The organism is Bacillus cereus group sp. MYBK14-1 (assembly GCF_051916885.1).
Taxonomy (GTDB): domain Bacteria; phylum Bacillota; class Bacilli; order Bacillales; family Bacillaceae_G; genus Bacillus_A; species Bacillus_A cereus.
Map to the genome: position 1 here is coordinate 115,343 of NZ_JBQAHM010000011.1, position 85,269 is coordinate 200,611.

Here is an 85,269-nt window from a genome sequence, read left to right on the forward strand (position 1 = left end):
TTTCAATAAAGTTGAATCTCGAGGGAATGCTAATTTAAATAATAGCATATAAAATAGGATGTTTTTTACTATAAAAATTACTTTTTTGAAAAAATGGTGCAAAGTTACAATTTACCACTGTAACATTGCACCACCTATTCTTTTAATTCCTCTTATAGCAGAAAGTTCATCTATTAATTGGAATAGTGCTAAGTCTTTTTGTTTACTTTCAATCATAATATCGAAATTATGATTGTGTTTTTTTGCAATGTGTAAGAAAGGCTTAATAAACTCTAAATCGATATATTCAGCATGAGCCCTAAATTCTTTTTCCGATCTCGGGGAGGAAATGTGAACTTTAGGAGAGATATTTGTATGTGACCAAGTTTCAAAAATTGCAGGAAGCAACTCTTCTAGTGGTTCCTCGCAAAGATTGGCCATATGATGATGATAATCAAATACAAATGGAATATTTTCTTTTTGGCAAATTGATAAAGTTTCAGCGGTTGTATAGGTTTTATCATCATTTTCAAGAGTCATTTGTTTTTTTATATGTGTAGGAAGTTTTTTTATGTTTTCATGGAAGCGCTCAATTGCCTTTTCTTTATTTCCATAGGCTCCACCTACATGAATATTAATGTAAGAAGAATCTGCAATGCCTATAGCATCCAATATTTTATAATGATAAGTCATATCCGTAATAGCGTTAGTAGTAATATGTGGCTTGTCGCTTGTAAATAGCGTAAATTGATTTGGATGAAAACTTATTCGTAAATTGTGTTCTTTAATTAAAGCCCCTATTTTACGCCAAAGTGGTGTGAATACCCCAATATAGTCAAACTCGACTTCGGGATGTGTTGCAAGTGGGACGATGGAAGACGATAGGCGATATAGTGGGATTTCATGCGCTATATTGTAATGAAGGATACGTATTGTGTGCTCTAAATTTTGCCTTATAACATGGTACAGTTTGTCTTCTCGCTCTTGCTTGCTGAGTTTCTTAAAGCTTGTAAACGTCATTGTTTTGGCAGGAGAACAGTCCCAGAGTGCCATTGCATGTGAGACATATCCAAACCGTATAAGCATATGAGATACACCTCTTTTATTCATTGTCTTTCCTATAAAAAGAAAGCAAACATTGTTCCAATCCATTCCTTTCCTCTATCGATAAGAGAAGGCGGGTTTACATCGCTATAGGAAAGTACAGATGCATTCTCTAGATCTTCATGGAATTTCTTTTTTACTGTTTGAATGAAATGTTTATTATATAACAGGCAGTTTATTTCATGGTTAATATATAAACTTCTCATATCAAAGTTTGCTGTTCCGATATCGCAAATATCATCGTCTACTATAATAATTTTGGCGTGAAAAAAACCTTGTTGAAATGCATAAATATTGCAACCAGCCTGTATTAATTTTCGGCAGTACGGAAATTTGGCTTCTCGAACAAGAGGGTGATCAGCTTTTTCTGGAACAAGAATTGTGATTTGAACCCCTCTTTCTCTTGCTTTTAATAAGGCATTCATAATTTTTTTTCCAGGAATGAAATATGGTGTACCGATACAGATTTCTTTTTTTGCCGCGTTAATTAAATGTAAAAAAGTATGCTGTAAATAAGCCCCATCAGTCGGAATAAATTGATGCAGGATGGTACCTGGGTTTTGTTTTGGAAAATAAAGAGAAGCATCTAATAAATTTTGTTTCGTATCATCAAACCAGTCATGCAAAAATTGCTTTTGTAAATCTTGAACCCCTTCTCCTGTAAGACGTAAATGGTAGTCTCGCCATAATCCTAAATATTCATTATGCCCTAGATACTCTTCACCGATATTAAATCCCCCGATATAGCCGGTTTTCCCATCAATCACTGTAATTTTCCTATGATTTCGTTGATTGGCAGAAAAGAAAGGCAGAGGAAATTTTACCTTATGACAAAATGAAAAAGATACACCATGTTTTTGCAGGGAGCGAATAGCTTCGTTTGATAAAGAATGGCTGCCAAATCGATCAAGTAAAAGTCGTACTTCAATTCCTTCCTGAGCCTTATCAGTCAGCAATTTTAAAAATTCACGACTGATTTTATCGTTTTTTACAATGAAGAATAAAATATGAATGTGATGCTGTGCTTGTTTTATATCAGTAAATAAAGCGTCATACAAATCTTTCCCGTATGTATAAAGGTGAAAATCACTTTGACGTAAAGGGAAAGTGCGAGAGCTTACTCGTTTTAAATGAAGAAGTCTCCCGTATGAAAGGTCAATTGTAATCCAAAGAGCAACGGATATTAACAAAAGAGATAAGTAGAGCATTAGTGAATTCCCTCCTTCGCATTCTTTTCACCTTCAGTGTGTTACAAATGATACGGGTAGCACGGCTGTTATTATAAATTTCTTTAGAGGATAGATCTTGTACTGATTAAAGGTTCACTTTATCCCGCTTTAACGGGCAGTAAGCTTCCTATTTCAAAAATTGATGAATAAGCAGAAGCTAGTTTGGAAATCAACTGCCCGTAAAAGCCCGATTGGTTCAACTAATAATCAGCGGGGGATGAACCACCCCTGCTGATTAAAGTTTCACTTTATAGTTTCACCGAAATAAACAGCTTTATGAAAAAATGTGTTGTTCTATAACAAAAAACTGTTGACTGAATGCTCACTCATTATATAATGGGGATAGGGGATATAATTCAGAAAATTATATATTTTTGAAGATTCAAAAAAGAAAGAGGGCTTACAAAGAGAGGGGTAGCATAAAAATGAATAGCTTACTGATCATTAATTGGCTGGCTGCCATTGCTGTTATTGCTTATGCAGGATATTTGTTTGTATATCTTATACGGACGAGAATGGCCTACATACAATTAGGAAAAAAAATTGAATTTGACCGTCGTTTTAAAGAGCGTTGGGATCTCCTTAAGGTCAATGTTTTCGGTCAAAAAAAGCTGCTGAAAGATAAGAAAAGCGGCATCATTCACGTTATGTTCTTTTACGGATTTATTCTTGTCCAATTTGGAGCAATTGACTTCGTTTGGAAAGGACTCGCACCAGGATCACATCTTCCACTTGGACCACTATACCCTGCATTTACATTCTTCCAGGAAATTGTCACACTTGTTATTTTAATTGCAGTATTTTGGGCTTTTCATAGACGTTATGTAGAAAAGCTTGTTCGTTTAAAACGTAACTTCAAATCAGGTCTTGTTCTTATCTTTATCGGTGGCTTAATGATTTCTGTGCTACTTGGTAACGGTATGGGACTTATATGGCATGGCGAGGAGCTTTCATGGAGTGAACCAATTGCTTCTGCAATCGCTTACGTTTTTGGCGGGATAAATGAAACCGTAGCCATTTCAGTGTTCTATTTTTCTTGGTGGGTGCATTTACTAATTTTGTTAACGTTTTTAGTGTATGTTCCACAATCAAAACATGCGCATTTAATTGCAGGACCAGCTAATGTATTCTTCGGTCGTCTTTCAAACCCAGGGAAGCTTGAAAAGATTGATTTTGAAGATGAAACGCAAGAAACATTTGGTGTTGGTAAAATTGAAGACTTTAGACAAAATCAACTTATTGACTTATACGCTTGTGTAGAGTGTGGCCGTTGTACAAATATGTGTCCGGCGACAGGAACAGGAAAAATGTTATCGCCGATGGACTTAATTTTAAAACTTCGCGATCATTTAACTGATAAAGGAGCTGCGGTAACATCAAAAGCACCGTGGGTTCCAGTAGTTGCCTTCAATAATACACAAGGAAATCAGTTAGCGATGATGGCAGCTGGAAAAGGACAACAAGAATCAGCGTCTACAACGCTCGCTTACGATCCGAGTTTAATCGGAGATGTTATTACAGAAGAAGAGATTTGGGCATGTACAACGTGTCGTAACTGTGAAGATCAATGCCCAGTTATGAATGAGCATGTTGACAAAATTATTGATTTACGTCGATATCTCGTTTTAACAGAAGGAAAAATGGACGCGGAAGCACAACGCGCGATGACAAATATCGAGCGTCAAGGGAATCCGTGGGGTCTGAACCGTAAAGAGCGTGAAACATGGCGCCAAGGTGATGACGAAGTAACAGTTCCAACTGTAAAAGAAAAATCAAAAGCTGGGGAGGAATTCGAGTATTTATTCTGGGTTGGTTCAATGGGATCATACGACAATCGTAGTCAGAAGATTGCGATATCGTTTGCGAAGTTAATGAACGAAGCAGGTATTTCATTCGCAATTCTCGGTAATAAAGAAAAGAATTCTGGAGATACACCACGCCGCCTCGGAAATGAATTTGTATTCCAAGAGATGGCGACAAAGAATATCGAAGAATTTGAAAAGGCAGGAGTGAAGAAAATCGTTACGATTGATCCTCATGCTTATAACACATTTAAAAATGAGTATCCGGACTTTGGCTTGCAAGCAGAAGTCTATCATCATACAGAATTGTTAGCTCAGTGGGTGAAAGAAGGGCGCTTAAAGCCTGTTCACGCTATTGAAGAAACAGTTACGTACCATGATTCCTGTTACTTAGGAAGATACAACGAAGTGTACGAAGCGCCACGTGACATTTTGAAAGCGATTCCTGGAGTGAATCTTGTAGAAATGGCACGTAACCGTGAAACTGGAATGTGCTGTGGCGCAGGTGGTGGCTTAATGTGGATGGAAGAAACAACAGGTTCTCGTATTAACGTTGCTCGTACAGAACAAGCATTAGCTGTACAGCCATCCATTATCGGTACAGGTTGTCCATATTGCTTAACGATGATCAGTGATGGAACGAAAGCGAAAGAGGTAGAAGAGAAAGTTCAAACTCTTGATGTGACAGAGATTTTAGAACGATCTGTTATCGGACAGAAAAAAGAAGCAATGTAGTTTGTAAGAATGTATACAACTTTAGAAAGAGGTGCAATGATTGCACCTCTTCTCAACGTAGGGATACCGAGCGAGCGCTCAGTGTTAAAAAATGAAATGGGGGAAAGAAACATGAGTAAAACAGTTATTTTAAGTGCCGCAAGAACACCAGTTGGAAAATTTGGAGGATCTTTAAAGGATGTAAAAGCGACGGAACTTGGAGGAATTGCAATTAAAGCAGCACTTGAAAGAGCAAATGTTGCGGCTAGTGATGTTGAAGAAGTTATATTTGGAACGGTTATTCAAGGTGGGCAGGGACAAATTCCATCGCGCCAAGCTGCGAGGGCTGCTGGAATCCCTTGGGAAGTGCAGACGGAAACAGTGAATAAAGTTTGTGCATCAGGGCTTCGTGCGGTTACGTTAGCGGATCAGATTATTCGTACTGGCGATCAATCACTGATTGTAGCTGGCGGTATGGAGTCGATGAGTAACAGTCCTTACATTTTACGTGGAGCAAGATGGGGATACAGAATGGGCAACAACGAAGTTATTGATTTAAACGTTGCTGACGGTTTAACATGCGCATTTTCAGGTACACACATGGGCGTTTATGGCGGAGAAGTTGCAAAGGAAGATGGAATTTCTCGTGAAGCGCAAGATGAATGGGCATATCGTAGCCATCAGCGTGCGGTTTCAGCGCATAAAGAAGGGCGTTTTGAAGAGGAAATCGTGCCAGTAACGATTCCGCAAAGAAAAGGCGATCCTATTGTCGTTGCAAAGGATGAGGCGCCACGTGAAGATACAACGATTGAAAAGTTAGCAAAGTTAAAACCTGTATTTGATAAGACAGCGACGGTGACAGCTGGTAATGCGCCGGGACTAAACGATGGTGGTGCCGCACTTGTATTAATGAGCGAAGACAGAGCGAAGCAAGAAGGAAGAAAGCCATTAGCGACAATTTTGGCGCATACAGCAATTGCAGTGGAATCTAAAGATTTCCCAAGAACTCCAGGTTATGCAATTAACGCATTGCTTGAAAAAACAGGAAAGACAATTGAAGACATTGATTTATTCGAGATTAATGAAGCCTTTGCAGCGGTAGCAATTGCAAGTACAGAAATCGCAGGAATTGATCCGGAAAAATTGAATGTAAATGGCGGCGCGGTAGCGATGGGACATCCAATTGGAGCAAGCGGAGCGCGCATTATCGTTACACTAATCCATGCACTTAAGCAGCGCGGCGGTGGAATTGGAATTGCTTCGATTTGTAGCGGTGGCGGTCAAGGGGACGCAGTGATGATTGAAGTTCACTAATTAAAGTTCGAGGGTATAAAATTTATTAACAATTAAGGGGGAAGAAAAATGGGTGTACAAAACATTGTTGTAATTGGTGCAGGGCAAATGGGATCAGGAATTGCACAAGTATGTGCAATGGCAGGATATGACGTGAAGGTACAAGATTTAAAGCAAGAGCAATTAGATAGAGGATTGGCTATCATTACGAAAAACTTAGCACGCCAAGTAGAAAAAGGACGTATGAAGGAAGAAGAGAAGGAAGCCACATTAAATCGTCTTACAGTAACGCTTGATTTAGATTGTGTGAAAGAAGCGGATCTTATTATTGAAGCAGCTGTTGAGAAAATGGATATTAAAAAGAAAATCTTTGCGAATCTAGATGAAATTGCTCCAGAACACGCAATTTTAGCAACGAATACGTCATCTCTGCCAATTACAGAAATTGCAGCGGTAACGAAGCGTCCGGAAAAAGTAATCGGTATGCACTTTATGAATCCAGTTCCAGTTATGAAGCTTGTTGAGATTATTCGTGGTTTGGCTACCGATGATGCGGTATATGAAGCAATTGAAGATATTACGAAAAAAATTGGGAAAGTACCAGTTGAAGTGAATGATTTCCCAGGTTTTGTATCAAATCGTATTTTGCTACCGATGATTAACGAAGCAATTTATACGTTATATGAAGGTGTAGCGACGAAAGAAGCAATTGATGAAGTCATGAAGCTTGGTATGAACCATCCGATGGGGCCTTTGACACTCGCCGATTTTATCGGTTTAGATACGTGTTTATACATTATGGAAGTGTTGCATGAAGGATTAGGAGATAGTAAATATCGCCCATGTCCGTTATTACGTAAGTATGTGAATGCAGGATGGTTAGGGCGTAAAACAGGTCGTGGATTCTACGTTTACGAATAAATGCCCCCTTTGTTACAACATAGTGGTCTTACCAAATTATTTAAAGGATATATAGCAAATGGAGGCGGAATATATGAACTTTCGTTTTAATGAAGAGCAGCAAATGATGAGGAAAATGGTTCGGGATTTTGCACAGAAGGAAATAGCTCCCTTTGTTCCTAGTATGGAACAAGGGGTGTTCCCGAAAGAGATTTTGCAAAAGATGGGTGAGCTTGGATTAATGGGTATTCCAGCGCCTGCAAAATACGGTGGGGCAGAAATGGACTTTATATCTTACATTCTAGCAATTGAGGAAATCTCAAAGGTAAGTGCAACAGTTGGTGTAATTTTAGCTGTACATACGTCAGTTGGAATGAATCCGATTTTATATTTCGGAACAGAAGAACAGAAGAAAAAATATGTTTCTAAACTTGCAACTGGGGAATATTTAGGTGCATTTGCTTTAACAGAGCCAAATGCAGGATCAGATGCAGGGAGTTTGAAATCAAGAGCTGTGAAAAAAGGTGATCATTATATTATTAATGGATCGAAAGTGTTTATTACAAATGGTGGTGAAGCAAGTACATACATTGTATTCGCTTCTACAAATCCAGAGGCAGGAAAAAGTGGTATTTCTGCATTTATAGTAGAGAAAGATACACCTGGTTTAATCATCGGAAAAGATGAACATAAGATGGGACTTCTCGGTTCTCGTACAGTACAACTTACTTTTGAAGATATGAAAGTGCCAGCTGAGAATTTACTTGGGGAAGAAGGACAAGGATTTAAGGTGGCGATGGCGAATTTAGATGTTGGGCGAATTGGAATCGGTGCGCAGGCGTTAGGAATTGCTGAAGCGGCGCTTGGCTGTGCAATTGATTATGCAAAAGAAAGAGAGCAATTCGGGAAGCCAATTGCGGCGCAGCAAGGGATTGGCTTCAAGCTTGCAGATATGGCAACAAGTGTCGAGGCAGCAAGGTTACTCGTATATAGAGCGGCATCTCTTAGGGCACAAGGATTACCATGCGGTAAAGAAGCATCTATTGCGAAATTATTTGCTTCTAAGACAGCGGTTGAAGTCGCGATTGAGGCGGTGCAAGTATTTGGTGGTTACGGTTATACGAAAGACTATCCAGTAGAACGATTTTTCCGTGATGCGAAAATTACGCAAATATATGAAGGAACAAGTGAAATACAGAAACTTGTTATTAGCCGTGCTTTATAAAAGGGCGAGGGGGAGACGGAGATGCATTTTAAACTATCAGAAGAACATGAAATGATAAGAAAAATGGTTCGAGATTTTGCTAAAAATGAAGTGGCACCAACAGCAGCTGAGCGTGATGAAGAAGAGCGATTTGATCGAGAGTTATTTGATCAAATGGCAGAGCTTGGTTTAACTGGTATTCCATGGCCTGAAGAGTACGGTGGAATTGGAAGCGATTACTTAGCATACGTAATCGCTATTGAAGAATTATCTCGCGTTTGTGCTTCAACAGGTGTAACACTGTCTGCGCATACTTCACTTGCGGGATGGCCAATTTTTAAATTTGGGACGGAAGAGCAAAAGCAAAAGTTTTTACGGCCGATGGCTGAAGGGAAGAAAATTGGTGCATACGGCTTAACGGAACCAGGATCTGGATCGGATGCTGGTGGAATGAAGACAATCGCAAAGAGAGATGGCGATCATTATATTTTAAATGGATCAAAAATTTTCATTACAAATGGCGGTATTGCTGATATTTATGTTGTTTTTGCGCTAACTGATCCTGAATCGAAGCAGCGCGGTACGAGTGCATTTATTGTAGAAAGTGATACACCGGGATTTTCAGTTGGGAAGAAGGAGAGCAAGCTAGGGATTCGCTCTTCACCAACGACTGAAATTATGTTTGAAGATTGCCGTATTCCTGTAGAGAATCTACTTGGAGGAGAGGGGCAAGGGTTTAAAGTTGCGATGCAAACATTAGATGGAGGTCGTAACGGTATTGCGGCGCAAGCTGTTGGGATTGCACAAGGAGCTTTAGATGCTTCTGTAGAATATGCAAGGGAGCGCCATCAGTTTGGAAAACCAATTGCGGCGCAGCAAGGGATTGGCTTTAAACTTGCGGATATGGCAACAGATGTAGAAGCAGCACGCCTTTTAACATATCAAGCGGCTTGGCTTGAATCAGAAGGGCTTCCGTATGGAAAAGAATCAGCGATGTCAAAAGTATTTGCAGGCGATGCAGCGATGAAGGTGACGACTGAAGCGGTGCAAGTATTTGGTGGTTACGGTTATACGAAAGATTATCCAGTAGAGCGTTATATGCGAGATGCAAAGATTACACAAATATATGAAGGAACACAAGAGATTCAGAGGCTTGTAATTTCTCGTATGTTAACGAAGTAGGAACGAAAGCGTAGGTATTTTCCTACGCTTTTTCCTTCCAAAAAATAATAGAGAGAGGTGAAGGGAATGGTTAAACATAATGTGCATGCATCGGTGAAAGATGAAAAATTAGTTGCGTTAAGACGTGAACAAATGATTAAAGGTGCGGTGCAACTGTTTAAACAAAAAGGATTTCCGCGTACAACAACGAGAGAGATTGCAAAAGCGGCTGGGTTTAGTATAGGGACACTTTATGAGTACATTCGTACCAAAGATGATGTTTTATATTTAGTTTGTGATAGTATATATGAACATGTAAAAGAAAGATTAGAGGAAGTAGTGTGTACAGAAAAAGGGAGTATAGAAAGTTTAAAGATAGCAATAACGAATTACTTTAAAGTGATGGACGAATTACAGGAAGAAGTATTGATAATGTATCAAGAGGTACGCTTTTTACCGAAAGAATCACTTCCGTATGTATTAGAAAAGGAGTTTCAAATGGTAGGAATGTTCGAGAATATTTTAGAACAGTGTACGGAAAATGGAACATTTACATTAAATAAAAAAGAAATACAGCTTCTTGCGCATAATATTTTTATACAAGGACAGATGTGGGGATTTAGACGCTGGGCGCTGCAAAAACTGTATACGCTCGAAGAATATACAGAAATGCAAATTAGGTATGTATTGCAAGGGGCCCATATGCTTCCGAAATAAGGAACAGACAAATTATAATTTTACTACCCTATAAAAGTTTCCCGTTTTTTTTGTAGCATATTTGTGCGACTTTTGTTTATAATGAATAGTATGGATTTTTTTAAGCAGGCCGTTATATATAAGGTTATATTTGATGAAAGGAAGTGCCGCATAAGTGGATTTTAAGCAATATTCACCAGAAGAGCTAAAAGAATGTTCAATGATTGAAGTTGTACATAGCGTTTTAGGGGATAAAAAACAAGCAACGACATTCAACGAGTTGGTTCAAGAAATCGCTCAAGTGCTGGGACTATCTCAAGAGCAAGTTAATGCGAAAATCGCACAATTTTATACAGACTTAAACATCGATGGACGTTTCATTAATTTAGGAGAAAATCGTTGGGGACTACGCAGCTGGTACCCATATGAGCAAATTGATGAAGAAATCTTGCCTCAACCAAAACCGAAGAAGAAACGTAAAGTTGAAGAAGACGGTTTTGACGACTACATTGAAGAAGACGAAGATGACTTCGACGATGCAGACGTAAGTGAAGATGAAGACGATGTAGAAGATTTGGACAAGGTTCTTGAAGAAGAAGACGGAGATGACGACGATCTTGATGATTTAGACGAAGATGACGACGACTTCGCTGAAGAAGAACTTGAGTATGATGAAACTGAAGAAGAAGAAGAGGAAGAACTGTAGTTCTTGACTTTTCATTATCGTCCATGTAGAATCATTTTTGGGCTCTTTAAAAAAGGACGATAATACTTTTAAAGTGTAAATATAAAAGAAAATTGCTCCCTACTTATTACTTTTTGTGATGAGGGGAGCAATTTTCTTTTTTGTTTTTTGTTTAGAAAATAAAAAGAGTCTAACAATAAGATGGATACAGTGTTATCTACATACGTTGCGCTTTGCAACGGTGATTATATAACAGCAAAATAGAAGGGAGCTTTTTCATGACTAAGTATATTTTTGTAACAGGCGGTGTAGTATCGTCTTTAGGAAAAGGTATTACAGCAGCATCTCTTGGAAGACTTTTAAAAAATCGTGGTTTAAACGTAACGATTCAAAAGTTTGATCCATACATTAACGTAGACCCAGGGACTATGAGCCCATACCAACACGGTGAGGTATTCGTAACAGATGATGGCGCTGAAACTGACTTAGACCTTGGTCACTATGAGCGTTTCATCGACATTAACTTAAACAAATACAGCAACGTAACAACAGGTAAAATTTACTCTTCAGTTCTTCAAAAAGAGCGTCGCGGTGAATATTTAGGAGGAACAGTTCAAGTTATTCCTCACATTACTAACGAAATTAAAGAGCGCGTATATCGTTCTGGCCGTGAAACAAATGCGGATGTTGTTATTACAGAAATCGGTGGAACTGTTGGTGATATCGAGTCTCTACCATTCTTAGAAGCAATCCGTCAAATTAAGAGCGACATCGGTCGTGACAATGTAATGTACATTCACTGTACGTTAATCCCGTACTTAAAAGCAGCGGGTGAAATGAAGACAAAACCAACACAACATAGTGTTAAAGAACTTCGTAGCTTAGGTATTCAACCAAACATTATCGTTGTTCGTACAGAAATGCCTGTTTCTCAAGATATGAAAGACAAGCTTGCATTATTCTGTGACATCGATACAAAAGCAGTTATCGAAGCTCGCGATGCAGATACTTTATATGCGGTTCCATTATCTCTTCAAGAACAAAACATGGACCAAATCGTTTGTGATCACTTAAAATTAGACAATCCAGCTGCAGATATGACAGAGTGGACTGCGCTAGTTAACAAAGTGCGTAATCTTTCTAAGAAAACAAAAATCGCTCTTGTTGGTAAATATGTAGAACTTCAAGATGCTTATATTTCTGTTGTAGAAGCACTTCGTCATGCTGGTTACTCATTCGACACAGATGTAGAAGTAAAATGGGTAAATGCTGAGCATGTAACAGCAGAAAACGTAAAAGAATTAGTTGGCGATACAGATGGTATCCTTGTACCAGGTGGCTTCGGCGATCGTGGTGTAGAAGGTAAAATCGTTGCGATTCAATATGCTCGTGAAAACAAAGTTCCATTCTTAGGAATTTGCTTAGGTATGCAACTTGCATCAATCGAATTCGCACGTAATGTATTAGGTTTAGAAGGTGCTAACTCTTCTGAAATCAACCCTGACACACCATATGCAATCATCGACTTATTACCAGAACAAAAAGATGTAGAGGACCTAGGTGGTACACTTCGTCTTGGTCTATACCCATGTAAGCTTGCTGAAGAAACAAATGCTTACAATGCTTATAATGAGCCGGTTGTATATGAGCGTCATCGTCATCGTTATGAGTTCAACAACCAGTTCCGTCCTGATATGGAAAAAGAAGGATTTGTATTCTCTGGTACAAGCCCAGACGGCCGTCTAGTTGAAATCATTGAATTAAAAGACCACCCTTGGTTCGTGGCAGCACAGTTCCACCCAGAACTTGTTTCTCGTCCAAACCGTCCACAACCATTGTTCCATGACTTCGTAAGAGCTTCTATTACGAATAAAGAGAGCAAGTAATAAAAAAAGCGCCTGAAATAAGGCGCTTTTTTTAATATTCATTTAACATTTCATCGATTGTAAATTTGATTCCGTGATAAGCAAATAAAGCTACTATTAAACTTGGGAATCCGTAGCGATTACCTTCATCGTCTGGAATAAGACCTTTTAACAGTTTTGTATCAATATGTACGTCTGTATATCGTTCGAGTGATTCCGTACCTTCTTGAAGAGCAGAAATGCCGACAATAGAGTGTCCCTCTTCTTGTAGTTTTTTTGCAATTTCTACAACCGCTTCATCTGTTGAAAAACGGCTAATAAGAAGTACACGATCTGCAGAAGTTACTTCTACTTCTTTACCATTTTCAAATAAGCGTTTTGCTTGCTTCATTGGTTCAGCACCGAATAGTGCCTCGGCAACAACGCCCTCCATTTCATTTGTACCATGTAAATAAATGAAACCATCGCCAACTAGTGCTTGAGCAAGTAAACGAGCGCTATCTTCTATATTCATTTCTTCTTTTTGAGAAACTCTGGAGAAATAACCACTTAATTGAGTTGAAAAAATTTTTAACATAATGTTACTCCCTTCGTACGTGTTTGCCGGCTTTCATTATAATTTATTTTTTTAGAAAGGTGAAATCGTAGGGTAGCATAACAAAATAGGAAACGGTAAAATAAGAAAGAATAGGAAGGAATTTGCCAAAGAATAGCGAAAATAAATCGTTAAGATATAAGAAGCTTTAAATCTTGTACTTACACAGAAAGGTTGGGAATTATGGAAGGTAAAATTTTAATCGTTGATGATCAATATGGGATTCGTGTGTTATTACATGAAGTGTTCCAAAAAGAAGGTTATCAGACATTCCAAGCAGCGAATGGATTTCAAGCTTTAGATATCGTGAAAAAAGATAATCCAGATTTAGTAGTGTTAGATATGAAAATTCCAGGCATGGATGGTATAGAGATTTTAAAGCATGTAAAAGAAATTGATGAGAGTATTAAAGTAATTTTAATGACTGCTTATGGAGAGCTTGATATGATCCAAGAAGCAAAAGATTTAGGAGCTTTAATGCATTTTGCTAAACCATTTGATATTGATGAAATTCGTCAAGCTGTGAGAAATGAGCTCGCTGTAGAGGCGTAAAAATGAATTTTTTATAAAAAATATGGAAAAAAGCGTTTACATGGACTATTGTGCAGGTGAATACGGTTGAGTTTTTGAGTACAAGTTGTTATCCTATTGAGTGTAGAAAAAAGTCCGGTATGTAGATATACATATTTTACCTTATTCTGGTCATACTACCAGCGATAAGAACTTATCGGATACAAAAAACGTTTTTTAGGAGGATTCACCATGCCTTTAGTTTCTATGAAAGAAATGCTAAACAAAGCACTAGAAGGAAAATACGCAGTTGGTCAATTCAACATGAACAACTTAGAGTGGACTCAAGCTATCTTAGCTGCTGCGGAAGAAGAAAAATCTCCTGTAATCCTAGGTGTATCTGAGGGTGCAGCTCGTCATATGACTGGTTTCAAAACAGTTGTAGCTATGGTTAAAGCTTTAATCGAAGAAATGAACATCACTGTTCCTGTAGCGATTCACCTTGACCATGGTTCAAGCTTCGAAAAATGTAAAGAAGCAATTGATGCAGGTTTCACATCTGTAATGATCGACGCTTCTCACCACCCATTCGAAGAAAACGTTGAAACTACTAAACAAGTAGTAGAATACGCACACGCTCGTAACGTATCTGTTGAAGCTGAGCTTGGAACAGTTGGCGGACAAGAAGACGACGTAATCGCTGAAGGCGTAATTTACGCTGACCCAGCAGAGTGTAAGCACCTTGTTGAAGCAACAGGTATCGATTGCCTAGCTCCAGCTTTAGGTTCTGTACACGGTCCTTACAAAGGTGAGCCTAACTTAGGATTCGCTGAAATGGAACAAGTTCGTGACTTCACTGGCGTACCTTTAGTATTACATGGTGGTACTGGTATCCCAACTGCTGATATCGAAAAAGCTATCTCTTTAGGTACTTCAAAAATCAACGTAAACACTGAGAACCAAATCGAGTTTACAAAAGCTGTTCGTGAAGTATTAAACAAAGACCAAGAAGTTTACGATCCTCGTAAATTTATCGGACCTGGCCGCGACGCTATCAAAGCAACTGTTATTGGTAAAATTCGCGAATTCGGTTCTAACGGTAAAGCGTAAGAATAAAATTCCGTTTTGGAAACCGTCTAGTCTTTTAGACGGTTTCCTTTCGTTGTATAATGAAAGCGTGAACAAGTCTAAAGATTTTATCATTTTTGGTTTTTAAATAGAAAATAATGTGCATAGTCCTATTAATAAATGTGATAACGTATCTAAATTGATAAAGTGAATTCGATGAATAGTTGATCTTTATCTATTCGTGCTACAGGAGAAATGAAGATAATGGTTTCCTATTTATTGAGTTTTGGGATGGAAAGAGTAATTGAGATTCTTAAGGGGAGCTTTCTATAAAAAGATAGAAAGTAAATACATTCACAAGAAGGGAGCTCAATATGGAAAAATTGCTAATTGAAGGCGGAAGAGCTTTAAATGGAACAATTCGAGTAAGTGGTGCAAAGAACAGTGCCGTTGCATTAATTCCAGCGACAATTTTAGCAGATACTCCAGTAACTATTGGTGGTGTCCCTAATATTTCGGACGTGAAAATGTTAGGAGACTTACTAGAGGAAATTGGAGGGAAAGTAACTTATGGACAGGAGGAAGAGATGGTAGTCGATCCTTCTAACATGGTTGCAATGCCTTTGCCAAATGGAAAAGTGAAAAAATTGCGCGCTTCTTATTATTTAATGGGTGCAATGCTTGGCCGTTTTAAAAAAGCTGTTATTGGGCTTCCGGGTGGATGTCATTTAGGACCGAGGCCGATTGATCAGCATATTAAAGGGTTTGAAGCGCTAGGTGCACATGTTACGAATGAACAAGGTGCCATCTATTTAAGAGCAGATGAGCTACGCGGGGCACGTATTTATTTAGATGTTGTTAGTGTAGGAGCTACGATTAATATTATGCTAGCAGCTGTACGAGCGAAAGGTAGAACTGTTATTGAAAATGCAGCGAAAGAGCCTGAGATCATTGATGTAGCTACATTGTTAACAAGCATGGGAGCACGTATTAAAGGTGCTGGTACTGATGTAATCCGAATAGATGGTGTTGACTCTTTACATGGTTGTCACCATACTATCATTCCAGATCGTATTGAAGCTGGTACGTATATGATTCTAGGAGCTGCATCAGGAGGAGAAGTAACGGTTGATAACGTTATTCCTCAGCATTTAGAATCAGTTACTGCAAAGCTAAGAGAAGCTGGTGTTCAAGTTGAAACGAACGATGATCAAATTACGGTGAACGGTAATAGAAAGTTAAAAGTAGTTGATATCAAAACGCTTGTATATCCAGGTTTTCCAACGGATTTACAACAGCCGTTTACGACGCTTTTAACAAAGGCACACGGGACGGGAGTTGTAACAGATACAATTTACGGTGCCCGTTTCAAACACATTGATGAATTACGTCGTATGAATGCTCAAATTAAAGTAGAAGGTCGTTCGGCAATTGTAACTGGTCCTGTGTTACTGCAAGGTGCAAAAGTGAAGGCGAGTGATTTACGAGCAGGAGCGGCACTTGTTATTGCAGGGTTAATGGCAGATGGAATTACAGAAGTAACAGGACTTGAGCATATTGATCGAGGTTATGAGAATATAGTGGACAAGCTTAAAGGGCTTGGTGCAAACATTTGGCGAGAACAAATGACAAAGCAAGAAATTGAAGAAATGAAGAACGCATAAGTGATACTTCCGCAAGGGGGAAGCGAAGCATCACTACTTGCGGAAGTACACTTTATAGAAAAACACGGTTCACAAAATACGGCAGAAATATAAAGGCTTAAAGGAGAGGGATTATCGTGGAAAGAAGTTTATCTATGGAGTTAGTACGTGTAACAGAGGCTGCAGCTTTATCATCAGCGCGTTGGATGGGGCGCGGGAAAAAGGATGAGGCAGACGGTGCAGCAACATCAGCTATGCGTGATGTATTTGATACAATTCCGATGAAAGGTACAGTTGTAATTGGTGAAGGTGAGATGGATGAAGCACCAATGCTATATATCGGAGAGAAATTAGGTACAGGATATGGACCACGTGTAGACGTTGCGGTTGATCCTTTAGAAGGGACAAACATCGTAGCAGCTGGTGGCTGGAATGCTCTTGCTGTCATTGCAATTGCAGACCACGGTAATTTGTTACATGCCCCTGACATGTACATGGATAAAATCGCGGTTGGCCCAGAAGCAGTTGGGGCGGTCGACATTGATGCGCCTATTATTGATAACTTACGTGCAGTTGCGAAAGCGAAAAATAAAGATATTGAAGATGTTGTAGCGACAGTTTTAAATCGTCCACGTCATCAAGAAATTATTGAAGAAATTCGTAAAGCTGGTGCGCGCATTAAATTGATTAATGATGGAGATGTAGCTGGAGCGATTAATACAGCGTTTGATCGTACAGGTGTAGATATTTTATTTGGATCTGGTGGAGCACCTGAAGGTGTATTAGCAGCAGTTGCTTTAAAATGTTTAGGTGGAGAAATTCACGGAAAACTATTGCCACAAAACGAAGCTGAATTAGCACGTTGTAAAAAAATGGGCATAGAAGACATTAATCGTATCCTTCGCATGGAGGACTTAGTAAAAGGTGACGATGCAATCTTTGCAGCAACAGGCGTAACAGATGGAGAACTATTACGCGGTGTTCAATTTAAAGGTAGCGTAGGAACAACGCAATCCCTTGTTATGCGCGCAAAATCAGGCACAGTTCGCTTCGTAGATGGTCGTCATAGCTTAAATAAAAAACCGAACTTGGTTATTAAGTAAAAAGCAGAGGTGGCTTGCTCAGAAGGGGAAGGCATTGGAACTCCTGACGAAGAGGCGTTTTGTGCCTCGCAGGAAGGGGTGAAATGACTGACCCTTCTAGCCACCGGAGCTGGATTTAAGTAAAAAGCGTAAGCAGCTTGTTCAGAATGGGAGGTGGATGGAGCTTCTGACGTAGAGGTGCTTTTTGCCTCGCAGGAAGAAGTGAAGCCACTGACCATTCTAGCTGCTGAAGCTAGATTAAATAAAAAGCGTAAGCAGCTCCTTCAGAAAGGTTAAAATGGTCGATCTTTCTAACTATCGGAGCTGGAACTAAATTAAATAAGAAGCGAAGACAAATTTTCTTGTCTTCGCTTCTTGTATTTGTGTTCCAACGTATTGATTAAAACTAGATAAAAGGGTTACAATAGTGGATATTACCCTACTTGAACTTATTGCCTTTCATTATTAATTATTTGCCTTCCGTATTTTTTCCCTTTACCCATGAAAAAAGAGAATAACGTTAAAGTGTGGTGTCTGAATGAATTTGTCAATTGCAGCATTAGAAAACATGAAATTAAAAGAGTTATACGAGCTTGCGAAAGAATTTAAGATTTCGTATTATAGCAAGTTAACGAAAAAAGAGCTGATTTTTTCTATTTTGAAAGCTCGAGCAGAAAAAGAAGGTTTCTTTTTCATGGAAGGCGTATTAGAAATTATTCAATCAGAAGGATTTGGATTCCTACGTCCTATCAACTATTCTCCAAGCTCAGAAGATATTTATATCTCAGCTTCGCAAATTCGTCGTTTCGATTTACGTAATGGAGATAAGGTTTCTGGTAAAGTACGACCTCCGAAAGAAAATGAACGCTATTTTGGGTTATTACAAGTTGAAGCTGTAAACGGAGATGATCCAGATTCAGCAAAAGAGCGTGTGCATTTCCCTGCATTAACACCATTATACCCAGATCGCCAAATGAAATTGGAAACGGAACCGAAAAAGTTACCGACACGCATCATGGATTTAATCGCACCAGTTGGATTTGGACAACGTGGTTTAATTGTTGCGCCTCCAAAGGCTGGTAAAACAAGTCTATTAAAAGAAATCGCGCACAGTGTTACAACAAATCATCCGGAAGCAGAACTAATTGTACTTTTAATTGATGAGCGTCCAGAGGAAGTAACAGACATTGAACGTTCTGTTAAAGGAGATGTTGTAAGTTCTACTTTTGATGAAGTACCAGAAAATCATATTAAAGTAGCTGAGCTTGTGTTAGAACGTGCGATGCGTCTTGTAGAGCACAAGAAAGATGTTATCATTTTAATGGATAGTATTACCCGTTTAGCTCGAGCTTACAACCTCGTTATTCCACCAAGTGGTAGAACATTATCAGGTGGTATCGATCCAGCTGCCTTCCATAGACCGAAGCGTTTCTTTGGAGCTGCACGTAATATTGAAGAAGGCGGTAGCTTAACAATTTTAGCAACAGCCCTTGTTGATACAGGATCACGTATGGACGATGTTATTTACGAGGAATTTAAAGGAACTGGAAATATGGAACTTCACTTAGATCGTTCATTAGCTGAACGTCGTATCTTCCCAGCGATTGATATTCGTCGTTCTGGTACACGTAAAGAAGATCTATTAATTCCAAAAGAACATTTAGACAAGTTATGGGGCATTCGTAAGACAATGCGTGATACACCAGACTTTGTTGAAAGTTTCTTACGTAAGCTTCGTCAAACGAAGACAAATGAAGAGTTTTTACAAAACATTGTTGCAGACTCGAAAAGGTATGTAACAACTAAGTAAAGGGAAAAAATCAAGACTCGCTTATTTTATAGTAAGCGAGTTTTTTATGCTGTTTAGGTGATATTAAAGAGAGAAATAAGTGAAAGAACCTGAGTTAGTCAGAGCTGGATGAGCTCCCTCCAGTGGCTAGAATGGTCGGTGGCTTCGCGTCTTCCTACAAGGTAAAAAGCACCTCTACGTCAGAAGCTCCATCCCCCTCCCATTCTGAACGAGCCGCTTCTGCTTTTAAATTGTATCTAGTTCCGACGGCTAGCTCTTCGTGTCTAAGAACCTCCCGCACTAAAGGTAAAAAGCACCTTTTGTGCGAGAGAACCTTAGCCGGTCAGAGCTAAACGAGCCGTCTACACTTTTAATTTCAAAAGACAAAAACAGGTAGTTGCAAAATGAAGTTAGCCTTGTTATAATTTCATCATATGTGTTTCATCAATATAGTTGTGTATGCAGCTGAAGATGAAAAACTCTGTTTCGAAAATGATTCAGGGCGGAAGGAGATGAAAAGAATGAAAGCAGGAATTCACCCAGATTACAAGAAAGTTGTATTCATGGACACAAACACAGGCTTCAAATTCTTAAGCGGATCTACTAAAGGATCTAACGAAACTGTTGAGTGGGAAGATGGTAACACTTATCCATTACTAAAAGTTGAGATCAGTTCTGATTCTCACCCATTCTACACTGGACGTCAGAAGTTTGCTACTGCAGACGGACGCGTTGACCGCTTCAATAAGAAATACGGTCTTAAGTAATAAAAACATAAAACAGGCAAGTGTATGTATTCGCTTGTCTGTTTTTTTTGCGAAAATATTATACCTTTACCCTACTTTTAACTGAAAAGTAGATGAAAGGAGAGCTTCATGTACTTAATAAATCAAAATGGCTGGATTGAAGTGATTTGCGGTAGTATGTTTTCTGGCAAGTCAGAAGAGCTAATCCGCCGTGTGCGCCGTACGCAATTTGCAAAACAACATGCAATTGTATTTAAACCATGTATTGATAATCGATATAGTGAAGAAGATGTTGTATCACATAACGGATTAAAGGTAAAAGCAGTTCCTGTTTCAGCTTCAAAGGATATATTTGAACATATTACAGAAGAGCTGGATGTTATTGCAATCGATGAGGTGCAATTTTTTGATGGGGACATTGTGGAAGTGGTGCAAGTATTGGCAAATCGTGGCTATCGTGTCATTGTAGCTGGTTTAGACCAAGATTTCCGTGGTCTACCATTTGGACAAGTTCCTCAGCTGATGGCGATTGCTGAACATGTGACAAAACTACAAGCAGTATGTTCTGTATGTGGATCTCCAGCAAGTCGTACACAACGATTAATTGATGGAGAACCAGCGGCATTTGATGATCCAATTATTTTAGTTGGAGCTTCAGAATCGTATGAACCACGTTGTCGTCATTGTCATGCAGTACCTGCAAACAAAGATAAGTAAAACTCGCTGCGCAAGGCGGGTTTTTTTCAAAATAGAGAGAATGAGCGGTGTGAGCCGCTTACGCTTTTAAATATATCTAGTTCCGGTGGCTAGCTCTTCGCATCTAAGAACCTTCCGCCCGAAAGGTAAAAAGCACCTTTAGGTCGAAAGAACCTTAGTTGGTCAGAGCTGAAAGAGCCACTGCCACTTTTAAATATATTATCTAGCTCCAGCGGCTAGAATCTCCGGCCATTTCGCTCTCTCGCTCGAAGCAAAAAGCGCTTCAAGGTCGAGAGCTCCAATGGCCTGCAATTCTGAGCGAGCCGCTTGCGCTTTTAAATATATCTAGTTCTGGTGGCTAGCTCTTCGCATCTAAGAACCTTCCGCCCGAAAGGTAAAAAGCACCTTTAGGTCGAAAGAACCTTAGCTGGTCAGAGCTGAACAAGCCACCACCACTTTTAAATATAATTTGCGTTTTTTTGAGTAAGTACCATATACTATTTGTATTAGATACTAGGATGTAGAGGTGAATGATGTGTTAGATCGTTTGCAAGCTGTAGAAAATCGTTATGAGAAGTTAAATGAATTGTTAAGTGATCCAGCGATTATTAGTGATTCAAATAAGCTTCGTGAATATTCAAAGGAACAGTCTGATATACAGGAAACGGTAGAGGTGTATCGTGAGTATAAGGATGTTCGTGAGCAATTAAAAGATGCGAAAGCAATGTTAGAAGATAAGTTAGACGCAGAAATGCGTGAAATGGTAAAAGAAGAAGTTTCTGAGTTAGAATCACAAGATAAAACATTATCAGAGCGTCTGAAAATTTTACTTGTTCCAAAAGACCCTAATGATGATAAGAACGTTATCGTTGAGGTTCGTGGAGCTGCTGGTGGAGACGAGGCAGCTTTATTTGCTGGTGACTTATACCGTATGTATAGCCGTTACGCTGAGGTACAGGGCTGGAAAACGGAGATTATTGAGGCTAGCTATACAGAGTTAGGTGGATATAAAGAGATTATCTTTATGATTAATGGTAAAGGTGCTTTCGCGAAGCTGAAATTCGAGAATGGTGCTCACCGTGTACAACGTGTTCCTGAAACGGAATCTGGTGGACGTATTCATACATCTACAGCAACTGTAGCTGTATTACCAGAGGCAGAAGAAGTAGAAATTGATATTCATGAGAAAGATGTTCGTGTTGATACATTCGCTTCTAGTGGACCTGGTGGACAGAGCGTTAATACAACGATGTCAGCGGTGCGTTTAACGCATTTACCGACTGGTGTAGTCGTATCTTGTCAGGATGAGAAATCACAGATCAAGAATAAAGAAAAAGCGATGAAAGTATTACGCGCACGTGTTTATGATAAGTTTAGACAAGAAGCGCAAGCTGAGTATGATCAAAACCGTAAACAAGCTGTTGGTACGGGAGATCGTTCAGAGCGTATTCGTACGTATAACTTCCCGCAAAACCGTGTTACAGACCATCGAATCGGTTTAACGATTCAAAAGCTAGATCAAATCTTACAAGGTAAGTTAGATGATTTCATCAATGCCTTAGTGATGGAAGATCAGGCTCAAAAGATGGAGGCAGCGGAGTAATGCGTGTCTATGAAGCCCTGAAATGGGCTTCTTCTTTTTTACAGGAAAATGGACGAGATGAAAATGCGGGAGAAATTGTCCTTTGTCATGTATTAAAGGTGAACAGAACAGGATTACTTATGAATATGCGTGAAGAAATAACTGAGGAACAAGAGAAAAGCTTTACGGAGTTTATCCATAAGCATGTAGAAGGTATTCCTATTCAATATATGATTGGTTATGAAATGTTTTATGGACGGTCTTTCTTTGTGAATGAAGAAGTATTAATACCAAGGCCGGAAACAGAAGAGCTTATAGTGGGAGTATTAGAAAGAATCGAGCGCCATTTTGGTGATGAGAAACTACATGTAGCAGATATAGGTACAGGTAGTGGAGCGATTTCTATTACGCTTGCTTTAGAAAATAAAAATCTTCATGTGTATACAGTAGATATTGCACAAGAGTCGATTGAAGTTGCAAAAGAAAATGCAAAAGCTTTAGGTGCAGAAGTAACGTTCTATCACGGTGATTTATTGTCACCATTTCATAAAACGGGTCAAAAGCTAGATGTTGTTGTTTCAAATCCTCCATATATACCGGAAGAGGATTGGCGTGGTCTTTCTCCTGTTGTGAAAGAGCATGAGCCGAAGAGAGCACTTGTTGGTGGTGAAGACGGATTAGATTTCTATCGCCGTTTTATGGAAGAATTGCCGAATGTGTTGCAGAAGAAAGCGATTGTGGCGTTTGAAATTGGAGTAGGACAAGGTGAGGATGTAAAAAGATTGTTACAACAAGCTTTTCCACATGCTCATGTTGAGGTTGTTTTCGATATTAACGGAAAAGATCGTATGGTATTTGCAGAGATGGAGTAAGGTTCACACCTTACTCTATTTTTTTGTGGAAAAATTCATATAGATTTTGAATTTAATAGTTTAGAAAGATGAAAGTCTGTCCACACTGTTTGTAGAAGGGACGGTGGAGGAAATGAAAAAACAAGTTATTGCTTATCTTCTTATACTATTAATTGGTGCACAGTTACTTGTGCAGTTTGGATATATGAAAGCTGATGCGAAAGGGCCTTCAGTTATTCCGAAAGAGGCCGTTCGATTACGAATTTTAGCAAATAGTGATTCAGATAAAGACCAGGCATTAAAGCGTAAAGTGCGTGATGAAGTAAAAGCACAAATTGATGGATGGGTAGCGGATTTAACTTCATTTGAAGAGGCGCGCAAAGTAATTCAAAGTCATATTCCAGAAATCGAGAAAACGGTGGAAAATACGTTAAAAAGAGAAGGAAGTAAAGAATCATTTCAAGTGAAATTTAGTAAGAATGTAAAGTTTCCGACAAAGGTATATGGGAATTTTATTTATCCGGCAGGGGAATATGAAGCAGTCTTAATTACAATTGGGGAAGGTGAAGGGGCAAACTGGTGGTGTGTATTATTTCCACCGATGTGTTTCTTAGATTTTTCAAGTGGTACAGCTGTAAGGAAAGAAGAACATGTTGTGAAGGCTGAATCTCCTGAAGAGGAGCAAGTAAAACAAATAGATAATGAAGAAGTAGTAAATGTAGAAGAGAAAAAAGAGGATGAGGTAAAAGAAACGAAAGTTGTAAAGCGGGAAGCAGTAAAAAAAGTAACAGCTTCTGAAAAGAAAGTAGTGAAAAATGAAACAAAAGTCGAAGAGCAGCCTGTAAGTAAAGAAGAAACAAAAAATGTGGAAAAAGTGGAGAAATCTGTGGAGAAAAAACAAGAACAGCAAAATGAGTATGTAAAAGTAGAAGAGGAAGAAGAAAAGCCAGAAGTTAAATTGTTTATTGTAGAAGCTTTTACATCTTTATTCTCTAAATAGTACTATTAATAAATCCCTCCTCATATATAAAAATGAGGAGGGATTTATTATGAAGAAAGTGTATTTTGCTACGAAAGCAGATGTGGAAAGATTACATTCTTTTTTCGGACAAGCTAATAAAAAAGATGATAAAATAAATGAGTTGTACGCACAATTTATGATTTTGGAAGAGGCGGAAGAAATACGAGCTGTAATTGGTTATGAACAAAGTGGGGAAGATGTACTTATTCGTTCTTGTTTATTCACACCTCATGTGGATAAACAGACTTTCTTATATTTTTTTGAAATGTTTTTGCAGTATATGAAAGAAAAAAGTGTTCAACAATTGTACTTACTAACAAATCATCCACAATCTGTACCGATCTTTCAGTTCTTTGACTTTTTTACTATAGAAAAGGATGAGGTTCCAGAGGGAATTCAACAGCTAGAACATTTTTGTAAAAATATAAAAGAGCAGAATGCAATAATACTAAATTGTCAGCTATTCACAAAGTTATCCACGGATTAATTAGGTTTATCCACATTTTGTGGATAAACCTTGTTTGTCTTTTGGATAAATCTCATAGTAAACTAAAAATAGACAAGTATTTAAGGCTAGAAAAGGACGTGGAAAAAAATGCATACAAATATGTGGGTTGTGGATAATGTTGTGGAAAGAAAAAAATATTATCCACAGTTACAAGAAGCAGCAAAATTATTAAGAGAAAATGAGGCGGTTGCTTTCCCTACGGAAACAGTATATGGGTTAGGGGCAAACGCGATGGATGATGAAGCAATCGCGAAAATTTTCGAAGCGAAAGGAAGACCGAGTGATAATCCACTCATTGTCCACATAGGTACAAAATCTCAGTTAGATGGGATTGTGAAAGAAATTCCACCAGTTGCAGAGAAGTTAATGGCGCATTTTTGGCCAGGACCATTAACAATTATTTTGCCGAGAAAAGAAGGAATTTCAGAGAAGGTGACGGCAGGACTTAATACGGTTGGAGTAAGAATGCCTGATCATCCAATTGCACTTGCTCTTATTGAAGAGGCGAATGTACCTGTTGCGGCACCAAGTGCGAATCGTTCAGGGCGTCCAAGTCCAACATTAGCTTCTCACGTATATGAAGATTTGAATGGGAAGATTGCAGGTATTGTTGATGGTGGTGCAACTGGAGTAGGCGTTGAATCAACTGTAATTGATTGTACAAGCACGGTTCCAACAATATTACGTCCAGGTGGGATTACGAAAGAACAATTAGAAGCGGTGATAGGTACTGTTTCTTTAGATCCAGCTTTAAAGGATGAGAAGGAAAAACCGAAATCGCCTGGAATGAAATACACACATTATGCGCCGAAAGCACCACTTAGTATTGTCGAGGGCTCACGTGAGTTTATTCAGCATCTTGTGGATGAGAAAAAGAAAGAAGGATTTAAAGTAGGCGTATTAACGACAGAAGAGTATCAGCATGTATATAGTGCAGATGTTATATTATCTTGTGGTGTTAGAAGTGACTTAGCTAGCGTTGCGACTAAATTATATGATGTACTTAGAACATTTGATGCAAGTGAAGTGGATGTTATTTTTAGTGAGTCATTCCCTAATGAAGGAATAGGGAATGCAATTATGAATCGTTTAACGAAAGCGGCAGGACATCATATTATTATTGAATGATAAGGTAAGATTAGCAAACAGAATATTTCTCCTTGGATAAGCATATTGTGAAGTAGCACGTCCAAGGAGGGGCATGAATGACGTTTGAACAGCTAATACCTTTAATAATTATGGCATTCGCCTTAGGGATGGATGCGTTCTCGGTGAGTCTTGGTATGGGGATGATGCCCCTAAAGTTAAGACAAATCCTGTATATTGGTATGACGATAGGGATATTTCATATTATTATGCCGTTTATAGGAATGGTACTAGGTCGTTTTTTATCAGAGAAATATGGAGATATCGCACATTTTGCGGGTGCTATTTTATTAATCGGACTAGGGTTTTATATCGTATATTCGACCATTTTACAAAATGAAGAGACTAGAACTGCTCCTATTGGAATTAGTTTATTCGTATTTGCATTTGGCGTCAGTATAGATAGTTTCTCAGTAGGGCTTAGTCTTGGTATTTATGGGGCACAGACAATTATTACGATTTTACTTTTTGGATTTGTTAGCATGTTATTAGCGTGGATTGGTTTATTAATTGGGAGACATGCGAAAGATATGCTCGGTACATACGGTGAGATAGTAGGTGGTATCATTTTGGTTGGGTTTGGATTATATATCCTTTTTCCTATATAATTTTATGTAGGAGGGAATTATGAACAAGCTATTGGAATGGTATGTTAAGTTTTTAACCTTCTTTCCTCGATGGCTAAGAAAACTTATAATTTGGGGTATTATTTTGCAAATTTCGATGTTAGGTTGGATTAAGTTAATTCGTGAATGGTGAGATAGTTCCTTTCTGTGAATATTTTGTTTGTACTATATTTATTACGCTAAAAATTACAGATATAGAAAGGATGAGATGAATGACGAGATTGAAGCAAGTTTTTGGTATTATTATTAGTTTTTTTGTTTTTTGGTTTAGTATGCTCGGTGTACAAATGTTTGCTGAGTTTTTAGATATTGAGTCATTGAAATTTGTTGCGGGAAAGACTGAGGCGGCGCGTGCCTTTTACTCTCCGTACCCGTTTTTAATTGTTTTTCTTATTACATTGCTTTCCCTATACTTCTTCGTAATTAAGCTAGGGAAGCCGAAAAAAGAGAAAATGCCTACTTTAGAGGAAAAGAAGGAAGAATTACAATGATAAAATCCCCTGCTAAAAAGCAGGGGATTTTATATTTGAGTGATGGGAGGAATCTAGCTGCCTCCGCTTTTAGATGTTATCCAGCTCCAGCTGCTAGAATGGTCGGTGGCTTCGCGTCTTCCTGTGAGGCAAAAAGCGCCTCTACGTCAGAAGCTCCATCCTCCTCCCATTCTGAACGAGCCGCTTCCGCTTTTAGATATTATCCAGTTCCAGTGGCCAGCTCTTCGCATCTAAGAACCTCCCGCACGAAAGGTAAAAAGCACCTTTTGTGCGAGAGAACCTTAGCTGGTCAGAGCTAAACGGGCCACTTCCACTTTTAAACTGGCCTAACTAATTCAAATTGTTCTCCTAATTTTGCATAGTTGTGTCCTGCTAGGCGGCTTATTGGTTTGAGTCCTTCTGCGTGAATGCGCCCTTTTTCATATAGATGTTCGGCAACGTGGAAACGAACGACGCGTCCAATTAGTAGATCACAAGCTGGTGAGTCTTCCGTTCCGCCAAGTGGAATTGCACGTTCTAATACGCATTCCATTCGAATATTTGCTTCTTTTACACCTGGAACAGAGATGACTTCACTTTCGATTGGTGTTAATTTTGCTAGTTCAATTTCACTTTCATTTGGCGGGAGGTTAGCTGCTGTTTCGTTAATTGCTGCTACATATGATTCGTCAGAAATATGTACGACAAATTCTCCTTTTTCAATTGCGTTTCGGGAAGTGTCCTTTCTTTCTCCTGCTTTTCGTTGTACAGATACTGAGATAAGTGGTGGATTAGCAGCGACAATATTGAAATAACTATATGGTGCTCCGTTTAGTACACCTTCTTTTGTTACAGAAGTAACGAATGCGACAGGACGAGGGATGATACTTCCGGTAAGTAATTTGTAATTATCTTTTTCAGTTTGTTCATTTGGATTAATGGATAACATGCTTGTAATCCCCTTTCTAAATATGAATACTTATTGTTTGTTTACAAGATAACGATGAGAAAATCCTGCTGGAAATAATATTTTGTTTCATAAAAAGAACTTACTTCAATTGTAATGAAGTAAGTTCTTTTTCAAGAATCTCAAATTTGAGATAAAAATTAAAGTAAAACGTATGCCCCAGGCCCGATTAAAGCTACACCAACAGCGACAGCGATTAACATTAAGTTATATTCATATCCGTTTTGTGTTACCCAGTAACCATTTTTTCCGTGAACAGTGAAGATAGCCATTAACATTGTTCCAACGATAAATAATGAACCAACTACAATGAAAATACCTGATGCGAATAAGAAACCACCTAGTAATTCAGTTGCGCCAGCCATAAATGCCATAAATACACCAGGACGTAAACCGATTGACTCCATCCAGCCACCTGTTCCTTTTAAACCGTAACCGCCGAACCAACCAAATAATTTTTGAGCGCCATGACCCATGAATGTAATTCCTATAATAAGACGAATAATAAGTAGACCGAAATCCATCATTTTAAAAAACCTCCTAAAAGTTATTAACTTACCTTACGTAAGTAATAATAAAATAGTTACTTACTATAGTCAAGTGGATTTTGAAAAAAGTTTGAATTAAATTTTACAAATTAACAACAAAAAATAAAATGTAGTAAAGACCTCTAGACAAGTTGAGCAAAAAAAGAGAAAATATAAATAGAAGTTAACTTCTAATTGTTATTCAGACAATCAGAATTGACTGGAATTTTGTGAAGCGCTACAATAAGAGTCTATTAGTAATGACATAATTTATTTCGAAAGCGTTTTTACAGTATAATATTCGAAGTATGAAGTCTTACATGTATCCCGAGTTTTACTAGGGATTGCCCTATAAACTTTTAGGTAAATTATAAGGAGGACTATCCTATGTTTAAAAAATTATTCGGTCTTGGTTCAAAAACAAATGAAGAAACAATCGTAGCTCCATTAACTGGAGCAGTGAAAAATATTGAAGAAGTACCAGATCCAGTATTTGCTGGTCGTATGATGGGTGACGGTGTTGCAATTGATCCTACTGAAGGTGTAGTTGTATCTCCAGTTGATGGTGAAATCGTACAATTATTCCACACAAAACATGCTATCGGAATTAAAGCGAAAAACGGTACAGAAATTTTAATCCACGTTGGATTAGAAACTGTAAAAATGGAAGGTGAAGGTTTCGAAGCTCACGTTTCTGAAGGCCAAGCTGTGAAAGCTGGAGATAAATTAATCTCATTCGACTTAGAATTAATCCGTGAAAAAGCGAAAAGTACAATTACTCCAATTGTTATTACAAACACAGATGCAGCTGAGTCTATTAAGACAACTGTAGGCGTAGCAGCTACAAAAGGTTCAACAGAAGTAATGAAAGTTACAATGAAATAATTGCAATATAAGAGGAATCCGTTTCGTATGAAATGGATTCCTTATTTTTGTTGCGTGTTCAGTATGTATGTTAAAATACTCTAGGCACTTGGAAATAGGGTTTCACATATATGTGGATAAGGCGCATTTTTCTTAGAAAAAATATAAGAGAAATGCGCCTTTTGTATATTCACATTTCTTTTGTTCTATTCTAATGTAAGTTATGATGAATGATAAGAAATCGAATATAGGGGTGGGTTTGAATGAAACGAGTGTTATTTGTTTGTACTGGCAATACATGTCGTAGTCCAATGGCTGAGGCGTTGCTTCGTCATCACGGAGGAGATAAGTTTGAAGTGCAATCTGCTGGTGTTTTCGCCTATCCTGGGAGCGATGCATCGGTACATGCGAAGGAAGCTTTAGCTGAAAAAGGAATTTCAATTGATCATGCGGCGCAGCAAGTAAATGAAACTTTGCTTGATTGGGCTGATATTGTCGTAACGATGACAGAAAACCATAAGCAAATTGTACTTGGGCATTATCCGAGCGTTGAAAAGAAATTAAATACGTTATATGGATTAACTGAAGGTATAGGCAAGGACATTTCAGATCCATTTGGAGGCTCGCTTTCTATTTATAAAGAAACGTTAGATGAGATGGAAAAACTTGTACAAACTTTACTGAAAAAACATTCAGTAGGTTGATGTTTCGTGTATAATACGATATTGGAGATCACTTCTTCCTATATGAGGTAGCGAGTGTGAAATGAAGATAATTGATTGAAACTTTGGAGGGGTAAAAATGAAAGTAGTAATAGCATCTGATCACGGCGGTATGAATATCCGCAAAGAACTTGTAAATTTATTAGAAGAGTTAAATATTGAATATATTGATTTAGGTTGTGAATGTGAAGCTGGTTCTGTTGATTACCCTGACTTTGCGTTTCCAGCAGCTGAAATGGTAGCGAATGGTGAAGTAGATCGTGGTATTTTAGTTTGTGGGACAGGCATTGGTATGTCAATCGCAGCAAACAAAGTAAATGGTATCCGTTGTGCGTTAGTTCATGATACTTTCAGCGCGAAAGCGACGAGAGAGCATAATGACACTAACATGCTAGCAATGGGCGAGCGTGTAATTGGTGCTGGTCTAGCGCGTGATATCGCGAAAATTTGGTTAACAACTGATTATGAAGGTGGTCGTCACGAAAACCGCGTAGGAAAAATTAAAACATACGAAACAAAGTAATAGATTCTAACTATCAGTAGTGTGAAATATAATTTGGTGAACCAACCTGTGAAAGGAAGAGGCGTAATGACAGAAATCGTAAAGGTAAGAGAACAGCTACAAATGTCGCTTTCTGATTTCCAAGAACAAGCTTCATTACAAAGCGGTCAAATTTTTGTAGTGGGTTGTAGCACGAGCGAAGTGCTAGGCGAAAGAATTGGAACATCAGGAACGATGGAAGTAGCAGAGGCGATTTTCTCTGAGTTAAAACAATTTCAAGAGCAAACAGGTATTGAATTAGCGTTTCAATGTTGTGAGCATTTAAACCGTGCTTTAGTAGTTGAGAGAGAAGTAGCGATAAAATATCAATTTGAAATTGTAACAGTTACGCCTGTTAGATCAGCAGGTGGTGCATTGGGGACATACGCGTATCACAATTTGAAAGATCCGGTAGTAGTTGAGTTTATTAAAGCTGATGCAGGAATGGATATTGGTGATACATTTATCGGTATGCATTTAAAGCATGTAGCTGTTCCGGTTCGTACAAGTGTGAAGGAAATTGGAAGTGCGCATGTAACGATGGCCAAAACACGTGGAAAACTAATTGGTGGAGCACGTGCTGTCTATGCGGCAGTGGAAGAGACTACCACTTGCCGTTAAATATGAGAAATTAGGAAGTCATATAGTACCTGTTTATCATAAGATAAAAGGTATGTTGTCTGACTTTATAATAGAAGAAAGAAAAGACCGATTTTCGGTCTTTTTTTTCTTTTATGATATAGAAAGTCATGTTAGAATGTAGTTGAAAACATGAAGGTTCGAAAGAATTACAACCTGAATTTTCGTTTTTTCTGAATAAATAAGAAAAAACTGTTGGGAATCGATGTAATTCGTTCAGAAAAGGGGGATTTTGGTGGATCATTTAAAACGTCAAGATGAAAAGGTATTTGCTGCAATTGAGGCAGAACTAGGAAGACAGCGTTCAAAGATTGAGTTAATTGCTTCGGAAAACTTTGTAAGTGAAGCAGTAATGGAGGCACAAGGTTCTGTTTTAACGAATAAGTATGCTGAAGGATATCCTGGAAAACGTTACTATGGTGGCTGTGAACACGTAGACGTAGTAGAAGATATCGCACGTGATCGCGTGAAAGAAATTTTCGGCGCAGAGCACGTAAATGTTCAACCACACTCTGGTGCACAAGCGAACATGGCAGTATACTTCACGATTTTAGAGCAAGGCGATACAGTACTTGGTATGAACTTATCTCATGGTGGTCACTTAACACACGGAAGCCCTGTTAACTTCAGTGGAGTACAATATAATTTCGTAGAATATGGCGTGGATGCTGAATCTCACCGTATTAATTACGATGATGTATTAGCAAAAGCGAAAGAACATAAACCAAAATTAATCGTTGCAGGTGCAAGTGCATACCCTCGTGTTATCGATTTCAAGCGATTCCGTGAGATTGCAGATGAAGTGGGCGCTTATTTAATGGTTGATATGGCACATATCGCAGGTTTAGTAGCTGCTGGTTTACATCCAAATCCAGTACCACATGCACATTTCGTTACAACGACAACACATAAAACGTTACGTGGTCCGCGTGGTGGTATGATTTTATGTGAAGAGCAATTTGCAAAACAAATTGATAAATCAATCTTCCCTGGTATTCAAGGTGGTCCACTTATGCACGTAATCGCTGCAAAAGCTGTTGCATTTGGTGAAGCACTTCAAGATGATTTCAAAACATATGCACAAAATATCATTAACAATGCGAACCGCTTAGCTGAAGGTCTTCAAAAAGAAGGACTTACACTTGTTTCTGGCGGAACAGACAATCACTTAATCTTGATTGATGTTCGTAACTTAGAAATCACAGGTAAAGTAGCAGAGCACGTATTAGATGAAGTTGGTATTACAGTGAACAAAAATACAATTCCATTTGAAACAGCAAGCCCATTTGTAACAAGTGGTGTACGTATCGGTACAGCAGCTGTAACATCTCGTGGTTTCGGTTTAGAAGAAATGGATGAAATTGCGTCACTTATTGCTTATACATTAAAAAATCATGAAAATGAAGCTGCGTTAGAAGAAGTACGTAAGCGTGTAGAAGCGTTAACTAGCAAATTCCCAATGTATCCAAATCTATAATAGATTGAAGAAGACTGCCGAGACTTAATTGTTTTGGCGGTCTTTTTTTTGGACATATATTATTTTTAAAGTATGTATACAAATGATGAATAAATTTTGGCGATATAATGAAGGATACAGCTCCCATAATTGGTAAAGATACTAGATAGATTCATTGTAAAATCATGATTTTGCCAAATTTGCCCTTGAATATTAGTAGCGTTTTCTTTACAATCGTAAATAGTGTAAAAAAGCGTGCAAACGCATGAATATCATCTAAAGGAGAGATTCACATGGGAAAACTGTATGTATTTGATCACCCGTTAATTCAACATAAGATTACATATATTCGCGATAAGAATACAGGTACGAAAGATTTTCGTGAATTAGTGGACGAAGTAGCAAGCTTAATGGCTTTCGAAATTACTCGCGACCTTCCACTTAAGGACATTGAAATTGAAACACCTGTAAGCAAAGCGACAACAAAAGTGATCGCTGGTAAAAAACTTGGTTTAATTCCGATTTTACGTGCAGGTTTAGGAATGGTTGATGGAATTCTGAAATTAATTCCAGCAGCAAAAGTAGGACACGTTGGTTTATACCGTGACCCTAAAACATTGCAACCGGTAGAATACTATGTGAAACTTCCAACGGATGTAGAAGAGCGTGACTTTATCGTACTAGATCCGATGCTAGCAACAGGTGGTTCTGCGGCTGAAGCAATTAACTCTCTGAAAAAGCGCGGTGCGAAACAAATTAAATTAATGTGTATCGTTGCAGCTCCAGAAGGGGTAAAAGTAGTACAAGAAGAACATCCTGATGTTGATATTTATGTAGCAGCATTAGATGAGAAATTAAATGACCACGGATATGTAGTACCAGGTCTTGGTGATGCTGGTGACCGTTTATTCGGAACGAAGTAAGACAACTGACGAGCAGGGGAGATTCCCCAGCTCGTCTTTTTTGCTGTAAGCAAGTAGGGGAGGGGGAGAGGATAAATATACATCGTATATACAACATAAGTTGCATACACCTCACATATAATATAGAAGTCTTACGTCTGAGGAACACTATATTATGGAAGAAAAGCGTTATATCTCGAAAATATAATAGTGACAAACTTGTGAACATTTCCTTCTATTATAAAGAGAAAACTGTTAGAAATTGCATATATGTAACCAGTATTTAGAAGGGGAACGTTTTCATTTTTGGGAGGAAATGCCTAATACTCAAATTTTTAGATTTTTTACGATTTCTCGTTGACACTGTTAATACCCTATTGTATGCTAACAACGGGGATAGATGGTAGGGCTTTCAGTGACAAAATTACATCTATTCCGTGACGAAAATGTAAACTTTTTGTTTTGTATAGGATTTATGCAAAAAAATGAGTTATTATTAACACATCGTGAATGAGGGTTACATATTGGAGGGATGAATCCTTGCAAAAAAACGATCGCAGCCATATAAAAGCTTATGCTTTAATGTCAGGTATTCTTGCTCAATTAGTCGGTTCTATTCTTGTTGGAATCTTTGGTGGGCAGTGGATTGATAATAAGGTTGGAACGTTTCCGTTGTTTCTTATTATAGGGTTATTACTCGGACTAGGAACAGGGGTATACGCAATGATTCGACTCATTCGACATTACTATTCGGGAGAGCAATGATGATAGACGTACATGGACTTGTCCAAAGACAAAAGAAATATATGTACTACTTGCTTGCGCTTCTAGTGCTAGGATGGGGATTTACCTCTTACAAGGATGTATTTCTTGGACTGATTATCGGGACGATTTTCAGTTTTCTTAGTTTGCGCATCATTGCACGTAGAACAGACAAGCTGCTAGATCGCGTAACAAATGGAGAAAACGTGAAGTTCAAGGCAACAGCGGTAAGTACATATTCAAGATTCGCCACGATTGGGTTATTAATTTTATTTGCAGCCAAATATCAAGAGTTAATCGCGATGTGGGGCCTAGGTGTAGGATTGCTGACAGGATACCTTGTCATGATCATAGATTTTCTTTATTTAGAGTATAAGAGCAGGGAAGAGAGGTGAATTACTAGTGGAACACGGTAAATTAGTTGAATTTCTAGGTTTAACGTTCGATTTGTCATCAGTTATGATGGTTACTGTAGCAGCAGTTATTGTTTTCTTAATCGCTGTTATCGGAACTCGCAGCTTAGCTCTTCGCCCAACCGGGATGCAAAACTTCATGGAATGGGTGTTTGACTTCGTGAAAGGGATTATCAATAGTACGATGGACTGGAAAACAGGTGGACGTTTCTTAACGCTTGGCGTTACGCTTATCATGTTTATCATCGTATCGAACTTCCTTGGTTTACCATTCATGTATTCAGCAACTGAAGCTGGCGAACATATTGCATGGTGGAGATCACCAACGTCTGATCCAGCAGTTACATTAACATTAGCCGTGATGGTAGTTACCCTCACCCATTATTATGGAATTAAGATGAAGGGTACGAAAGAGTACGTAAAAGGTTATTTCCAACCTATGAAATTCTTATTCCCATTAAAGGTTATTGAGGAGTTTGCTAACACATTAACGTTAGGTCTTCGTTTATTTGGTAACATTTATGCAGGTGAGATCTTATTAGGATTACTTGCTAAGTTGGGCGGAGCATCAGTCCTTGGGGCATTAGGTGCGCTTGTACCAATGTTAGCATGGATGGGATTCAGTGTATTCGTTGGATCAATCCAAGCATTTATTTTCGTTATGTTAACGATGGTTTATATGGCTCATAAAGTAAGCCATGACCATTAATATAATTTAAGTAAGAAAAAATTTATTTTTTTATAATACAAAGGAGGACAAATTAAATGAGTTTAGGTGTAATCGCAGCTGCAATTGCAATTGGTTTATCAGCATTAGGTGCAGGTATTGGTAACGGTCTTATCGTATCACGTACAATCGAAGGTGTTGCTCGTCAACCAGAATTAAAAGGCGCACTTCAAACAATTATGTTCATCGGGGTTGCTTTAGTTGAGGCACTTCCAATCATCGGTGTAGTTATTGCATTCATCGTAATGAACAAATAAGGGAGACTCCCCTTACATAGATGGCGAAGAGTGTTTTTCCGAACTTTCTTCGCCATTGCTTTATGAATGAAACGTATGTCTTTTTTTTTCATATGATCAATTTAGATATTTTGAAGGGAGTGAATCCTTGTGCCAACTTTATTATTAGGTGCTGCCATTCCATTTGGAACGATTGCTTATACATTGTTCATTTTCTTACTTCTATTAGTAATGCTACGCAAATTTGCGTGGGGTCCTTTAATGGGAATTATGAAAGAACGTGAAGAGCATGTTACTAATGAAATCGACGCTGCAGAAAGAAGTAATGCTGAGGCGAAGAAATTAGTAGAAGAACAACGTGAAATGTTAAAACAATCACGTGTTGAAGCACAAGAGTTAATCGAAAGAGCGAAAAAGCAAGCTGTAGATCAAAAAGATGTTATTGTTGCTGCTGCGAAAGAAGAAGCAGAATCAATTAAAGCATCTGCTGTACAAGAAATTCAACGCGAAAAAGAGCAAGCAATTGCTGCTTTACAAGAACAAGTTGCTTCTTTATCTGTTCAAATTGCTTCTAAAGTAATTGAAAAAGAGTTAAAAGAAGAAGATCAAGTGAAGTTAATTCGCGATTATATTAAAGAAGTAGGAGAAGCGCGATGAGCAATGGGATTGTAGCAAAACGTTATGCTGTCGCTCTTTTTAAAATTGCTAAAGAAAAACACGTATTAGAAATGTTTGAAGAGGAATTACGCCTTGTACAAAACGTTTATGTAAAGAACGGAGAACTACATAGCTTTTTAACGCAACCGAACATTTCAAAGGAACAAAAGAAAACGTTTCTTGCAAACGTATTCGGATCTGTTTCTGAATCTATTTTAAATACGTTATATATTTTAATTGATAACAAACGCATTGATATCTTACCTGAAATTGCAGATGAATATGTTGTTCTTGCTAATGAAGAACGTAACGTAGCGGACGCAACTGTATATTCTACTCGTCTTCTATCAGAAGAAGAGAAGCTTAACATTGCAGAAGCATTTGCGAAGAGAACAGGAAAAGATGCAATTCGCGTGAAAAATGTTGTAGATGAAGATTTACTAGGCGGCATTAAAGTACGTATTGGAAATCGCATTTATGATGGAAGTTTACAAGGAAAATTAGCACGTATTCAGCGTGAATTAATGAAGAATAGATAGGGGTGAAGCACATGAGCATCAGAGCTGAAGAAATTAGCGCACTGATAAAGCAACAAATCGAGAACTATCAGTCTGAAATCGAAGTTAGTGATGTTGGTACAGTTATCCAAGTTGGTGACGGTATCGCGCGTGCTCATGGTCTTGATAACGTTATGGCTGGTGAACTTGTAGAGTTCTCTAACGGCGTTATGGGACTAGCACAAAACTTAGAGGAAAACAACGTAGGTATTATCATTTTAGGACCTTACACAGAAATTCGTGAAGGTGACGAAGTTCGTCGTACTGGTCGCATCATGCAAGTACCGGTAGGAAAAGAACTAATTGGTCGTGTTGTAAACCCATTAGGTCAACCAGTTGATGGTTTAGGCCCAATCAATACAACAAACACTCGTCCAATTGAAAGTCCAGCACCAGGTGTAATGGATCGTAAATCTGTTCATGAGCCACTTCAAACAGGTATTAAAGCGATCGATGCTCTTGTACCAATTGGCCGTGGTCAACGTGAGTTAATCATCGGTGACCGTCAAACTGGTAAAACAGCGGTTGCACTTGATACAATCATTAACCAAAAAGATGAAGATATGATTTGTATCTATGTAGCAATTGGACAAAAAGAATCAACTGTACGTAACGTAGTAGAAACACTACGTAAGCACGGTGCATTAGAGTACACAATCGTTGTAACTGCATCTGCTTCTCAACCAGCTCCATTATTATACCTAGCTCCTTACGCTGGTGTAACAATGGGTGAAGAGTTCATGTACAATGGTAAACACGTATTAGTAGTATATGATGACTTATCAAAACAAGCAGCGGCTTACCGTGAGCTGTCATTATTATTACGTCGTCCTCCAGGTCGTGAAGCTTACCCAGGGGATGTATTCTACTTACATTCTCGCTTATTAGAGCGTGCAGCAAAATTAAGTGATGCAAAAGGCGGCGGTTCTTTAACTGCACTACCTTTCATCGAAACACAAGCAGGGGACGTATCAGCATACATCCCAACAAACGTAATTTCTATTACGGATGGACAAATCTTCTTACAATCTGACCTATTCTTCTCTGGCGTACGTCCAGCGATCGATGCGGGTACTTCTGTATCTCGTGTAGGTGGATCTGCTCAGATTAAAGCAATGAGTAAAGTATCAGGTACACTTCGTCTTGACCTTGCATCTTACCGTGAGTTAGAAGCGTTCGCTCAGTTCGGTTCTGACCTTGATAAAGCAACTCAAGCGAAATTAAACCGTGGTGCTCGTACTGTTGAGGTATTAAAACAAGGATTACACAAACCATTACGTGTAGAGAAACAAGTTATCATTCTTTACGCTTTAACACGTGGATTCCTAGATGATATCCCAGTAGTAGATATCACTCGTTTTGAAGAAGAATTCCATGCTTGGTTAGATTCTAATGCGACTGACTTATTAGAAGAAATCCGCACAACTAAGAAACTTGCGGATGACGACAAATTTGCAGCAGCAATCAATGGATTTAAAAAAGTATTCGTAGCTTCTGAATAATAATAAAAAGTGAAGCCGACTGTTCAGCCCCATCGGCTAAGGTTCTTTCTCACAGAAGGTGCTTTTTACCTTCTTGTGGGGAAGGTTCTTAGACGAAAGGGGCTAGGAGGCGGAACTAGATTAATAAAAGCGGAAGCGGCTCGTTCTGAATGTGAGGGGGATGGAGCTTCTGACGAAGAGGCGGTGTTTGCCTCGTAGGAAGAAGTGAAGCCACCGAGCATTCAAGCCGCTGGAGCTAGATAGTATATATAAAAGGCATCTCGGGCTCTGAGATTGCTAAAGGTCATGTAAAGGAAAAGAGTAGGTGCACCTATTCTTTTCCTTCAATCATGAGCAAGAATATCTTGCAACGTAGATTAGGAAGAGGATTCTTACTAATCGTGCCAACTTCCGGAAAAAAGGTGGTGAAAACCTGTGGCATCTTTACGCGATATAAAAGCGAAGATTAACTCGACAAAGAAAACGAGTCAAATTACGAAAGCGATGGAGATGGTATCTGCATCTAAGTTAAACCGTGCAGAGCAAAATGCTAAATCTTTCGTTCCGTATATGGAAAAGATTCAAGAAGTAGTAGCGAGCATTGCGCAAGGAAGCAAAGGGATTAATCATCCAATGCTAAATGCGCGTCCTGTAAAGCGTACAGGATACATCGTTATTACGTCTGATCGCGGACTAGCAGGTGGTTATAACAGTAACGTATTACGTACAGTAAGTAACGTAATTCGTGAACGTCATAATATGGATTCAAACCAATATTCTATTATTGTGCTTGGACGACTAGGACGTGATTATTTAAAACGTCGCGGCTTTAACATTATTGATGAAGTAGTTGGATTATCTGACCACCCATCATTTACTGATATTAAAGACCTTGCTTCTCGAGCAATTGCGATGTTTGCAGATGGTGCTTATGATGAGCTGTACATTTACTACAACCATTACGTAAGTAAAATTTCACAAGAGGTAACGGAAAATAAAATTTTACCGCTTACTGATGTGGCGTCTGACAAACCGACGACAGCTTATGAATTCGAACCTTCTGAAGAAGAAATTTTAAAAGTACTATTGCCACAATACGCAGAAAGCTTAGTGTACGGTGCATTACTAGACGGTAAAGCAAGTGAACACGCAGCGCGTATGACAGCAATGAAGAGTGCTACAGACAACGCAATGGAAGTTATCGATTCACTTACACTTTCATTCAACCGTGCGCGTCAGGCAGCGATTACGCAAGAAATTACGGAAATCGTTGGTGGAGCAGCAGCGTTAGAATAGTATTAAAAAGCGGAAGCGGCTCTGTCAAAAGAGTCGCGTAAGCTATAAACCAATAAAAAATTAAAAGCTAGCTGCTCGTAGAAAGTTGGCTAATTAAAAGAAAGCTAGGAGGGAACCCGATGAATAAAGGGCGCGTTACGCAAATCATGGGTCCGGTTGTAGACGTTAAGTTTGATGGCGGAAAGCTACCAGAAATCTACAACGCCCTTACGGTAAAACAAAGCAACGAAAACGGAAGTATTAACTTAACATTTGAAGTTGCACTTCATTTAGGTGATGATACAGTTCGTACAGTTGCAATGTCTTCCACAGATGGACTTGTTCGTGGCACAGAAGTAGAAGATACTGGTAAACCAATCTCTGTACCAGTTGGTGATGTAACACTTGGTCGCGTATTTAACGTATTAGGTGATGCAATTGACTTAGATGGTGAGGTTCCTGCAGATGTACATCGTGATCCAATTCACCGTCAAGCACCTGCATTCGAAGAATTATCTACTAAAGTAGAAATTCTTGAAACTGGTATTAAAGTAGTAGACTTACTTGCTCCTTACATTAAGGGTGGTAAGATCGGCCTATTCGGTGGTGCCGGCGTAGGTAAAACAGTATTAATTCAGGAATTAATTAACAACATCGCACAAGAGCACGGTGGTATCTCTGTATTCGCTGGTGTAGGTGAGCGTACTCGTGAGGGTAATGACTTATACCACGAAATGAGCGATTCTGGCGTAATCAAGAAAACTGCGATGGTATTCGGACAAATGAACGAGCCACCTGGAGCACGTCAACGTGTTGCATTAACAGGCTTAACAATGGCTGAGCATTTCCGTGATGAGCAAGGACAAGACGTACTTCTGTTCATCGATAACATCTTCCGTTTCACGCAAGCGGGTTCTGAAGTATCTGCCCTTCTTGGTCGTATGCCATCTGCGGTAGGTTACCAACCAACACTTGCAACAGAAATGGGTCAATTACAAGAGCGTATTACATCTACAAATAAAGGGTCTATCACGTCTATCCAAGCGGTATATGTACCAGCCGATGACTATACTGACCCAGCACCAGCTACAACGTTCGCTCACTTAGATGCAACAACAAACTTAGAGCGTCGTTTAACGCAAATGGGTATTTACCCAGCCGTAGATCCATTAGCATCTACATCTCGTGCACTTTCTCCAGAAATCGTAGGAGAAGAACATTATGAAGTAGCTCGTCAAGTACAGCAAACTTTACAACGTTATAAAGAGCTTCAAGATATCATCGCTATCTTAGGTATGGATGAGTTATCTGAAGAAGATAAGTTAGTTGTACATCGTGCTCGTCGTATTCAATTCTTCTTATCTCAAAACTTCCACGTAGCTGAGCAGTTTACAGGTCAAAAAGGTTCTTACGTACCTGTAAAGAATACAGTTAGTGGTTTCAAAGAAATTCTAGAAGGAAAATATGATGACCTTCCAGAAGATGCATTCCGCTTAGTAGGTGGCATTGAAGAAGTTATTGAAAACGCGAAGAAAATGATGGCGTAAGGCCTTAGGAGGGACGAAGTATGAAGACATTTCCAGTCAGTATTGTAACTCCTGATGGACCGGTTTACGAAAAAGAGGTAGAAATGGTAAGTGTAAAAGCAGAGAGTGGGGAAATGGGGATCTTACCAGGCCACATTCCAACTGTTGCACCATTAAAAATTAGTGCAGTTCGTCTGAAAAATGGTGGACACACTGATTATGTAGCAGTAAGCGGTGGCTTTATCGAAGTTCGTCCAGATAAAGTGACTGTATTATCATCATCTGCTGAAGAAGCAAACCATATCGATATCCATCGCGCAAATGAAGCGAAGCGTCGCGCTGAGCAACGTCTGCAAGATAAACAAGCACATGTTGACTTTAAACGTGCAGAAATGGCATTACAACGTGCTGTGAACCGTTTGAACGTTTCCGATATGAAGTAAAAAAATCCGTAAGGGCTTTGCCTTTACGGATTTTTTTTTGTGTATTTTATGGATAATTTTACAAAACTGGTATAATTATATTGATGCTTGTATAAGTAGAAGTGTACAACAATTTATATTTCATAAAGGGGATGGATCAATGATTGGTGAAATGAAGCGAGAAGCATTGTACTCTTTAAAGGGAAAATGGGGACTAGGTGTTGGATCAACAATTTTATATTTTATTTTAAGTTATGTTGTTTCGCTGGCTGCAATGCTTATACTATTAATTCCAGGAATTATTATATTTCTCTCAGTTGTAAGCTTAACTGGATCATTTGAAGAGGAAACGATGTCAATTGGAGCAGGTATTACCTTTGGAATTTTTTATTGCATTATGATAATTTTGAGTAACGCATCGTATGGGATTACGTCATATGGTTATACAAATGTATTTTTACAGATTAGTAAACGAGAAGATGCTAAAGTAGATTACTTATTCGAAGGATTTCGTGGCTTTAAAAGAATGATGAAAACAATGTGGGCAATGCTTGCGATTTTGTTATATACAGGTACATGGATTCCGATGCTGTTAATAGGCTTATTTGCATTGTTAGGTGAAGAAGGGAATACGTCATTTGCAATAGCTTTCTTCGTACTATTAGCAATTTCAATTGTTGGTATGATTGTGATGTATTTTTCTTATGCACTGACGTACTATGTGATGATTGAAAATCCAGAATATAGTGTTTCGCAGGCGATGAAGGAAAGTAAGAATCTTATGAAGGGTCATAAGTTAGATTTGTTTCTTTTATGGCTGAGCTTCATAGGATGGGCTATTTTAGCGCTGCTTACTTTTGGAATAGGATTTCTTTGGCTTAGTCCGTATATGAGTACGACGACAGCACACTTTTATCGCTACATTTCAAAAGGTGAATTTCAATAGGAACATGCTATACTAATAGAATTATTGTGTATAGGAGGCGAGGCTACGCATGATTAGTGATTTAAAAGGAGAAGCACTAGATTCATTAGAAGGGAAATGGGGATTAGCTGTTGGAGCTACACTACTCATTTCAATTCTTATCACGGCTTTTAGTTTTAGTGTTGATTGGGGATTTTCTTTAATTTTCGGTTGGCAAAAAACAAATGGTTCACTTTCAACGAATATTCTTTCATTTTTTGTTACTGGACCGTTAACTTTAGGTGGATATTACCTTGGTTTAAATATCCTTCGTGAAAAGCAAGCTAGTATTGGTAATGTATTCATTTGGTTTTCAGAGGGAAAGAGATTTCTAAAATCATTTTTATTATATTTATTAGTAAATCTTTATCTTTTCTTATGGACGTTATTGTTCATTATTCCAGGTATTATTAAATCATTTTCTTATGCGATGACATACTTTATTATAAACGATCATCCTGAGTATTCACTGAACCAAGCTATTACAGAAAGTCGTCGTATGATGGATGGACATAAGATGGAGTATTTCATTTTATGTTTAAGTTTTATTGGCTGGTTTATATTAAGTTGTATTACGTTAGGGATTGGATTCTTATGGTTAATTCCATATTTCTATACGACATCTGCAGCTTTTTACGAAGAGATTGCAGAAGAATATTATGAGAAAAAAATTTAGCACTATAAAACCCCCAGTATGAATTATTTGTTCATACTGGGGGTTTTTTGTAGAAATTTTATAAATTGATTACTAGTAAGTGGTTTACTGAAATAGTAACCTTGCATATATTTACAGTTATGTTTTTGCAGAAACTTAAGCTGTTTTTCAGTTTCAATTCCTTCGGCAACGACTGAAAGATTTAAAGTATTTGCGAGGGAAAGTATTGTAGAAACGATGGCTCGTTCTTCAGGACGATGATCAGCTAATTGTGTAAATTCTCTCGGTACTTTTAATGTGTCGATTGGAAAAATTGATAAATAAGCAAGAGAAGAATACCCAGTACCGAAGTCATCAATGGAAGTTTGGATACCGTACTCTTTTAATTGCTTCAGTCTCAATAACGTTTCTTTCTCGTCAATCATTGCAATTCTTTCTGTTAACTCAAGTGTTACATATTTTGGGTTGACTTGCACGTCGTTTAATATTTGTGAAATGTTTTCGATTAATTGATCTTGCCGGAATTCTTTTGCGGATAAATTAACACTTATTTTTAAATTTTGGTAGCCAAAGGTATGCCATATTTTTAATTGGAGACAAGCTTCTTGTAATACCCAATGTCCAAGTGGGACTACTTGTGGCGTCTCTTCTACAATTGGAATAAACTCACATGGTGAAATGTCACCTAATAGCGGGTGTTTCCATCGTATTAAAGCTTCAGCACCGATAATTTTATTTGTTGTCGTATCAATTTGTGGTTGATAAACGAGATAAAATTCTTTGTTTACTAAAGCGATTGGCAAATCTTTTTCAATTCGAGCTTTTCGTTCCATTTTTTTATATAGTTCTTTCGTGTAAAGAGAGCTACCGTTTTTTCCTTTATTCTTTGCCTCGTACATGGCCATATCAGCATGCTGCAAAATGGATAGCGCATCTTCACCTGCTTCAGGATATATTGCAATTCCGATGCTCGGTGAGATTTGTAAATGTTGATTTTCGATTTCAAATGGCTCATTCATGGCCGCTACAATCCTATCAGCTATTTTTTGGACATCTGGCTTTTTTTTGTAATTCTCGATAAGGATTGTGAACTCATCCCCAGCTAGCCGCGCGAGTTTCATATTTGATGTTGCTATTCTTTCGAGCCTTTTTGCTACTGCGATGAGCAATAGGTCTCCTACTCGATGACCGAGGGTATCATTAATAACTTTAAAACGGTCTAGGTCGAGAAACATAACAGCAAAAGGCTTTTTCGATATTTTTGCTCGTGCAATTGCCTGTTCTAAATGTTGATGAAATGCACGTCGATTTGCAAGCTCTGTTAAAGTATCATGGTATGCTAGGAAGTTGATTTGTTCTTGTTGTTGTTTGCTTTCTGTAATATCTTTAATCATTAAATAAACCCCAGAAATTTTCTCCTTTAAAAAGATCGGTACGGCGGTAACGTGCAAGTAGTAAATATCTCTGTTTTTATGGTAAGCCCGTATTTCTAAAGAAATAGAATATCCCTTTTTCACGCGATGAAAGGCGTTAATCATTTCTTCTAAATCTTCTTCGTATATGAGTGAATAGTAAGGCTGGTTTAATAATTCATTCGTTTGATAACCGAGTAAAGTAGTACCAGCGTTATTTACTTTGAGAAAATTACCGTACAAATCTAATGTAAAAATTGGATCTGGATGATGCTCGTATAAAGATTTAAACATTTGTTGATTATGATAGAGTTCATTTTTCTGTTCTACTAAATCTTCTGTACGTAGTTTAATTTGTTTCTCGAGTTCTGAGTTGAATTGCATTTGAGCGATCAATAATATTTTATTTTGTTTTCGAACTAAACTATGACGTATGAGAACGAAAGAAAAAGTTATTATAAGTCCGATTACTATAATAGGCGCAAAAACGTATTCAACTAATATAAAAACAATAAGCATTACTACCGAAATATACGGTAATGATAATCGGATTGATTCGCCAATTTTAGGTGTTAATAGTACTTGTTCTTGTTTTTCAGGCTTTTTTGTATGGAGAATACAGGCGATTGCTACTAGTACTAAGGTTACTTGATAGAAAGGAGTAACTGTAAACATAGAATACTCTGGTATGAAGTATTTTATATAAGCATAAATCGCATCTGTAGTAGCATATAAAATTAAAGCACTGCCAAGAAGTGCACCGACCTTTTTAGGTAATAAGGATAGTGGTTTGAATAAAAGGTTGATTCCTATTAAGAGAAAGAGTAAATCAGCCATTGGATAGGTAAGTTGAACAAATATGTCGATATAGGATGTTGTAAAGATATGAATAGTTCGTTCAATAAGTAAGTAGTAACTTAAAGTAAATTGGGCTGTAACGATAATACAAATATCACATAGCATAAAAAGTTTTTCTAATAAATCTCGGTTATAAATGATTTCGTATAGAAAGGCAAACGTAAAGCTAACTAAAAAAAGTAAGTAAAAAAAGTCAGATGGATCAACGAACGTATAGAAGTCCTTTACAATTAAACGCTGATAGGCAACGACTATATCACCGATAAAATAAGAGAGAGCTCCAACAGATAATATGATCCAAAATAAACGAGATAGCCCTTCTTTCATGTTTGAAAAATAAAGTATATAACTACAAGCGATAATATCAATTAATAGGGTGCTCGTTCCGATTAATAGCTGAAAAGGAAATGAGTATTCATATACAAAAGGCATTGCTACATAGTGAAGCGTTATAGACAGCAATACAATGCTTATAAGAATACTTACATGTGTTTGTTTTTTCATTTATATCACCTACGGTTTCTTGAAAAGCATATATAAGTTTTATATTTATTTTGCACAATTATAGCAAGTTGTAAAGATAGATTTTAATAATTCTTGTTTCTGTCTCCCAACATATCGACATAGGAATTTGAAGTTTGCTATAATGATTAGAATAGTTGCATTATTTAGAAAAATTTAAAAATAATAATTACTGCAACTAGGACATATTGTTTACTATGTGAACTTGTTCTTAATTTAGGGGGGAGGGTTTCACAATGGCAAGTGTATATGAAAATAGTTATATGATCGTTTTGATTTTCTTGCTATTAGGTATATTGCTGCCGGTAGTGGCTCTTACATTAGGAAGGATGCTGCGCCCAAATAAACCAAGTGCAGCAAAGGCGACGACGTATGAGAGTGGAATTGAGCCTTTTCATGATGCAAATATTCGGTTTCATGCTCGTTATTATATTTTCGCTTTATTATTTGTGATCTTTGATGTAGAAACTTTATTTTTATATCCTTGGGCTGTTGCGTATGACAAGCTAGGTTTATTTGCATTAATTGAAATGCTCATCTTTGTTGTAATGTTGCTAGTTGGATTAGCGTATGCTTGGAAAAAGAAGGTGTTACAATGGTTATAAATTTTGAGGAATTACATCCAAATGAGCGAGCAGAATTAGAACGAAATATCTTTTTTTCTACATTGGAACAGTTGAAAGGATGGGCGAGGAGCAACTCTTTATGGCCGATGACATTCGGACTGGCATGCTGTGCAATTGAAATGATGGGGGTAGGCTCATCACATTACGATTTAGATCGATTTGGGTCATTTTTTCGAACTTCACCAAGGCAATCGGACGTCATGATTGTATCGGGAACAGTAACGAAGAAGATGGCTCCTATTGTTCGGCGTTTATATGATCAAATGCCCGAACCGAAATGGGTTATTGCGATGGGATCTTGTGCGACAGCAGGTGGTCCGTATGTAAATTCATATGCTGTTGTGAAAGGTGTAGACCAAATCGTACCAGTTGATGTGTATATTCCTGGTTGTCCCCCAAATCCAGCTGCTTTAATCTATGGAATTAATAAATTAAAAGAGAAAATTCGTTACGAGGCAAAGACCGGAAAGCAGGTGACGAATAAATGAGTAATCCAAATAAAGATTTAGAGGATCTGAAAAAAGAAGCAGCTAGGCGTGCGAAAGAAGAAGCGAGAAAACGCCTTGTAGCGAAACACGAGGCGGAAATAAGTGAACTTGAGGAGGAAGATCGAGAAAAAGAGAAAGCGCTGCCAAAAAATGATGATATTACTATAGAAGAAGCAAAGCGACGTGCAGCAGCCGCAAAAGCAAAAGCGGCGGCGTTAGCGAAACAGAAAAGAGAAGGAACCGAAGAAGTAACGGAAGAAGAAAAAGCGAAAGCCAAGGCGAAGGCAGCAGCAGCCGCAAAAGCAAAAGCGGCGGCGTTAGCGAAACAGAAAAGAGAAGGGACAGAAGAAGTAACGGAAGAAGAAAAAGCGAAAGCCAAGGCGAAAGCAGCAGCAGCCGCAAAAGCAAAAGCGGCGGCGTTAGCGAAACAGAAAAGAGAAGGAACCAAAGAAGTAACGGAAGAAGAAAAAGCGAAAGCCAAGGCGAAGGCAGCAGCAGCTGCAAAGGCAAAAGCGGCGGCGTTAGCGAAACAGAAAAGAGAAGGAACCGAAGAAGTAACGGAAGAAGAAAAAGCGAAAGCCAAGGCAAAGGCAGCAGCAGCCGCAAAAGCAAAAGCGGCGGCATTAGCGAAGCAGAAAAGAGAAGGGACAGAAGAAGTAACGGAAGAAGAAAAAGCAAAAGCGGTGGCGGCGGCAAAGGCGAAAGCGGCAGCATTGGCGAAGCAGAAAGCCTCGCAAGGTGATGGGGATTCGGGAAATGAAAAGGCAAAGGCAATTGCAGCGGCAAAAGCGAAAGCAGCAGCGGCTGCAAGAGCGAAGACAAAGGGAGCTGAAGGTAAGAAAGAGGATGAGCTGAAGCAGGAAGAACCGTCCGTAAATCAGCCGTATTTAAATCAGTATGTTGAGGCTATTAGGGAGAAGTTAGGAGAGGGTGCATTAGTAGATTCCTACATTAATAAACTGTCAAAGGATGTGCCAACTCTTGTGGTGGATCCCGAAAAGTATTATGAAGTGATGGAGTCACTGCGATTCCATGAGGGACTTGCTTTTGATTATATGTCAGAGCTACATGCGACGGATTTTGTGACACATATGGAAGTGTATGTTCATTTGTTTTCATATGGCAAGAAACAATCGGTAGCAGTGAAGGTAAAGCTAGACCGGGAAGCGCCGCAAGTCGAATCTGTGACAGCGCTTTGGAAAGGAGCTGACTGGCCGGAGCGAGAAGCATACGATTTGCTCGGCATTGTATTTAAAGGGCATCCGAATTTAACGCGTATTTTAATGCCAGATGATTGGGTAGGATATCCGCTTAGAAAAGACTATGAACCGTATGATGTGGAGGTGTAGCTATGATCCGCACGGAAGAGATGCTTTTGAATGTAGGACCTCAGCATCCGAGTACACATGGTGTGTTCAGGCTCGTAATTAAGATTGACGGGGAAATTATTAAAGAAGCTACACCTGTTATTGGATATTTGCATCGCGGGACGGAAAAGATCGCTGAGAGCTTACAGTATACGCAAATTATCCCTTATACAGATCGAATGGACTATTTATCAGCCATGACGAATAATTACGTCATTTGCCATGCTGTAGAGACGATGATGGGGCTTGAAATTCCAGAGCGTGCCGAATACTTGCGAGTACTTGCGATGGAACTAGGAAGAATTGCGAGCCATCTCGTTTGGTGGGGGACGAATCTTCTTGATATAGGAGCGGTCAGCCCGTTTTTGTACGCGTTTCGTGAACGAGAGATGATTATAAATTTATTAAATGAATTATGCGGGGCACGGCTTACTTTTAACTATATGAGAGTTGGCGGTGTGAAGTGGGATGCGCCAGATGGTTGGATTGAAAAGGTGGAAGAGTTTGTTCCGTATATGAGGGAGCAATTAGCAGGTTATCATGATCTTGTTAGCGGTAATGAGATTTTCTTAAATCGTGTGAAAGGCGTTGGTATATATAGCGCGGAAGAAGCGATCTCGTATTCTTTAAGCGGAGCAAATCTGCGGTGCACTGGAGTAAACTGGGATCTTCGCAAAGATGAGCCGTATTCGATTTATGATCGTTTTGATTTTGATATTCCTGTTGGAAGCGTGGGAGATGCTTGGGATCGCTACGTTTGCCGAATGCAAGAAATCGAGGAGTCTTTAAAGATTGTTGAGCAAGCGGTTCAGCAGTTCCCGAAAGATGGAGCTGTGCTGGCAAAAGTACCGAAAATTATTAAGGCACCTAAGGGAGAAGCATTTGTACGTATCGAATCGCCGCGCGGAGAGATTGGTTGTTATATCGCAAGTGACGGAAAGAAAGAGCCGTACCGTTTGAAGTTTCGTAGGCCATCTTTTTATAACTTGCAAATTTTACCGAAGTTATTGAAAGGTGAAAACATCGCTAATTTAATTACGATTTTAGGTGGAGTTGATATTGTACTTGGGGAGGTTGATGGCTAATGATTGAGACGCTCTTACAATCACCTTCAAGCTGGACGAATTTCTTCATTTTTTTCGGATTAGCGGTACTTCTACTATTTGCAGTCCTTGGCTTCGTTACATATGGAATCTTGGCAGAACGGAAAGTGATGGGATTTATGCAAGGGCGGATTGGACCAAACCAGGTTGGAGGCCGATTCGGTTTACTGCAAACGGTAGCTGATGTTTTAAAACTATTATTGAAAGAAGATAGTATTCCGAAAGCAGCAGATAAACCGCTGTTTATATTAGCGCCTGTCATTGCATTTGCACCAGCATTTATGGTGCTTGCGGTTATCCCGTTCACTGATAAATTTCAATTTGCAGATATTGGAGTCGGGCTACTTTATTATATTGCTGTTTCCGGTATTACGACGATAGGTGTTGTAACTGGGGGATGGGCATCGAATAATAAATATTCCCTTTTAGGAGGGATGCGTGCGGCGGCGCAAATGATTTCTTATGAGATTCCGCTCGTAATGAGTGTAATTGGTATCGTTTTGCTAGCTGGTAGTCTGAATTTAAATGAGATTGTAGCGGCGCAGGAGAAGGTCTGGTACATTTTCGTACAGCCAATTGGCTTCGTCGTTTTCTTAATCGCAGCAGTTGCAGAGTTAAATAGGACGCCATTCGATTTGCCGGAAGCGGAGTCAGAACTTGTTTCTGGATATCATACGGAATACTCAGGTTTTCGCTGGGCGTTTTTCATGCTTTCAGAGTACGTATATTTCTTCGGGATGGCATCGTTAATTACAGTGCTCTTTTTAGGCGGATGGAATCCAGTCATGTTTCTTGGATTTATCCCAGGTGCCGTATGGTTTGCTTTGAAATTTAGCAGTGTAGTCTTTCTATTAATTTGGTTCCGCGTTACGTTCCCGCGTATAAGAGGTGACCAGTTAATGGAGTTTGGATGGAAAGTATTATTGCCGATTGCACTTGCAAATATTTTCTTAACGGCATTGATTAAGGAGTTATTCTTCTAATCTATGAGGGGGGTGCCAGTAAGAGATGAAAGGACTATTTAAAGGGTTAAAATATACATTAAGTAATTTGAGCAAGAAGAAGGTAACGTATGATTATCCAAATCAACCGTTGCCGTTGCCAGACCGTTTTCGGGGGATTCAAAAATTTTATCCGGAGAAATGTATTGTTTGTAATCAGTGCTCTAACATTTGTCCGACAGACTGTATTCAGTTAACAGGAAAGAAACATCCGGATCCTACGAAAAAAGGAAAAATTATCGACACGTATGATATTAATTTTGAAATTTGTATTCTTTGTGATTTATGTACAGAAGTTTGTCCGACAGAGGCAATTGTCATGACAAATAACTTTGAACTCGCGGAATATTCACGTGATGACTTATTTAAAAATTTGCAGTGGCTTGACGAAAACGACGAAAACGTCAGGAAGGAGAATAAGGCATGAATGGCGAGTTTGTAGCATTCTTTATACTATCCTTGTCTGCAATTATCGGCGGTGTTCTTATGTTGAACTTAACGAAAGTTATGCACATGATGCTAGCTCTCATTCTGACATTTCTCAGCATTGCAGGTTTGTATTTTCTTTTGTCAGCCGAATTTATAGGCGTTGCACAAATTTTACTTTACTCTGGTGCAATCACAATTATTATGATTTTCGGCATTATGTTAACGAAACATAACGCGGAAAATGAATCGCGTCTTACTCTTCGAAAATGGATTATCTTCTTTGCAGTTGTAGCATTTGGAGCGGTTATGTATTTCGCTGTTAATAATGTTGATTTTGCAAATGAAAGCACACAAGGAAGTTTACCTCTCCATGAAAACAACACACTTCAAATCGGTACGCTTCTCTATTCAAAATATATTATTCCATTTGAACTAACTTCAGTTATTTTACTTGTAGCACTCGTTGGCGCAATTATACTTGCGAAAAAGGACGAGAAAGAGGAGGATTCCAATGAGTAGCGTTCCAGCTTCTGCATATTTAACACTTGCGATTATTTTGTTTTGCATCGGTCTATTTGGAGCTTTAACAAAGCGGAATACAGTAATCGTATTAGTTTGTATCGAATTAATGCTGAATGCTGCCAATTTAAACTTAGTGGCGTTTAGTAAATTAGGCTTATTTCCGAATTTAACAGGTCAAATTTTCTCACTGTTTACGATGGCTGTAGCGGCAGCGGAAGCGGCGGTAGGACTCGCTATTTTAATTGCTTTATATCGTAATCGTACGACAGTACAGGTGGATGAAATGGATACGCTCAAAGGATAGCATTGTGACCGAAAAAGGGGGAAGGAAACAATGATCGATTATGCATGGCTCATACCGCTTTTCCCACTCGTTTCGTTTTTGTTACTTATTATATTCGGGAAGAAAATTAGAGAAGGAAGCAGCGTACTTAGTATTTTTTTCGTCTTTCTCTCCTTTATACTTGCGGTACTTGTGTTAATAGAAAGGTTTTCAGAAGCAAGCGTGAAGCATAAGTGGGTGTGGCTTAGAGCTGGAGATGTGGATATATCATTCGGCTTTGAAGTGACTGCATTAGGAGCTTTAATGTTATTTATCGTGACGCTTGTGAGTCTACTTGTACATGTGTATTCGAAAGGTTATATGAAAGGTGATGAACGATTACCGACCTTTTACGCATATTTAGGACTCTTTACATTTGCGATGTTAGGGCTTGTTATATCAACGAATTTATTACAACTTTATATATTTTGGGAATTAGTTGGCCTTGGCTCATTTTTACTTATCGGTTTTTATTTCTTTAAAGAAGAAGCGAAGGCTGCTGCAAAAAAGGCTTTTATTATGACCCGTATTGGGGATGTTGGTTTATTTATCGGGATGATTTTAATTTTTTGGTACGCAGGTAGTTTTGAATATGACGCAATATTTAGGGCGATTTATACAGGGGATCTACCTCCTTACATGATTACAATAACAGCGATATTAATTTTTATCGGGGCGATGGGGAAATCAGGTCAGTTCCCGCTTCATACGTGGTTGCCAGATGCAATGGAGGGGCCAACGCCCGTTTCGGCACTTATTCACGCGGCGACGATGGTCGCAGCTGGCGTATATTTAGTAGCGACGATGTTTCCTCTATTTTCAGCAAGTACAGTGGCGATGCAGACAGTGGCAATCGTTGGAGCTTTCACTGCAATCTTTGCGGCCTCTATCGGTCTTGTGCAAACAGATATAAAGAGGGTGCTTGCTTATTCTACAGTTAGCCAGCTCGGGTATATGATGCTCGCGTTAGGTTCTGCCGGTTATGTAGCTGGTATATTCCATTTAACGACACATGCTTTTTTTAAAGCACTACTATTTTTGGCGGCAGGAAGTGTAATTCATGCTGTGCATACGCAAAACATTAATAAAATGGGCGGTTTACAGAAGAAGATGAAAGTAACTGGTACGCTATTTTTAATAGGTACCCTTGCCATTAGCGGTGTTCCGCTGCTTTCCGGTTTTTTCAGCAAAGATGAAATTTTAGCGGCGACGTGGATGAATGGCAATTACGTTTTATTTACTTTAGCGGTAATTGCGGCGTTTTTAACAGCGTTCTATATGTTCCGCCTATACTTTCTTGTCTTTACTGGAGAAACGAAGAAGAAGGAAGAAGTGCATGAATCGCCTCGCGTTATGACGTATCCAATGATTGTTCTCGGCGTTCTCGCAGTAGTGGCAGGATATATAAATACACCATGGTTTGGGACGTTTCTTGGAGATTGGTTGACGAAAGATGTAGGATTTAAGGTTGAAGAAGCGCATGGACCAGTTTGGATTATGATTGTTGCGACACTCGTTTCATTTGCGGGAATCGCTCTTGCATATTTCATATATGGCAAGAAATCAATTTCTAGAGATTGGGCTGGGGGTACGGAAACATCGCTTTATAATCTTTTGAAAGAAAAATATTATGTGGATGAACTATACAACATGACGGTGATCCCTATTACGAAAGGAATCGCTCATGTGCTTCGCTTATTTGAATTGTATGTAGTCGAAGGAATTGCAGTTTTAATTGCAAGTGTAGTGAAAGGCACAAGTAACCTTGGATCGAAACTTCAAAACGGGAATGTACAAGTGTACGGTACTGTAACGGCGGTTTCGCTCGCTGTACTCGTCATTATTTTGCTCTATACGGGAGGGGATTTACGATGAATGATTTGTTGTTAACGTTCTTCATTTTTTCCCCGCTTTTAGGAATTTTATTGCTTGTATTAACACCGAAAAAGGAATTGCGTACAGTGCGAGCGCTTGGCTTATTTGGGACGGCACTTCCATTTGGAATCGCTATCGTCCTCGCTTGTACATATGCTTCTGGAAAGAATTTGTCACTATTCGATGAAAAGATGAAATGGATTAAGTTCGGCGATTTTACAGCGGTAGATAAAAGGTGGTTTTCTATTTATTACGAGCTCGGTATTGATGGTTTGTCGCTTGTCATGATGGTACTGACGGCTCTTCTAGCAACGCTTGCAGCAATTGCAGCCTTTTCTATTAAAAGAAATTTAAAAGCATTTTATATGCTGTTACTCATGCTAGAAATAGGAATGCTCGGCGTCTTTGCTGCTCAAAACTTAATGTTGTTTTTTATCTTCTTTGAAATTACGTTGCCACCAATGTTCTTATTAATTGGAAAGTGGGGAAAATTGTCGAGTGAAAAGGCTGCGTATAGTTATTTAATATATAACGGTATTGGCTCAGCTATTTTGCTCATTGTTTTCTCAATTTTGTTCGCGAAAACAGGTACAACAAATATTGTGGAGCTGAAAGAGATATTAAGAAGCGTAAACGCAGAGGGAGCACTCGTCATCCCAAGTAGTTTGCAGCTTAGTGTATTTATTGCCATAATGATTGCTTTTGCAATTAAACTATCTGTTTTTCCGTTGCACCGCTGGATGGTCAATGTACACATAGAAGCGCATCCAGCTGTAGTTATGCTTCATGCGGGTGTTTTGCTGAAGATTGGAGCGTACGGTATTATTCGCTTCGGGAAAGGGCTATTCCCGGAATATTTTCACGATGTTGCAACACTAATTGCGATATTAGGCGTAATTAATTTATTATACGGTGCCTTTTTAGCGCTCATCCAAACAGACTTTAGGAAAGTACTGGCTTACTCTAGTATTTCGCATATGGGAATTGTGTTAATGGGACTTGCGTCACTTAATGCACCTGGTACACAAGGAGCGTTATTCCAGGTTGTATCGCACGGTTTAATTGCAGCCTTGCTGTTTTTCTTACTCGGTGTTATAGAACAACGTTTCGGAACATCAGACATTACAGCGCTTGGTGGACTCGCAAAAAGTGTCCCAGTACTTAGCGGCTTCTTCTTAGCAGGAGGAATGGCATCGCTCGGATTACCAGGGATGTCTGGGTTTGTTAGTGAATTTCTTGCCTTTCTCGGTTTATTTCAAGGAGAGCCCGTCATTGCTGGAGTCGGTGTGATTGGCATCATTTTAACCGCTGTATATGTATTAAGGGCGACACTTCAAGTGACATTTGGAAAGAAAGAGTGGGAAGCAAAATCTGATATACACGGATGGGAGTATGTCCCTGTTTTACTACTTATCTTTTGTATTATTGCAATTGGAGTTATGCCAGAAATACTAGGAGATCCGCTTCAAAATACATTGAAAACATTGGGGGTGAAGTAGGATGGATATGAATACGTTACTTAGCTTATCGTGGCATCTAATGGTGCCAGAATTTATTATTCTCGGCGCCGCCATCCTCCTTTCCATATGTGATTTGTTTTTTAAGCTGAACCATAGATATGTAGCTCTTGGTGCGATTGCTGCCATCGTATTAGCAATCGTGTCATTAATTACTCTATATAGCGAACCGGCAGGAGATATTTTAAATGGATCGTTTGTGTTAGATGGATTTTCAAAAGGGTTTAAAACGTTGCTATTAGGTGCCTCAGCTCTCATTTTATGCACCGCAATGAGCGATGATAAGAAGAATCCAATTGAAGATAAAGGTGAATATTATTACTTATTTTTAATGGCACTTCTTGGCACGATGTTCATGGCTTCTAGTGTTGATTTTATTACCCTTTTCGTTGGTTTGGAGTTACTTTCACTTTCTTCCTATATCTTAGTAGGAATACGAAAAAAGAGCCGTGCATCAAATGAAGCGGCAATGAAATACGTCATTAGCGGAGGAATTGGAACGGCGATTACGCTCTTCGGAATGAGTTATTTATACGGTATTACAGGTTCAACTAACATTGTAGATATGCAAAAGGTACTCACTGGGGAACTCGCTAGTGGTATTCAGTTATTGTTAGCTCTCGCATTTCTTTTATTGCTAGTTGGTCTCTCATTTAAAATTGCCACAGTGCCGTTTCATATGTGGGCACCTGATGTGTATGAAGGAGCGGCTACACCAGTTACTGCTTTTCTTGGAACGATTTCTAAAATTGCCGGGTTCCTACTCATTATTCGTTTGTTCCTTATGATCTTTGCAAGTGTATTAATACAAGGAGATATGCAATCTTTATATGGGCATATGAGTATATATATTGCGGTGCTAGCAAGTATTACGATGATTGTTGGGAATGTAGTCGCATTAAAACAATACAATATAAAGCGTTTATTTGCTTATTCGGGCATTGCTCATGCAGGATATTTACTCGTTCCACTTGTGGCATTATCACCATTTACGATGGATAGCATGTGGTTTTATATGCTGGCATACATGCTTATGAATATAGGGGCATTTGCTATCATCCACGGCTTAATCTTACAAAATAATGAGGAAAATATAACAATTTTCACAGGTTTATATAAAAGGTCGCCATTTACAGCGATAATGATGACAATTTTTATTTTATCGTTGGCTGGGATACCAGGAACGGCTGGCTTCATTGGAAAGATTAATATCTTTTTAGGCGCACTTCATGTAGAGCCAGCACATTACGTACTAGCTTCGATTATGATGGGTACGACAGTTGTTTCATTCGTATATTATTTCCGTATTTTACAACAAATGTTTTTCCGCACCGGAGAGACAGAAGAGAGAATACGGTTACCGTTAAATATAAAGGTTGTTATGAGTCTTTGTGCAATTTCGATTGTAATACTAGGGATTATGCCGATGATTGGGTACAATTTCTTTTATGAATATTTTCCATTAATGAAAGATTTCTTCTTCTTAGGGAACGTGGTACAATAGTGAAAATAAAAGGTGTGGAGTCAGTACTCTGCGCTTTTTATTTTGTGTTAACTTGTAATGTAGATATACGTTTTTGGAAAGAAAATCACGATGTAAAATGTAAGATGTCTATGTGCATTTGAAAAAGTGTAGCTCCTACTTATTATGGTATCGTTTTTATATTCTTTCATAAGTAGTAGCTGAGTAAAAAGGGGTCGATTTTTTGGCACAACTTTTAGGGCAACAAGCACTGATTGCCATTGTTTCGCATTTATTGTTTATTACCATTACGTGGTGGGCCTTACAAGGCATTCACATTGAGCGTTTAATGAAGTCCGGAAAAGTGCTGCAGACGCGAGTATTACTCATCTTAATTACAATTGCAATTGGGACATCTGTAAGTAACTTTTTCCTTGATTATTTAGGCTATTCGAAGAGTTTAACGTATTTAGTAAAGTAAGTGTATAGAACCTCAAATCTCCGTTAACAATGGGGATAGGAGGGGATGAAATTGAAGCTTAAAGCCATTCTTATTGTTGCACTTAGTGTTGTTTTATTTTTGGTTGGATATAGAGAGATGAAACCGATAAGCGATGAACAGAAAATGGAGAGCATGATCAAGGCTTTAGAGAAAAATGATGCTAAAGTAGAAAAATGGTCATGGTTAGCGAGAGAAACAAAAACAATTTCTAACATACATACGTTTCAAAAGTTGTTAAACGATGTGAAGGAAAAGGCAAATATTCAAAAGTGGGAAGTAGAGCAATCTCCAGATGGATATAAAGCTACATCCTATAAAAAGCTTTCTTCTTATGAAGAACGAGTAGTAGTAACTTGGAGTAAAGAAAATACTAAAGAAAACACTTTCATTATCTTTGAAGTAAGTGGGGCGAAATGGGACCCGAAGTATGTTCGAAACATGAATAAAATTTTTAGTGAAAAACCTATAATTTACACTTGTGTTCAAGGTGTACTGAATGATAAGATTGAAGGTGTTTTGCAAAATAAAACCAATCAGGTTTTGAAAGATCTTTCAGCAAGAGCGATCGAACAAGTAGAAGAAAGAGCATTTGTGTCAGTCTCCGCATACAATAAAAAGTGGGATGACGCTCTTTCAACAAATAGAGAGAAAATAAATGTGCAAATAGCAATACGTTCTACAGACAACAAAGATACAATTGTGGTTGGCACACCGATCATAACTTCTGAGTATTGAGTGAATAGATACTGAAAAAAGGACACGGAGGGGAATAATTTGGAAAAGATCATCGTCCGTGGCGGAAAGCGGTTAAACGGCACAGTGCGTGTTGAGGGCGCAAAAAATGCTGTATTACCTATAATCGCTGCAGCCCTATTAGCGAGTGATGGAAAGAATGTACTATCTGAAGTACCAGTTTTGTCTGATGTATACACAATTAATGAGGTATTACGTCATTTAAATGCTGAAGTCGTATTTGAAAATAATCAAGTAACAATCGATTCTTCTAAAGAACTAAACATTGAAGCACCATTTGAATATGTACGTAAAATGCGTGCATCTGTTCAAGTAATGGGACCATTATTAGCACGTAACGGTCGTGCTCGTATTGCACTTCCTGGTGGATGTGCAATTGGTTCACGTCCAATTGACCAACATTTAAAAGGCTTCGAAGCAATGGGAGCAAAAGTACAGGTTGGTAACGGTTTTGTTGAGGCATATGTTGAGGGAGAACTAAAAGGAGCTAAAATCTACTTAGACTTCCCAAGCGTAGGCGCCACAGAAAACATTATGTCTGCAGCTACATTAGCAAAAGGGACAACAATTCTTGAAAACGCAGCGAAAGAACCAGAAATCGTTGACTTAGCTAACTTCTTAAATGCGATGGGAGCGAAAGTACGCGGAGCTGGAACTGGAACGATTCGTATCGAAGGCGTTGATAAATTATATGGTGCAAACCACTCTATTATTCCTGACCGTATTGAAGCGGGAACATTCATGGTTGCAGCAGCAATTACTGGTGGAGACATCTTAATTGAAAATGCTGTACCTGAACATTTACGCTCAATTACAGCGAAAATGGAAGAAATGGGTGTTAAAATTATTGAGGAAAACGAAGGTGTACGTGTTATCGGCCCAGATAAGTTAAAAGCGGTTGATATTAAAACTATGCCTCACCCAGGTTTCCCAACAGACATGCAATCACAAATGATGGCATTATTACTACAAGCTGATGGAACAAGCATGATTACAGAAACGGTATTCGAAAACCGCTTTATGCACGTTGAAGAATTCCGTCGTATGAATGCTGATATTAAAATTGAAGGTCGTTCTGTTATTATGAACGGTCCAAACAGCTTACAAGGTGCTGAAGTAGCAGCAACGGACTTACGTGCTGCAGCTGCATTAATCTTAGCTGGTTTAGTATCAGAAGGTTATACTCGTGTAACTGAGTTAAAACATCTTGACCGTGGCTATGTAAACTTCCATAAGAAATTAGCTGCATTAGGTGCAACTATTGAACGTGTAAACGAAAAAGTAGAAGAAGTGAAAGAACAAGAAGTTTCTGATCTTCACGCTTAATTAAAATAGTCTCTATGTCTTTTGACATAGGGGCTATTTTTTTGGGTTATTACTGTTATAGTCAATAAATTCTATACTTATGCACGTACCAGTAAAAATATTTAGAAAATTTCTGTTTTATACTCTTCCCCTTAAGTATGTTCTAAAAGAAAGAGTTGTTCCATAAGAATGAATGGAGTAAAGCTTTTATATTGGAGGAAAATAGGATGAAATTTTCAAAGCCACTTTTTATTACAGTAGCGCTCTTAATAGCGCTCGTTATCATTGTACCTGCAGCCCTTGTTATTCCATTTGCGAAAGCAAAAGTAGGGGAAGAAACGGCCTCTAAAACTCCTCCAGCGATAGAAAGCATACCAGCTCCAGGAAAAGTAGATACAGCTGTTCAAGTTGCTGTATATCGCGAAAAACAGAAGAAGGTAGAAACACTACCAGTGGAGGAGTATGTGACAGGTGTAGTAGCTTCTGAGATGAATGCCAGTTTTGAAATAGAGGCACTAAAGGCGCAGGCATTAGCAGCGAGAACATTTGTAGTACAACGTATGCTAAGCGGAGGAAAGAAAAATAATGCGGACGTGACAGATACGGTGAAAGATCAAGTGTACAAAAGCAAAGATGAATTGAAGAAGCAATGGGGTAATAACTACGAAAATAATTTGAAGAAAATCGAAGAAGCCGTTTCGAAAACAGCAGGACAAGTTTTAACGTATGATGGAAAACCAATTTCAGCATCCTTCTTTTCAACGAGTAATGGCCGAACAGAAAATGCAGCTGACTATTGGGGAAATGATTATCCGTACTTGAAAAGTGTAGATAGTCCGTGGGATCAAGCCTCTCCAAAGTTTACGAGCGAGCAAACATTTACAGTAGCTGATTTTCAAAAACGTCTCGGTGTGAAAGTGCTAGCAGACGGAAAGGTTGGCAATATTAAAGACCTTACGGAAGGAAAGCGCGTAAAGGATGTAGCTTTTCAAGGAAAAACATTAACAGGAAAAGAAGTTCGTGAAAAGTTAGATTTACGTTCTTCTGATTTCACATGGAAACAACAAGGGGATAAAATCATCGTTACGACGAAAGGCTTCGGTCACGGCGTTGGTATGAGTCAATACGGGGCGAACGGCATGGCAGCAGAAGGAAAGAAATATACAGATATCGTCGCTCATTACTATAAAGGCGTTGAAATAAAGACGATGAATGATTATGAAGGAAAATTGATGGTGAAGAAATAGGTGTCAGAACTCTGGCGCCTATTTTTTTGTTCGGAATAGAATAATTTTCCATTAATTGTTTGATATAATAGGATAAAAAATATTTGGAGGAGACGAAATGGCGCTACTGGAGTTGAAACAGTTAGAGAAGGCGAACCAGTTACCGGCAATTGAGCTAGAGGTGGAGAAGGGACAATGTATTGTTTTGCAATGCAATAATCATACAGCTAAAGTGTTACACCGCATCATTATTGGTGAAGAAGAGGCGTCGACTGGCAATGTACTGTTTGAAGGAGAAGCAATTGGAAAGAAAAATTATTCCCGCATCGGTTTTTGTTTTTTGAAAGATGAGGCATATGATCGTTTGAAGGTGAAAGAATACTTCAAATTTCTATTAGGGCTTTATGAATCAAAGATAAGTATAGAAGAAGTTGTGCAGTCTGTTGGTCTTCTAGATAAACTAAACGTTAAAATAGAAAAATTATCATTTTCAGAGAAACGCCGTCTTCATATCGGACGAGTGATGATTCATAATCCGGATTTAATTATTTTGGAAGAACCGGAGCAAAATGTAGATATAGAGAGTACGGTTATTATTCGAAAAGCAATTATGAAAATGAAAGAGCAAGGAAAGGCAATCTTTATTACGTCATCATTTTTATCGGATGCCCTTTCGTTAACGGAAGATGTATACATACTAAACAATGATGGTGTGAAAAAAGTAGAAATTGAACAAGAGGAAGCAGAAAAAGTCGATGAAGAGAAGGTCGTTCAAATAATTCCGCAAATGAAGTTAGAAAGAATACCTGCGAAAGTGAACGATAAAATCATTTTACTTGATCCGATGGAAATCCATTTCATTGAAACGCAAAATGGAGTGACACATATTCACGTTCGTGAAGGAGATTTCATATGTACATTAACATTAAGCGAACTAGAAGCAAGGTTAACAGGTTTTGGTTTCTTTAGATGTCATCGCTCGTATCTTGTGAATTTACAAAGAGTGCGAGAAGTGATTACTTGGACTCGTAACAGTTTTAGCTTAATTTTAGACGACGAAAGAAAAAGTTCAATCCCGCTTTCAAAAGGACGAATGGATGAATTAAAAGGTGTGATTGGGCTATAAAAAGTGCTCCAATAAGCTCAACATGCGATTCATTCACCGGTAAAAATACTCCTTTTACCGGTATTTTACTGCGTAATCCCTTTGTTTTTCATATGATTGAGTCAAGAAAAGCGAAACAAACGAACGAAAAGCGCTAAAGCGACTTTCATCTATAAAGAAGAAAAACAAAGGGGATGAAGAAATGACATTGGCAATTGAAATGAAAGATGTAATGAAAAGTTTCAGTGGAAAAACGGCACTTCGAAATGTAAATATTGAGGTGAAGCAAGGAGAGATATTCGGATTCCTCGGACCGAGTGGATCTGGTAAGACGACAACAGTAAAAATTTTAACTTCTCAATTGCTTCATAGTGTTGGAACGGTAAGAGTATTAGGGAAAGATATTACAGGACCAAGTAGCATCGATTACAAACGAATTGGTATTTTAACAGATAACAGCGGCTTATATGAAAGACTTAGCATTTATGATAACTTACTATTATTTTGTGACTTATATGATTGCAAAAAAGAACGAATCGATGAAGTACTAGCGCAAGTGAATTTATTAGATGATAAAAAAACACCAGTAAAGAAACTATCAAAGGGAATGAAGCAACGCGTCACACTAGCGAGAGCAATCCTTCATAAACCAGATATCCTCTTCTTAGATGAACCAACATCTGCACTTGATCCAGTAAACGTACAAAACATTCATAAAATCTTAAAAGACTTAAATGAAGAAGGAACGACGATTTTCTTAACGACTCACAACATGGATGAAGCAGAAACGCTTTGTAACCGTATTGCCTTCCTTTGTGGCGGAGAAATTGTAGCACTCGATACGCCAGAGAACCTGCGCTTACAATACGCTAAGGATCAAATAGAGGTCGTATTAAAAGGTAAACGAAAAGAAGTAGTGCAAAAAGATGAATTAGGCGCAAATCGTATTTCAGAATGGATGAAAAAGGGCGAACTGTTATCTATTCATTCACACGAACCAACGCTAGGCGATATCTTTATTGAAGTTACTGGGAGGGGATTATAATGACATTTTCAATGAGACGTGTATCAGCTATTTTTAGAAAAGAAGTACAAGATTTTAAGACAAATTCACAAGTGTTGTTAATGGCATTTTTACCAATTATACTTTCATTTTTGTTTAGCAGATTTGGAGTGGGAAAGGAAATGTTAGGTATTACTACTATAACGGCCTTCCTATTTGTCGCAGGCTTTGTTCAATCTATGGTAATTGCAGAAGAAAAAGAAAAACATACATTGCGTGTATTAATGCTGTCACCGGCATCTTCGGTTGAAGTTCTACTTGGAAAGAGTTTATTAACATCGGGTCTGACGATGGTCATTTGTATTGCAAATTTATTCATTTTAGATCAGTTAAATATTAATCTTCCATTGGTAGGATTGATATTCTTATGCGGAACTATTTTGTTTATCGTACTTGGAACAATGATCGGATTACTTGCATCTTCTGTACCACAAACATCAATAATTGGAATGCCGATATTAATGACGATGTATTTGGCTGTACAGTTTGAGCCAATGGTTGAAAATAAAGTAATTAAGACGATGATTGGATATCTTCCAACATCTCATATTGTGAAAGCACTTAAAAGCTTAGTAGGTGGGGCGGGATTTAGTAGTATTAGTGGGCATGTATTAAATGTTGCGGTTTGGCTTATTATATCGCTCGTTGTATGTTTAATCGTATATAAAAAGAAACAATTAGACTAAAAACTGAGCTAAAAGTGCTCAGTTTTTTCTTTTTTCTATCATTTCCTCGGAAATTTTACAGTTCTTATACATATTTTTACAGATTTTGTCGAAAAGTAATTAGTTATACGTTGTATAGGATACGTGAATATTGTTCAAAATGATTGCTGAGGTGATGATGGAATGCGAGGAAGAAATAATAAAAAGTCGCAAAAGGTAGTACATTTATTTCAAAAAAGATGGGTGTTTCCGGCACTATACATTGCTTGTGCAGCGGTAATCTTAATGGTTGCGCTATGGTTCCAAGGAGCTAATCCGAAGAAGACTCCTAACCAGGATCAAGCAACACCGTATACACAATCGGAAGATCCAGCAGTGCCAGTAACGAAATCTTCAGAAGTAGTGAAAATGCCAGCTGCCGCGAATGCGGAAGTAGTCGTACAGAAGAAATTCTATGAAGATGCAGCAACTGAGGCGGAACAAGAAAAAGCACTTGTCTTTTATAACAACACATATTCCCCGAACAAAGGAATTGACATTGCTGCGAAGAATGGAAAAGAATTCAATGTTGCTGCTGCTTTAAGTGGTACAGTAACGAAAGCTGAAAAAGATTCACTTCTTGGTTATGTTGTAACAGTTGATAGTGGAAATGGTGTAGCGGTATCTTATCAAAGCTTAGGCAGTGTGAAAGTAGAAAAAGGTGCAAGAGTTGCACAAGGTGAAGTATTAGGAACATCCGGTCTAAGTGCAATGAATAAAGAGGCAGGCTCTCACGTTCACTTTGAAGTACGTAAAGACAATGTGGCTGTGAACCCTGAACGTTACTTAAATAAATCAGTAACAGAAATTAAAGCTGATGCAGGTGCTGCAAAGGCTACGAATGCTTCTGGTAAAAAAGCTGATGACAAATCTCAAAAAGAAGAGAAGTCAACGAGCACGAAACCTGAAAGTAAAACAGAAGACAAGTCTCAAAAAGAAGAGAAATCAACAAGCGGTTCAACTAGTGACAAAAAAGAAGAACCGAAGAAAGAAGAAAAATCAACAAATGGTTCTACAGAATCATCTAACGATTCTTCTTCACAAGAATAAGAAAGTGAAAAAATCAGTTCCCACTAAGGGAGCTGATTTTTTTATTTTTATATAAAAATACTCAATTTCGAGAAAAAAGTTGCAAAAACAAGGAAAAATGACGAGATTCTCGAATATATATTACAAAAGGGAGGGGATACTGTGTCATTTTTATTTGTTCTGTCGACTGCTATTATTTTATTGTTTGTTTTATTCACCTTATATTATTATATTGCCGGTAAGAAAGAGGTTCCCCACCATCAATTATTAGAAGAAGAGTTTGAAAGAGAAGAATGACGCCTTATATATAAGGTGTCATTTTTTTTCGTCAAAATAGTCACCGTTAACGTATTTCTCACAAAAAAACGTAATTTTTCTTAACTTAGTCCGCAAAAATAGTGAACATGTAGCATATATCAGTAGTGCGGGCAATACAATGGTATAAACCAAAGCAAAGAGAGTGTTTGAGGTGAGAAATCGTGAATCATTTCATTATAAATCCAAGAATGTTTAACGCTTACAAACAGCACTCACACTTACTTCTTAGTCGTATGCAGCGAGGCTCATTTCACCCTTCTCACATCCAAATTAGGGAGGCGAGTGGTGTGCACGATTACATCAAAGAGAGAACTATCAAGATTGGTAAGTATATCGTGGAGACAAGAAAGACAGTGCGTGTCATTGCAAAGGAATTTGGGGTATCAAAGAGTACAGTCCATAAAGATTTAACAGAACGTCTACCAGAAATTAATCCAGAGCTCGCAAATGAAGTGAAAGAAATTCTTGATTATCATAAGTCTATTCGCCATTTAAGAGGTGGAGAAGCAACAAAGCAAAAGTATAGAAAAGAAGATGTAGAGAAGCCTGTACGTCAATAATGTTACAGTAGCAAACATTCCGTTCACATTCGGTAATATTTTTCAGAAGAATTCTTTTTGCGAATATTACGTTTCTGTTAAATTTATGATAAAATCAGAAATTAGGTGAAAAGAATTCGGGTGTAACCTGATTTTGAATATCGAGGAGGAAAAAACGGGAATGTTTGCGCGAGATATCGGAATTGACCTAGGTACGGCTAACGTATTAATTCATGTTAAAGGTAAGGGTATTGTATTAAATGAGCCATCTGTTGTGGCAATTGATCGTAATAGTGGTAAAGTATTAGCAGTAGGTGAAGAAGCGAGAAGCATGGTGGGACGTACACCGGGTAATATTGTAGCAATTCGTCCACTTAAAGATGGTGTAATCGCAGACTTCGAAATTACAGAAGCAATGTTAAAGTATTTCATTAACAAATTGGACGTAAAGAGCTTCTTTTCAAAACCTCGTATTTTAATTTGTTGTCCAACAAATATTACATCAGTAGAACAAAAAGCAATTCGTGAAGCTGCTGAACGTTCAGGTGGTAAAACAGTATTTTTAGAAGAAGAACCAAAAGTAGCCGCAGTTGGTGCTGGTATGGAAATCTTCCAACCAAGCGGTAACATGGTTGTTGATATTGGTGGAGGTACAACAGATATCGCTGTACTATCTATGGGTGATATTGTTACCTCTTCCTCTATCAAAATGGCTGGCGATAAGTTTGATATGGAGATCTTAAACTATATTAAACGTAAGTATAAGCTATTAATCGGAGAACGTACTTCAGAAGATATTAAAATTAAAGTTGGTACAGTATTCCCAGGTGCACGTAGCGAAGAGCTTGAAATTCGCGGACGTGACATGGTAACAGGCTTACCACGTACAATTACAGTATGCTCTGAAGAAATTACAGAAGCATTAAAAGAAAATGCAGCTGTTATTGTACAAGCTGCAAAAGGCGTATTAGAGCGCACACCACCAGAATTATCTGCAGATATCATCGACCGCGGTGTTATTCTAACAGGCGGTGGAGCTTTACTACACGGTATCGACATGCTTCTAGCAGAAGAACTAAAAGTACCAGTATTAATTGCTGAAAATCCAATGCACTGCGTTGCGGTTGGTACAGGTATTATGTTAGAGAATATCGACAGATTACCAAAGCGTGCTTTGAGATAATTTGAAAGAACTAAGGCTAATGCCTTAGTTCTTTTTTTTCGTTTTTATATTTTTTTATTTTGATTTTTTGCGAAAATGGAAGGAAAATAGAGAAATGTGAAGGAAACAGGTAAAATATTCATATATATGGTTAAATTTAATATTTCCTTAATTGAAAACGTTTATAATATAATGAGTCGAATACGACATTAAGGCAAATAATGTTTCAATACATATTGCCTTTCCCTAATTTGGGCATACACTCCTTTCCACCTCCGTGTCAGTTGCAAAAATGTGCAACTATTTTAATGGAATAGAGTGTGTGCATTTTTTTTAGGAAGTTGTGCTAAATATAAAATGTTACTTTGTAATGACAAACAATAAACAAAATGGGATAATAGCAATATGTCCAAGTGGTAAGACCAATATTACAAAAGGGGCGATTGTTACATGCTAAATATAGAACAAATTAAAGAAATCATTCCTCACCGCTATCCATTTTTACTTGTTGATAAAATATTAGAAGTAGATGAAGGCAAAAGAGCGGTTGGGATTAAAAATGTATCCGCAAACGAAGAATTCTTTAACGGACACTTCCCTGACTATGCAGTTATGCCTGGTGTACTTATTGTAGAAGCATTAGCACAAGTCGGAGCAGTTGCAGTATTAAAGAAAGAAGAAAACCGCGGAAGACTTGCTTTCTTTGCAGGTATCGACAATTGCCGTTTCAAAAAACAAGTACGCCCAGGTGATCAGCTTCGTCTAGAAGTAGAAATGACACGCGTACGCGGCCCAATTGGAAAAGGAAAAGCAATCGCAACAGTAGATGGTGAAGTTGCATGTGAGGCAGAAATTACATTTGCGATTGGTGATAAAAAAGAATAGATAGTACTGAAAAATCCTTCTACATGTGCAGAAGGATTTTTTTATTACTATTTTGTTAGAAGTTTTAAAATTAATAATAACCAGAATTTTAACTATAAGTAAATGGAAATTTGTATATGATGACGCTATAAATATCTTGGAATTAAGATAAATGATAACGCGATAAAAATAGAGATATCATTGTCACATTATAGAAGGTATAAGATAGGACAAAGGTTATTCTGATTAGTTATGATGGATTACAGAGACAAGAAATGGAGAAATTTAACGGTAGAAGTAAATAAAAAATTTGCGTAGCATATCGGGCATAAAAGAAAAAAGGGGAAAATGTTGTATTTTGAAAAAAAGGAGATCATAATATGTTCGGGAGAAAAAAAAGAAAGCCATTAAGACAACTAATTACTCATAAAGAGCCTAAATCACGCATTGCGGAACAATACCGTAATATCCGTACAAATATTGAATTTACATCTGTAGATAACCATATTCGTTCCATCATTGTTACTTCAGTAGATTCTGGTGACGGAAAAACAACGACAATCGCAAACTTAGCGGTTGTTTTTGGCCAACAAGGAAAAAAAGTATTGTTAATTGGAGCAGACTTACGTAAGCCGACATTGCAAAATTTATTCGCTACATATAGTCCAAATGGATTAACGAATTTATTATCAGGACAGACTTCGTTTGTGCAATGTATTCAAAAAACGGATATAGAGAACGTATATGTTATGTCAGCAGGTCCAATCCCACCAAATCCAGCAGAGCTACTTGGATATCGTAAAATGGATGAAGTGCTTCTAGAGGCATATAAGATGTTTGACATTGTTCTAATTGATACACCACCCGTAATGGCCGTTACGGATGCACAAATACTCGCTAATAAATGCGATGGTGTTGTATTAGTAGCACGAAGTGAAAAAACTGAAAAGGATAAACTAATAAAAGTGAAACAAATATTAGATAAAGCGTCAGGAAAGCTACTTGGTGTTATATTGAACGATAAAAGAGAAGAACAAGAGCCGTATGGATATTATTAGAAAATAATGTATGAAATAGTATTTTTTAAAAGTTAGCAATTTTTCGCTAACTTTTTTTTTGGTTTTTAAAAATTTATTATTAAAATATAAGGAAACAAAATGCAATAGAATTTTTGGCGAATTGATGGAATGTGTTGTCATATTTAAGATTATTTTGTAAGATTATATATGTTTTTAAATAACAATCGTACATAGATATTACTAAAATAAAAAAATGTAAGATTATATGTTATAATTTTTCCTATGTGTAAATTTTAGAAAGTTGGAGGAACTTATGGAAGAAACAATTAGTTTAAAAGAGTTATTTCATATCTTAAAAAAACGTTTAGCAATGATCCTCGTAATCGCATTTGGTGCAGCTATAGTAAGTGCTATCATTAGCTTCTTCTTTATGACACCAATCTATCAATCTTCGACGCAGATTCTTGTTAACCAGAAGAAGCAAGAAGGTGCAGCTATTCAATACAATGAGGTACAAACAAATATTCAATTAACAAATACATACAAGGTTATTATTAAAAGCCCAGTTATTTTGGATCAAGTGAAAGAAAAGCTAGGTTTAAATATAACAGTACAAGAGCTAAACAATAAAATTGAAGTAGCTAATGAGAAAGACTCACAAGTAGTGGCGGTAACTGCGCAAGATAAAGACCCAAAACTAGCTCGTGATATTGCTAATACAACTGCAGAAGTGTTTAAAGGTGAAGTTGCTAAAATTATGAGTGTTGATAACGTAACAGTGTTATCAAAAGCAGAAGTTGCAGAAAATCTATCTCCAATTAAACCACGTCCAATGTTAAATGTAGCAATTGCTTTCGTTATTGGTTTAATGGCTTCAATTGGTCTTGCATTCTTACTAGAATACTTAGATAACACAGTGAAAAAAGAAGAAGATGTAGAAAGCTTACTTGGCTTACCAGTGTTAGGTATTGTCGCTCGTATGGATGAAGAAACATTGAACGTAAAATCACACGCTCCATCATCAAGAAAAGTGAGGGGACAAACAATTGGCTCTTAATTTATTTAAAAAGAAAAAGAATCATCGTCAACGTCGTCAATTAATTGCTCATCAACAACCGAAATCACCAATTTCAGAACAATATCGTAATATTCGAACGAATATTGAATTTGCAGCTGTTGATTTGAATTTACATTCATTAATGGTAACATCTGCGAATCCAAGTGAAGGGAAAACGACAACGACAGCTAATATGGCAGTTGTGTTTGCTCAACAAGGAAAGAAAGTATTATTAATTGATGCTGATATGCGTAAGCCGGCGATGCATCAAATGTTCCAAGTAGATAATATTTTTGGACTAACGAATGTATTAACATATAGTGAACGTTTAGAGAAATGTGTACAAACGACATCTGTAGAAAATCTGAACTTTTTGGCATGTGGTCCAATCCCACCAAATCCAGCAGAATTATTAGGTTCAAAATCAATGAAAGAACTTCTTGGACAAGCATACAGCATGTACGACTTAGTTATTTTTGATATGCCACCTATTTTAGCTGTTACCGATGCGCAAATTATGGCAAATGTATGTGATGCTTCTATTCTTGTTGTTCGTAGTGAATCAACAGAGAAAGAAACAGCAGTAAAAGCAAAGGGATTGTTAGAATCGGCTAAAGGTAAATTGTTAGGTGTTGTTCTAAACGATCGTGAACGTGAAGAAGGCTTATATTATTATTACGGTGCAAACTAATTAAAAGAGTGAGATATGGTTGAAACATATCTCCTTTTTTCCCTTGAACATGAGAAATTTCTCATATTCAAGGGAAAAAAGATTTTTATATGAGAGAGGGAGGATGAAACAAATGATAGATTTACATTGTCACATTTTACCTGGTATCGATGACGGTGCACAGACAGTAACAGATAGTTTAGCAATAGCACAACAAGCCGTTTCAGAAGGAATACATACCATTGTCGCAACGCCACATCATCAAAATGGAAAATATATAAATGAACGTACCTCAATTATTCATGGAGTAAAACAACTGAATGATGAACTACAACAACATAATATCCCGCTTACTATTTTACCGGGGCAAGAGGTCAGATTATATGGTGATTTATTAGAAGACTATGAAACTGGTAAAATTGTTACTTTAAATGAAACAAATAAATATATATTCATTGAATTTCCATCGAATCACGTACCTCGTTATGCTGAACAACTATTATATGAACTGCGCGTTAAGGGAATGATTCCAATTATCGTTCATCCGGAACGTAATGCCGAGTTAATTGAGCGGCCAGATAAGTTATATAACCTTGTAAATAAAGGGACATTAACGCAAGTAACAGCAGGTAGTTTACTTGGGAAGTTTGGCAAAAAAATTAAAAAATTCTCACTACAGCTTGTGGAACATAATTTAACACATATGGTCGCTTCAGATGCACATAACACAACTTCAAGAGGATTTCATTTAGCGGAAAGCTATGAATTAATTGAGAAAGAATTCGGGATGAATGTTATGAGTGATTTGAAAGAAAATCCGTACTTATTAATTAGCGGCAAGGCAATTTATAAAGAAGATCCAGAACAAATTCGTCGCAAAAAATTATTCGGTATTTTTTAAATAAAGAATTGGTGATGTCTCCTAACCGTTATCAACGGGGGCACTCGGTCGTGCTGTGGGTAGAAATTTTATTTCATGCCTACCTTAGACGCTTGTCGTCGGGAGTATGGCGTGAGGATGGGTTAGATGCCCATAATTTATTTGTAATAGAAACTCTACCTATGGAGTTATAAAAATGACTCTATAGGTAGGGTTTTTGTTATTGTTACATACAAATAAATAGATTTATAGGGGGAGTATAATTGAAAAAAGTAAGAAAAGCAATTATTCCAGCTGCTGGTCTTGGTACAAGATTTTTACCAGCAACGAAAGCGATGCCGAAAGAAATGTTACCGATCGTTGATAAACCAACAATTCAATACATAATAGAAGAAGCGATTGAATCAGGAATTGAAGATATTATTATTGTTACTGGAAAAGGTAAACGTGCCATTGAAGATCATTTTGATCATTCATTTGAACTAGAACAAAACCTTTTAGAAAAAGGGAAGTATGAAATGCTTGAAAAAGTACAAGCTTCTTCAAAAATTAACATTCATTACATAAGACAAAAAGAACCGAAGGGTTTAGGGCATGCAGTATGGTGTGCACGTAAATTTATTGGAAATGAACCATTTGCGGTATTACTTGGTGATGACATTGTGCAAGCAGAAACGCCATGTTTGCGTCAATTAATGGATCAATATGAAGGAACACAATCATCTGTTATAGGTGTACAAACAGTACCAGAAAATGAAACGCATCGTTACGGTATTATCGATCCAGTTGAACAAAATGATCGACGTTATCAAGTACGTCAATTTGTAGAGAAGCCAGAGCAAGGAACAGCACCATCAAACTTAGCTATTATGGGTCGTTACGTATTAACACCAGAAATTTTTATGTTTCTAGAGAATCAACAAACAGGTGCAGGCGGTGAAATTCAATTAACAGATGCGATTCAACGATTAAATGAAATTCAGCGTGTGTTTGCTTATGACTTTGAGGGGATTCGTTATGATGTTGGGGAGAAGTTTGGATTTATTAAGACGACAATTGAGATGGCACTTCAACATGAATCCTTAAGGGAAGATTTAATAAGTTATATGAATGAACTTGTAAAAAAAGAAAATGTACATATTTAAAGTGAGGTGAAAAGGCATTGGCCTTAACTAAAGTATCAAGTGGAGTTGTAAAAGAACAAAGAATGCTTGTTGCTGAAGAGATAAATCAGAGTGTGTTTTATTTATTTATGAAGCGTGTAATAGATATATTAGGTTCATTATGCGGTCTTATTTTTCTTTTTCCTGTTTTCCTTGTTATAGCGTTACTTATTAAGTTAGAAGATCCTAAGGGTTCCATTCTTTTTAAGCAGGTTCGTGTTGGGAAAAATGAAAAGGAGTTTGGAATGTATAAATTTCGTTCCATGGTGACAGATGCAGAAGAGCGATTAAAGGATTTATTAGAACATAATGAAGTATCAGGGGCAATGTTTAAAATGAAAGAAGACCCCCGTGTCACGAAAATTGGCAAGTTTATTCGGAAAACGAGTATCGATGAATTACCACAATTATTAAATGTACTAAAAGGTGAAATGAGTTTAGTTGGACCGCGTCCACCGCTTCCAAGAGAGGTAAAAGAATATACTTTGTATGATAAACAGAGATTGCTTGTTACACCAGGTTGTACAGGACTATGGCAAGTTACAGAGAGAAATAGTGTTGGTTTTGCAGAGATGGTGGAATTAGATTTAACTTATATTAAAAAGCGTAATATTAGGTTTGATTGTAAGTTAATATTAAAGACGGTATTAGTTTTAGTTGGTTCAAAAGATGCCTATTGATGAATAGTTCAATTAATAGGTCAGATTTAAAAAGTGGTAGTTGGTACACTAACTTGTATTTAAGTATAAAATGTCTGCAAGGGAGATTTTTAATATGAATATAGCGGTAGTAGGGACTGGATACGTAGGTCTAGTGACAGGTGTAGGTTTATCAGAAGTAGGACATAGTGTTACTTGTATTGATATGGATGAAAAAAAAGTGGAGAAAATGCAAGATGGACAATCACCAATTTATGAGCCTGGTTTAGATGAGTTAATGCTGAAAAACATCGAGGCTGGACGCTTAAATTTTACTACAGACCATCTAACAGCATTTAAGGAAGCTCAAGTCATTTATATAGCGGTAGGTACTCCTGAAAATGAAGATGGAACAGCAAACTTAACTTATGTTAATCAAGTTATAGAACAAATTGCTCAAAATGTAAAACGAGATATTATAGTAGTAACAAAAAGTACAGTACCTGTAGGAACTAATCATTATATTAAAGATAGATTAAAAGGGTTATTAGTGGAAGGTATTAAAATTGAGGTAGTATCAAATCCAGAGTTCCTTCGAGAAGGATCTGCCGTTTATGATATATTCAACGGTGATCGTATTGTAATTGGTGCTGAATGTGATGAAGCATTAGAAGTAATGCGTAAGGTTAATAAACCTTTTGGTATTCCTATATATGAAACCGATATTTGTAGTGCTGAAATGATTAAATACGCCTCTAATGCATTTTTAGCTACAAAAATTAGTTTTATTAATGAAATTGCTAACGTATGTGAAAAAGTAGGTGCTGATGTAGAGAAGGTAGCCCTTGGAATGGGATTAGATAGCCGTGTTGGTAATCAATTCTTAAAAGCTGGAATTGGTTATGGGGGCTCTTGTTTCCCAAAAGATACAAAGGCACTTAAAAAAATCGCAGAAAATGTAGACTATGATTTTAGCTTGTTAAGTTCGGTTATTCAATTTAACAATAAGCAACAAAGGAAGTTACTTGATCAGGCTATAAAGGATTTTGGGACATTAGAAGGAAAAAAAGTAGGTATATTAGGACTAACTTTTAAGCCTAATACAGATGATATGCGAGAAGCAGCTTCATTAGTTATTATCCCAGAACTTATAGAAATGGGTGCACATGTAAAAGCTTATGATCCAATAGCAATTGATAATGCAAAGAAAATCTTACCTAGTACAATAGAATATGTGAATGAAGTAATAGAAGCGATTAAAGATACAGAAATTGTATTTATTTTAACAGAATGGGATGAAATTAAATCTATACCATTAGAAAAATTTGGAATAGAAATGAAAGATCCAAATATATATGATGGCAGAAATTGTTTTGGAATTGAAGCTGTGAAGAATAGTGATATAAACTATTTTTCAGTAGGAAGAGAAGCTATTAAAAGAAGCAGTGTAAGGGTTTAGTTTAAATTGTAATTTTTAACTAGAGATTTGTAAAAAAGTTAGTAGTAATTATATAAGGTATATGAAGGAGGGGGAATATTGAAAATATGTTTTGCTGCTTCATCAGGGGGACATCTAGAGCAATTAATGATGCTACATCCAATGATGAAAGATCATGATAGTTTTATTTTGACAGAGAAGACAAATTACCAATTTAATTCAAAAGGCATTAAGTCTTATGATGTCATTCAAATTAATAGAAGGGAATTCTCCTTCTTTTTTAAATTTATTATTTTAGTTTTTCAGTCTATATTTATTTTATTGAAAGAGAAACCGGATGTTGTTATCTCTACTGGAGCATTAGCGACAGTGCCCATGTGTTTATTAGCTAAGTTGTTTAAGAAGAAATTAATTTTTATAGAATCCTTCTCTAAAATCACTTCACCGACTATTACAGGTAAATTGATGTATAAGTATGCAGATTTATTCTTAGTGCAATGGGAAGATATGAAACAATTTTATCCAGATGCAACTTATGGAGGCGGAATATATTGATTTTTGTAACAGTAGGTTCCCAAAAATTCCAATTTAATAGATTGTTAGAAGAAGTTGATCGTTTAGTTGAAGAAAAAAAAATAAAACCAGATGAAGTGTTTGCTCAAATTGGTTATTCAACATACGAACCACGTTATTACTCATACAAGAAATTTTTAAATAAAGAAGAATTTTTGGATTTAATGTTTAAAAGTGAAATAGTGATTACTCATGGAGGAACAGGTTCTATTATAAACGGGGTAAAACAAGAAAAGAAAGTAATAGGTGTTCCTCGAACTGTAGAATATGGTGAACATGTAGACAATCACCAATTTGAAATAATTGAGCAATTCACAAATTCAAACTTAATATATGGAATTTCAGATGTTAAAGAACTAGAAAAATCATTAGATGTTGTGAAAGAAATGAATTTCAAAAAATATCAATCTAATACTAGTAATATTATTGATATACTTGAGACGTTTTTAAAAAAGACTCTATAATACATATAACTAAAAATATATAGAAATAGGTGAGCGAATGAAAGTTATCATGATTGGATCTCACATACGTGTAACAGGTGGGATTACCAGAGTGGTAAAGAACTATATACAAGCGGGCCTTAATGAGAAAACTGATTTAGAATATTTTCCAACTTATTATGGTAGTAATCATTTTGTAAATATAGTTTATTTTATCATTCAATATGTAAAGTTGTTCTTTAAACTTAATATACTAAAAAATAAATATGATATAGCTCATATTCATATGTCGTATAGAGGAAGTTTTATTCGAAAAAGTAAAATTATAAAGATGTTGCATAAGAATGGTATTCCAATTGTATTACATATGCACGGCTCTCAATTTAAAGATTTTTATAATGAAAGTTCGGATAAAAGAAAGAAAGATATTGTGGATGCATTAAACAAGGTAACCGTGATATTAGCTTTAGGAGAGCAGTGGAAAGAATACTATAAATCAATTAGTACAGCGAAAGTGGTTTCTTTAGATAATGCAGTTTTTCCGAAAAACGTCAGCAGCAATTCCCAGGATGCAGTTTATATCACAACAATGGGAGTGCTTTCTCAAAGAAAAGGTACATATGATTTGATTGAGGTAGGCGCTAAATTAAAAGGAAAAATAGATAACAAATATAAATTTGTTTTAGCCGGTGATGGAGAAATCGATAAGGTCAAAAAGAAAATTGCTGAAATGGAATTAGAGGATTTGTTTGTTGTTCCAGGTTGGATATCAGATGAGACTAAGATAGAAGAAATTTATCGAAAAAGTGCCATTTATGTACTACCATCCTATAATGAAGGCATGCCAATGTCTATATTAGAAGCAATGAGTTACGGTTTACCTGTTATATCTACCGATGTTGGTTCTATTGCTTCTGTTGTAGAAGAAGATAATGGATTTGTGATAAAACCGGGAGATGTAACAGAATTAGCAGATAAAATCATTTATTTATTAAATAATCCACATAATATGGAATCTTTTGGTGAAAATAACACAAAAAAAATATCTGAAAAATATAATGTATATAATTCTTTGGAGAAGGTTTATTTATTATACGAGGAAATAATAAAAAATAAATAAGTTACTTTTTAGTTAATAATTTTTAGTGAGTATTTCTTTATTATAAATTTTAAAGGTACATATAATAGAGATATAAGCATAAAGAGAAGAAATGTTAGGCTATTGTGTTTATAGCTAGTAAAATAATATAGAAATAAAATTAGTTTTTCGGAAATAAGAAAGATAAAAAAGGAAATTATATTTATTTTGGTTTTACGTAAAATTGAAAGTACTGTAAAACTCCAAGTGAATGTAATAGATAGGAATAGAGTAATGAATAAAATAATTGTAGGTAGTGTATTCTTTTTTTCTTATTTTCTTATTATGGGAAATAAGTTCAATAATATATATGTATACCCATCTGCTTTGATATGTTTTATTTATATTATGTATACCTTATTTAATTTATTAAAGGTAAAACGCATAAAGATTAATATAACTAAACAAGAATTGACAATGATAGTGGCACTTATGGTGTATATGCTATTTACATTAGTAATAGGGTTATATATGGGAATTGAGAATAAATCTATATATAAAGTATATCTAAATAATTTATATATTATAACATTTATATTTATTCTTGTTTTTTTTAAGTGGACAGATGATTTTTCGATTAGATTCGCTAGAATCTTTAGTTATATATTAATTATTATGGGAATAATGGGTATTTTCTTGTATATTAAAGGAATCTATGGAATTAATATTACTTTTACTTCGCCATTTTTCACCACGTATGATGAGAATACCATGATGCATTATTTTAACGAAGTTAGGCTGCAATCAATATTCTCACAAAAAACAAAGTATGCCTTTTATTGTCTAACAGGAATGTTCTTGTTAAAAATTAATCCATATTTAGATGTGAAAATACGTTGGATTGGAATAATAATATTAGCCATTAATGTTGTACTTACAAATTCGATGATGTCTCTTGTAGCGATGGCGGCATTAATAGTTACGTTTATTAATTATAAAAAAATTAACAAATATTTTAGATATCTTATTGCTTTTGCTACAATTTTGGGAGCTTCTATATGTAGTTTACTAGTGTTAAATTATACTTCAAATATACGAGATTTAAGTAGTTGGGGCTCAAGGAAATATATTTGGGAGGGTGCACTAGATCTTTTAAAACAAAATCCTTATGGAGTGATAGACAATTGGTATTTATATAGAATAAATACATATTTTCAAGGCGCACATAATGTGTTTTTAAATGAATTTCTCGATTACGGAATTATAGGTGGTAGCATATTCTTGCTTGTTTATTGTCTCTTTTTCTACAATTTATTTAAAATTGATAAGAGAACGATAGGCTTCTTTTTAGCTACGACAATATTATTTATGGTTGATAATGTTTATTATTGGGAGATAATTCCTGTTTTTTGGTTCTCTTATTTAATAATCAAAGTTTTCTTGAATAGTAATGAGGAATTAACTGATGTGAAATCCGTCAAAACGTAAATTAGAATAATTTTTTAGTAAAAGGTAGCAAAATGCTTATTTGCTACCTTTTATTAATGAAATTAAAAAGATGCAGGAAATTATAAGAGGTAAATAAATATGAAAAAAATTTTACTTGTACCAAAGAGTCAATATGGATATAACACGGATTATTTGAAAATGGTTGATTATTTAGCTGATCAAAATATAGAGATTGATATATATTGTTTCGATAACGGAAACGCTAAAGTGAAAATTCCGAATAATGTTAATTTGGAATATGTATCACGTAGTAAAAATAAATTTATTAATTATGTCAAATATAATTTAGGTATAATTAAATATATTATGAAAAATAGAAAAGAATATAATTGGATTATTATAAGCGGAACAATTGAATATTGTGGTCTTATTCCAATGTTAATGAAAAAAATAACACCTGGAACAAAATGGATAATGGATATTCGAACATGTGCTGTGTTTGCCAGTGAAAAGAAAAGACGTTTTTATGATAATGCCATGAAGTGGTCTACAAGGTTTTTTGATCATGTTACAGTTATTTCTAATTTGTTAGCAAAAAAATTACAAATACCAAAGTATACGTTATTACCTTTAGGAGCAAACCGCATTGTTGATATAAGCCAAAAAGAGCTTAATAAAGGTGAGATTAGATTTCTATATGTGGGGACATTTGAGAATAGAAATTTTGAAAATGTTATTAAAGCGTATGATATTTTTTGTAAAAGAGTAGGTAAGGGTATAAAAACCCAATTTGATATAGTTGGTTTTGCATATACGGAAAAATATCAACAAAAAGTTATAAGAGCAATAGATGATGCAGAAAATAAAGACAAGATACAATATCATGGTAGAAAGAGCCACGATGAAATAAGAGATCTTTTCAGACAAGCAACAGTAGGTTTTTCTTATGTACCAATTACAGATTACTATGACGTACAACCTCCTACTAAAACATATGAATATATTATTAATGGAATTGTATGTATAGGTACTAATACAAAAGCTAATGCAGAAATTATTAATAGTACAAACGGAATACTGATTAATGACGATATAAATAGCATTGTTAATGGGATGGAAAGGGTTTTGGAAGGTATCTCTAAATACAATGTATTAAAATTAGCAGCAACTGTTGAGTATTATGAATGGGAAAAAATAGAATCCCGATTTTATAGATTTTTAAAGGAAATAGACATTAAAGATAACTAAAAAATAATTTATTAGTTATTATCTTGTTTCTAGATGGATTTAAATTCTATTGATGGTAGGTTAAAAAATGAAAAATATATTATTTGTCATCCCTTATCTAGGTGGTGGAGGAGCAGAAAGAGTATTAATAGATTTAATGAATGTCTTAAATCGACAACAAAAATACAATATTACCCTTTTTACAATTGGAAGCGGCATATTAGATGATCAATTAGATAGTGAAATAAAACATGTTAAATTGGTTAAAGTAAATTTAGCTAATCAGGACATGTTTTCAAAAATAAAAATTAAAGTAATTTTTAAGTTATTGAAAATGTTGAGTCCAGCAAGGATGAGGAGCTTCTTAAATCAATTTTTAAGAGGGAAATTTGATATTGAAATAGCTTTCTTAGAAGGCTTTCCAATAAAATTTGTATCGCAAAGTAATTCGAAAAAAATAGGTTGGATACACACAGATTTAAATCGGTTTAATTATTGTAAATCATACTTTAAAAGTAAATCTGAAGAGATGGATAGCTATTCGAAAATGGATAAGATAGCTTTTGTATCTGAGTTATGTAAAGAAGGGTACCTAGAATATTTTAATCATATTGATAATCATAATAATCTCTATGTAATAAAGAACCTTCTTAATATAGAGCGAATTATAGCTTTATCTAAGGAAAGTGTAAATTTAGATTTTAAGTATATTTGTAGTGTTGGTAGATTAAGTGATGAAAAAGGATTCGATCGCTTAATTAAGGGATATTATAGGCTAAAGGACGAAGGGCATATAAATAATCTTAAATTAGTGATAATAGGTAGTGGAAAGAAAGAAAATGATTTAAAGAACCTTGTTGCAAATTTAAAACTAGAAGGGGATATTCTGTTTATACCATTCAATAAAAATCCATATAAGTACATACGGAATAGTGAATTCTTTGTTTCATCTTCAAGGGTAGAAGGTTACCCTACAGTTGTTTTAGAAGCATTAATTCTTGAAAAATCGGTGATTGCTACTAATACAGGTGCGGCTACAATTTTAAATGCTGGGGAATTCGGTTTAGTAGTTCCAAATAATTCAGATGGAATTATAGATGGTATGAAAGAATTAATATGTAATAGACCATTGTATACAACAAAAGCATTATCTGGAAAGAAAATGGTATTAGACCAAAATCAGCACAAGCTGAGTGGAATTATTGAATTTCTTGAGCGATAGAAAAAGGAAAGTTACTATTATCTATAATGAAAATATATTATTAGAAGAAATCTTAAGAGTATTTATTGAATGCCGATGAGTAATAGGGGGGAAATATTTGAAGAAAATTTTATTTATTATAGGGCAATTAGGTGCAGGTGGAGCAGAGAGAGTTCTAGTGGATGTTGCAAATAATTTATCAAGGAATAGAGATTATTCTGTGACTGTTTTTACCTTTTGTAAAAATAAATTAGATAATCAACTTTCAGAAAAAGTAAAGCATGTTAGTTTATTTAATATAAGTGCCAGTTCAAGAAGAATTAGTGATAGAATTTTAAATCGGTTTATCATAATTAATTTTTTCAAGTTATGCCAAAAGATTGATGCAAATTATATACGAAAAATAATGAGTTATCGTTTGAAAGAAAATTATGATGTTGAGATTGGTTTTGTTGAAGGGTTACCTATTAAAATATCTTCTTCTTTAGATCATATTAAATCTAGAAAACATATCGGATGGATTCATACAGATTTAAGCAGACACAACCATGCTGAAAACTTTTTTAAAAACTATTCAATAGAAACAGAAATATACGATAGTTTGGATAATATGGTTTTTGTATCAGAACAATCGGAAAAAGGCTATAATGCATACTTTAATAAAAAACATAATGGTAGTGCTATTATTCCAAATTTCATAGATTGCGAACGTATTAAAACATTAGCTGAAGAAAAATGCGAACTAAGTTTTAAATATATTTGTTCTGTTGGAAGATTAGTGAAAGAAAAGGGATTTGATAGATTAATCAAAGCATATGCGATCTTAAGAAAAAAGGATAAGATTAAGGATTTTAAATTAGTTATAATTGGTAGTGGTTATGAAGAAAATAAATTAAAACAATTAGCAGTCGACCTAGGGATTGGGGAAGATGTTATATTTATACCCTTTGTAGAAAACCCATATAAGTATATTAAAAATAGTGAGTTTTTTATATCTTCATCGAGAGTTGAAGGGTATTCCTTAGTTGTAGCAGAAGCAATTCTTTTAGAGGTTCCAGTGGTGTCAACAAGGACTGGAACGGTTAGCATACTTGGTGAAAGTGAGTATGGTTTGATTGTAGATAATACAACAGAAGGTATTATCGAAGGGGTAAAGCAGTTAACTAGCGATATTCATTCCTTTAAATGTAGGGCAAGTAAAGGAAGTATAGAGGTTGAAACAATTAATCGAGAAAATATGAAAAAAGTAATTTCTTTAATTGAGAACTAAGTGCAGAAAATATTAAACATGAGAGATGTGTCATAAATCATGAGTAGTTTAACCAGAAATACAATTTATAGTTTTATAAATCAAATAGTATTATTAATTATACCTTTTATAACTTTTCCTTATATTTCAAGAGTATTAGGACCAGGAAACTATGGAACTATTAATTATGCAACTAGTATAGTAACTATTTTTGCCGTATTTGCGGGAACAGGATTAATTGGATATGCAACACGTGAAATAGCTATAGTTAGTAATGATAAAGAAAAACTAAGTTTGAAATTTCAAGAATTATTTATTATACAACTAGTATTGACAATTATTATGTTGTGTTTATACGGAGCGTTTTTATTTAATAATACAGAAATGAGAAGTGAATTTCTCATCTTCTTTATTACGGGATTAACAATGTTAACTAATTTATTTACTTTTCAATGGTTTTTTGTGGGTATAGAAAAATTTAAATATATTACAACACGTGATCTTGTGGTGAAAATTATTTTTGTTCTTTGTGTATTTATATTCATCAAAGAAAAAAATGATTACCTATTATATGTTGTATTAAATTTGGGGAGTTTTATGCTGACGGCCTCTTTAAACAGTTGGTATTTATTAAAGTTTGTTAAACTGAAAAAAGGAAAATTATCTTTAAAAAACCACCTAAAACCAGTGCTTTTAGCATTAGTCATTTCGTTTATAAGTACAGTTACATTACAATTAAATTCAGTTCTCTTAGGAACCATTGCTGTAAAGGCAAAACTAGGAGTTTATAATGTGGGTATAAAAATGACAACAATGTTAGTAGCTATTGTTTCAAATGCGTTTGCTGTATTATTACCAAGGCTTAGTTATTTGAATAGCAATGATGACCATAGCTCACAGCAGAAAATCTTAAATAAGAGTGGACATTTTTTAGGCATTGTTTCAATACCAGTGTGCATAGGTTTTATTTTATATTCAGATTTAATAATAAATACTCTCTTTGGGCAATCTTATTCAGGCGCTATAATAGTATCACAAATTACATCAGTATGTTTAGTAATAATGCCACTGGTAGCAATTTATGCATATTATTTGTATTCTGCTAGCAAAGAACATATATCCATATATGCCATGATAATAGCCTTAGTTATTAATGTTATTGCAAATATTATTTTGACAACAAAGTATTTTGTCGTTGGTGCAGCGATTACATTTGTATTAACAGAGTTCTCTAAGTTAGTGGTTTATTATTTCTTTTTAAGAAGATTGGGTATGAATTCTAGGTTGTTTTCAAAGAATTACTTATCATATTGCTTTATATCTATTATAACAATTGTAGTACCGTATATAATATTTAGCCCTAAAGGGATATTTTCATCTGTATTTACTATAATAGGTAGTGTTATTTTTTATTTTATTTCATTGGGAATACTTAAGGATAAGTATTTTATGGATTGTGTCCAGATTATAAAAAATATGTTGGTCCGTAGAGGAAGTAAATAAATTTTGACAATATAAGATTGACTACTTTAATAGATAACTGATAAATTAAGATATGAAATGGATTATAAGAATATAAAGAAGGTATAAAATATGAAAAAGAAAATTATATTTTGGATTCTAGGTATTGTTGGTGTTCTTATCGTTGCAGGTGGTGCATATGCATATAGCGTTTATTCTAATGTATCTAATACTTTAGATGCGGTGCATAAACCGCTAGAACGTGATAAGTCTGAAAAACGTGATCAAAAAGTAGATGTTGCAGATAAAAAGCCTATTTCTATTTTATTAATGGGAACAGATCAAAGAGAAAGTGAAACATCAAGATCTGATTCATTGATGTTATTTACTTTGAATCCTCAAAAAAAATCAATGAAGATTACAAGTATTCCCCGTGATACTTATACAGAAATCATTGGTAAAGGTAAAAAAGATAAGATTAACCATGCTTATGCTTTTGGTGGTATTGATATGGCTGTAAAAACAACGGAGAATTTTCTTAATGTACCAGTCGATCATTACATTGAAGTGAATATGGCTGGTTTTAAAGATATTGTGGATGCTGTTGGTGGCGTTGATGTAAATAACGATTTAGATTTTACATCAAGGGATACACACTTTGCTAAAGGTGAAATTCATTTAGATGGTGAAAAAGCTTTAAAATATACTCGTATGCGTTATGAAGATCCACGCGGTGACTTCGGTCGTCAAATGCGCCAACGTCAAGTTATTCAAGCTGTAATTAAAAAGGGCGCAAGTGTATCGTCTCTATCAAGCTACGGTGATGTATTAAAAGCAATTGAGAAAAACGTAAAAACAAGTTTAACGCAAGATCAAATGTTTGATATTCAAAAGAATTATAAAGATTGCATGCAGAATAGTGAAGAGATTCAAATCCCAGGTGACGGCCACAAAGCCGCCGATGGTATTTGGTACTATTATGTTCCAGATGCAGCAAAACAAGATTTAACGAATAAATTAAAAGCGCATCTTGAATTAACTAAGTAATATGTAACAACCCAACTCCTTTGGAAGGAGTTGGGTTTATTTTTGCATGGATTTATATTAATATTATATGTTGTGAGATTAATAGATGAGGTGAATCGATGAATAAGAAAGCAGTACTTGTCCTTGTTATTTTTGTATTGTTTGTAGCTTCGATTGTGAGCGGTAAATTGTACTGGAATAAGAAGATTGCGAATGCAACAGGACAAACGAGTGAAGTAACGAAAACAAAGGCTGAAGTAAAAGATAGCAAGGCAAAGAAAGAAGAGAAAAAGGAAGAAAAAAAACAAGATGCGAAATCATCTTTTAATGAGGCATACGCGAAGAACTTGCCAGATGCAGTGAAAGAGAAGTTAAAGAAAGCCGCTGAGGATAAAAAGGCAGTAAACCTTGTTATTGTTGGTGACGAAGCTTCTTCATCTGAAAAAAGTGCTTGGGCAGCTAAGTTAACTGCGAATTTAGAAACTGCTTACGGTAAAGGTTTATGGAATGTGACTGTAAAGGAATATAAGGGTGAAAGCACAGAAGAGTTAATTACGAATAAACGTGATAAAGAGATTGCAAAAGAGAATCCAGATGTGATTTTATTTGAACCACCGTTTATTACTGATAACGGTAAAACTGGTAATGGAAACTCTGTTGTGAATACACAGAAGTTCGTTCAAGCACTTTCTACTAGTGCAAAGGGTGCTACGATTATGATTCAACCATCAAATCCAGTGTATGGTGCGAAGAATTATCCGAAATCGATTGAAGCATTAAAACAATTTGCGACGCAAAATAATTATACATATATTGATCATTGGGGAGCATGGCCGGATGCAACAACAAAGGCTATTTTACCGTACTTACAAGAAGAATTTGGTTTCCCAAGTGCTAAAGGTCATGATGTTTGGGCTCAATATGTAACGAATTATTTCATAGCTAAATAAAATCTGTGAGAAGAAAATCATTTGTTTTAATAAAGGATAAATGATTTTCTTTTTTATTAAGGTTTAATAATATTGGAGGTTTAATTATGGGAATACTTGTAACAGGTGGAGCAGGATATATTGGTAGTCATACATGTGTAGAATTACTAAATAGCGGTTACGAAATTATAGTAGTGGATAATCTTTCGAATAGCTCGGTAGAATCTATAAATCGAGTGAAAGAAATAACAGGAAAACAATTTAAGTTTTATAAAGAAGATATTTTAAATCGCGAAGCGCTTGACGCAATTTTTGAAGAAAATGAAATTGAAGCAGTTATTCACTTTGCAGGATTTAAAGCTGTAGGGGAGTCAGTAGCGATTCCATTAACATATTATCATAACAACATTACAAGCACGTTAGTGCTATGTGAAGT

Annotated in this window: 89 protein-coding genes; 83 read left to right on the plus strand and 6 right to left on the minus strand. The window is 36.7% G+C overall.

Annotated features, from left to right (window positions below; genetic code table 11):
* Positions 1-111: 111 nt before the first annotated feature.
* Entirely contained in the window at positions 112-1,065 is a 954-nt protein-coding gene (uvsE, locus tag ACTFR3_RS23245; RefSeq protein WP_002184090.1) for a UV DNA damage repair endonuclease UvsE, read from the minus strand.
* A gap of 32 nt (positions 1,066-1,097) precedes the next feature.
* Positions 1,098-2,291, minus strand: coding sequence for a cardiolipin synthase (cls, locus tag ACTFR3_RS23250; RefSeq protein ID WP_440044834.1), 1,194 nt, complete (start codon positions 2,289-2,291; stop codon positions 1,098-1,100).
* Positions 2,292-2,737: 446 nt separating this feature from the next.
* Between cls and ACTFR3_RS23255 the strand changes: the two genes are divergently transcribed.
* From ACTFR3_RS23255 to pyrG, 8 genes are all read left to right on the plus strand, one after another.
* Positions 2,738-4,849: a heterodisulfide reductase-related iron-sulfur binding cluster gene (locus tag ACTFR3_RS23255; RefSeq protein ID WP_440044835.1), complete on the plus strand. Its 2,112-nt coding sequence runs from the start codon at positions 2,738-2,740 to the stop codon at positions 4,847-4,849.
* Between the two features lie 9 nt (positions 4,850-4,858).
* Positions 4,859-6,142 (plus strand): acetyl-CoA C-acetyltransferase, encoded by a 1,284-nt coding sequence (locus ACTFR3_RS23260; protein ID WP_002026635.1) that lies wholly within the window; start codon positions 4,859-4,861, stop codon positions 6,140-6,142.
* 48 nt (positions 6,143-6,190) lie between these two features.
* Positions 6,191-7,042 carry a 3-hydroxybutyryl-CoA dehydrogenase gene (locus tag ACTFR3_RS23265; protein ID WP_000538874.1) on the plus strand — a complete coding sequence of 284 codons (852 nt, stop codon included), beginning with the start codon at positions 6,191-6,193 and terminating at the stop codon, positions 7,040-7,042.
* A gap of 73 nt (positions 7,043-7,115) precedes the next feature.
* Positions 7,116-8,246 carry an acyl-CoA dehydrogenase gene (locus ACTFR3_RS23270; RefSeq protein ID WP_001011179.1) on the plus strand — a complete coding sequence of 377 codons (1,131 nt, stop codon included), beginning with the start codon at positions 7,116-7,118 and terminating at the stop codon, positions 8,244-8,246.
* A 21-nt stretch (positions 8,247-8,267) separates the two neighbouring features.
* Positions 8,268-9,407: an acyl-CoA dehydrogenase AcdA gene (gene acdA, locus ACTFR3_RS23275; protein ID WP_000545545.1), complete on the plus strand. Its 1,140-nt coding sequence runs from the start codon at positions 8,268-8,270 to the stop codon at positions 9,405-9,407.
* Positions 9,408-9,473: 66 nt separating this feature from the next.
* Positions 9,474-10,103 (plus strand): TetR/AcrR family transcriptional regulator, encoded by a 630-nt coding sequence (locus ACTFR3_RS23280; protein ID WP_000238599.1) that lies wholly within the window; start codon positions 9,474-9,476, stop codon positions 10,101-10,103.
* 154 nt (positions 10,104-10,257) lie between these two features.
* Complete coding sequence (gene rpoE / locus ACTFR3_RS23285) at positions 10,258-10,788, plus strand: DNA-directed RNA polymerase subunit delta (RefSeq protein ID WP_000346280.1); 531 nt, start codon at positions 10,258-10,260, stop codon at positions 10,786-10,788.
* Between the two features lie 257 nt (positions 10,789-11,045).
* A complete protein-coding gene (pyrG, locus tag ACTFR3_RS23290) occupies positions 11,046-12,653 on the plus strand; it encodes a CTP synthase (RefSeq protein WP_000170460.1) in 1,608 nt (535 codons plus the stop codon).
* 31 nt (positions 12,654-12,684) lie between these two features.
* Here pyrG and ACTFR3_RS23295 read toward each other — a convergent pair whose 3' ends face one another.
* A complete protein-coding gene (locus ACTFR3_RS23295; RefSeq protein WP_000912404.1) occupies positions 12,685-13,209 on the minus strand; it encodes a DUF2529 domain-containing protein in 525 nt (174 codons plus the stop codon).
* A gap of 201 nt (positions 13,210-13,410) precedes the next feature.
* Between ACTFR3_RS23295 and spo0F the strand changes: the two genes are divergently transcribed.
* From spo0F to ACTFR3_RS23370, 15 genes are all read left to right on the plus strand, one after another.
* The gene (gene spo0F, locus ACTFR3_RS23300) at positions 13,411-13,779 is read left to right on the plus strand and encodes a sporulation initiation phosphotransferase Spo0F (protein ID WP_000398594.1); all 369 of its coding nucleotides are present in this window, start codon (positions 13,411-13,413) and stop codon (positions 13,777-13,779) included.
* A gap of 210 nt (positions 13,780-13,989) precedes the next feature.
* Entirely contained in the window at positions 13,990-14,847 is an 858-nt protein-coding gene (locus tag ACTFR3_RS23305) for a class II fructose-bisphosphate aldolase (RefSeq protein WP_001131855.1), read from the plus strand.
* 332 nt (positions 14,848-15,179) lie between these two features.
* Complete coding sequence (gene murA, locus ACTFR3_RS23310; protein WP_000413254.1) at positions 15,180-16,469, plus strand: UDP-N-acetylglucosamine 1-carboxyvinyltransferase; 1,290 nt, start codon at positions 15,180-15,182, stop codon at positions 16,467-16,469.
* 116 nt (positions 16,470-16,585) lie between these two features.
* Positions 16,586-17,551, plus strand: coding sequence for a class II fructose-bisphosphatase (glpX, locus tag ACTFR3_RS23315; RefSeq protein WP_000442340.1), 966 nt, complete (start codon positions 16,586-16,588; stop codon positions 17,549-17,551).
* A gap of 517 nt (positions 17,552-18,068) precedes the next feature.
* Entirely contained in the window at positions 18,069-19,340 is a 1,272-nt protein-coding gene (gene rho / locus ACTFR3_RS23320) for a transcription termination factor Rho (protein ID WP_001053903.1), read from the plus strand.
* A 500-nt stretch (positions 19,341-19,840) separates the two neighbouring features.
* The gene (locus ACTFR3_RS23325; RefSeq protein ID WP_000643433.1) at positions 19,841-20,086 is read left to right on the plus strand and encodes a type B 50S ribosomal protein L31; all 246 of its coding nucleotides are present in this window, start codon (positions 19,841-19,843) and stop codon (positions 20,084-20,086) included.
* 108 nt (positions 20,087-20,194) lie between these two features.
* Positions 20,195-20,782 carry a thymidine kinase gene (locus tag ACTFR3_RS23330; RefSeq protein WP_000280859.1) on the plus strand — a complete coding sequence of 196 codons (588 nt, stop codon included), beginning with the start codon at positions 20,195-20,197 and terminating at the stop codon, positions 20,780-20,782.
* 514 nt (positions 20,783-21,296) lie between these two features.
* Positions 21,297-22,364 carry a peptide chain release factor 1 gene (gene prfA, locus ACTFR3_RS23335; RefSeq protein ID WP_000887064.1) on the plus strand — a complete coding sequence of 356 codons (1,068 nt, stop codon included), beginning with the start codon at positions 21,297-21,299 and terminating at the stop codon, positions 22,362-22,364.
* Positions 22,364-23,215 (plus strand): peptide chain release factor N(5)-glutamine methyltransferase, encoded by an 852-nt coding sequence (gene prmC, locus ACTFR3_RS23340; protein ID WP_001267065.1) that lies wholly within the window; start codon positions 22,364-22,366, stop codon positions 23,213-23,215. Before prfA ends, prmC begins: the two co-directional genes overlap by 1 nt.
* A gap of 112 nt (positions 23,216-23,327) precedes the next feature.
* On the plus strand, positions 23,328-24,194 hold the full coding sequence (gene spoIIR / locus ACTFR3_RS23345) for a stage II sporulation protein R (RefSeq protein ID WP_000745065.1): 867 nt from the start codon (positions 23,328-23,330) through the stop codon (positions 24,192-24,194).
* A 49-nt stretch (positions 24,195-24,243) separates the two neighbouring features.
* Positions 24,244-24,702, plus strand: a complete 459-nt coding sequence (locus ACTFR3_RS23350; protein WP_000758437.1) for a mechanosensitive ion channel protein — start codon at positions 24,244-24,246, stop codon at positions 24,700-24,702.
* Positions 24,703-24,810: 108 nt separating this feature from the next.
* Entirely contained in the window at positions 24,811-25,851 is a 1,041-nt protein-coding gene (locus ACTFR3_RS23355; RefSeq protein WP_000557353.1) for an L-threonylcarbamoyladenylate synthase, read from the plus strand.
* A gap of 77 nt (positions 25,852-25,928) precedes the next feature.
* Positions 25,929-26,477, plus strand: coding sequence for a manganese efflux pump MntP (locus tag ACTFR3_RS23360; protein WP_000142475.1), 549 nt, complete (start codon positions 25,929-25,931; stop codon positions 26,475-26,477).
* A 19-nt stretch (positions 26,478-26,496) separates the two neighbouring features.
* Positions 26,497-26,628, plus strand: coding sequence for a hypothetical protein (locus ACTFR3_RS23365; protein WP_440044837.1), 132 nt, complete (start codon positions 26,497-26,499; stop codon positions 26,626-26,628).
* A gap of 79 nt (positions 26,629-26,707) precedes the next feature.
* Entirely contained in the window at positions 26,708-26,986 is a 279-nt protein-coding gene (locus tag ACTFR3_RS23370) for a DUF3935 domain-containing protein (protein WP_000197472.1), read from the plus strand.
* Between the two features lie 316 nt (positions 26,987-27,302).
* On the opposite strand, the gene ACTFR3_RS23375 is transcribed toward ACTFR3_RS23370, so the two are convergent.
* Complete coding sequence (locus tag ACTFR3_RS23375; protein ID WP_000949055.1) at positions 27,303-27,914, minus strand: flavin reductase family protein; 612 nt, start codon at positions 27,912-27,914, stop codon at positions 27,303-27,305.
* A 158-nt stretch (positions 27,915-28,072) separates the two neighbouring features.
* Positions 28,073-28,459: a DoxX family protein gene (locus tag ACTFR3_RS23380; protein ID WP_000968616.1), complete on the minus strand. Its 387-nt coding sequence runs from the start codon at positions 28,457-28,459 to the stop codon at positions 28,073-28,075.
* 387 nt (positions 28,460-28,846) lie between these two features.
* On the opposite strand from ACTFR3_RS23380, the gene ACTFR3_RS23385 reads away from it, so the two are divergent.
* The 19 genes from ACTFR3_RS23385 (at position 28,847) to ACTFR3_RS23475 (ending at position 43,279) form a co-directional block, all read left to right on the plus strand.
* Positions 28,847-29,344 carry a PTS sugar transporter subunit IIA gene (locus ACTFR3_RS23385; protein WP_000473665.1) on the plus strand — a complete coding sequence of 166 codons (498 nt, stop codon included), beginning with the start codon at positions 28,847-28,849 and terminating at the stop codon, positions 29,342-29,344.
* 242 nt (positions 29,345-29,586) lie between these two features.
* Entirely contained in the window at positions 29,587-30,027 is a 441-nt protein-coding gene (locus tag ACTFR3_RS23390) for a low molecular weight protein arginine phosphatase (protein WP_000832373.1), read from the plus strand.
* A gap of 97 nt (positions 30,028-30,124) precedes the next feature.
* Complete coding sequence (rpiB, locus tag ACTFR3_RS23395) at positions 30,125-30,568, plus strand: ribose 5-phosphate isomerase B (RefSeq protein WP_000869538.1); 444 nt, start codon at positions 30,125-30,127, stop codon at positions 30,566-30,568.
* Positions 30,569-30,634: 66 nt separating this feature from the next.
* Positions 30,635-31,207, plus strand: a complete 573-nt coding sequence (locus tag ACTFR3_RS23400) for a TIGR01440 family protein (RefSeq protein ID WP_000136379.1) — start codon at positions 30,635-30,637, stop codon at positions 31,205-31,207.
* 253 nt (positions 31,208-31,460) lie between these two features.
* On the plus strand, positions 31,461-32,702 hold the full coding sequence (glyA, locus tag ACTFR3_RS23405) for a serine hydroxymethyltransferase (protein ID WP_140420744.1): 1,242 nt from the start codon (positions 31,461-31,463) through the stop codon (positions 32,700-32,702).
* A 272-nt stretch (positions 32,703-32,974) separates the two neighbouring features.
* The gene (gene upp, locus ACTFR3_RS23410; protein WP_000517539.1) at positions 32,975-33,604 is read left to right on the plus strand and encodes a uracil phosphoribosyltransferase; all 630 of its coding nucleotides are present in this window, start codon (positions 32,975-32,977) and stop codon (positions 33,602-33,604) included.
* Between the two features lie 379 nt (positions 33,605-33,983).
* The gene (locus tag ACTFR3_RS23415; protein WP_000232962.1) at positions 33,984-34,097 is read left to right on the plus strand and encodes a DUF4024 domain-containing protein; all 114 of its coding nucleotides are present in this window, start codon (positions 33,984-33,986) and stop codon (positions 34,095-34,097) included.
* Positions 34,098-34,123: 26 nt separating this feature from the next.
* Positions 34,124-34,348 carry an AtpZ/AtpI family protein gene (locus ACTFR3_RS23420; RefSeq protein WP_001171223.1) on the plus strand — a complete coding sequence of 75 codons (225 nt, stop codon included), beginning with the start codon at positions 34,124-34,126 and terminating at the stop codon, positions 34,346-34,348.
* Positions 34,348-34,740, plus strand: a complete 393-nt coding sequence (locus ACTFR3_RS23425) for an ATP synthase subunit I (protein ID WP_000567600.1) — start codon at positions 34,348-34,350, stop codon at positions 34,738-34,740. The genes ACTFR3_RS23420 and ACTFR3_RS23425 overlap by 1 nt, the downstream gene beginning before the upstream one ends.
* A 7-nt stretch (positions 34,741-34,747) precedes the next feature.
* The gene (gene atpB / locus ACTFR3_RS23430) at positions 34,748-35,467 is read left to right on the plus strand and encodes a F0F1 ATP synthase subunit A (protein WP_000399871.1); all 720 of its coding nucleotides are present in this window, start codon (positions 34,748-34,750) and stop codon (positions 35,465-35,467) included.
* A gap of 56 nt (positions 35,468-35,523) precedes the next feature.
* Positions 35,524-35,742: a F0F1 ATP synthase subunit C gene (atpE, locus tag ACTFR3_RS23435; protein WP_000052064.1), complete on the plus strand. Its 219-nt coding sequence runs from the start codon at positions 35,524-35,526 to the stop codon at positions 35,740-35,742.
* A 129-nt stretch (positions 35,743-35,871) separates the two neighbouring features.
* Complete coding sequence (atpF, locus tag ACTFR3_RS23440) at positions 35,872-36,378, plus strand: F0F1 ATP synthase subunit B (RefSeq protein WP_001142618.1); 507 nt, start codon at positions 35,872-35,874, stop codon at positions 36,376-36,378.
* Positions 36,375-36,917: a F0F1 ATP synthase subunit delta gene (gene atpH / locus ACTFR3_RS23445; RefSeq protein WP_000064683.1), complete on the plus strand. Its 543-nt coding sequence runs from the start codon at positions 36,375-36,377 to the stop codon at positions 36,915-36,917. The genes atpF and atpH overlap by 4 nt, the downstream gene beginning before the upstream one ends.
* Before the next feature lie 11 nt (positions 36,918-36,928).
* Complete coding sequence (gene atpA, locus ACTFR3_RS23450) at positions 36,929-38,437, plus strand: F0F1 ATP synthase subunit alpha (protein ID WP_000027518.1); 1,509 nt, start codon at positions 36,929-36,931, stop codon at positions 38,435-38,437.
* 414 nt (positions 38,438-38,851) lie between these two features.
* On the plus strand, positions 38,852-39,712 hold the full coding sequence (atpG, locus tag ACTFR3_RS23455) for a F0F1 ATP synthase subunit gamma (RefSeq protein ID WP_000157696.1): 861 nt from the start codon (positions 38,852-38,854) through the stop codon (positions 39,710-39,712).
* A gap of 119 nt (positions 39,713-39,831) precedes the next feature.
* A complete protein-coding gene (gene atpD, locus ACTFR3_RS23460) occupies positions 39,832-41,238 on the plus strand; it encodes a F0F1 ATP synthase subunit beta (RefSeq protein ID WP_001032593.1) in 1,407 nt (468 codons plus the stop codon).
* 20 nt (positions 41,239-41,258) lie between these two features.
* Complete coding sequence (atpC, locus tag ACTFR3_RS23465; protein WP_000847211.1) at positions 41,259-41,660, plus strand: F0F1 ATP synthase subunit epsilon; 402 nt, start codon at positions 41,259-41,261, stop codon at positions 41,658-41,660.
* 139 nt (positions 41,661-41,799) lie between these two features.
* Positions 41,800-42,585: a DUF975 family protein gene (locus tag ACTFR3_RS23470; RefSeq protein WP_000578820.1), complete on the plus strand. Its 786-nt coding sequence runs from the start codon at positions 41,800-41,802 to the stop codon at positions 42,583-42,585.
* Positions 42,586-42,634: 49 nt separating this feature from the next.
* Positions 42,635-43,279 (plus strand): DUF975 family protein, encoded by a 645-nt coding sequence (locus tag ACTFR3_RS23475; protein ID WP_000622462.1) that lies wholly within the window; start codon positions 42,635-42,637, stop codon positions 43,277-43,279.
* 23 nt (positions 43,280-43,302) lie between these two features.
* Here ACTFR3_RS23475 and ACTFR3_RS23480 read toward each other — a convergent pair whose 3' ends face one another.
* Positions 43,303-46,032, minus strand: a complete 2,730-nt coding sequence (locus ACTFR3_RS23480) for an EAL domain-containing protein (protein ID WP_088859684.1) — start codon at positions 46,030-46,032, stop codon at positions 43,303-43,305.
* Positions 46,033-46,286: 254 nt separating this feature from the next.
* Between ACTFR3_RS23480 and nuoA the strand changes: the two genes are divergently transcribed.
* The 41 genes from nuoA to ACTFR3_RS23685 all read left to right on the plus strand — a co-directional run.
* Entirely contained in the window at positions 46,287-46,655 is a 369-nt protein-coding gene (gene nuoA, locus ACTFR3_RS23485; protein WP_000179273.1) for an NADH-quinone oxidoreductase subunit NuoA, read from the plus strand.
* On the plus strand, positions 46,646-47,164 hold the full coding sequence (gene nuoB, locus ACTFR3_RS23490) for an NADH-quinone oxidoreductase subunit NuoB (RefSeq protein ID WP_000236331.1): 519 nt from the start codon (positions 46,646-46,648) through the stop codon (positions 47,162-47,164). The genes nuoA and nuoB overlap by 10 nt, the downstream gene beginning before the upstream one ends.
* Complete coding sequence (locus ACTFR3_RS23495; protein ID WP_440044838.1) at positions 47,161-48,513, plus strand: NADH-quinone oxidoreductase subunit C; 1,353 nt, start codon at positions 47,161-47,163, stop codon at positions 48,511-48,513. The genes nuoB and ACTFR3_RS23495 overlap by 4 nt, the downstream gene beginning before the upstream one ends.
* 2 nt (positions 48,514-48,515) lie before the next feature.
* Positions 48,516-49,616, plus strand: coding sequence for an NADH-quinone oxidoreductase subunit NuoD (gene nuoD / locus ACTFR3_RS23500; protein ID WP_000621434.1), 1,101 nt, complete (start codon positions 48,516-48,518; stop codon positions 49,614-49,616).
* Entirely contained in the window at positions 49,616-50,617 is a 1,002-nt protein-coding gene (gene nuoH / locus ACTFR3_RS23505) for an NADH-quinone oxidoreductase subunit NuoH (RefSeq protein WP_000573426.1), read from the plus strand. Before nuoD ends, nuoH begins: the two co-directional genes overlap by 1 nt.
* Positions 50,618-50,642: 25 nt before the next feature.
* Positions 50,643-51,062, plus strand: coding sequence for an NADH-quinone oxidoreductase subunit NuoI (gene nuoI / locus ACTFR3_RS23510; RefSeq protein WP_000677191.1), 420 nt, complete (start codon positions 50,643-50,645; stop codon positions 51,060-51,062).
* The gene (locus tag ACTFR3_RS23515) at positions 51,059-51,583 is read left to right on the plus strand and encodes an NADH-quinone oxidoreductase subunit J (protein ID WP_440044839.1); all 525 of its coding nucleotides are present in this window, start codon (positions 51,059-51,061) and stop codon (positions 51,581-51,583) included. Before nuoI ends, ACTFR3_RS23515 begins: the two co-directional genes overlap by 4 nt.
* Positions 51,576-51,890, plus strand: coding sequence for an NADH-quinone oxidoreductase subunit NuoK (gene nuoK, locus ACTFR3_RS23520; protein ID WP_000100079.1), 315 nt, complete (start codon positions 51,576-51,578; stop codon positions 51,888-51,890). The genes ACTFR3_RS23515 and nuoK overlap by 8 nt, the downstream gene beginning before the upstream one ends.
* Positions 51,891-51,920: 30 nt before the next feature.
* Entirely contained in the window at positions 51,921-53,783 is a 1,863-nt protein-coding gene (nuoL, locus tag ACTFR3_RS23525) for an NADH-quinone oxidoreductase subunit L (protein ID WP_440044840.1), read from the plus strand.
* Positions 53,780-55,282, plus strand: coding sequence for an NADH-quinone oxidoreductase subunit M (locus ACTFR3_RS23530; protein ID WP_440044841.1), 1,503 nt, complete (start codon positions 53,780-53,782; stop codon positions 55,280-55,282). Before nuoL ends, ACTFR3_RS23530 begins: the two co-directional genes overlap by 4 nt.
* Before the next feature lie 7 nt (positions 55,283-55,289).
* Positions 55,290-56,804, plus strand: a complete 1,515-nt coding sequence (nuoN, locus tag ACTFR3_RS23535; protein ID WP_440044850.1) for an NADH-quinone oxidoreductase subunit NuoN — start codon at positions 55,290-55,292, stop codon at positions 56,802-56,804.
* Between the two features lie 202 nt (positions 56,805-57,006).
* Positions 57,007-57,243, plus strand: coding sequence for a DUF1146 family protein (locus ACTFR3_RS23540; RefSeq protein WP_000057889.1), 237 nt, complete (start codon positions 57,007-57,009; stop codon positions 57,241-57,243).
* A gap of 51 nt (positions 57,244-57,294) precedes the next feature.
* Entirely contained in the window at positions 57,295-57,999 is a 705-nt protein-coding gene (locus tag ACTFR3_RS23545) for a YwmB family TATA-box binding protein (RefSeq protein ID WP_000767917.1), read from the plus strand.
* Between the two features lie 39 nt (positions 58,000-58,038).
* A complete protein-coding gene (gene murA / locus ACTFR3_RS23550; protein WP_000411274.1) occupies positions 58,039-59,343 on the plus strand; it encodes a UDP-N-acetylglucosamine 1-carboxyvinyltransferase in 1,305 nt (434 codons plus the stop codon).
* Between the two features lie 206 nt (positions 59,344-59,549).
* On the plus strand, positions 59,550-60,569 hold the full coding sequence (spoIID, locus tag ACTFR3_RS23555; RefSeq protein WP_000672663.1) for a stage II sporulation protein D: 1,020 nt from the start codon (positions 59,550-59,552) through the stop codon (positions 60,567-60,569).
* Positions 60,570-60,666: 97 nt separating this feature from the next.
* On the plus strand, positions 60,667-61,674 hold the full coding sequence (locus ACTFR3_RS23560) for a LytTR family transcriptional regulator DNA-binding domain-containing protein (protein WP_440044842.1): 1,008 nt from the start codon (positions 60,667-60,669) through the stop codon (positions 61,672-61,674).
* A gap of 181 nt (positions 61,675-61,855) precedes the next feature.
* Complete coding sequence (locus ACTFR3_RS23565) at positions 61,856-62,698, plus strand: ABC transporter ATP-binding protein (protein ID WP_322357244.1); 843 nt, start codon at positions 61,856-61,858, stop codon at positions 62,696-62,698.
* Positions 62,698-63,402 (plus strand): ABC transporter permease, encoded by a 705-nt coding sequence (locus ACTFR3_RS23570; RefSeq protein ID WP_000144450.1) that lies wholly within the window; start codon positions 62,698-62,700, stop codon positions 63,400-63,402. Before ACTFR3_RS23565 ends, ACTFR3_RS23570 begins: the two co-directional genes overlap by 1 nt.
* A 162-nt stretch (positions 63,403-63,564) precedes the next feature.
* Positions 63,565-64,470 carry a M23 family metallopeptidase gene (locus tag ACTFR3_RS23575; protein WP_001214933.1) on the plus strand — a complete coding sequence of 302 codons (906 nt, stop codon included), beginning with the start codon at positions 63,565-63,567 and terminating at the stop codon, positions 64,468-64,470.
* A gap of 141 nt (positions 64,471-64,611) precedes the next feature.
* Positions 64,612-64,746 (plus strand): hypothetical protein, encoded by a 135-nt coding sequence (locus ACTFR3_RS23580; protein WP_000008901.1) that lies wholly within the window; start codon positions 64,612-64,614, stop codon positions 64,744-64,746.
* Between the two features lie 308 nt (positions 64,747-65,054).
* Entirely contained in the window at positions 65,055-65,327 is a 273-nt protein-coding gene (gene spoIIID, locus ACTFR3_RS23585; RefSeq protein WP_000544012.1) for a sporulation transcriptional regulator SpoIIID, read from the plus strand.
* 160 nt (positions 65,328-65,487) lie between these two features.
* Positions 65,488-66,489 (plus strand): rod shape-determining protein, encoded by a 1,002-nt coding sequence (locus tag ACTFR3_RS23590; RefSeq protein WP_000457978.1) that lies wholly within the window; start codon positions 65,488-65,490, stop codon positions 66,487-66,489.
* A 429-nt stretch (positions 66,490-66,918) separates the two neighbouring features.
* Entirely contained in the window at positions 66,919-67,353 is a 435-nt protein-coding gene (fabZ, locus tag ACTFR3_RS23595; protein WP_000931959.1) for a 3-hydroxyacyl-ACP dehydratase FabZ, read from the plus strand.
* Positions 67,354-67,712: 359 nt separating this feature from the next.
* The gene (locus ACTFR3_RS23600) at positions 67,713-68,390 is read left to right on the plus strand and encodes a CpsD/CapB family tyrosine-protein kinase (protein WP_163092845.1); all 678 of its coding nucleotides are present in this window, start codon (positions 67,713-67,715) and stop codon (positions 68,388-68,390) included.
* A gap of 274 nt (positions 68,391-68,664) precedes the next feature.
* A complete protein-coding gene (locus tag ACTFR3_RS23605) occupies positions 68,665-69,408 on the plus strand; it encodes a YveK family protein (RefSeq protein WP_016111010.1) in 744 nt (247 codons plus the stop codon).
* Positions 69,398-70,099, plus strand: coding sequence for a CpsD/CapB family tyrosine-protein kinase (locus ACTFR3_RS23610; RefSeq protein WP_017656719.1), 702 nt, complete (start codon positions 69,398-69,400; stop codon positions 70,097-70,099). Before ACTFR3_RS23605 ends, ACTFR3_RS23610 begins: the two co-directional genes overlap by 11 nt.
* A 112-nt stretch (positions 70,100-70,211) precedes the next feature.
* Positions 70,212-70,979 carry a tyrosine-protein phosphatase gene (locus ACTFR3_RS23615; RefSeq protein WP_440044843.1) on the plus strand — a complete coding sequence of 256 codons (768 nt, stop codon included), beginning with the start codon at positions 70,212-70,214 and terminating at the stop codon, positions 70,977-70,979.
* Between the two features lie 242 nt (positions 70,980-71,221).
* Positions 71,222-72,103, plus strand: coding sequence for a UTP--glucose-1-phosphate uridylyltransferase BpsC (gene bpsC, locus ACTFR3_RS23620; protein WP_048538356.1), 882 nt, complete (start codon positions 71,222-71,224; stop codon positions 72,101-72,103).
* A 17-nt stretch (positions 72,104-72,120) separates the two neighbouring features.
* Positions 72,121-72,801 (plus strand): sugar transferase, encoded by a 681-nt coding sequence (locus ACTFR3_RS23625; protein WP_017656716.1) that lies wholly within the window; start codon positions 72,121-72,123, stop codon positions 72,799-72,801.
* A 94-nt stretch (positions 72,802-72,895) separates the two neighbouring features.
* Positions 72,896-74,218 (plus strand): UDP-glucose dehydrogenase family protein, encoded by a 1,323-nt coding sequence (locus tag ACTFR3_RS23630; protein WP_163092846.1) that lies wholly within the window; start codon positions 72,896-72,898, stop codon positions 74,216-74,218.
* Between the two features lie 78 nt (positions 74,219-74,296).
* Positions 74,297-74,752: a PssD/Cps14F family polysaccharide biosynthesis glycosyltransferase gene (pssD, locus tag ACTFR3_RS23635; RefSeq protein ID WP_000686464.1), complete on the plus strand. Its 456-nt coding sequence runs from the start codon at positions 74,297-74,299 to the stop codon at positions 74,750-74,752.
* Complete coding sequence (pssE, locus tag ACTFR3_RS23640) at positions 74,749-75,234, plus strand: PssE/Cps14G family polysaccharide biosynthesis glycosyltransferase (RefSeq protein WP_000578429.1); 486 nt, start codon at positions 74,749-74,751, stop codon at positions 75,232-75,234. The genes pssD and pssE overlap by 4 nt, the downstream gene beginning before the upstream one ends.
* A gap of 37 nt (positions 75,235-75,271) precedes the next feature.
* Complete coding sequence (locus ACTFR3_RS23645; protein WP_153579379.1) at positions 75,272-76,333, plus strand: glycosyltransferase family 4 protein; 1,062 nt, start codon at positions 75,272-75,274, stop codon at positions 76,331-76,333.
* Between the two features lie 252 nt (positions 76,334-76,585).
* Complete coding sequence (locus tag ACTFR3_RS23650; RefSeq protein ID WP_227751891.1) at positions 76,586-77,779, plus strand: O-antigen ligase family protein; 1,194 nt, start codon at positions 76,586-76,588, stop codon at positions 77,777-77,779.
* Positions 77,780-77,878: 99 nt separating this feature from the next.
* Entirely contained in the window at positions 77,879-78,988 is a 1,110-nt protein-coding gene (locus ACTFR3_RS23655; protein ID WP_440044844.1) for a glycosyltransferase family 4 protein, read from the plus strand.
* Between the two features lie 67 nt (positions 78,989-79,055).
* The gene (locus tag ACTFR3_RS23660) at positions 79,056-80,189 is read left to right on the plus strand and encodes a glycosyltransferase (RefSeq protein ID WP_139019815.1); all 1,134 of its coding nucleotides are present in this window, start codon (positions 79,056-79,058) and stop codon (positions 80,187-80,189) included.
* 97 nt (positions 80,190-80,286) lie between these two features.
* Positions 80,287-81,438 (plus strand): glycosyltransferase, encoded by a 1,152-nt coding sequence (locus ACTFR3_RS23665; protein ID WP_063538132.1) that lies wholly within the window; start codon positions 80,287-80,289, stop codon positions 81,436-81,438.
* Between the two features lie 39 nt (positions 81,439-81,477).
* Positions 81,478-82,920 carry a flippase gene (locus ACTFR3_RS23670; RefSeq protein ID WP_048538364.1) on the plus strand — a complete coding sequence of 481 codons (1,443 nt, stop codon included), beginning with the start codon at positions 81,478-81,480 and terminating at the stop codon, positions 82,918-82,920.
* 90 nt (positions 82,921-83,010) lie between these two features.
* A complete protein-coding gene (tagU, locus tag ACTFR3_RS23675; protein ID WP_000726823.1) occupies positions 83,011-83,925 on the plus strand; it encodes a polyisoprenyl-teichoic acid--peptidoglycan teichoic acid transferase TagU in 915 nt (304 codons plus the stop codon).
* A gap of 98 nt (positions 83,926-84,023) precedes the next feature.
* Entirely contained in the window at positions 84,024-84,854 is an 831-nt protein-coding gene (locus tag ACTFR3_RS23680; protein ID WP_048538365.1) for an SGNH/GDSL hydrolase family protein, read from the plus strand.
* Between the two features lie 86 nt (positions 84,855-84,940).
* Positions 84,941-85,269, plus strand: a 329-nt coding sequence (locus ACTFR3_RS23685; RefSeq protein WP_440044847.1) for an SDR family NAD(P)-dependent oxidoreductase, incomplete at its 3' end; no start/stop codon positions are given.

Excerpts from the sequence above, each read along its gene's own strand:
- ACTFR3_RS23600 (WP_163092845.1), top strand. The coding sequence starts at position 67,713 with ATGTTCGGGAGAAAAAAAAGAAAGCCATTAAGACAACTAATTACTCAT.
- prmC (WP_001267065.1), top strand. The coding sequence starts at position 22,364 with ATGCGTGTCTATGAAGCCCTGAAATGGGCTTCTTCTTTTTTACAGGAA.
- upp (WP_000517539.1), top strand. The coding sequence starts at position 32,975 with ATGGGAAAACTGTATGTATTTGATCACCCGTTAATTCAACATAAGATT.
- ACTFR3_RS23385 (WP_000473665.1), top strand. The coding sequence starts at position 28,847 with ATGTTTAAAAAATTATTCGGTCTTGGTTCAAAAACAAATGAAGAAACA.
- ACTFR3_RS23295 (WP_000912404.1), bottom strand. The coding sequence starts at position 13,209 with ATGTTAAAAATTTTTTCAACTCAATTAAGTGGTTATTTCTCCAGAGTT.
- ACTFR3_RS23365 (WP_440044837.1), top strand. The coding sequence starts at position 26,497 with ATGAACAAGCTATTGGAATGGTATGTTAAGTTTTTAACCTTCTTTCCT.
- ACTFR3_RS23515 (WP_440044839.1), top strand. The coding sequence starts at position 51,059 with ATGAATGGCGAGTTTGTAGCATTCTTTATACTATCCTTGTCTGCAATT.
- ACTFR3_RS23570 (WP_000144450.1), top strand. The coding sequence starts at position 62,698 with ATGACATTTTCAATGAGACGTGTATCAGCTATTTTTAGAAAAGAAGTA.
- atpD (WP_001032593.1), top strand. The coding sequence starts at position 39,832 with ATGAATAAAGGGCGCGTTACGCAAATCATGGGTCCGGTTGTAGACGTT.
- ACTFR3_RS23330 (WP_000280859.1), top strand. The coding sequence starts at position 20,195 with ATGTACTTAATAAATCAAAATGGCTGGATTGAAGTGATTTGCGGTAGT.
- ACTFR3_RS23680 (WP_048538365.1), top strand. The coding sequence starts at position 84,024 with ATGAATAAGAAAGCAGTACTTGTCCTTGTTATTTTTGTATTGTTTGTA.
- ACTFR3_RS23260 (WP_002026635.1), top strand. The coding sequence starts at position 4,859 with ATGTATACAACTTTAGAAAGAGGTGCAATGATTGCACCTCTTCTCAAC.
- ACTFR3_RS23590 (WP_000457978.1), top strand. The coding sequence starts at position 65,488 with ATGTTTGCGCGAGATATCGGAATTGACCTAGGTACGGCTAACGTATTA.
- ACTFR3_RS23650 (WP_227751891.1), top strand. The coding sequence starts at position 76,586 with ATGAATAAAATAATTGTAGGTAGTGTATTCTTTTTTTCTTATTTTCTT.
- spoIID (WP_000672663.1), top strand. The coding sequence starts at position 59,550 with ATGAAATTTTCAAAGCCACTTTTTATTACAGTAGCGCTCTTAATAGCG.
- ACTFR3_RS23565 (WP_322357244.1), top strand. The coding sequence starts at position 61,856 with ATGACATTGGCAATTGAAATGAAAGATGTAATGAAAAGTTTCAGTGGA.
- nuoK (WP_000100079.1), top strand. The coding sequence starts at position 51,576 with ATGAGTAGCGTTCCAGCTTCTGCATATTTAACACTTGCGATTATTTTG.
- ACTFR3_RS23615 (WP_440044843.1), top strand. The coding sequence starts at position 70,212 with ATGATAGATTTACATTGTCACATTTTACCTGGTATCGATGACGGTGCA.
- ACTFR3_RS23280 (WP_000238599.1), top strand. The coding sequence starts at position 9,474 with ATGGTTAAACATAATGTGCATGCATCGGTGAAAGATGAAAAATTAGTT.
- ACTFR3_RS23645 (WP_153579379.1), top strand. The coding sequence starts at position 75,272 with ATGAAAGTTATCATGATTGGATCTCACATACGTGTAACAGGTGGGATT.
- ACTFR3_RS23265 (WP_000538874.1), top strand. The coding sequence starts at position 6,191 with ATGGGTGTACAAAACATTGTTGTAATTGGTGCAGGGCAAATGGGATCA.
- rho (WP_001053903.1), top strand. The coding sequence starts at position 18,069 with ATGAATTTGTCAATTGCAGCATTAGAAAACATGAAATTAAAAGAGTTA.
- tagU (WP_000726823.1), top strand. The coding sequence starts at position 83,011 with ATGAAAAAGAAAATTATATTTTGGATTCTAGGTATTGTTGGTGTTCTT.
- ACTFR3_RS23530 (WP_440044841.1), top strand. The coding sequence starts at position 53,780 with ATGAATGATTTGTTGTTAACGTTCTTCATTTTTTCCCCGCTTTTAGGA.
- ACTFR3_RS23400 (WP_000136379.1), top strand. The coding sequence starts at position 30,635 with ATGACAGAAATCGTAAAGGTAAGAGAACAGCTACAAATGTCGCTTTCT.
- ACTFR3_RS23325 (WP_000643433.1), top strand. The coding sequence starts at position 19,841 with ATGAAAGCAGGAATTCACCCAGATTACAAGAAAGTTGTATTCATGGAC.
- ACTFR3_RS23355 (WP_000557353.1), top strand. The coding sequence starts at position 24,811 with ATGCATACAAATATGTGGGTTGTGGATAATGTTGTGGAAAGAAAAAAA.
- ACTFR3_RS23270 (WP_001011179.1), top strand. The coding sequence starts at position 7,116 with ATGAACTTTCGTTTTAATGAAGAGCAGCAAATGATGAGGAAAATGGTT.
- ACTFR3_RS23470 (WP_000578820.1), top strand. The coding sequence starts at position 41,800 with ATGATTGGTGAAATGAAGCGAGAAGCATTGTACTCTTTAAAGGGAAAA.
- ACTFR3_RS23495 (WP_440044838.1), top strand. The coding sequence starts at position 47,161 with ATGAGTAATCCAAATAAAGATTTAGAGGATCTGAAAAAAGAAGCAGCT.
- nuoB (WP_000236331.1), top strand. The coding sequence starts at position 46,646 with ATGGTTATAAATTTTGAGGAATTACATCCAAATGAGCGAGCAGAATTA.
- spoIIR (WP_000745065.1), top strand. The coding sequence starts at position 23,328 with ATGAAAAAACAAGTTATTGCTTATCTTCTTATACTATTAATTGGTGCA.
- nuoN (WP_440044850.1), top strand. The coding sequence starts at position 55,290 with ATGAATACGTTACTTAGCTTATCGTGGCATCTAATGGTGCCAGAATTT.
- ACTFR3_RS23655 (WP_440044844.1), top strand. The coding sequence starts at position 77,879 with ATGAAAAAAATTTTACTTGTACCAAAGAGTCAATATGGATATAACACG.
- nuoA (WP_000179273.1), top strand. The coding sequence starts at position 46,287 with ATGGCAAGTGTATATGAAAATAGTTATATGATCGTTTTGATTTTCTTG.
- rpiB (WP_000869538.1), top strand. The coding sequence starts at position 30,125 with ATGAAAGTAGTAATAGCATCTGATCACGGCGGTATGAATATCCGCAAA.
- ACTFR3_RS23670 (WP_048538364.1), top strand. The coding sequence starts at position 81,478 with ATGAGTAGTTTAACCAGAAATACAATTTATAGTTTTATAAATCAAATA.
- ACTFR3_RS23575 (WP_001214933.1), top strand. The coding sequence starts at position 63,565 with ATGCGAGGAAGAAATAATAAAAAGTCGCAAAAGGTAGTACATTTATTT.
- nuoL (WP_440044840.1), top strand. The coding sequence starts at position 51,921 with ATGATCGATTATGCATGGCTCATACCGCTTTTCCCACTCGTTTCGTTT.
- spo0F (WP_000398594.1), top strand. The coding sequence starts at position 13,411 with ATGGAAGGTAAAATTTTAATCGTTGATGATCAATATGGGATTCGTGTG.
- ACTFR3_RS23375 (WP_000949055.1), bottom strand. The coding sequence starts at position 27,914 with ATGTTATCCATTAATCCAAATGAACAAACTGAAAAAGATAATTACAAA.
- acdA (WP_000545545.1), top strand. The coding sequence starts at position 8,268 with ATGCATTTTAAACTATCAGAAGAACATGAAATGATAAGAAAAATGGTT.
- ACTFR3_RS23630 (WP_163092846.1), top strand. The coding sequence starts at position 72,896 with ATGAATATAGCGGTAGTAGGGACTGGATACGTAGGTCTAGTGACAGGT.
- ACTFR3_RS23370 (WP_000197472.1), top strand. The coding sequence starts at position 26,708 with ATGACGAGATTGAAGCAAGTTTTTGGTATTATTATTAGTTTTTTTGTT.
- ACTFR3_RS23255 (WP_440044835.1), top strand. The coding sequence starts at position 2,738 with ATGAATAGCTTACTGATCATTAATTGGCTGGCTGCCATTGCTGTTATT.
- ACTFR3_RS23305 (WP_001131855.1), top strand. The coding sequence starts at position 13,990 with ATGCCTTTAGTTTCTATGAAAGAAATGCTAAACAAAGCACTAGAAGGA.
- fabZ (WP_000931959.1), top strand. The coding sequence starts at position 66,919 with ATGCTAAATATAGAACAAATTAAAGAAATCATTCCTCACCGCTATCCA.
- ACTFR3_RS23660 (WP_139019815.1), top strand. The coding sequence starts at position 79,056 with ATGAAAAATATATTATTTGTCATCCCTTATCTAGGTGGTGGAGGAGCA.
- atpH (WP_000064683.1), top strand. The coding sequence starts at position 36,375 with ATGAGCAATGGGATTGTAGCAAAACGTTATGCTGTCGCTCTTTTTAAA.
- uvsE (WP_002184090.1), bottom strand. The coding sequence starts at position 1,065 with ATGCTTATACGGTTTGGATATGTCTCACATGCAATGGCACTCTGGGAC.
- atpE (WP_000052064.1), top strand. The coding sequence starts at position 35,524 with ATGAGTTTAGGTGTAATCGCAGCTGCAATTGCAATTGGTTTATCAGCA.
- ACTFR3_RS23350 (WP_000758437.1), top strand. The coding sequence starts at position 24,244 with ATGAAGAAAGTGTATTTTGCTACGAAAGCAGATGTGGAAAGATTACAT.
- ACTFR3_RS23475 (WP_000622462.1), top strand. The coding sequence starts at position 42,635 with ATGATTAGTGATTTAAAAGGAGAAGCACTAGATTCATTAGAAGGGAAA.
- atpC (WP_000847211.1), top strand. The coding sequence starts at position 41,259 with ATGAAGACATTTCCAGTCAGTATTGTAACTCCTGATGGACCGGTTTAC.
- ACTFR3_RS23380 (WP_000968616.1), bottom strand. The coding sequence starts at position 28,459 with ATGATGGATTTCGGTCTACTTATTATTCGTCTTATTATAGGAATTACA.
- pyrG (WP_000170460.1), top strand. The coding sequence starts at position 11,046 with ATGACTAAGTATATTTTTGTAACAGGCGGTGTAGTATCGTCTTTAGGA.
- ACTFR3_RS23425 (WP_000567600.1), top strand. The coding sequence starts at position 34,348 with ATGATAGACGTACATGGACTTGTCCAAAGACAAAAGAAATATATGTAC.
- nuoH (WP_000573426.1), top strand. The coding sequence starts at position 49,616 with ATGATTGAGACGCTCTTACAATCACCTTCAAGCTGGACGAATTTCTTC.
- cls (WP_440044834.1), bottom strand. The coding sequence starts at position 2,291 with ATGCTCTACTTATCTCTTTTGTTAATATCCGTTGCTCTTTGGATTACA.
- ACTFR3_RS23415 (WP_000232962.1), top strand. The coding sequence starts at position 33,984 with ATGGTAGGGCTTTCAGTGACAAAATTACATCTATTCCGTGACGAAAAT.
- nuoI (WP_000677191.1), top strand. The coding sequence starts at position 50,643 with ATGAAAGGACTATTTAAAGGGTTAAAATATACATTAAGTAATTTGAGC.
- ACTFR3_RS23480 (WP_088859684.1), bottom strand. The coding sequence starts at position 46,032 with ATGAAAAAACAAACACATGTAAGTATTCTTATAAGCATTGTATTGCTG.
- murA (WP_000413254.1), top strand. The coding sequence starts at position 15,180 with ATGGAAAAATTGCTAATTGAAGGCGGAAGAGCTTTAAATGGAACAATT.
- ACTFR3_RS23560 (WP_440044842.1), top strand. The coding sequence starts at position 60,667 with ATGGCGCTACTGGAGTTGAAACAGTTAGAGAAGGCGAACCAGTTACCG.
- ACTFR3_RS23390 (WP_000832373.1), top strand. The coding sequence starts at position 29,587 with ATGAAACGAGTGTTATTTGTTTGTACTGGCAATACATGTCGTAGTCCA.
- ACTFR3_RS23605 (WP_016111010.1), top strand. The coding sequence starts at position 68,665 with ATGGAAGAAACAATTAGTTTAAAAGAGTTATTTCATATCTTAAAAAAA.
- atpA (WP_000027518.1), top strand. The coding sequence starts at position 36,929 with ATGAGCATCAGAGCTGAAGAAATTAGCGCACTGATAAAGCAACAAATC.
- nuoD (WP_000621434.1), top strand. The coding sequence starts at position 48,516 with ATGATCCGCACGGAAGAGATGCTTTTGAATGTAGGACCTCAGCATCCG.
- ACTFR3_RS23360 (WP_000142475.1), top strand. The coding sequence starts at position 25,929 with ATGACGTTTGAACAGCTAATACCTTTAATAATTATGGCATTCGCCTTA.